Source organism: Nostoc sp., assembly GCF_036918245.1.
Classification (GTDB): Bacteria; Cyanobacteriota; Cyanobacteriia; order Cyanobacteriales; family Nostocaceae; genus Nostoc.
In genome coordinates, this window is record NZ_JBALEF010000056.1 from 1 (window position 1) to 115,343 (window position 115,343).

At 41.9% G+C, this 115,343-nt stretch carries 120 protein-coding genes, 1 tRNA gene and 1 other RNA gene (1 of these 122 running past the window's edge); 60 read left to right on the forward strand and 62 right to left on the reverse strand.

The genetic code is table 11. From position 1 onward, the window contains the following. Window positions 1-357: 357 nt before the first annotated feature. The 3 genes from dhaL to V7L12_RS15090 form a co-directional block, all read right to left on the reverse strand. Window positions 358-993, reverse strand: a complete 636-nt coding sequence (gene dhaL, locus V7L12_RS15080; RefSeq protein WP_335085253.1) for a dihydroxyacetone kinase subunit DhaL — start codon at window positions 991-993, stop codon at window positions 358-360. A gap of 25 nt (window positions 994-1,018) precedes the next feature. After that, window positions 1,019-2,095: a dihydroxyacetone kinase subunit DhaK gene (gene dhaK / locus V7L12_RS15085; protein WP_335085255.1), complete on the reverse strand. Its 1,077-nt coding sequence runs from the start codon at window positions 2,093-2,095 to the stop codon at window positions 1,019-1,021. A 359-nt stretch (window positions 2,096-2,454) separates the two neighbouring features. Next, on the reverse strand, window positions 2,455-3,330 hold the full coding sequence (locus V7L12_RS15090) for an MBL fold metallo-hydrolase (RefSeq protein ID WP_335085257.1): 876 nt from the start codon (window positions 3,328-3,330) through the stop codon (window positions 2,455-2,457). 190 nt (window positions 3,331-3,520) lie between these two features. Here V7L12_RS15090 and V7L12_RS15095 point away from each other — a divergent pair, with 190 nt between their 5' ends. Continuing rightward, window positions 3,521-5,008 (forward strand): protein kinase domain-containing protein, encoded by a 1,488-nt coding sequence (locus V7L12_RS15095; RefSeq protein WP_335085259.1) that lies wholly within the window; start codon window positions 3,521-3,523, stop codon window positions 5,006-5,008. 15 nt (window positions 5,009-5,023) lie between these two features. Here V7L12_RS15095 and V7L12_RS15100 read toward each other — a convergent pair whose 3' ends face one another. Further along, window positions 5,024-5,290, reverse strand: a complete 267-nt coding sequence (locus tag V7L12_RS15100) for a type II toxin-antitoxin system HicB family antitoxin (protein ID WP_335085261.1) — start codon at window positions 5,288-5,290, stop codon at window positions 5,024-5,026. Here V7L12_RS15100 and V7L12_RS15105 point away from each other — a divergent pair. Together V7L12_RS15105 and V7L12_RS15110 are read left to right on the forward strand one after the other, a co-directional pair. After that, entirely contained in the window at window positions 5,258-5,392 is a 135-nt protein-coding gene (locus V7L12_RS15105; protein ID WP_335085263.1) for a GUN4 domain-containing protein, read from the forward strand. The two genes, V7L12_RS15100 and V7L12_RS15105, sit on opposite strands and share 33 nt — an antisense overlap. After that, window positions 5,355-5,528: a GUN4 domain-containing protein gene (locus V7L12_RS15110; protein WP_335085265.1), complete on the forward strand. Its 174-nt coding sequence runs from the start codon at window positions 5,355-5,357 to the stop codon at window positions 5,526-5,528. Before V7L12_RS15105 ends, V7L12_RS15110 begins: the two co-directional genes overlap by 38 nt. Before the next feature lie 68 nt (window positions 5,529-5,596). Here the strand turns inward: V7L12_RS15110 and V7L12_RS15115 are convergent, their stop codons facing one another. Next, window positions 5,597-6,550, reverse strand: a complete 954-nt coding sequence (locus tag V7L12_RS15115) for a heme o synthase (protein WP_335085268.1) — start codon at window positions 6,548-6,550, stop codon at window positions 5,597-5,599. Between the two features lie 385 nt (window positions 6,551-6,935). Beyond that, a complete protein-coding gene (locus V7L12_RS15120; RefSeq protein WP_335085270.1) occupies window positions 6,936-7,856 on the reverse strand; it encodes a COX15/CtaA family protein in 921 nt (306 codons plus the stop codon). 391 nt (window positions 7,857-8,247) lie between these two features. On the opposite strand from V7L12_RS15120, the gene V7L12_RS15125 reads away from it, so the two are divergent. The 5 genes from V7L12_RS15125 (at window position 8,248) to V7L12_RS15145 (ending at window position 15,663) form a co-directional block, all read left to right on the forward strand. Beyond that, on the forward strand, window positions 8,248-9,336 hold the full coding sequence (locus V7L12_RS15125; RefSeq protein ID WP_335085272.1) for a cytochrome c oxidase subunit II: 1,089 nt from the start codon (window positions 8,248-8,250) through the stop codon (window positions 9,334-9,336). Window positions 9,337-9,390: 54 nt separating this feature from the next. Beyond that, window positions 9,391-11,127 (forward strand): cytochrome c oxidase subunit I, encoded by a 1,737-nt coding sequence (gene ctaD / locus V7L12_RS15130; protein WP_335085274.1) that lies wholly within the window; start codon window positions 9,391-9,393, stop codon window positions 11,125-11,127. 155 nt (window positions 11,128-11,282) lie between these two features. After that, entirely contained in the window at window positions 11,283-11,909 is a 627-nt protein-coding gene (locus V7L12_RS15135) for a cytochrome c oxidase subunit 3 (RefSeq protein WP_335085698.1), read from the forward strand. Window positions 11,910-13,158: 1,249 nt separating this feature from the next. Continuing rightward, complete coding sequence (locus V7L12_RS15140) at window positions 13,159-14,367, forward strand: serine/threonine-protein kinase (protein ID WP_335085276.1); 1,209 nt, start codon at window positions 13,159-13,161, stop codon at window positions 14,365-14,367. Window positions 14,368-14,571: 204 nt separating this feature from the next. Next, on the forward strand, window positions 14,572-15,663 hold the full coding sequence (locus V7L12_RS15145) for a PstS family phosphate ABC transporter substrate-binding protein (RefSeq protein ID WP_335085278.1): 1,092 nt from the start codon (window positions 14,572-14,574) through the stop codon (window positions 15,661-15,663). Between the two features lie 134 nt (window positions 15,664-15,797). Here V7L12_RS15145 and V7L12_RS15150 read toward each other — a convergent pair whose 3' ends face one another. The 5 genes from V7L12_RS15150 to V7L12_RS15170 form a co-directional block, all read right to left on the reverse strand. Next, window positions 15,798-16,133 (reverse strand): XisI protein, encoded by a 336-nt coding sequence (locus tag V7L12_RS15150; RefSeq protein WP_335085280.1) that lies wholly within the window; start codon window positions 16,131-16,133, stop codon window positions 15,798-15,800. A 166-nt stretch (window positions 16,134-16,299) separates the two neighbouring features. Then, a complete protein-coding gene (locus tag V7L12_RS15155) occupies window positions 16,300-16,674 on the reverse strand; it encodes a XisH family protein (RefSeq protein ID WP_335085282.1) in 375 nt (124 codons plus the stop codon). Between the two features lie 91 nt (window positions 16,675-16,765). Then, window positions 16,766-18,595 (reverse strand): tetratricopeptide repeat protein, encoded by a 1,830-nt coding sequence (locus V7L12_RS15160; protein ID WP_335085284.1) that lies wholly within the window; start codon window positions 18,593-18,595, stop codon window positions 16,766-16,768. After that, on the reverse strand, window positions 18,585-19,877 hold the full coding sequence (locus V7L12_RS15165; protein ID WP_335085286.1) for an ATP-binding protein: 1,293 nt from the start codon (window positions 19,875-19,877) through the stop codon (window positions 18,585-18,587). Before V7L12_RS15165 ends, V7L12_RS15160 begins: the two co-directional genes overlap by 11 nt. 779 nt (window positions 19,878-20,656) lie before the next feature. Further along, a complete protein-coding gene (locus V7L12_RS15170) occupies window positions 20,657-20,845 on the reverse strand; it encodes a hypothetical protein (RefSeq protein WP_335085288.1) in 189 nt (62 codons plus the stop codon). A gap of 172 nt (window positions 20,846-21,017) precedes the next feature. On the opposite strand from V7L12_RS15170, the gene V7L12_RS15175 reads away from it, so the two are divergent. The 3 genes from V7L12_RS15175 (at window position 21,018) to V7L12_RS15180 (ending at window position 21,878) form a co-directional block, all read left to right on the forward strand. Then, window positions 21,018-21,386, forward strand: a complete 369-nt coding sequence (locus V7L12_RS15175; protein WP_335085290.1) for a hypothetical protein — start codon at window positions 21,018-21,020, stop codon at window positions 21,384-21,386. 109 nt (window positions 21,387-21,495) lie between these two features. After that, window positions 21,496-21,669: a DUF6888 family protein gene (locus V7L12_RS33215; RefSeq protein WP_442947891.1), complete on the forward strand. Its 174-nt coding sequence runs from the start codon at window positions 21,496-21,498 to the stop codon at window positions 21,667-21,669. After that, on the forward strand, window positions 21,666-21,878 hold the full coding sequence (locus V7L12_RS15180) for a DUF6887 family protein (RefSeq protein ID WP_335085292.1): 213 nt from the start codon (window positions 21,666-21,668) through the stop codon (window positions 21,876-21,878). Before V7L12_RS33215 ends, V7L12_RS15180 begins: the two co-directional genes overlap by 4 nt. Before the next feature lie 288 nt (window positions 21,879-22,166). Here V7L12_RS15180 and V7L12_RS15185 read toward each other — a convergent pair whose 3' ends face one another. The 5 genes from V7L12_RS15185 to ndhC all read right to left on the reverse strand — a co-directional run bounded on the left by V7L12_RS15185 (window position 22,167) and on the right by ndhC (window position 26,505). Next, window positions 22,167-24,236 carry an SUMF1/EgtB/PvdO family nonheme iron enzyme gene (locus V7L12_RS15185; protein ID WP_335085294.1) on the reverse strand — a complete coding sequence of 690 codons (2,070 nt, stop codon included), beginning with the start codon at window positions 24,234-24,236 and terminating at the stop codon, window positions 22,167-22,169. Between the two features lies 1 nt (window position 24,237). Continuing rightward, window positions 24,238-24,633 carry a Pepco domain-containing protein gene (locus V7L12_RS15190; protein WP_335085296.1) on the reverse strand — a complete coding sequence of 132 codons (396 nt, stop codon included), beginning with the start codon at window positions 24,631-24,633 and terminating at the stop codon, window positions 24,238-24,240. Window positions 24,634-24,861: 228 nt separating this feature from the next. Then, window positions 24,862-25,422: an NAD(P)H-quinone oxidoreductase subunit J gene (locus V7L12_RS15195; RefSeq protein WP_335085298.1), complete on the reverse strand. Its 561-nt coding sequence runs from the start codon at window positions 25,420-25,422 to the stop codon at window positions 24,862-24,864. Further along, window positions 25,415-26,152, reverse strand: coding sequence for a photosynthetic/respiratory NAD(P)H-quinone oxidoreductase subunit K (gene ndhK, locus V7L12_RS15200; protein WP_334820739.1), 738 nt, complete (start codon window positions 26,150-26,152; stop codon window positions 25,415-25,417). Before ndhK ends, V7L12_RS15195 begins: the two co-directional genes overlap by 8 nt. Next, entirely contained in the window at window positions 26,143-26,505 is a 363-nt protein-coding gene (gene ndhC, locus V7L12_RS15205; protein WP_094333328.1) for a photosynthetic/respiratory NAD(P)H-quinone oxidoreductase subunit C, read from the reverse strand. The genes ndhK and ndhC overlap by 10 nt, the downstream gene beginning before the upstream one ends. A 325-nt stretch (window positions 26,506-26,830) precedes the next feature. On the opposite strand from ndhC, the gene V7L12_RS15210 reads away from it, so the two are divergent. The 6 genes from V7L12_RS15210 (at window position 26,831) to V7L12_RS15235 (ending at window position 29,219) form a co-directional block, all read left to right on the forward strand. After that, complete coding sequence (locus V7L12_RS15210; RefSeq protein ID WP_104908258.1) at window positions 26,831-27,166, forward strand: rubredoxin; 336 nt, start codon at window positions 26,831-26,833, stop codon at window positions 27,164-27,166. Window positions 27,167-27,311: 145 nt separating this feature from the next. Then, window positions 27,312-28,331: a photosynthesis system II assembly factor Ycf48 gene (locus V7L12_RS15215; protein ID WP_335085300.1), complete on the forward strand. Its 1,020-nt coding sequence runs from the start codon at window positions 27,312-27,314 to the stop codon at window positions 28,329-28,331. Window positions 28,332-28,502: 171 nt separating this feature from the next. After that, window positions 28,503-28,751 (forward strand): cytochrome b559 subunit alpha, encoded by a 249-nt coding sequence (psbE, locus tag V7L12_RS15220; protein ID WP_094348030.1) that lies wholly within the window; start codon window positions 28,503-28,505, stop codon window positions 28,749-28,751. Between the two features lie 9 nt (window positions 28,752-28,760). Beyond that, window positions 28,761-28,898 (forward strand): cytochrome b559 subunit beta, encoded by a 138-nt coding sequence (gene psbF / locus V7L12_RS15225; RefSeq protein ID WP_012411801.1) that lies wholly within the window; start codon window positions 28,761-28,763, stop codon window positions 28,896-28,898. A gap of 8 nt (window positions 28,899-28,906) precedes the next feature. Then, the gene (locus tag V7L12_RS15230; protein ID WP_104908255.1) at window positions 28,907-29,029 is read left to right on the forward strand and encodes a photosystem II reaction center protein L; all 123 of its coding nucleotides are present in this window, start codon (window positions 28,907-28,909) and stop codon (window positions 29,027-29,029) included. Window positions 29,030-29,099: 70 nt separating this feature from the next. Continuing rightward, a complete protein-coding gene (locus V7L12_RS15235; protein ID WP_012411803.1) occupies window positions 29,100-29,219 on the forward strand; it encodes a photosystem II reaction center protein J in 120 nt (39 codons plus the stop codon). 184 nt (window positions 29,220-29,403) lie between these two features. Here V7L12_RS15235 and psaI read toward each other — a convergent pair whose 3' ends face one another. Both psaI and V7L12_RS15245 read right to left on the reverse strand, forming a co-directional pair. Then, window positions 29,404-29,553, reverse strand: coding sequence for a photosystem I reaction center subunit VIII (gene psaI / locus V7L12_RS15240; protein WP_335085302.1), 150 nt, complete (start codon window positions 29,551-29,553; stop codon window positions 29,404-29,406). Between the two features lie 249 nt (window positions 29,554-29,802). Further along, window positions 29,803-33,108 (reverse strand): hypothetical protein, encoded by a 3,306-nt coding sequence (locus tag V7L12_RS15245; RefSeq protein WP_442947892.1) that lies wholly within the window; start codon window positions 33,106-33,108, stop codon window positions 29,803-29,805. A 602-nt stretch (window positions 33,109-33,710) separates the two neighbouring features. Between V7L12_RS15245 and V7L12_RS15255 the strand changes: the two genes are divergently transcribed. Together V7L12_RS15255 and V7L12_RS15260 are read left to right on the forward strand one after the other, a co-directional pair. Then, on the forward strand, window positions 33,711-33,908 hold the full coding sequence (locus V7L12_RS15255; protein WP_094348028.1) for a hypothetical protein: 198 nt from the start codon (window positions 33,711-33,713) through the stop codon (window positions 33,906-33,908). Between the two features lie 81 nt (window positions 33,909-33,989). Beyond that, a complete protein-coding gene (locus V7L12_RS15260) occupies window positions 33,990-34,466 on the forward strand; it encodes a Tic20 family protein (protein WP_334820733.1) in 477 nt (158 codons plus the stop codon). A gap of 3 nt (window positions 34,467-34,469) precedes the next feature. Here V7L12_RS15260 and V7L12_RS15265 read toward each other — a convergent pair whose 3' ends face one another. Then, the gene (locus V7L12_RS15265) at window positions 34,470-35,243 is read right to left on the reverse strand and encodes a fumarylacetoacetate hydrolase family protein (protein WP_335085304.1); all 774 of its coding nucleotides are present in this window, start codon (window positions 35,241-35,243) and stop codon (window positions 34,470-34,472) included. 380 nt (window positions 35,244-35,623) lie between these two features. Between V7L12_RS15265 and rpsF the strand changes: the two genes are divergently transcribed. Both rpsF and V7L12_RS15275 read left to right on the forward strand, forming a co-directional pair. Continuing rightward, window positions 35,624-35,992 carry a 30S ribosomal protein S6 gene (gene rpsF / locus V7L12_RS15270; RefSeq protein ID WP_334820729.1) on the forward strand — a complete coding sequence of 123 codons (369 nt, stop codon included), beginning with the start codon at window positions 35,624-35,626 and terminating at the stop codon, window positions 35,990-35,992. A gap of 210 nt (window positions 35,993-36,202) precedes the next feature. Continuing rightward, complete coding sequence (locus tag V7L12_RS15275) at window positions 36,203-36,763, forward strand: Npun_F5560 family protein (protein ID WP_194042165.1); 561 nt, start codon at window positions 36,203-36,205, stop codon at window positions 36,761-36,763. Window positions 36,764-37,251: 488 nt separating this feature from the next. On the opposite strand, the gene V7L12_RS15280 is transcribed toward V7L12_RS15275, so the two are convergent. Continuing rightward, window positions 37,252-37,605 (reverse strand): STAS domain-containing protein, encoded by a 354-nt coding sequence (locus tag V7L12_RS15280; RefSeq protein WP_334820726.1) that lies wholly within the window; start codon window positions 37,603-37,605, stop codon window positions 37,252-37,254. Window positions 37,606-38,079: 474 nt separating this feature from the next. On the opposite strand from V7L12_RS15280, the gene V7L12_RS15285 reads away from it, so the two are divergent. Beyond that, the gene (locus V7L12_RS15285; RefSeq protein WP_335085306.1) at window positions 38,080-38,712 is read left to right on the forward strand and encodes a DedA family protein; all 633 of its coding nucleotides are present in this window, start codon (window positions 38,080-38,082) and stop codon (window positions 38,710-38,712) included. A 118-nt stretch (window positions 38,713-38,830) separates the two neighbouring features. On the opposite strand, the gene V7L12_RS15290 is transcribed toward V7L12_RS15285, so the two are convergent. Together V7L12_RS15290 and V7L12_RS15295 are read right to left on the reverse strand one after the other, a co-directional pair. Next, entirely contained in the window at window positions 38,831-40,033 is a 1,203-nt protein-coding gene (locus V7L12_RS15290; RefSeq protein ID WP_335085308.1) for an argininosuccinate synthase, read from the reverse strand. 377 nt (window positions 40,034-40,410) lie between these two features. Further along, window positions 40,411-41,175, reverse strand: coding sequence for an Npun_F0296 family exosortase-dependent surface protein (locus tag V7L12_RS15295; protein WP_335085310.1), 765 nt, complete (start codon window positions 41,173-41,175; stop codon window positions 40,411-40,413). A 492-nt stretch (window positions 41,176-41,667) separates the two neighbouring features. Between V7L12_RS15295 and V7L12_RS15300 the strand changes: the two genes are divergently transcribed. The 4 genes from V7L12_RS15300 to V7L12_RS15315 all read left to right on the forward strand — a co-directional run bounded on the left by V7L12_RS15300 (window position 41,668) and on the right by V7L12_RS15315 (window position 47,110). Further along, a complete protein-coding gene (locus V7L12_RS15300; RefSeq protein WP_335085312.1) occupies window positions 41,668-42,921 on the forward strand; it encodes an anhydro-N-acetylmuramic acid kinase in 1,254 nt (417 codons plus the stop codon). Window positions 42,922-43,047: 126 nt separating this feature from the next. After that, the gene (locus V7L12_RS15305) at window positions 43,048-43,494 is read left to right on the forward strand and encodes a hypothetical protein (RefSeq protein ID WP_335085314.1); all 447 of its coding nucleotides are present in this window, start codon (window positions 43,048-43,050) and stop codon (window positions 43,492-43,494) included. Window positions 43,495-43,719: 225 nt separating this feature from the next. Beyond that, window positions 43,720-44,733, forward strand: coding sequence for a glycosyltransferase family 2 protein (locus V7L12_RS15310; RefSeq protein ID WP_335085316.1), 1,014 nt, complete (start codon window positions 43,720-43,722; stop codon window positions 44,731-44,733). A gap of 823 nt (window positions 44,734-45,556) precedes the next feature. Next, window positions 45,557-47,110 (forward strand): serine/threonine-protein kinase, encoded by a 1,554-nt coding sequence (locus V7L12_RS15315; RefSeq protein ID WP_335085318.1) that lies wholly within the window; start codon window positions 45,557-45,559, stop codon window positions 47,108-47,110. 469 nt (window positions 47,111-47,579) lie between these two features. Here V7L12_RS15315 and V7L12_RS15320 read toward each other — a convergent pair whose 3' ends face one another. From V7L12_RS15320 to abc-f, 5 genes are all read right to left on the reverse strand, one after another. Then, window positions 47,580-47,777 carry an NblA/ycf18 family protein gene (locus V7L12_RS15320; protein ID WP_334792782.1) on the reverse strand — a complete coding sequence of 66 codons (198 nt, stop codon included), beginning with the start codon at window positions 47,775-47,777 and terminating at the stop codon, window positions 47,580-47,582. Between the two features lie 637 nt (window positions 47,778-48,414). Beyond that, window positions 48,415-49,152: a PP2C family protein-serine/threonine phosphatase gene (locus V7L12_RS15325; RefSeq protein WP_335085320.1), complete on the reverse strand. Its 738-nt coding sequence runs from the start codon at window positions 49,150-49,152 to the stop codon at window positions 48,415-48,417. A 16-nt stretch (window positions 49,153-49,168) separates the two neighbouring features. Then, window positions 49,169-50,854 carry an ABC1 kinase family protein gene (locus V7L12_RS15330; RefSeq protein ID WP_335085322.1) on the reverse strand — a complete coding sequence of 562 codons (1,686 nt, stop codon included), beginning with the start codon at window positions 50,852-50,854 and terminating at the stop codon, window positions 49,169-49,171. A 152-nt stretch (window positions 50,855-51,006) separates the two neighbouring features. Then, window positions 51,007-51,333 carry a DUF6825 family protein gene (locus V7L12_RS15335; RefSeq protein WP_335085324.1) on the reverse strand — a complete coding sequence of 109 codons (327 nt, stop codon included), beginning with the start codon at window positions 51,331-51,333 and terminating at the stop codon, window positions 51,007-51,009. Window positions 51,334-51,429: 96 nt separating this feature from the next. Continuing rightward, window positions 51,430-53,043 carry a ribosomal protection-like ABC-F family protein gene (gene abc-f, locus V7L12_RS15340; RefSeq protein WP_335085326.1) on the reverse strand — a complete coding sequence of 538 codons (1,614 nt, stop codon included), beginning with the start codon at window positions 53,041-53,043 and terminating at the stop codon, window positions 51,430-51,432. 421 nt (window positions 53,044-53,464) lie between these two features. Between abc-f and V7L12_RS15345 the strand changes: the two genes are divergently transcribed. The 6 genes from V7L12_RS15345 to V7L12_RS15370 all read left to right on the forward strand — a co-directional run bounded on the left by V7L12_RS15345 (window position 53,465) and on the right by V7L12_RS15370 (window position 55,974). Further along, window positions 53,465-53,686, forward strand: coding sequence for a hypothetical protein (locus V7L12_RS15345; protein WP_335085329.1), 222 nt, complete (start codon window positions 53,465-53,467; stop codon window positions 53,684-53,686). A 185-nt stretch (window positions 53,687-53,871) separates the two neighbouring features. After that, window positions 53,872-54,096: a type II toxin-antitoxin system HicB family antitoxin gene (locus V7L12_RS15350; RefSeq protein WP_292786002.1), complete on the forward strand. Its 225-nt coding sequence runs from the start codon at window positions 53,872-53,874 to the stop codon at window positions 54,094-54,096. After that, window positions 54,089-54,313 (forward strand): type II toxin-antitoxin system HicA family toxin, encoded by a 225-nt coding sequence (locus V7L12_RS15355; protein WP_335085331.1) that lies wholly within the window; start codon window positions 54,089-54,091, stop codon window positions 54,311-54,313. The genes V7L12_RS15350 and V7L12_RS15355 overlap by 8 nt, the downstream gene beginning before the upstream one ends. 131 nt (window positions 54,314-54,444) lie before the next feature. Then, window positions 54,445-54,783, forward strand: coding sequence for a DUF433 domain-containing protein (locus V7L12_RS15360; RefSeq protein ID WP_335085333.1), 339 nt, complete (start codon window positions 54,445-54,447; stop codon window positions 54,781-54,783). 82 nt (window positions 54,784-54,865) lie between these two features. Further along, window positions 54,866-55,141 (forward strand): hypothetical protein, encoded by a 276-nt coding sequence (locus tag V7L12_RS15365; RefSeq protein WP_335085335.1) that lies wholly within the window; start codon window positions 54,866-54,868, stop codon window positions 55,139-55,141. A gap of 89 nt (window positions 55,142-55,230) precedes the next feature. Continuing rightward, on the forward strand, window positions 55,231-55,974 hold the full coding sequence (locus V7L12_RS15370; protein WP_335085337.1) for a Uma2 family endonuclease: 744 nt from the start codon (window positions 55,231-55,233) through the stop codon (window positions 55,972-55,974). Between the two features lie 12 nt (window positions 55,975-55,986). Here the strand turns inward: V7L12_RS15370 and V7L12_RS15375 are convergent, their stop codons facing one another. Continuing rightward, window positions 55,987-58,728 (reverse strand): CBS domain-containing protein, encoded by a 2,742-nt coding sequence (locus V7L12_RS15375; RefSeq protein WP_335085702.1) that lies wholly within the window; start codon window positions 58,726-58,728, stop codon window positions 55,987-55,989. Window positions 58,729-58,886: 158 nt separating this feature from the next. Here V7L12_RS15375 and psbZ point away from each other — a divergent pair, with 158 nt between their 5' ends. From psbZ to V7L12_RS15405, 6 genes are all read left to right on the forward strand, one after another. Further along, window positions 58,887-59,075: a photosystem II reaction center protein PsbZ gene (gene psbZ / locus V7L12_RS15380; RefSeq protein WP_292863021.1), complete on the forward strand. Its 189-nt coding sequence runs from the start codon at window positions 58,887-58,889 to the stop codon at window positions 59,073-59,075. 191 nt (window positions 59,076-59,266) lie between these two features. Beyond that, window positions 59,267-59,845: a 6,7-dimethyl-8-ribityllumazine synthase gene (gene ribH / locus V7L12_RS15385; RefSeq protein ID WP_292779074.1), complete on the forward strand. Its 579-nt coding sequence runs from the start codon at window positions 59,267-59,269 to the stop codon at window positions 59,843-59,845. A gap of 108 nt (window positions 59,846-59,953) precedes the next feature. Beyond that, window positions 59,954-60,025 (forward strand) — tRNA-Gly (locus V7L12_RS15390). A 686-nt stretch (window positions 60,026-60,711) separates the two neighbouring features. Further along, entirely contained in the window at window positions 60,712-61,119 is a 408-nt protein-coding gene (locus V7L12_RS15395; protein ID WP_094348002.1) for a hypothetical protein, read from the forward strand. A 4-nt stretch (window positions 61,120-61,123) separates the two neighbouring features. Continuing rightward, entirely contained in the window at window positions 61,124-62,389 is a 1,266-nt protein-coding gene (locus V7L12_RS15400) for a glutamate-5-semialdehyde dehydrogenase (protein ID WP_335085339.1), read from the forward strand. A gap of 712 nt (window positions 62,390-63,101) precedes the next feature. Next, complete coding sequence (locus tag V7L12_RS15405; RefSeq protein ID WP_334820685.1) at window positions 63,102-63,953, forward strand: universal stress protein; 852 nt, start codon at window positions 63,102-63,104, stop codon at window positions 63,951-63,953. 176 nt (window positions 63,954-64,129) lie between these two features. On the opposite strand, the gene psbM is transcribed toward V7L12_RS15405, so the two are convergent. From psbM to V7L12_RS15430, 5 genes are all read right to left on the reverse strand, one after another. Beyond that, window positions 64,130-64,246: a photosystem II reaction center protein PsbM gene (gene psbM / locus V7L12_RS15410; RefSeq protein WP_273762658.1), complete on the reverse strand. Its 117-nt coding sequence runs from the start codon at window positions 64,244-64,246 to the stop codon at window positions 64,130-64,132. 170 nt (window positions 64,247-64,416) lie between these two features. Beyond that, window positions 64,417-64,713 carry a 2Fe-2S iron-sulfur cluster-binding protein gene (locus V7L12_RS15415; protein ID WP_335085704.1) on the reverse strand — a complete coding sequence of 99 codons (297 nt, stop codon included), beginning with the start codon at window positions 64,711-64,713 and terminating at the stop codon, window positions 64,417-64,419. Between the two features lie 186 nt (window positions 64,714-64,899). Further along, window positions 64,900-65,037 carry a photosystem II reaction center protein K gene (locus tag V7L12_RS15420; RefSeq protein ID WP_006195022.1) on the reverse strand — a complete coding sequence of 46 codons (138 nt, stop codon included), beginning with the start codon at window positions 65,035-65,037 and terminating at the stop codon, window positions 64,900-64,902. Between the two features lie 78 nt (window positions 65,038-65,115). Continuing rightward, window positions 65,116-66,264, reverse strand: a complete 1,149-nt coding sequence (gene tgt, locus V7L12_RS15425) for a tRNA guanosine(34) transglycosylase Tgt (RefSeq protein ID WP_335085341.1) — start codon at window positions 66,262-66,264, stop codon at window positions 65,116-65,118. Window positions 66,265-66,586: 322 nt separating this feature from the next. Next, window positions 66,587-67,039 (reverse strand): hypothetical protein, encoded by a 453-nt coding sequence (locus V7L12_RS15430; protein ID WP_335085343.1) that lies wholly within the window; start codon window positions 67,037-67,039, stop codon window positions 66,587-66,589. A gap of 376 nt (window positions 67,040-67,415) precedes the next feature. Here V7L12_RS15430 and cobS point away from each other — a divergent pair, with 376 nt between their 5' ends. Beyond that, window positions 67,416-68,189 carry an adenosylcobinamide-GDP ribazoletransferase gene (gene cobS, locus V7L12_RS15435; protein ID WP_335085706.1) on the forward strand — a complete coding sequence of 258 codons (774 nt, stop codon included), beginning with the start codon at window positions 67,416-67,418 and terminating at the stop codon, window positions 68,187-68,189. Between the two features lie 142 nt (window positions 68,190-68,331). On the opposite strand, the gene V7L12_RS15440 is transcribed toward cobS, so the two are convergent. The 3 genes from V7L12_RS15440 to V7L12_RS15450 all read right to left on the reverse strand — a co-directional run bounded on the left by V7L12_RS15440 (window position 68,332) and on the right by V7L12_RS15450 (window position 70,074). Beyond that, complete coding sequence (locus V7L12_RS15440) at window positions 68,332-68,787, reverse strand: PPC domain-containing protein (protein WP_334820676.1); 456 nt, start codon at window positions 68,785-68,787, stop codon at window positions 68,332-68,334. A gap of 86 nt (window positions 68,788-68,873) precedes the next feature. Continuing rightward, on the reverse strand, window positions 68,874-69,551 hold the full coding sequence (locus V7L12_RS15445) for a ComF family protein (RefSeq protein ID WP_335085345.1): 678 nt from the start codon (window positions 69,549-69,551) through the stop codon (window positions 68,874-68,876). Window positions 69,552-69,585: 34 nt separating this feature from the next. After that, window positions 69,586-70,074, reverse strand: a complete 489-nt coding sequence (locus tag V7L12_RS15450; RefSeq protein ID WP_334820672.1) for a GNAT family N-acetyltransferase — start codon at window positions 70,072-70,074, stop codon at window positions 69,586-69,588. Between the two features lie 595 nt (window positions 70,075-70,669). Between V7L12_RS15450 and aroQ the strand changes: the two genes are divergently transcribed. Continuing rightward, window positions 70,670-71,356 (forward strand): gamma subclass chorismate mutase AroQ, encoded by a 687-nt coding sequence (gene aroQ, locus V7L12_RS15455; protein WP_335085346.1) that lies wholly within the window; start codon window positions 70,670-70,672, stop codon window positions 71,354-71,356. Between the two features lie 143 nt (window positions 71,357-71,499). On the opposite strand, the gene V7L12_RS15460 is transcribed toward aroQ, so the two are convergent. Further along, window positions 71,500-71,793: an alpha/beta fold hydrolase gene (locus V7L12_RS15460; RefSeq protein WP_335085708.1), complete on the reverse strand. Its 294-nt coding sequence runs from the start codon at window positions 71,791-71,793 to the stop codon at window positions 71,500-71,502. Here V7L12_RS15460 and V7L12_RS15465 point away from each other — a divergent pair. Beyond that, the gene (locus tag V7L12_RS15465) at window positions 71,689-71,961 is read left to right on the forward strand and encodes a hypothetical protein (protein WP_335085348.1); all 273 of its coding nucleotides are present in this window, start codon (window positions 71,689-71,691) and stop codon (window positions 71,959-71,961) included. The two genes, V7L12_RS15460 and V7L12_RS15465, sit on opposite strands and share 105 nt — an antisense overlap. Before the next feature lie 452 nt (window positions 71,962-72,413). Here V7L12_RS15465 and V7L12_RS15470 read toward each other — a convergent pair whose 3' ends face one another. Further along, window positions 72,414-73,580 carry an AI-2E family transporter gene (locus V7L12_RS15470; RefSeq protein ID WP_335085350.1) on the reverse strand — a complete coding sequence of 389 codons (1,167 nt, stop codon included), beginning with the start codon at window positions 73,578-73,580 and terminating at the stop codon, window positions 72,414-72,416. A 260-nt stretch (window positions 73,581-73,840) separates the two neighbouring features. Here V7L12_RS15470 and V7L12_RS15475 point away from each other — a divergent pair, with 260 nt between their 5' ends. After that, window positions 73,841-74,182 (forward strand): hypothetical protein, encoded by a 342-nt coding sequence (locus tag V7L12_RS15475; RefSeq protein WP_335085710.1) that lies wholly within the window; start codon window positions 73,841-73,843, stop codon window positions 74,180-74,182. Window positions 74,183-74,468: 286 nt separating this feature from the next. Beyond that, window positions 74,469-75,893, forward strand: coding sequence for an LCP family protein (locus tag V7L12_RS15480; RefSeq protein ID WP_335085352.1), 1,425 nt, complete (start codon window positions 74,469-74,471; stop codon window positions 75,891-75,893). Between the two features lie 187 nt (window positions 75,894-76,080). On the opposite strand, the gene V7L12_RS15485 is transcribed toward V7L12_RS15480, so the two are convergent. Further along, window positions 76,081-77,154: an anthranilate phosphoribosyltransferase family protein gene (locus V7L12_RS15485; protein WP_335085354.1), complete on the reverse strand. Its 1,074-nt coding sequence runs from the start codon at window positions 77,152-77,154 to the stop codon at window positions 76,081-76,083. A 718-nt stretch (window positions 77,155-77,872) separates the two neighbouring features. Between V7L12_RS15485 and V7L12_RS15490 the strand changes: the two genes are divergently transcribed. Both V7L12_RS15490 and V7L12_RS15495 read left to right on the forward strand, forming a co-directional pair. Then, on the forward strand, window positions 77,873-78,481 hold the full coding sequence (locus V7L12_RS15490; protein ID WP_335085356.1) for a GNAT family N-acetyltransferase: 609 nt from the start codon (window positions 77,873-77,875) through the stop codon (window positions 78,479-78,481). Window positions 78,482-78,489: 8 nt separating this feature from the next. Then, window positions 78,490-79,617, forward strand: a complete 1,128-nt coding sequence (locus V7L12_RS15495) for a tetratricopeptide repeat protein (protein ID WP_335085357.1) — start codon at window positions 78,490-78,492, stop codon at window positions 79,615-79,617. 449 nt (window positions 79,618-80,066) lie between these two features. Here V7L12_RS15495 and V7L12_RS15500 read toward each other — a convergent pair whose 3' ends face one another. From V7L12_RS15500 to V7L12_RS15515, 4 genes are read right to left on the reverse strand one after another with little or no spacing between them, the layout of a single operon-like run. Next, complete coding sequence (locus V7L12_RS15500; RefSeq protein WP_335085359.1) at window positions 80,067-80,696, reverse strand: FHA domain-containing protein; 630 nt, start codon at window positions 80,694-80,696, stop codon at window positions 80,067-80,069. Next, window positions 80,674-82,812, reverse strand: coding sequence for a substrate-binding domain-containing protein (locus V7L12_RS15505; protein ID WP_335085361.1), 2,139 nt, complete (start codon window positions 82,810-82,812; stop codon window positions 80,674-80,676). Before V7L12_RS15505 ends, V7L12_RS15500 begins: the two co-directional genes overlap by 23 nt. 43 nt (window positions 82,813-82,855) lie before the next feature. Further along, window positions 82,856-83,536 carry a response regulator transcription factor gene (locus tag V7L12_RS15510; protein WP_335085363.1) on the reverse strand — a complete coding sequence of 227 codons (681 nt, stop codon included), beginning with the start codon at window positions 83,534-83,536 and terminating at the stop codon, window positions 82,856-82,858. Window positions 83,537-83,578: 42 nt separating this feature from the next. Beyond that, entirely contained in the window at window positions 83,579-84,739 is a 1,161-nt protein-coding gene (locus V7L12_RS15515; RefSeq protein WP_335085365.1) for a sensor histidine kinase, read from the reverse strand. Window positions 84,740-85,170: 431 nt separating this feature from the next. On the opposite strand from V7L12_RS15515, the gene V7L12_RS15520 reads away from it, so the two are divergent. The 9 genes from V7L12_RS15520 (at window position 85,171) to V7L12_RS15560 (ending at window position 92,201) form a co-directional block, all read left to right on the forward strand. Continuing rightward, window positions 85,171-86,010 carry a Pvc16 family protein gene (locus V7L12_RS15520; RefSeq protein WP_335085367.1) on the forward strand — a complete coding sequence of 280 codons (840 nt, stop codon included), beginning with the start codon at window positions 85,171-85,173 and terminating at the stop codon, window positions 86,008-86,010. Between the two features lie 30 nt (window positions 86,011-86,040). Further along, window positions 86,041-87,702: a phage tail sheath family protein gene (locus V7L12_RS15525; protein ID WP_335085369.1), complete on the forward strand. Its 1,662-nt coding sequence runs from the start codon at window positions 86,041-86,043 to the stop codon at window positions 87,700-87,702. A gap of 233 nt (window positions 87,703-87,935) precedes the next feature. Further along, entirely contained in the window at window positions 87,936-88,391 is a 456-nt protein-coding gene (locus tag V7L12_RS15530) for a phage tail protein (RefSeq protein WP_334820644.1), read from the forward strand. A gap of 22 nt (window positions 88,392-88,413) precedes the next feature. Further along, window positions 88,414-88,908: a phage tail protein gene (locus V7L12_RS15535; protein WP_335085371.1), complete on the forward strand. Its 495-nt coding sequence runs from the start codon at window positions 88,414-88,416 to the stop codon at window positions 88,906-88,908. Between the two features lie 10 nt (window positions 88,909-88,918). After that, window positions 88,919-89,266 (forward strand): hypothetical protein, encoded by a 348-nt coding sequence (locus V7L12_RS15540; RefSeq protein WP_181931614.1) that lies wholly within the window; start codon window positions 88,919-88,921, stop codon window positions 89,264-89,266. 240 nt (window positions 89,267-89,506) lie between these two features. Continuing rightward, window positions 89,507-89,890, forward strand: a complete 384-nt coding sequence (locus tag V7L12_RS15545; RefSeq protein ID WP_335085373.1) for a phage tail assembly protein — start codon at window positions 89,507-89,509, stop codon at window positions 89,888-89,890. Further along, the gene (locus tag V7L12_RS15550) at window positions 89,854-90,036 is read left to right on the forward strand and encodes a DUF6760 family protein (protein ID WP_335085712.1); all 183 of its coding nucleotides are present in this window, start codon (window positions 89,854-89,856) and stop codon (window positions 90,034-90,036) included. Before V7L12_RS15545 ends, V7L12_RS15550 begins: the two co-directional genes overlap by 37 nt. Continuing rightward, window positions 90,033-92,015, forward strand: coding sequence for an FHA domain-containing protein (locus tag V7L12_RS15555; protein WP_335085374.1), 1,983 nt, complete (start codon window positions 90,033-90,035; stop codon window positions 92,013-92,015). Before V7L12_RS15550 ends, V7L12_RS15555 begins: the two co-directional genes overlap by 4 nt. A gap of 54 nt (window positions 92,016-92,069) precedes the next feature. Then, window positions 92,070-92,201 (forward strand): hypothetical protein, encoded by a 132-nt coding sequence (locus V7L12_RS15560; protein ID WP_335085375.1) that lies wholly within the window; start codon window positions 92,070-92,072, stop codon window positions 92,199-92,201. A gap of 214 nt (window positions 92,202-92,415) precedes the next feature. On the opposite strand, the gene V7L12_RS15565 is transcribed toward V7L12_RS15560, so the two are convergent. Beyond that, window positions 92,416-92,868: an Hsp20/alpha crystallin family protein gene (locus V7L12_RS15565; RefSeq protein ID WP_334820755.1), complete on the reverse strand. Its 453-nt coding sequence runs from the start codon at window positions 92,866-92,868 to the stop codon at window positions 92,416-92,418. 859 nt (window positions 92,869-93,727) lie between these two features. Here V7L12_RS15565 and V7L12_RS15570 point away from each other — a divergent pair. Further along, on the forward strand, window positions 93,728-94,123 hold the full coding sequence (locus V7L12_RS15570) for a hypothetical protein (RefSeq protein WP_335085377.1): 396 nt from the start codon (window positions 93,728-93,730) through the stop codon (window positions 94,121-94,123). A 402-nt stretch (window positions 94,124-94,525) separates the two neighbouring features. Then, window positions 94,526-95,254: a hypothetical protein gene (locus V7L12_RS15575; protein ID WP_335085379.1), complete on the forward strand. Its 729-nt coding sequence runs from the start codon at window positions 94,526-94,528 to the stop codon at window positions 95,252-95,254. Window positions 95,255-95,308: 54 nt separating this feature from the next. Here V7L12_RS15575 and V7L12_RS15580 read toward each other — a convergent pair whose 3' ends face one another. The 4 genes from V7L12_RS15580 to surE all read right to left on the reverse strand — a co-directional run bounded on the left by V7L12_RS15580 (window position 95,309) and on the right by surE (window position 98,337). Beyond that, entirely contained in the window at window positions 95,309-96,085 is a 777-nt protein-coding gene (locus tag V7L12_RS15580) for an MGMT family protein (RefSeq protein ID WP_335085381.1), read from the reverse strand. A 30-nt stretch (window positions 96,086-96,115) separates the two neighbouring features. After that, window positions 96,116-96,763: a PAP/fibrillin family protein gene (locus V7L12_RS15585; RefSeq protein ID WP_335085383.1), complete on the reverse strand. Its 648-nt coding sequence runs from the start codon at window positions 96,761-96,763 to the stop codon at window positions 96,116-96,118. Between the two features lie 87 nt (window positions 96,764-96,850). Then, on the reverse strand, window positions 96,851-97,474 hold the full coding sequence (locus V7L12_RS15590; RefSeq protein ID WP_335085385.1) for a hypothetical protein: 624 nt from the start codon (window positions 97,472-97,474) through the stop codon (window positions 96,851-96,853). A 182-nt stretch (window positions 97,475-97,656) separates the two neighbouring features. Beyond that, window positions 97,657-98,337 carry a 5'/3'-nucleotidase SurE gene (gene surE / locus V7L12_RS15595; protein WP_335085387.1) on the reverse strand — a complete coding sequence of 227 codons (681 nt, stop codon included), beginning with the start codon at window positions 98,335-98,337 and terminating at the stop codon, window positions 97,657-97,659. 615 nt (window positions 98,338-98,952) lie between these two features. Between surE and psb32 the strand changes: the two genes are divergently transcribed. Continuing rightward, window positions 98,953-99,690 (forward strand): photosystem II repair protein Psb32, encoded by a 738-nt coding sequence (gene psb32 / locus V7L12_RS15600; RefSeq protein ID WP_335085389.1) that lies wholly within the window; start codon window positions 98,953-98,955, stop codon window positions 99,688-99,690. Window positions 99,691-99,770: 80 nt separating this feature from the next. On the opposite strand, the gene V7L12_RS15605 is transcribed toward psb32, so the two are convergent. The 4 genes from V7L12_RS15605 to V7L12_RS15620 all read right to left on the reverse strand — a co-directional run bounded on the left by V7L12_RS15605 (window position 99,771) and on the right by V7L12_RS15620 (window position 102,863). Further along, window positions 99,771-100,154, reverse strand: a complete 384-nt coding sequence (locus V7L12_RS15605) for a DUF4346 domain-containing protein (protein WP_334820622.1) — start codon at window positions 100,152-100,154, stop codon at window positions 99,771-99,773. A 139-nt stretch (window positions 100,155-100,293) separates the two neighbouring features. Beyond that, window positions 100,294-100,782, reverse strand: coding sequence for a pentapeptide repeat-containing protein (locus V7L12_RS15610; RefSeq protein ID WP_335085391.1), 489 nt, complete (start codon window positions 100,780-100,782; stop codon window positions 100,294-100,296). 61 nt (window positions 100,783-100,843) lie between these two features. Continuing rightward, complete coding sequence (locus V7L12_RS15615; protein ID WP_335085393.1) at window positions 100,844-102,025, reverse strand: GNAT family N-acetyltransferase; 1,182 nt, start codon at window positions 102,023-102,025, stop codon at window positions 100,844-100,846. Between the two features lie 97 nt (window positions 102,026-102,122). After that, the gene (locus V7L12_RS15620; protein WP_335085395.1) at window positions 102,123-102,863 is read right to left on the reverse strand and encodes a RibD family protein; all 741 of its coding nucleotides are present in this window, start codon (window positions 102,861-102,863) and stop codon (window positions 102,123-102,125) included. Between the two features lie 293 nt (window positions 102,864-103,156). On the opposite strand from V7L12_RS15620, the gene V7L12_RS15625 reads away from it, so the two are divergent. Further along, window positions 103,157-105,286 (forward strand): ATP-binding protein, encoded by a 2,130-nt coding sequence (locus V7L12_RS15625; RefSeq protein ID WP_335085397.1) that lies wholly within the window; start codon window positions 103,157-103,159, stop codon window positions 105,284-105,286. 22 nt (window positions 105,287-105,308) lie between these two features. On the opposite strand, the gene V7L12_RS15630 is transcribed toward V7L12_RS15625, so the two are convergent. The 3 genes from V7L12_RS15630 to V7L12_RS15640 all read right to left on the reverse strand — a co-directional run bounded on the left by V7L12_RS15630 (window position 105,309) and on the right by V7L12_RS15640 (window position 107,496). After that, window positions 105,309-106,394: a Gfo/Idh/MocA family protein gene (locus V7L12_RS15630; protein ID WP_335085399.1), complete on the reverse strand. Its 1,086-nt coding sequence runs from the start codon at window positions 106,392-106,394 to the stop codon at window positions 105,309-105,311. 109 nt (window positions 106,395-106,503) lie between these two features. Continuing rightward, window positions 106,504-107,223 carry a ribonuclease III gene (gene rnc / locus V7L12_RS15635; RefSeq protein ID WP_334825892.1) on the reverse strand — a complete coding sequence of 240 codons (720 nt, stop codon included), beginning with the start codon at window positions 107,221-107,223 and terminating at the stop codon, window positions 106,504-106,506. A 99-nt stretch (window positions 107,224-107,322) separates the two neighbouring features. Then, on the reverse strand, window positions 107,323-107,496 hold the full coding sequence (locus tag V7L12_RS15640; protein WP_289798473.1) for a hypothetical protein: 174 nt from the start codon (window positions 107,494-107,496) through the stop codon (window positions 107,323-107,325). A gap of 128 nt (window positions 107,497-107,624) precedes the next feature. On the opposite strand from V7L12_RS15640, the gene V7L12_RS15645 reads away from it, so the two are divergent. Continuing rightward, window positions 107,625-108,008, forward strand: a complete 384-nt coding sequence (locus tag V7L12_RS15645; RefSeq protein WP_292873156.1) for a hypothetical protein — start codon at window positions 107,625-107,627, stop codon at window positions 108,006-108,008. Window positions 108,009-108,088: 80 nt separating this feature from the next. Here the strand turns inward: V7L12_RS15645 and rnpB are convergent. The 5 genes from rnpB to groL form a co-directional block, all read right to left on the reverse strand. Continuing rightward, window positions 108,089-108,512, reverse strand: an RNA gene (rnpB, locus tag V7L12_RS15650) — RNase P RNA component class A. Between the two features lie 51 nt (window positions 108,513-108,563). Continuing rightward, window positions 108,564-109,259 carry a hypothetical protein gene (locus V7L12_RS15655; RefSeq protein ID WP_335085401.1) on the reverse strand — a complete coding sequence of 232 codons (696 nt, stop codon included), beginning with the start codon at window positions 109,257-109,259 and terminating at the stop codon, window positions 108,564-108,566. An 80-nt stretch (window positions 109,260-109,339) separates the two neighbouring features. Continuing rightward, window positions 109,340-110,467: a magnesium/cobalt transporter CorA gene (gene corA / locus V7L12_RS15660; RefSeq protein WP_335085403.1), complete on the reverse strand. Its 1,128-nt coding sequence runs from the start codon at window positions 110,465-110,467 to the stop codon at window positions 109,340-109,342. 204 nt (window positions 110,468-110,671) lie between these two features. Continuing rightward, the gene (locus tag V7L12_RS15665; protein ID WP_335085405.1) at window positions 110,672-110,803 is read right to left on the reverse strand and encodes a hypothetical protein; all 132 of its coding nucleotides are present in this window, start codon (window positions 110,801-110,803) and stop codon (window positions 110,672-110,674) included. Between the two features lie 236 nt (window positions 110,804-111,039). After that, entirely contained in the window at window positions 111,040-112,722 is a 1,683-nt protein-coding gene (gene groL / locus V7L12_RS15670) for a chaperonin GroEL (protein WP_335085407.1), read from the reverse strand. 158 nt (window positions 112,723-112,880) lie between these two features. Between groL and V7L12_RS15675 the strand changes: the two genes are divergently transcribed. Then, the gene (locus tag V7L12_RS15675; protein WP_335085409.1) at window positions 112,881-113,963 is read left to right on the forward strand and encodes an MraY family glycosyltransferase; all 1,083 of its coding nucleotides are present in this window, start codon (window positions 112,881-112,883) and stop codon (window positions 113,961-113,963) included. Between the two features lie 153 nt (window positions 113,964-114,116). Here the strand turns inward: V7L12_RS15675 and V7L12_RS15680 are convergent, their stop codons facing one another. Beyond that, window positions 114,117-114,281, reverse strand: a complete 165-nt coding sequence (locus tag V7L12_RS15680) for a DUF4351 domain-containing protein (RefSeq protein ID WP_335085411.1) — start codon at window positions 114,279-114,281, stop codon at window positions 114,117-114,119. A 555-nt stretch (window positions 114,282-114,836) separates the two neighbouring features. Then, window positions 114,837-115,343: the 3' portion of a 3-oxoacyl-[acyl-carrier-protein] reductase gene (gene fabG, locus V7L12_RS15685; RefSeq protein WP_335085412.1), read on the reverse strand. The gene runs 240 nt beyond the window's last position; the window shows 507 of its 747 coding nt (coding positions 241-747); its start codon lies beyond the right edge, outside the window — the gene reads right to left on this strand; it ends in the stop codon at window positions 114,837-114,839.

Here is a 115,343-nt window from a genome sequence, read left to right on the forward strand (position 1 = left end):
GAATCCGCAAAAAACTCGATCAGTTTGATTGTTTACGAGATGCGATTGAGGATGTCTTGCGTTTGGTGTCCTAACCGCCTTGGCGGTTGCTATAACTATTGAAACTTCAGTAGCTTTGAGTTGGAATAATTTCAAGCTTCAAAATTTGCTTCAACTTTTGAATCTCAAATAGGCGTAAAAATAGAGAAATAGTTTTTATTTTTCTTTTAATAATAGCCACAATGGTGCAATACGCCTGTGCGATCAAAGCTATCAATTTGCGTTAATAGTTAGGCTTACAGTCTTTTCCCACTTTAAGCAATTGGCGTGTGGGGTGCAATGACTGTGGGAATCATAACTAATTAGCCGGACTTGGTATTACTTAGAACTTTCCAACACCGCTAACAAACTCTTCAACATCAAATAAGCAGAAGTCCCTCCTGGATCTGGATGTCCGATACTCCGTTCTCCCAGGTAGCTAGCCCGTCCCTTTTTCGCCTGCATCGGTATAGTTTCTTGCAACCCTTTTTGGGCTGCTGCTACGGCCTGTTGCATAGCTTCCAGCGTTCCCTTACTTTCTCCTACAGCTTGTCCAAAAGCGTTTATAGCTGGAGAAAGCACATCCACCATCGTTTTGTCTCCTAGTTGCGCTTTGCCACGTTGCACCACGCCGTCTAAGCCTGCTTGGAGTAGCCCTAACACATCTTGTTCTGTTAATTCTTGCTTACCAACTACTGCTATAGTGGCTCGTAAAAACCAGGTGCCATAAAGAGGCCCACTAGCACCGCCAATAGAAGAAATTAAGGTCATACTCACAGCTTTAAGAATGCTGCTGATGTCCTTATCTGTAAGAGTTGGTAACTGAGCGCTTACCTTTTTGAAGCCGCGATCCATATTGATCCCGTGGTCAGCATCTCCGATCGCAGCATCTAATTCTGTCAAATATGCTTTATTCTGCTCTATCTCGGTTGCATAAGCCTGCAACCATTGTAATATCTCCGTCTGACTAACCATATCAACATAATTCGTAATTCGTAAATTATGAAATTCCCCAGCGCCAACTCGGCGTTTTTACTGGTGCATCCCATAGCCGGATCATCTCATCATCTAATTTCAGCAAGGTAATAGAGCAACCTTGCATTTCCAGAGATGTGATATAAGGGCCTATCAAGTTTCGCACAATTTGCAATTCTTGCTGTTCGCAGATTTGGGCGAGTTTGCGATAAACAATATACAGCTCAGAAATCGGGGTTCCACCCATACTATTGACGAAAGCTAATAAGCAATCGCCTTTGGCAAATGGTAGACTTGTTAGCTCTACATCTACCCATTCTTCTTTGTCTTCATCCCACTCGCGCAGTGTGCGGCTGTATGTTGCATCCTCAATGAGCGATCGCGTCAAAATTTCGGTGATTTCATCTACTGCTTTGATGGCTGTACGTTCTATTCCTGGCTCACCGTGGATACCGATACCTAATTCGATTTCGCGATCGCTCAATTCAAATGTCGGCGTTCCATTAGCGGGGACTGTACAAGATGTTAGAGCAATTCCCATACTCCGCCCATTCAAATTTACTCGGCGACATAAATTTGCTATTTGTGGCAAATCATACCCTGCCTCAGCCGCCGCGCCACAAATTTTTTCCGCCAGTATTGTTGTTCCCACACCCCGCCGTCCTTGGGTATAGAGACTATCTTTCACTGCTACATCGTCATCAATCAAAATATTTAGCGATCGAATACCCTCACCACGGGCTAACTCGGTTGCCATTTCAAAGTTCATGACATCGCCACTGTAATTTTTGACGATATAAAGGATACCAGAGCCTCCATCTACTTGCTTGGCTGCTTCTAGCATTTGGTCAGGAGTCGGTGAAGTGAAAACCTCACCAGGACAAGCTGCATCAAGCATTCCTTTGCCCACGAAGCCAGCGTGCATTGGTTCATGTCCACTGCCACCACCTGAAATAATTGCTACTTTTCCCGGAATAGGTGCATTGGCTCGATAGACAAAGGCAGGATCGTAGTTCAGTTTAATTAAATCGGAATGAGCCGCCGCCATACCTTCTAGACTTTCCAGCACAAAATCTTCCGGCTTGTTGATCAGCTTTTTCATAATCCGTGTTTGGTTAAAAGGGTGCTAAAACCCAGGTTATAGCGATCGCTGGTTTGTATGCAATACAGTCTGACCTCTCTCCTTAAAGGCTACCGTGTACATACAAGTCTTTTAGAGTGGCTCCACGACTTTTAATCCCCCCAACCCCCTCTTGAAAAGCAAAGCTGTTTCATTCCCTTAAAGGCTCAAAAAAGACTTGTGTTGTGAAGGAAAAGACTTGTGTTATGAACGAAAGTACTTGTGTGTACACCGTAGCCCTAAAGGAGAGAGACTTTGAATTTTTCCCCTTCCCGTGTCGGGAAGGGGGTTAGGTTTTTCGTGGGTTTTGCCATATAACCGAATAATTATGAATTATTTGGTCAATTCAAAGATTCCATCAACTCAATACACTTGTGCATCTGCTGATGCATGGTTTCCCTATCAGCATGAAACCTTCGTCCATGACCTGGTAGTACCCACTCAAAAGAGTAATTAGCCAAGTTCCGCATTGATTTAGTCTGTTCTGACCAAGAATACCAGCAGAAATCGCGGAATGCAGTTAGTTGGTGCAAGCTTTCTGACCAAGCGAGATGGTCGCCAGTGAACAGAAACTTATTTTTGTAGAGTAAAACAGTTTGTCCTTTGGTGTGACCGGGAACTGGGATAATTAATAAATCTGGAGTCAAAGTAAATGGTTCTGAACCAGTTAGCTGTATTTCTACATTGCGAGTATCCGCAGTAATATCATCAGTGTGGAGGATGCGATCGCACTGAAAATGCTCGGCAAACTTTTGATGATCTGCCACATCATCCTTATGAGTTAGGTACATATAACGAATTGGCCCCAGTTCTTCTAAACGCTTGACTAAAGGCGGCGTAAACCGGGGAGAATCCACCAAAATGTTACCTTCTGGAAGTCGAATTAAATAGCTAGCAGCACCGTAAGATTTTTCAGAATGATAGCCGCAGTGGTAAACATTTTCCGCTACTAATATTGGAAACTTTTCTTGAGCAACTTTGATATCTTTTGGTTTCTCAACAGTGCCAATAGAACTAGTAGGACAAGCTAAAAGTGCTTCAAGCGCTGCTAATCTTTCCGCATCATTGCTTGGTTGATGATAAACAGCCGATTGATCATCAACATCATAAAATACTTCAGGAGCCATCCAGCGACAGGTATCACAATCAATACAGGTAGTATCTACATAAAAATCGCCGTTGACATTTTGGGGACGACGCTGATTTAAATGAGCCATATTAATCCTTTTGCTTCCAGGCGCTTGCTGGGGAGCGATAAACCTTATATCACTACGCTAGCAAAACTAACTTGAGACTGTAGCCGCCACTAGAAGTAAATCCGCTCAAAAATATCAAGACTGGTAAAACCCAGTAAGCAGAAATTGGGAAAACTGAACATAGACACTATCTGCTGATATATTCCCAAATATGCTTTACTGTTCTAATTCCAGTTGTTCAAATCCCTTTAACCCTGATGACAATAAGTTTTGCATTAAGTGTGGACAAACACTCACACCATTATTCAGAAACCGTTTCCGGGTAATACGACTTTTGGGTGAGGGTGGATTTAGCAGAACTTATGAAGCTAGGGATGCAGATAAGATAGACGAACCTTGCGTAATTAAGCAATTTGTCCCTCAATTAGAAGGAACGGCTGCACTTGAGAAAGCTACAGAGTTATTTAAGCAAGAGGCGAAGCGTCTGTATGACTTGGGAGAACACCCGCAAATTCCCCACCTGATTGCTTATTTTGAACAGGATAAGCGGCTTTATTTGGTACAAGAGTTGATTCAGGGGCAGAATTTATTACAAGAATTGCAGCAGCAGGGAGCCTTTAGCGAAGAAAAGATAAAACAGCTTTTAACTGATTTATTGCCTATCTTGAGGTTTATCCATGAACGCGGTGTAATTCACCGAGATATCAAGCCAGAAAATATCATGCGTCGTCTGGATGGCAAGTTAATATTAATTGATTTTGGTGTTTCTAAACAAATTACAAAAACTTTTGTAGGTCTTGGCACAACAGTAGGAACGCCTGGATATACACCATTAGAGCAAATGCGTGGTCAAGTTTTCCCTGCAAGTGACCTTTATAGTTTGGGTGTAACTTGTATTCGGCTATTAACCCAAGTTTTACCAAAAGCAGATGGTTCTGATGAACTTTATGATGCGTTCAGGGGTTGCTGGATTTGGAGAAAATATTTATCACAAGGTAGAAGTATTACTCCTGAATTTGGGCAAGTTTTAGATAAGTTAATTCAGGATTATGTGAAGGAACGCTATCAATCTGTTGATAAAGTAATACAAGCTCTTAATGCTGTCAGTTTTCCATTTTCTAAATCAAGATATGGAAAATATATAAAAACTACTACAGCTAGTCAACCAAACTATCAAAGTTCGACCGTTCATAATCTAAATGCGGCGGTAACAGCAAATTTTCCTAGACTTAATGAGCTACTAGCTTCTGGCAGATGGCAAGATGCTAATGAAGAAACTTTTGATATCATGCTTAAAATAGCTGATAGAGAAAAACAAGGTTCTCTTTATTTAGAAGATATAGAAAAATTTTCTTGTGAAGACCTTTTTGGTATTAACTACCTTTGGAATAAATATAGCAACGGACACTTCGGTTTCAATGTACAAAAACAAATCTGGCAAAATATGGGGGGAAGCAAGGAGCCAGATTGGGAAGCTTGGTGTAGTTTTGGCTCGGAAGTAGGATGGTTGCGTTTTAAAATGGGAAGACAGAAATTATTGTTTTTTATAGATTTATTTGAAGAAATGTCTCCTGTATGGTTTGATGACCTGATCTTCTCTATAAAAGCTCCAAAAGGTCATTTACCATGTTTTAGAATTACTGGGATGACATTAGTAGTGAGTTTGATTTTACTACGCTGCAAAGAATGTGGACTTTAAAATATAGTATTTAGACTAAATGTTAAATAAAAATTTTAAGTTTTGTATTTTTTTGGTGAAATTCAGGTCAACACCATCAAGTATCGGTAGAGTATGACCTAAACGCAATCCTAAAATAATCCATCCTTCAAGAGTATCTTGCAAATCTTCCCGGCAAGCTTCTAATGTTGCAGCGTTTGCCCACACTCCTTGACATTCTGGAATTTCGCCATAGAAAGTTCCATCCTCAAGCAACTCGTAGGTTGCTTTGTGCATTGCTGTACGAATGTAATTTGTCAACATTGCCAAGATATCAGCAAGATTAATGAACTTTGGCTAAAGTATAGCAACGGGCGTTTTGGCTTTAGTGTCCAAAGACAATATTTGGTTAAAATTAGGCTGTGATTGGATTAAAGTAGGCGATCGCATCGGTTGGCGTCTAAACAATCGCTGGAAAGAATATTCTGAACTACTATTTAGTATAAATTCCCCTACCTATCGGTACATTACGGAGTATCTTTCAAGGGGCGAAAATTCCTGAATCTGAATGGAAATGTTGATATGCGATCGCGCCCCTTTACCAAACGCGATCGCTAAATTTTCCATCCCCTATCCAATAAAATGCAGATGATTAATCACTGCACTAATTAGATTATGGGTAACGGGAAGACTATCAACCACCATCCCCAGACACAACAGCATCATATAGGAGATGGAAAAGAGAAACAACTCTTTAGCTACAGCGCGATCCTCTGGATTTTGCAACAAACGCCAAGATTTGTGGATAAATAATCCTCCCAGAATTACAGCGATCGCAGCATAAAGAATTCCACTCGCGCCCAAAGGATAAACCAATAACAGGGTTGCAACTACAGTGATCAGCGTATAATACCAAATCTGCTTCACAGTTGCCGTATCACCTTCAATCACAGGTAGCATTGGTATCCCCACCTTTGCGTAATCATCCCGAATCATCAGAGCTAAGGCCCAGAAATGGGGTGGTGTCCACAAAAAGACGATGGCAAAAATTAACCATGCTGACCAGCTTAAAGTGCCTGTGACAGCAGCCCAACCCACTAACGCCGGAATTGCCCCAGCAGCCCCACCAATGACAATATTCTGGGTGGTGTGGCGTTTTAGCCAGTGGGTATAAACCAAAATATAAAAGACGATGCCAGAGGAAGCTAGCAGGGCGGCTAACAGATTGGCAAATACTGCTAGGAGTGTAAAGGAAATCGTCGCCAGTGCGATCGCAAAAATTAGAGCGTCGCGTGGCTGCACCTTACCCGAAGGTATCGGACGATGGCGCGTCCGCTCCATGTCATAATCAATATCCCGGTCATACACACAGTTAATCGTCTGGGCGCTTGCAGCAGCCAAAGTGCCACCAGTGAGAGTTACTAGCAACAGCAATGGATCTACTTCTCCCTTAGCAGCAATCCACATACTCCCAGCCGTGGTAATCAAAAGCAACGGAATAATCCGAGGCTTTGTTAGCTGGTAATAACTTTGAACTACCTGGAAAAATGTTTCGTGGTGGCGAGAGACATTAGTCTCAATCATTTTGGCTCTGGTTCCTTATTTTTCAAAAACTTACAGCAGAATTCAGAATTCAGAATTCAGGAGCGGAGCCGGAGACGCTCCGCCTCCGGTCAGAATGGGCTGCGCCCCGCTGCGCTAATAGAAGTAAAACAGGCTTTATACCTGGCTTTGAGACTTAGCTTGTGTACTTCACTTCCCTTGAAATCCGCTGTATATGCAGCCCCCGCTCAAGCTGGCTCTTTCAGGCAAATAAAAACACAGACGCATCATCAGTGCTGAGTTAAGAGTAGAGACGCGATTAATCGCGTCTGTACAAGAGTTAGGAATTAGGAATACTTCCCCTGCTCCCTCATCTTCTTCATCTCCTCCACTTTCTACTCAGCACTGGCTCAACCCTAGCTATCCGCTAACGTGACTCAGCACTCACTGAGTCACGTAGTGATAAAACTGTGAAAGCCACCAAAGTACCTAGCAAAGTAGCTCCTATAGCTTGATGAGAGACTGTGAGAGGCTCGACTTGGAGATGTAATTTGAAAGTGGCGACTCCCAACAAGATTTGTAAGATTAACAACGCACCAGCCATATTTGCCAGTCGCCGCAAGGCTGGATGTAGTGCTGGTGTCCGCCAACAGATAAATACCATTGCCAAGGTTGCCACTGTTGGCGGCACCAAACCAGCAATATGGCTGTACATTACAGTACAAAGTTGAGAACCGCCGAGGCATTGGTGTAGCGCCCAGCGAGAGCCTACCAAAGCACCTAGCAGACTTTGCAGGTAAACTAGAACAGCAGCAGTTAAACCGACCCAAGGCAACTTACCAACAGTTCCATTCCCCTGATAGGGCATGAGTGCTGTGCCAATAATCAGGAGGGTGCTAAAAAACAACAGCGCCGTTCCTAAATGGGCGGTAACGATATCAAACCGCAACAGTTCGGTAACGGTGAGTCCCCCCAAGATACCTTGGAAGACGATTAGAAATAGGGCGAATGTAGATGCCCAAGGCAGCCAAGAGGGTAAGGAACGACGACGCCACCAGGATAAACCGAAAAGTGCGATCGCGCTTAAACCAATTAAAGCCGCATCCAATCTGTGAAACCACTCCAAAAACACTTGGAGATTCATTTGCTTGGCTGGCACGAGTTCGCCATAGCATAAGGGCCAGTCTGGGCAAGCAAGCCCAGCATTCATGACGCGGGTGGCACTGCCTATGGCCATCAAAATTAAGGTGGCTATGCACATTTTCCACACCAAGCGCCGAATCATTTCCTTGGGCTTTTGCTGCTGAAGCGCCGCTTCATTTTGTTGTTGTAGGACAAATTCGCTCATGAACGATACCTTCTGCCCGCTCTTGGTGGATCTCTTAAAATTTTCAATTTTCTTTTAGTGTCCCATCTCCACCCTAGCGTATAGGCTATGGGTTTATAGATTAGCACTCACTTATACTTTGAATCACTCCAGCAAAGTTTTGCCTGAAGCTTTAGGTATTTTTCAAGATGTGAGAAATTGATTAATCACAATATAAATTTTTCCTTAAATTTTTTCACTGATTTGCATCTATTTTTGGCGTTGTATGGTAGTAAACTCATACTCAAAATTACTAAAATAGCCAAAAAAATTAATAAAAATTTCAGACCTTTGTCCCCGATGTCTGACAGCCTAGACTACCTTAGTAAGTGAGTAGCTTCGAGCTAACATAGTAAATTCAATTAAGTAAGCCGTGAAGATTCCAACTTCCATCTGGACATTACTCATTGGCATCGTGCTAACGCTAGCCAGCTTTTGGTACGGTCAAAATCACGGTCTGTTGCCAGCAGCCGCCACTGATGAAGCCGTCTTGGTGGATGGTCTGTTCAACGCGATGATGATCGTTTCTACAGGCATATTTCTGCTCGTCGAAGGTATTTTAATTTACTCTGCATTTAGATATCGTCAGCGTGCAGGTGACAATAAAGACGGCCTACCAGTTGAGGGCAATGTACCTCTAGAAATTCTCTGGACAGCGATCCCAGCAATTATCGTTATCGGTATTTCTGTTTACAGCTTTGATGTCTACAACGAAATCGGTGGCTTTGATCCCCATGCTATCCATGAAGCACCGATGAATCAGGAGTCGATGAAAATGCCAGGTCATGGGAGTGCGATCGCCGCAACTTTAAGCGATACTCCTCCCAGCACTGAACCCAACCTCAATCAAGAAAAATCTGATCAGGCAATGGAAGATCCAGCTACGGCAGAAGTCCGCAATGCTGACCAAATTCCCCAACTGCGGAATGCCCCAGGTGTAGGTATTGTAGCTCCGACAATTGGGGGCACTCCTGATAAAGCAGGTAAACCAGCTGAATTACAAGTCAACGTCACTGGTCTACAATATGCCTGGATTTTCACCTATCCTGAAACTGGTATAACTACAGGTGAAATGCACGTCCCCATCGGGCGAGAAGTGCAAATCAGTATGACCGCCAACGATGTCATTCATGCCTTCTGGGTGCCAGAGTTCCGCCTGAAACAAGATGCGATTCCTGGTAGGCAAAGCGAGATTCGCTTCACCCCCAAAAAAGCAGGAGATTATACCCTGATCTGTGCTGAACTTTGTGGCCCCTACCACGGTGCAATGAGAGCGCCAGTAGTTGTTGAGCCACAAGAAGCCTTTGACAAATGGGTGCAAGAACAGCTAGTTGCCAGTAAAGAAACACTAAATCAAGCCATTGCTGTTAACCCTGCGGATCTATCCCCAAATGAATTTCTCGCTCCTTACACCAAGGATATGGGAATTAAACCAGAAATCCTCCATCAAGTTCACCATTAATTAATAGTCCATCTTAAAAGTGCAATAACTCAGCACTCAGCACTCAGCACTCTTATGACACAAGCTCAGTTGCAAGAAACTGCCAATATCCCCGCCCTTAGTGAGGAGCCAGGGATCAGAAAATGGCAAGACTACTTTGGCTTCAACACCGACCATAAGGTGATTGGGATTCAATACCTAGTCACTACGTTCATTTTCTACTGCATTGGTGGCGTGATGGCTGACTTGGTTCGTACAGAACTGCGAACACCAGAAGTCGATTTTGTCACCCCTGAAGTCTACAACAGCTTATTTACGCTGCACGCCACGATCATGATTTTCTTGTGGATTGTGCCAGCTGGTGCGGGTTTTGCTAACTTCCTCATTCCCTTGATGATTGGGGCAAAGGATATGGCATTTCCGCGCTTGAATGCTGTTGCCTTTTGGATGATTCCCCCTGCGGGTTTACTGTTGATCACCAGTTTAGTGGTAGGCGATGCACCGGATGCGGGTTGGACTTCCTACCCTCCCCTGAGCTTGGTAACAGGTCAAGTAGGTGAGGGAATTTGGATTATGAGTGTCCTGCTACTGGGTACGTCATCGATTTTAGGGGCAATCAATTTCCTCGTCACATTGCTCAAGATGCGTATCCCTGGTATGGGGGTTCACCAAATGCCCTTGTTTTGCTGGGCGATGTTTGCTACCTCGGCACTGACTTTGGTATCTACACCAGTGTTAGCAGCAGGTCTAATTCTGCTTTCCTTTGACTTAATTGCCGGGACAACATTTTTTAACCCAACTGGCGGTGGCGACCCAGTGGTATACCAGCACATGTTCTGGTTTTACTCCCACCCAGCGGTTTACATCATGATTTTGCCCTTCTTTGGCGCAATTTCAGAAATTATCCCCGTCCATTCCCGCAAGCCGATTTTTGGCTATAAAGCGATCGCTTATTCGTCTCTTGCGATTAGCTTTTTGGGGCTAATTGTTTGGGCACACCACATGTTTACCAGCGGTATCCCCGGTTGGTTGCGGATGTTCTTTATGATCACCACGATGATCATTGCCGTACCCACGGGAATTAAAATTTTCAGTTGGTTAGCAACCATGTGGGGTGGAAAAATCCGGCTTAACAGTGCCATGCTGTTTGCAATGGGCTTTGTCGGTACCTTTGTAATTGGTGGGATCAGTGGCGTGATGTTGGCAGCAGTGCCCTTTGATATTCACGTTCACGACACCTATTTTGTAGTTGCACACTTGCACTATGTCCTATTTGGTGGTAGTGTTCTCGGCATTTATGCGGCGATTTACCACTGGTTCCCGAAAATGACGGGACGGATGCTGAACGAATTTTGGGGTAAGGTTCACTTTGCTTTAACAATAGTGGGTCTAAATATGACCTTCTTACCAATGCACAAGCTGGGATTAATGGGCATGAACCGCCGTATCGCCCAGTATGACCCCAAATTTACCTTTCTCAACGAAATCTGCACCTATGGCGCTTACATACTAGCAGTTTCGACATTCCCCTTCATCATCAATGCGATTTGGAGTTGGTTGTACGGCGAGAAAGCTGCCAATAATCCTTGGAGGGCACTTACCTTAGAGTGGATGACGACCTCACCGCCAGCGATCGAGAATTTTGATCAAACCCCAGTACTGGCTACAGGCCCCTACGACTACGGTTTGGAAAATGCTAATGAAGGTGTACCTTTATCCGATCCCAATCCCATCTTATCTGGTGGGCCAAACTCAGTATTAAGAGCAGAACCCGACCCAGCGGTTGCCGCCAATCCCGAAGACCGGAAATAAATAGGGTACTGGGGAATGGGGACTAGGGATTGGTTAATTAATTCTCTTCCCAATGCCCCATGCCCCATGCCCAATGACGGCAGTTGCTCCACTTGGGGAAACCCCAAGTGGAGCAACTGCCTCCCCCATGCCCCATTCTCCACTTATCAAAATTCATGCAAAGTCAAATTATTGACCCAGCTAAAACCGAACTGAATCATCACCACGCGGCGAAAGCGTCCGTCGGTCATCATGAAGAACATCCAGACCATCGCCTGTTTGGGCTAATTGTCTTCCTGATTGCTGAAGGGATGATTTTTATGGGACTGTTCGGAGCCTACTTGGCTTTCCGTGCTACCTTACCTGTGTGGCCGCCAGCAGGTACCCCAGAATTAGAACTATTGCTACCTGGAGTTAACACCATCAATCTAATTTCTAGTAGTTTTGTCATGCACAATGCCGACACTGCTATTAAAAAGAACGATACACGGGGTGCGCGAATCTGGTTAGCAATTACCGCTGCAATGGGTGCTATTTTCTTGATAGGTCAAGTATATGAATATACCCATTTAGAATTTGGTTTAACTACCAATTTATTTGCCAGTGCATTTTACGTTTTGACTGGTTTCCACGGATTGCACGTTACTATAGGCGTTTTGGCAATTGTTGCTGTGTTGTGGCGATCGCGCGTTCCGGGTCACTACAGTAACGAAAAGCACTTTGGTATTGAAGCCGCCGAAATATACTGGCACTTCGTTGACGTGATTTGGATTATTTTGTTCGGATTACTTTATCTACTGTGAGTATTAATTAACTAGTTGTTCAATCCACGCGGACAACTTAATAAGCCCCCACTAGGGGGCTTTTTTAATTAACAGAATAAAAACTATCAGTGAAAAAAATTGTAGAGACGTAGCAGTGCTACGTCTCTACAAGGGTTATGGATAACGCATATTTATCATTTACCTAAAAAAGTTAAATAAAATGTATATCAAAACAAGCATAGACTATTCCCACTATTACTTTTGCTAGATGCAACTGAGTTATTACACGTGATATATATGCGAGTAAAGTAAAAGGTGGGAAAAGTCGGAAAAGTAGGATATTTTGGAGAAAGCATTGAATAACCAGTTAATATACTGTAAATTGATATTCTAAGGACTGAGTAAACCAATAAATAAAGAAAGTTCGCAAATTTATGCGAATTTAATTTCAGGAAATAGCAGTCCTAATATTTTTTCTAGTCAAGAAAGTGGAAACTTGAAGTTCTTCGAGAGATTGCAAGCATTGTAAGTAATTCGCCATTTTGCTTTCTCATTTAAGTAGCTCATACCAATTCAAAAAATGTTTACGACAGATAACCCAACCCGCGCTGACGCGCACCTTCCCCTTGCTAAGGGTAGGTAGGGATGGATTCTTTTTTAACAATTGGTATCACATATTAATTGTGGTATTTAGTGAAAGTGAATACGCATTACAGATTTGCCAGAATTAGGAGTAGATCGAGATCATAAAATGTGTGAGTGATTGAAAAGTTACACCTAATTTACCTCAAAAACCATCACTCGATATTTACCTCAAAAACTTACGCGATCTTTTTTAGTTTTTTCGTCGAACTCACATTGATCTGACAACGCGATCGCAGTTAGTAATGACTAAAATCTGGTAACAAAATTGTGGCGAACACTGTAAGGGTATTTGTGCCTTTAAATTTCACTGTTCAAGTTGTTGCCAGTAATCAGACTTCACAGTCAAAAGAAATAAACATCCTGACTCATAAATATTATCCTCTGCCCACAGTTTAAATACTGTGGACTAGTGTTAAATTTACTTAAGTGATAAGATTACAGAAGTAGTTCAGAAATTAATTTTGTATTAAGATACTTATAAGGGTATTAAACAAAGCAATCAAGCAATTAAGCACCAAACTCATCCAAAGCACAGGTTGCCCGATCGGCTGACTGACTCAAATACCAGCAAATCTATCAGCAGGGATTCATAACCTCACCCAAGCTCTGAATGGTCAGTAAATTAAGAAGTAGTATACGCCACATGAGCCAGAACCCTCTAGTCAGAAAAACACTCCGGAGTCGCTTTGAGACTGTCAAAGTGATGGGAAGCGGAGAATCTGATAATACTTACTTGTTAGGGGGTGCTATACGTAACAGACATAGATATTCTCTCAACAGAAAAACACTTCGGAATCGCTTTGAGATTATTAAACACTTAGGAAGTGGAGGTTCTGGTGATACCTACTTGGCCATTGATTTGGATTTACCAGGACAACCCCATTGTGTCGTCAAACATTTCCACCCAAAAGATTCCAATCCTGCTGTTCTACCCATTGCTAAAAAGCTATTCGATCGGGAAGCGGAAGTTTTATACCAGCTAGGCAACGACCACGATCAAATTCCAAGACTGTTTGCCCATTTTGATGAAGATGGAGATTTTTATTTAGTCCAGGAATTTATTGACGGTCATGCCTTGACTCAAGAAATTGTACCCGGTCACTGTCTTAACGAGAATACAGTCTTAAATTTATTAAAAGACATCCTCGAAGTGCTAGCTTTCGTCCACGAACACGATATTATTCACCGAGATATTAAGCCTCAAAACTTAATGCGGCGGTACTCCGATCAAAAGATTGTGCTAATTGATTTTGGGAGTATTAAGAAAATTGGTGCTTTGGGAGCAGGCTTAACAATTGCTGTTGGGACTCCTGGCTATATGCCAAGCGAACAGGCTAAGGGAAAGCCAAAACTTTGCAGCGATATCTATGCAGTAGGGATGATTGGCATTCAAGCTTTGACAGGTTTAATACCTGAGCAACTACCAGAAGATCCCAATACTGGAGAAGTTATCTGGCGCGATCGCGCCCAGGTAAGTGATGCTCTGGCAAATATTTTAGATACAATGGTTCGCGATCGCTACAACCAGCGTTATCAATCTGCTACAGAAGCTTTGCAAGCCCTTAATTCCGATGTAACGTCACAGCCCTCACAATCTGCTGGCATCGACCACAAGGCTGATGAGAGCTATTTGCTAACTTATAAAAACTTTATTTTGCTGCTGGGCATAGGTCTTGGTGCTACTACTAGCTTGATAGTAATAGTTTTAATCTATACATTTATTAATACGGGGACATCACTTCCAAACCAACCTACTCCACTAAAGAGTTTTCTAGAAAAATTTGTTGAGTTCCCATTAACTAATATGAATAGTCTAGTAGCTAAATCAGCACCTAACAAAAGAATCAGTTAAAGCAATTGCACCATTGCAAAAACTACCAAATAGCAAATTTAATTTCACTACATTAGAAAAGGTTAATCATTTAGCAGCAATCATAAAACTGCTTATTAACTAGCTATTAGAGATTTAGTTTGAATTTAAATATTTAAAAATTACTGTAGGATAAATACTTAGATATTCCTGTAAGATAAATACAATGAAACAATATTTAAAGATATGGACAATACAAATCAAAGAAAAGCTTTAATTAACAGCGAAATCGCCCTCTTTCTTAGAGGTTTGATTATTGGTAAAGTTCTAACACTTATGGTTATTGGCGGATTACTTTGGTGGTTATTGAAGCCAAATTTATTGTCCCGCAACAGTGTTAACTCTTCCTCGGCTCAAAATATCAACAGCGTCTCTAATAATAATGTATCTAATAATGCATCCAATTTTCAGACAGTTGCTGATGTTCCCACTGCCTCATTCAATTACGGAGGTAGTACAGCTTGGGCATCTATCCGGCAATTAGTAGATTCTCAGATCCAGAGCGATCGCCCGGAACTACAATTACGCTACGTAAACCCTGTTAATGGTAGCCCTGGTTCTAGCTCCGGCATTCGGATGTTGCTTGATGGGAAACTAGACTTTGCTCAGTCCTCCCGTCCCCTCACAGATAAAGAACAAGCTACGGCAAAAGAGCGAGGCTTCACCCTTGAGCAACGTCAGGTGGGTATGGATGGGATAGCAGTGGTAGTCAATCCATTACTCAGTGTATCGGGTTTAACTGTTGACCAATTGCAGCAAATTTATTTGGGGAAAATTACTAATTGGAATCAAGTCGGTGGGCCAAATCTACCCATCACAGCTTTTTCCCAACGACCAGAGGACGCAGATACAGTAATATTCCCTAGTAACAGCGACTTAAAGGGACAAGCATTTGGCTCGAATGTGCAGTATGTCTACTCTACTACAGAGGCGCTGCGCCAACTCAGTAAAACCCCTGGTGGTGTGTATTACGCTTCTGCCCGTTCAGTAGTCTTTCAATGTAGCGTGAAGGCTTTGCGATTGGGTCGGACTTCTAGTCAGCTAATTCCCCCCTATCAGGAGCCGATGGTATCACCTGAACAGTGTCCACGTCGGCGCAACCAGCTAAATACTCAGGCGATCAAAAATGGCAGCTATCCGATGATTGCTAATTTGTTTGTGATTATTAAGCAGAACAAAGGTCCAGAACAGCAGATTGGAAATGCTTATGCCAATCTTTTATTAACTGACCAAGGGCAAAAGGCAATTGAGCAAGCTGGTTTTGTTGGAGTTCACTAGTAGATTTGGAAGACAATTGAGCAAGCTTCCTACCGATCCCCAACTTGTTTAAGAAGTCGGGGATTTGGAGCGATCGCTTTTCTATCCATTTACTACTTGTTCAATATTCATGTATTCATCACTTGAGTTGAAGTTCACTCGACAGCATAACAGGTAAACTGGCGCTTAAAAGGAGAATGGAACCCAATAACAATATGAGAAGGGGGTACACCTAACTCAACTAATCGTTCCGCAACAGACTCTTCCATACCGTTATACTGTATCCATATTTTCCCATCTTGAATATCAAAATGCATAACCGGGCCAAACACCCGCTTATCTCCTTGCCAGCCAACGTAAGCTAGTTGATAATGGTCGTTTTCGTTGTCTAAAATTAATTGTGATTTGACAGTATCGGTATTAGACGTGATTTGTTGATGTTCGCTCAGAATTTGTTTGATAAATTGTCGATAGCGTTCTATTTTATCCATAGCCGAATTTCCTCACGTTTTGGATCGTAAATTATAGCGGTTCTCGCTTGGGTGCAGTACAGTTTTGACCTCTCTCCTAAAAGGAGAGAAGCTTTGAATCTTACTCCCCAACGCTAGAAGGGAAGGGGCTGGGGGTTAGGTCTGTATTCCATGCAATTGGGAACAGCTATATTAACTTAACTTGGTAATGATGAAGGGTGCGTTGGACAAAAGAAAGTTGGAAAAAGTCTTGATATGTTTCGATCGGAACGGCTAAATAAAGCACTCTGTCTGCTTCTTTCTCTTCAATAGCTTGGCAGTAATTCAAATATTGTCCGAGTGCAGTATGAAATTCACTGATATCTGAATCTGCAATAAAACTCTTAATTTCAACAGCTATTTTTTCTGTATTCCGTTCTGCGGCAATGGCATTTTCAGCTGCTAAGTCTATTTGTAGTTTAATCGCTTCACTAACACGAATTGTAAAAGGGTCGTGAGTAATTATCCACCCATCTTTGATTAATGCTTTTTTTACCTGTTGATGGAAAACATCTTTAGCCATTTTGCTATCTCTAGATTAGAGTCTCAAAATGAAAATATTCCATTTTTATGATATTTTAGCGTTTAGCTTAACCCAAAATTAGATTTTTGCTCTATGCATTGCGTTCCCCGAAGGGGTTGTCGTTCGCGCAGCGTGTCGTAGACAAGACATCGCACTCTCCATTATTCTGCATTGCTGCGGCAAGCTTCTCTAGATTTTGACGAATAGTGACACTACGGTGATGATTTACACCCCAGACTCGTTCGCAAATATTTAAAGCTTGCAAATAAAGCGGTTCTGCTTCAGCGTAACGTCCAGTTTCACGATAAATTTCTGCCAGATTATTTAGACTTTCGGCAACATTGGGATGATTTTCTCCCAATAGGTGCTTATCAAGTTCTAAAGCTCTTATACATAAGGGTTCCGCTTCATTGTAACGCCCCTGCTCCCTGTACATATAACCCAAAGCATAGATCGTATCTGCTAAAAGCGGATGCGCTTTTTGTAATACACGCTGCTTAAGTTCCAATGATTCCAAAAACAAAGACTCCGCTTCACTGTAACGTCCTTGAGCGCGGTATATTAAACCTAAATTGTGCAAATCTGTTGCAACATCAGGATTCTCTTCTCCCAAAAATTGCTTATCTAGTTCTATTGCTTGTTGCGATAACGGTTCAGCTTCACTGTAACGTCCTTGATGATAATAAAGTAGCGCTAAATTATTTAGTATGAGAGCCAAAGAAAGATGATTTTCGCCAACCAGACGTTTTTCGAGTTCTAATGATTGCAGATACAGAGGTTCTGCGTCGTCATAACGTCCTTGTTCATCATATAGTAGTGCCAAATTGTTCAGACTGACGGCTACATCAGCATGGTTTTCTCCCCACAGTCCTTTTCTCAGTTCCAAAGCTTGTTGATATAGGAGTTCTGCTTTATTATATTGTCCAGTTGATTTGTAAAGTCCTGCCAAATTATTCAGGCTAGTAGCAAAAGAAGGATGGTTTTCTCCTAGCAGACGTTTCCTCAGTTCTAAAGCTTGTTTATATAAGGGTTCAGCTTCGCTGTAGTGTCCTGTTGCACGATATATTCCTGCTAAATTGTTGAGGCTATTAGCTAAGTCTATCTGCAAACCTAATTCATTTTGTAGCTCACTCGCTTGACGCCAATATTTAATTGCTAATTCCTGTTCTTCTTGATAATTTTGAGATTCACCCCGATCTAATCTGCTGTGGTAAATATCGCCCAATCTTGAGTATAAAGTAGCCAAGGTGGGGTCTTTAGTTCCCCGTTCTTGTTCTACCTTCTCAATTAACCTTTGTAAATCTTGAATGGGTAAGAAAAAGGGGTTGTTTTCATTAGTATCTGTGCTAGCTAATTCTGTATCTCGAAAAACAAAGCGGATATTTTCTAATTCTTTACCAGGAATAGCATTTGTCTTTTGAGATTCAAACCTGAATACACCGTTGCGCCAACTCCAAAAATCAGGAGCTTTTTTAATTAGGTTGACTAAAATTTGGTTAGTTACCCAAAGCACGATCGCAAATGGAAATTCGCGCAATCCTTCCCTTGTCCACTGTAAGTAACCAAAAAATTTCTCCTGTTCCGATTGCTCATTTCCCAATCTGAGAAAATAAAGTTGTTCAGCACCCGTCGCAGTGATTACCGCCTGGTTCTGCTGACGGAGATATTCTTCTTGTTGTACCAGTTGGTTAAGAGCAGCTTTGAGGCTTGGTTCCTGACGTGCTAAAGTTACTCGATATGCACGAAAGGCGGGTTGTAGTTCAGCTTCATATTCAGCAATAATCTGATCACGAAAGCTAGCATCATCACAAACTGCAATCAGTAAATTTAAGCCCCGCTTTTGAGCTTCAATAGAAACAATTAAATCATCATAGGCATCTTGATTTTCTCCTTGATCATCTAAGGATTCTTCATTTAACATTAATGGCTCCCTGTCTTTTTAAGCTTTCGATAATAATTGGATGAACATCATACCAAGTTTCATCAGTGCGATATTCTAGAACATACAGCCCATGTAACAAATCTAAAAACTCTGCTTGTTTAGGGTCATTGGGCATAAATTGTTCATACACACTCTGCAAAATATCGATATCAACCTTTCCTAAACGGATGGAAAAATCATTGCGAATTTTATTGATTGCTTGCAGAAGAATTTTATCATCAATAATAACTTTGGCTGAAGGATTTCGCCGGATCGTTCGCAAACATATACGGCAACATTCCTTAGAAATCCGAATTAACTCTCGCAATACGCCACCACTGTAAATTACGATTTTTTCAGCCGTTTCTGCCGTAATTAATTCACTGGGAATCCGTTTTTGTAAAACTTCTCCGAGAATCTTTGTTGCTTCCGGGCGAGGTTCAGCGTTAGAAAAGCGATTTTTACCTTTATCAAATATTTTTAAGACAGGCATTGCCACAACTTGATCGTTGGTTTCAGTGGCAATTATTGTGCTAATAAATGTTTCTCGAAGGACTGCGATCGGGATAGTGTAAATAATTTGAAAGTTAGGTTGGCAGAGAGCTTTAATGTTATCTCGATAAATTTCGTTAACTCTGCCTAAGTCAAGTTTATCTAAATCATCAATAATTACTAAAACGTTTTGTTTAGTTGCAGCTTGAATTAGAGCAGCAATTTCATTAATTCTGGCAACTAAATCTGATAACTTGCGTTCAAATTCTTGCTTAATTTCATCCCGAACGCTAGCATCAGCCTTTAATTTAGAGCTAATCAATTTTAAAAGGTCAAAACCGATACTAGCTTCTGCTTGTAAATTTAATTCTTCAGTGCGAGTGCGGGTAGCAAACCACTTATAAAGAGCTTCTTTAGTAGATTGCGGAATATCAACTTTGCGTGCTTCTGCCTCTGTCATTAAATTAACTGCGATCGCAAACAGTATATTAATATGATTAACAGCCGACATTTCAATTTTGTCAGCAATAGAAAAGAGAACTACAAAATATTTATCTTGAATTTGTCGGCTAAATTCAGCTAACAAAGTAGACTTACCACATCCTCGATGTCCTGTAAAGACAATTTTGCCATCTCCATTAGGACTATCTTCTACTAATTGGTTCAGGTCTGCAATCAAATCATCACCATATTCGACTCGAAATCTTTCCATTTCGTTCCGTTCCATCAACGGAAACAGTTCGAGATTGCTGTATGCTTCTTGAAAGGAGTTTAATAAGTCTTGAGACATTGGATAGTGCTGTAAACGTGCTAACTATTCATATAATGGCTCATGATTTTTGAAGCACAAGTTTAGGTAATGTCTAGGATAGAGTATACCTACATAACTTCTCAAATTCCGTTAATAAATAACTACTAAGTGAGTGGTATGTTATGTCTTAAAAAGAGATGCCCTAATCCCCAAATTTCAACCTATCAATAAGTAACAGAGGTCAATAATCAATAAGACTGAATGATAGATTATACATTCGATAAGTTAAACTGAATGATAGATTATACAGATAACATCGTGAAAGCTACTTAACACATAAATAAAATAAAATTTTCAGTTATAAAAATAAATTTTTAGTGTGCTTCGTCTCATCCCCCTCTAGCCGATGCGATGGTAGCTGTTGTTACTATTGGTTTACTAGGCGGATATTTCACTTTTGTAAATATATTTAGTACCGCAAGGCGCAAGTCATGCATTCAAAAGTCAAAAGTCAAAAAGCTTAGAAGACAGGCTTTTGAACGATTTGAAATAGTTGCTTTATTTACGCCGTGCTGTTATTACCCCACCCTAACCCTCCCCTTGTCAAGGGGAGGGAACTGGATTTCTTGTTTCCCCCCTTGACAAGGGGGGATTAAGGGGGGTAATTCGACTTGTGTGTACACCGTAGCCCCGAAAGGTCGAGAGGTTTTGATTCTTGCTCCCCTTCCCTTGCAGGGAAGGGGCTGGGGGTTAGGTTTGAAAGTTTGAACAACTTTCATCAAACTAGCTTTTGCGACTTTTAAACTAGCTTTTGCGACTTATAAACCAGCTTTTGTGACTTCAAAACCTGCTTTTGCGACTTCTAAACCAGCTTTTGCAACTTCAAAACCAGCTTTTGTGACTTCTAAACCAACTTTTGTGACTTCTAAACCAGCTTTTGCGACTTGTAAACTAGCTTTTGCGACTTCAAAACCAGCTTTTGCGACTTCAAAACCAGCTTTTCTCAACGAATTTCAGCAAATATACCCGCATCAGTTGCCTAATGCCATCCAATGCTCTTAAAATTCTGTAACTTCACTGTGGCTGATGCATCTGCTTATTGCGTATTTTTATGATATATAAATAACTCAGTGTGCAAAATTAGGGTTATTTATAAATTAATCCAAACAGGAAAACTATATGAAGCAACGCAAACGGAACTCCATGCCACTGAGTAAAGCTGAACGACGGATTGAAGGAATGCAGACAATTAACCCTAAGTTAGACTTTAGTAATGGGTTTTCAATTGCTACTTACAACACTAAAGTTATTGAGTTACGAGAAAAGCTAGCCGCTTATAATCAAGCACAAACAATAGTAGATAAGACACACAATGCATTAATAGAAGCAGAACGTGAGTTGAATACTTATTCTGAGCAGATGCTGCTGAATGTTGCATCTTGCTATGGCAAAAATAGTGATGAGTATGAAATGGCTGGTGGAACACGCAGGTCAGACCGCAAGAAACCACGTCCAGTAGTAAACCAAACAGTGACATCTGTGAATTGATTGTTTGGACTTGCTGCTTTTTTAGATAAGAGTGCGTTGACCTTTGTGACAACGCACCATTTACCTGCTATTCTGATTCCAAGCTATGGAGTTATAAGGTATACAAATCTTGCCAACTGCTGAACAAGGCATCAGGTGTGTCATACTATGTCAATCTTTGACCAATACATTCACTCCTATTTACATTGTCCGCCTCGATGAACAAACAGGTAATGTGTTTATTTTGACAGGAGATAACATAGAGGTAGAAATCTATCGCAATGGTCTTTGGAGGTTCTTGTGATTGAGCCAGACTTTAGCAGCATGAGCAAAACCGAGTTAAGAGCCTTCGTCATTGCTCACTCCGACAACAAAGCAGCGTTTCGTGCTTTTGTTGACCGCTTTACATCTGAAGCGTCTCCAGAGACTTTTGACATCCCAAAATCGAATGCTGAGATTGAAGAAGTTGAAATTTTGATTAAACAAAAATTAGAACAATTAAAAATGAGCTAGTACTGCAAGGCAAAAGTCAAAAGTCAAAAGTCAAAAGAATTGTATTCCAAGCTCTTGCGCCATTTGAAATGGTATGTTTATTTGCGCCATGTTGTACTAGATTTTAGAAGTTTCTTTTAAATGTCGCAGAATTAATTGAGTCGAACAACTGTTCAGTTTTGCAACCTACCAAGCTATGCGACTCGGTTTGATATTCGGAGGTTGTCACCTTCCTCGCTGGTTCAGGTCTGGACTCCCTGATGTCCGCTCGATAAATTCCCATTTATCAACTCTGACTTTGGGGAGTACTCACGCCACAGCCACCGCCACCACGCGAAAACCAACAGTGTAGGAACTACCCGCGCGCACCACCCTATATCTACTGGCACAACGGCAAAACCAGGCATTACTGAACCAACTACCGCCACGCAGCAGTTTTAAGTTATTCTCTTTACCAGTCAGCCACGCACTACCATCTTTTGGCGCACCCTGGTAATTGTCATTATATACATCTTGACACCATTCCCCTACATTACCATGCATATCGTATAAACCGAAAGAGTTAGGCAAAAATTTTCCTACATCTGTTGTTTGTTGACTCATTTCCCCTTTTGGTGCAGAGCCGTAGGGAAAGTTACCGTTGTAGTTAACTAAATCTGTGGTAATCGTTTCACCAAAATAAAATGGGGACTTGGTTCCAGCCTGACAAGCATATTCCCATTCGGCTTCACTAGGTAGTCGATAGGTTTTTCCTGTCTTTTGGGTCAATTTTTTACAAAATTCTACTGCATTATCCCAACTCACCTGTTCTACAGGTCGTTTCTCACCTTTGAAGGTGGAAGGATTATTACTCATAATTGCTTGATACTGTGCCTGGGTGATTTCATATTTACCCATGAAAAACCCAGGTACTTTTACCTGATGCTGTGGACTTTCATCTTTCTCTCTGTCTGCTTCTCCTTCCGGTGAACCCATCATAAAGGTTTCCCCTGGTATCTCCACCATTTCCAGCGTGACATCATTCCCTAAGTTTTCAACAAAGTATTTCGCTTCATTATTGCTACGGTTGGCGATATTTCCCCGTGCATCCACCCTGACAATTTCAAATTGAAAGCTTTTTAGACTAATTGCTTCATTGGTGGGGGGGGTGCTGGTTGTTGCTGAATGAGATGGCCAAAAACGTGGTAGTGCAATTGTCAAACCCAACCCAGCAACTGCAAACCCAGCAGTTTGAATTACACGTCGTCGTGACCAGTTAGGTAATATTAGGTTTGATAGCGAAGAAGGTGTTGAAGGTGTTGAAATAGTAGATGTTGAAAATTGTCCCGCACCAGAAGTCTGAGTATTATTAATTGGGGATAATGAGGTTGGCTTGGAAGATGGAATTTGAGGAGGTTTACTTATAGGTGTATTTGTTACTGACTTAGATGGTTGTGGAACTGTTTGCTGAGGTAAATCAGGAATTGCAGAACTATTTCGCAACCGTTCAATTCTTTGTAAACTTCTCACCGCCTCCATATCTTGCCCTGAAGCCGCAGCTAATACCCGAATCCATAATTGCTCTGCTAAATCTAAATTCCTGTTTACTTCTGCTTGGTAAGCATCATTTTTCAACGTGGCAATATCCGCTAAAGTTGCATATCGTGGCACAAGTATTAGGTGAGATTTATTCACAGGTTCAGCAATTACATAAGGTGTTTGCCTTGTATTCTTATACTGGCGAACCAGTTCAGGCACGCGAAACTTGAGATATTGATCCAAACGTTCAACAGTAGCGCATCGACCTTGAATTCCTAACCCTTCTAGTAACGCAGTGGTAAAAGCACCTTGTTGTAAAGCATTAATTTCATAAGAATACTCCTGGGGAATACAAGAAAAAATGCTGATAACTCCTTGTTGACGTGCTTCTTGTGCAGTTTGTCGCCCAATTCCTTCACCTGTTTTTTTGCCTTCATTGCGACAAGCATCCAAAATCAAGACAACATTATCAGCACCGCAGCGACGCAGACGTTCACTCACAAAATTAATCGCAATTGCCGTGTTTTCAATATCCTCTGGATCGCCATCACAGGGCATGAGATAATCACGGTCAGCGTATCTTATCCCATGACCACTGAAGAAAAACCAGAAATTATCCCCTGCTCCCATAAAGGATTTCTCAAAGCGCTGCCGCAAGAGTCGCAGCAAGTTAGTGCGAGTTGGGCGAGTTGATTTTTCATCAATATCAGGAGAGTCATCAGAAAAGAAATATATCCGCTCAAATCCTGCTTCATTGCCCAGAAACTCTTGCATTAACTGTGCATCCCGCTTCGCATAGTTTAGCGGTTGCAGATAATCATACTGGTTAATTCCGATCGCGATCGCCCAATTTTTTGCCATCTCACTGTGATTCTTGGCGCTTAAACTTCAGCTTAATAGCTCCTTTAGTCCCAGCTTTGGCACCATTGCCAATTAATTTAACTTCTCCTTCCCCACTAATTTCTACCGATAGCTCAATTTCATTTAGCTGCATCCTGGAGTTAACTTTTGCTTGCTGTTCAGCTTGACTAAACAAACTTCCCACTACTTTGAGAAAGTGAGTCATATTTTGCTCTAATGTTTGAGCGCTAACCTTAACGGCATCTCCTACCCCTTTACTACCAATACTTTCCCTGATAGTTTCCTCTCCCCAACTGCGTGTATTAGTACTCCCGCCTTTAGCACCGTCAGGAATCGATATTTGCGGCACTTCATCCGTCACAATCCAAATGCCGTCGTCTTGAGGTGTTTCTGACATATTACTTTAAATATTTACATTAAATTTTCCCATAAATTATAGATACAACCGTAGAGATTGCGATTCCGATTCCGATTACTAGGAAATCTCACCGAGCATCTCTATTGCACCTCTATCTCTCCCTCCTTTGCGAACCTCTGCGCTTCCCTCCGCGCCCCTTTGCGTTAAAAAACATAACCCCTCTCCGCCACCGGAAAGGGGTTAATCACTGCTAAAACTCAGCAATCTCTAATAAGCGTCTTGCAACTCGTAGAAATCAGGCGAGATATAATCCTTCCGCAAAGGCCAACCCACCCAATCTTCCGGCATCAAAATCCGCTTGAGATTTGGGTGTCCTTCGTAGATAATGCCCAACATATCGTAAGATTCGCGCTCTTGCCAATCTGCGGTCTTCCAAATCCAGTACACAGAAGGCACTACAGGATTTTCCCGTGGTAAGAACACCTTCACTCGCACTTCTTCGGGGCGATCGCTATTATCACCCACTTTAATCAAGTGATACATACTCACTAATTCTTGTCCTGGCCCAAGGTCAATACCACCTTGACACTGGAGATAATTAAACCCATAAGCATAAAGGGCTGTAGCGGTGGGAAGCAAAAAATCTGCCGCCACCTTAATTATCTCTACACCATTTTTATCTGGTGCCAAAAACTCATGGTCAAAGCCATTTTCCGTCAACCACTGGGAAACTTTACCCGCTTGTACCAATGACTCTTCTTTGGCTGCTGGTACTGGTTTAGACTCTTCTTCGTCTGCTGGTACTGGTTTAGATTCTTCTTCAGCCACGGGTTTGTTCCTCCTTTTGCGCCTTTTCTGTCAGCAGTGCGGGTGGTATTGGCATACCGATCGCTTCCGCCAATTCCTTCGGTGGCACAGAGCGAGTTTCTGACTGCAAATACTTACCAGTTAAGATTTCCTCTACTGGCTTCAAATTATGAGTTGTGCTGTAGTAGCGGTGAGTTTGCTTAATTTTACCCCGCTCTTGCATCGATTCATTGGCGATTTTCTTCCGCAGCTTAATGATTGCGTCGATAATTGCTTCTGGACGGGGAGGACAACCGGGTAAGTACACATCCACAGGAATCAGTTTATCGACTCCGCGCACTGCCGTAGGGGAATCAACGCTGAACATCCCGCCAGTAATTGTGCAAGCTCCCATCGCAATTACATACTTCGGCTCTGGCATTTGTTCATAAAGACGCACCAGTTGCGGAGCCATCTTCATCGTAATAGTCCCTGCCGTAATAATTAAATCGGCTTGGCGGGGGCTAGAACGGGGAATTAGCCCAAAACGGTCAAAGTCAAATCGGGAACCAATTAAAGCTGCAAACTCAATAAAGCAGCAAGCAGTACCAAATAACAACGGCCACAAACTAGAAAGCCGCGCCCAGTCGTAGAGATCGTCAACCGTCGTCAAAATGACGTTTTCTGAAAGGTCTTGAGTGATTGTAGTCCGTTCAATGGGGTTGATGATTCGTTCTTTGCCCTGGGTTGTTAAGTTAGAATTCAAGACCATTCCAAAGCTCCTTTACGCCATGCGTAAACTAAAGCGACTACAAGAATTGCAATAAAGACTAGCGCTTCAATAAATGCCAATAGCCCCAAACGGTGGAAAGCTACCGCCCAAGGATACAAGAATACAGTCTCCACATCAAAGACAACGAAGACCAAAGCAAACATGTAGTAGCGGATGTTGAACTGAATCCAGGCTCCCCCGATGGGTTCCATGCCAGATTCATAAGTGGTGCGACGTTCTGGGCTGTAACCACTGGGTCGTAGAAGCTTGGAAGCTGAGAGCGCTAAGGCAGGTACTAGGCTACAGATGATGAAGAAACCTAGAAGGTACTCGTAACCGCTGAGGACAAACACAATGAGTATCTACCGCTTATGGAGTATTTTAAGTAGTGACTGGAGATTGGGTACTGACGACTAGAGAATTAGAGATTTAAGAGTGGGAGGACAGAGAAATTTTCTTTCCCATGCCCAATGCCCAATGCCCAATGCCCAATGCCCTATACCCAATCCCTTAACTGCGTAACTTTCTTTTACATTATATCTGTTTGGTTTTTCTGAAATCTGGGAAACAGACGCACTTCACGTATTTGATTCGCTTTTGCTAGTGATAGAAAAGTCTAACAATTATGTCATAATTTTTAACGTATATTTAAGATTTATTCTCTGCGAGGCCTTAGCCATGAGCGAACCAGCTGTTGAGACTACGGTGTTAGACCGCTACGAGTGTCGCGCCTGCGGTTATGTTTACGAACCCGAAAAGGGAGACGACAAGGATGATATTCCTTCAGGGACAACCTTTGCAGAACTGCCCATTAATTGGCGCTGTCCAGTTTGTTCTGCTAAGAAGACCGCTTTTGCCAACATCGGCCCTGCCGGTACTGCATCCGGCTTCAAAGAAAATCTCGGTTATGGTTTGGGTGTCAACAACCTAACGCCAACCCAAAAAAATATCCTAATTTTTGGTGCTTTGGCTCTTGGCTTCTTGTTTTTTATCAGTCTTTACGGCTTACAATGACAGCCCTTAAGCAATTCAAAATGACGCTCGCGGACTCGCTAACGCTGCGCTAACAAAATTCAAAATTCAAAATGAAAAATCCAGGATTTTCCAGCATCCTGGCTGCCAACTCTGACAAAAATTTAGAAATAACTAAGAAATACTGATGCATTCAATTGTGAAAGGTTGGCAACGAATATTTGCCTTGTTAATAGTAGTCGTGATGTGCATAGGTTGTGGCCAAGTCCCCTCTGTTAGCTACAATCCTTGGAAAGTCATTTCTGTGCCAACAGACTCGAATTTATTGGATATTGCTTTTACTAAAAACCTTGAGCATGGCTACTTAGTAGGTAGCAATGCCACCCTATTGGAAACCAATGACGGTGGTAATACCTGGAAACCAATAATACTGCAACTGGATGAGCAGAAGTATCGCTTTGACTCAGTAAGTTTTGCAGGTAAAGAAGGCTGGATTGCCGGAGAGCCTGGACTGTTATTGCATACTACCGATGAAGGTGCTTCTTGGTCGCGTATTCCCCTGAGCGAAAAGCTACCAGGTAGCCCGATCGCAGTTAAGGCGCTAGCAGACAATACAGCTGAAATGGCTACTGATGTGGGAGCCATATATAAGACCACAGACGGCGGCAAAAACTGGAAAGCGCAGGTGGAATCAGCAGTGGGTGTGGTGCGTAACTTAGAGCGTTCTGCTGATGGGAAATATGTTGCTGTTTCGGCTAAGGGTAGTTTCTACTCGACTTGGGAACCAGGGCAAGATACTTGGATACCCCATAACCGCAATAGTTCTCGGCGGGTAGAAAACATGGGCTTTGCTGACAATGGGCAATTGTGGTTGCTAGCTAGAGGAGGTCAAGTTCAGTTTAGTGACCCAACTAAACCTGAAGAATGGCAAAAGGCAAAATATCCAGAGTTATCCACCAGTTGGGGTTTGCTGGATTTGGCATATCGCACACCCGATGAAATTTGGGTAGGTGGCGGTAGCGGTAATTTGCTACGCAGTGGCGACGGTGGCAAAACCTGGGAAAAAGACCGTGACATAGAAGAAGTTGCGGCTAATTTGTACAAGATTGTTTTCTTAGAGCCAGAGCGGGGATTTATAATTGGCGATCGCGGCGTTTTGCTCAAATATCTACCAAACCCTGAAACAACTTCCCCAGAAGCAGCTTAGTGAGTAAGAGGTAGAGGGAGTGGGGAGTGGGGAAGATGAAGAAGATGAATCAATAACCAATGCCCAATGCCCATACCTAATTTCTGAGAAGAACGTTGCAACTTGTAACTCTTTCTTAACTTTGTAGGATAATAAACTCAATAACACTCTATGTATAAGGTAGGGATCTAAATGTCAGGTACCACTGGAGAACGTCCGTTTTCGGACATCATTACTAGCGTTCGTTACTGGGTAATTCACAGCATCACCATCCCAGCATTATTTATTGCTGGTTGGCTATTTGTCAGCACCGGACTGGCTTATGATGCTTTTGGTACACCCCGTCCCAACGAGTATTTCACACCAGCGCGGCAGGAAGTGCCCATTGTGAAGAACCGTTTTGAAGCTAAAAAACAAGTTGAAGAATTTATTGGAAAGTAGTTTGAGATCATGACTAGCGGAAACAACATCAATCAACCAGTTACCTATCCAATTTTTACCGTTAGATGGCTGGCAGTACACACCTTAGGTGTACCAACTGTATTCTTTTTAGGCGCGATCGCCGCAATGCAATTTATTCACCGTTAGGAGCAATTATGGCAGAAAGATCCCCCAATCCCAATAATCAGCCGGTTGAACTAAACCGGACTTCGCTATACCTGGGATTACTAATGATTTTCGTTCTGGGTATTCTGTTTTCTAGTTACTTCTTTAACTAATTAGAAGTACTGTTGTTAATCTTTGTTTATTGAACGTGTGTTGATTTGTTGTTAAGGGAGGAGAGAAGCTGTGTCTGGAAGTGGGAGAATTCCCCTGTGGGTCGTCGCTACGATCGCAGGTTTAGGTATAATTACAGTCTTGGGCATTTTCTTTTATGGTGCCTACGCCGGACTCGGTTCTTCGATTTAACATGAGTTAGTTTGAACCGAACACTATAAGTTAGAATTTTCTAGCATTTGTTGAGAAATCAACGTAAAAAAAACCGCCTGTCTCTATGAGATGGGCGGTATTAATTTTGGTCATTTGTCCTTTGTCATTTGTTTTTTACAAATTACTAATGACCAATGACTAATGACTAATGACTACATCAGTATCAGTTAATATCACTGATATCATCGCTTTCAATGTATAAAAACAGAGACGCGAAGACCACACCTGGCAAAACCCAACCAATTATGGGAATGAAGATAGCAGACAAGTACGAAGTACTAGCCAAGACAGTAGGCAAAAAAGAAGCTGCCATAGTAAAGGTTCCTATTAAATCACACTACAATTCAAAATGAGCTTACTGCAAATTCTGCCAAATTTTTGAAATTCTTTCATATTTTTAACACAGGGGAGATGGGGACAAGGGGACAAGGGGGAATTATTGAACAAGTCTCTTCCTTGTCTACCTTGTCTCTTCTCCATGCCCACTTGCCCTGAGCGTTCGCGTAGCGTCTCGTAGAGAAGCCGAAGGGATGCCCAATGCTTAATGCCCCTCATACCTGAGTTACATACCCAGGAGTTCATCTAGCTGCAAGTTTGGCAAGTCTGGAGGAATGACGGTTCGTACTATTGTGACTTTGTGACTCTCCTGTTGGGTTGTAAGATCGAGTGCGATCGCTTCTAAGCGAATTTCCAAACAGCCAAAGGGAATGTTTAATTGTGTCATCACTTCCAACCCTCCCAACGCATTAGGAAGTAAATTTGTCAATAAATGAGGACCATCTAGTAAGTAGCGAGTTTGATAATCTTCAAGCCATAATTTGACAACAACTTGCAGAGGTACTTCTGGCAGTACTACGCGCACTATGAGAGACTTGCCAGCAATTAATTCGCCTTCTGGCACATACAAATGTGGAGTTGGCAAAAGCTCAGTGGCTGCTGCAATTATAGGTAAGGAAGAAGATGAATATAACAGTGGTTGCTCCTTTTCTTCAAAGGTGTAACTCCCAGTTGTATCGGCTTCTAGTTCGGTATCTGTATCATCTACAACGATTTCTTGCGCCAACCAAGCTGACGCTATATTTATTTTTATCGGAGGAGGAGGGGGCGGTACTTGTGTTAACAGAGCCGATGAGATTGTTGGTTCTTCTAGGACTTTTTCTATTTCCGTATTTTCTCCAATCCCTAGTTCCACTTCCTGCGCTGTGTCTATATCTTCCCCAAAGTTCTCTAGTTCAAGAGCCAATCCTTCGACTTCTTCCCATGTCTCTTGTCCCTTGGGCGTTTCAGTCAGGAGAAGTTGTGAACTGCTCCAACCTTCGCTCAGATTATTCTCCGTGTTGGCATCTAGGTCTAACGGCAAGTTAACATCAATATTCGCATTTTCTGCACTAGGAGAAAGGGGTATCTGCTGTGCTGGAACATAGTTATTGTAATCTTGAGGTTGCAGATCGTTGATAGATTCAGGCAAGGAGTATCCTTGGCTCTGCATCCACTTCCTCAGCAGGGGAGATGAATAAAGGTTTCCTGTTGTAATTAACTGTGCATTTTGCGGGGCTTCGACTTTAGAAACAGATTCTTCCTGGAATTGTGCGTTTTGTAGGGCTTCGACTTCAGCAACAGATTCTTCCTGGAATTGTTCATTTTGCGGGGCTACTACTTCAACAATAGATTCTTCCTGGAATTGTGCATCACCTACTAATTCAGGTATATTTTCATCTTCAGCCACAGTTGCGTCCAACTTTGGAAAATCTTCAGCCGCTTTAACTTCCAACGCATCTGAAAAAACTTTATTTTCTACTTTTTCTTCTGCATCACCTGGCAAAGCTTGTAGCCGTTTCAAGTATGGCAAAGTAGTCTCGATTATTGGCGTTCGACGTTGCTTGATGACCAACTGCTCCAAGTTGATGGTGACTATAGTAGCATCCTTTTCTACAAGCTCCTCCGGTGTCTGTAGTTCTGCAACAATATCTGTGGGAATGTTGGCATCACTTTGAATAGGGGGCAGTTTCGGTAATTGAGGCAACGAAATGCTTGAATTCTTGAGCTTAGATGTCCGCAGGTTAGCTTCTCGCAAAACTTGTAGGTTAATTTGCGGTGGTAGGGGTGTATTTGGGGATGGATTAACTATCTGAGACTGGTCTGTTTTTGGAGTCTTGACCAGATTTAATAATTTCAAATCGAGCCTAACAGGTGTCTCTGTTTCTGTGAAAGCAGCAGATGAGTCTGATGGTGTTATGGGGTTATTTAAAGATGCACTGGATTTGGCTGCGGCTGTGATTGCCAGTAATTCTGTTACATCTGCTGTAATGGTGAAGGACTGGCTGGCTAACAGCATGACTTCACCAGCATCGGCGAATTTACCATACAAACTGATATCTGCCAAAATTAGCTTGGATTCACAATCAGCAGGAATATCAATTGAGGTATTGATGGTAAAGGGCAACTCCTTATCTGATAAGGGTTGCCGTATTTTGGTCAAGATTTTCGAGTTCTTGGGCGATCGCAGTTCAATTTTTAGTTCAAGCGCCCGCAAGCTTTTTGAAGATAATATTTCACCCCAATCTATATTTGTCTTTTCTTGGAATTCTATGTACCCGTTGATTATAAGAGCTTGTCCCCAACGAGCAATGAAATTATCCTGACTTAAAGTTAGCAGTAAGGGTGGCGGTAGTTGTGTTGCCGAAAAATCTGTAACCTTTTCATCTTTGGGCAGCAGTTCAGAGGCGGGTAAAGCTAAATCTATTAAATTTTGTAAAATCTGTTCTGCCGTCTCTCCTTTGAGCCACACAGGACTTACAGGCTGATCGATAACTATATTTTCATCTTCTTCAGTTTTATCTGACATAACAGTGATATCAAGGTTGCTGTTTGTAATTGCCAGTTCTTCGGAAACAGCGATCGCTTGATCTAGCTCAATTACCGTTTCTGCTGGGGCATTAGATTCCAAGTTCTCTTCATCTGGCACAACAGTGGTAGCAAGGTTGCTGTTTGTAATTGCCAGTTCTTCAGAAACAGCGATCGCTTGATCTAGCTCAACTACAGTTTCTGGTGGGGCATTAGATTCCAAGTTCCCTTCATCTAGCAGAACAGTGGTAGTAAGGTTGCTGTTTGCAGTAGTTGCTAGTTTTTCAGAAACTGCGATCGCATGATCTAGCTCAATTACCGTTTCTGGTGGGGCATTAGATTCCAAGTTCCCTTCATCTGACGCAACAGTGGTAGCAAGGTTGCTATCTTTAGCAATTGCCAATTCTTCAGAAACTGCGATCGCATTATCTAGCTCAATTACAGATTCTGTTGGGGCATTAGATTCCAAGTTCCCTTCATCTGACGCAACAGTGGTAACAAGGTTGCTATCTGTAGTAATTGCCAGTTCTTCAGAAACAGCGATCGCTTTCTCAAACGTAAATAACGTAATTGCAGTTTCTGCTGGGGCATTAGATTCCAAGTTTTCAGAAACAGTATCTAGGCGATTGTCGGGTGAACTTGATTCTAAATTTTTCCTCGGCTCTCTGTCTGCTAACAGTGAGAAGACTTGCACTTGCACACTGTATTGCCAAGATTTACCGAGCAGATCCGACATCAAATCGCCAGAACACCGCAACTCCCAAACTCCCGGTTGGAAGTAGGTAAAAGGAATTATCGGCATTAAGCCTTCTGAATTAGTGCGACGCGATCGCTTGAAAATTCGCCGTGTTGGTTGAACTTCCTCGGTTGAAGAGTGAGTTACCCGCACTTCCACGTCTGTATTCAGAAGGTTAGAACGAGCCAAAACTCTATACTGTCCTTCCAAAATTTCCAAATTTGGCGATTCTAGGATATGCCACGAGCGAGCGCCTTGTTTCTGTATCAGAAATTGCCAGTGTTCCATTGTAAGTGATGCCCAGACCGACGAGCCGTTGAGTAATATTGTGGATTAACTTGCTTGCAAGTTTACCTCAGTATTTTAGAAATGCCTCACTTAAATGGCTATCAAGTTAACTCAGTTTTACTGACTTGACTTCTCACACTTTAACTACTCACCTCAAGGGAATTTCAATAAGTCGCCGTGTTGCTTGTGTGTAAAGCTTTTGTTGTTTTCTGAATATTAAGTTTGACACATCCTAGTGCTAAATTAACAGGAATGCAATGAATACCTTTAGTTGTATTTGCTCAACTTAATGCAAAAATTTTTGTATTATTTTTTACTAACCTTCCCACTTTGTAATAGACACAACGTACAATAAATTAAAATTCACTTGAGAATTGTTATTGAATCGTAATTGCCTACATTTTTGCTACAAAGAGGTAGGATGTGGTTCTAAGTGTCCTCTGCGATCGCCCAAGTTAGGCGCAAAGCGAGATCGCAAATCACAACACTTAACCACGCAAAACGCATCCAATCTATCTGAAGTGGCTCTTTGAACCGCTACAAAACACGTCTTCCCTTGAGTGAAATGTGGGTTGACAATGAGGATTTACAGGAGGGATTCGATGCTAGTCATTTTAATGGACGAGCAAATCCTTGCCCCTGAGCAAGTTTGCCAGTCTTGTTTACTCGCTGACGGGAGCGGTCAACCCCGTTGGCGTGGGGGTCAACTGCGCTGTGGTCAAGCCATTCGCAAACTTACTCAACAGCAGCCAGATCAATATGAATGCATGATGGGCTTTCGCATCGCCCATATAGAATAGTTGAATTTCTCAGCAAGACCTAGCAACTGCGTTATCCTAAGCTCAAGTAACTATTAAAATTTAACCACAGGAGAACGCATAATGTCTTGGCGCGGGTCTACAACAGTTTCAGATCGGATTTTTGCTTCCTTGCCTTATTTGTATCCTCTAATTGAAGTTTTTGTATTTGGTAGATATTTGCTCTCAGAGTTTCCACCACTACAACTACTGTTTCTGCCGCTTCTGCCATTGTTGAGAATTTACTTTGGCGTGCGTTATGCAGGAATGATTATTTTCTTTGCTTTATTTTTGCTGGTAGTAAGAAACGAAAAAATTAGTCACTTTATTCGTTTTAACACCATGCAAGCAATCCTTTTGGACATCATTATCTTTTTGTTTAGCATCCTAACTGATGTTGTGGGACTAGTTCCCTCCGGTGGTTTTGCCATCCAAACCCTATCCACAACCATTTTTATCGGCATAGTGGGAGCAGTCGCATATTCAGTCATCCAGTCTGTAAGCGGACGTTATGCAGAAATTCCAGCGATTTCCGATGCAGTGTATATGCAAGTGCGTTAGAAGTTAACGGGTCGCTACGATGTTTTCCAGGCGACCGATACCTTCAATTTCTACGCGGACGCGATCGCCTGGATGCAAAGCACTTACACCCTCCGGCGTACCTGTAAGCACTAAATCACCAGGTAGTAGCGTCATCACCTGACTGATATAGGAAACTAAAACATCGGGAGAAAATACCATCCGATCTATACAGGTAGATTGAACTGGATTAGCGTCGTCATTTACAAAAGTCTGCAATCTCGCTCCTGGATTTAATTCCCGTACAATCCAAGGGCCCAAGGGACAGAAAGTATCAAAACCTTTGGCTCGCGTCCATTGACCATCCTGTTTTTGTAAATCCCGTGCTGTTACATCATTGGCGATGGTGTAGCCCCAAATTTTCGTTTGGGCTACCTCTGGTGTACATTCAAAGGCATAATCGCCAATCACTAGAGCTAACTCTCCTTCGTAGTCAACTCTATGTGACTGGGGAGGATACTTAATTTCCCTCTCAGATGGAATGATCGACGTAGGTGGCTTAAGAAAGATTAGTGGCTCAGAAGGTACTGGAGTTCCCATTTCGGCTGCATGATCTGCATAATTCTTACCGACTGCCACAATTTTTGAGGGAGCGCAGGGAGCCAGAATTTGGTAATTTTCTGGTGTCAAAGTTAAATCAGTGGGTTGTCCTTGTAACCAGGGTGGAGCATCTAACACCTGCACATTCAGGGATAGCTGTAGTAACCCATAGTAAATTTGTCCTTCTGGATTTTGAATTCGCACGTAGCGCTGCGCCATAACCTTGATGAATATCCTTTTTTCTGCGATTAGAAGCTGTGAGCAGGTAGCAATCGTCAGTTAGCTGTTTAGCGAACCGATTGAGCCTTGAACAAAAAAGCGATCGCTATAAGATGCCCTTAAAGAAAGATACCTCTTAGCGAAGCTGATAGCTCGATCAATCTTGTTAAAGAAATATCAGGGTTGCCTCCCAACCTAGTTTTCATTAGGGACATCCAAAAAATCCAAACTTCGGCGATTTGGCTAATGATTCAAATTGAAAACTGGTAAGATTATAGTTCCTTGTTGCTTCAGATATTGATTAATACTGACATTTTAAATAAAGTTAAGGTATAAAATAATATCAGCAGCCACTTTTGTCCATGAGGAAACTGAAAAATATGACTACAAATTACGAAACAATGTACATCCTCCGTCCTGACCTGGGAGAGGAACAGGTAGAGCAAGCAGTTACTAAATATCAGAATTTACTTCGCGATCAAGGCGCCCAGGAAATCCAAATTCAAAATCGTGGTAAGCGCCGTCTGGCTTACGAAATCAAAAAACACCGGGATGGCATCTACATCCAGTTAAACTACAGCGCGCCTGCAACTGCGATCGCCCCCTTTGAACGCGCCATGCGCTTGAGTGAAGAAGTGATTCGCTATTTGACAATTAAGCAGGACATTGAAGAAGAAAAACCCCCTAAAGAGGAAAAGGAAAAGCCCACTAAAGTAGCTGCAACGCCTGCAACAGCTGCAACAGTCTAAGGGACTGAGGACTGGGGACTAGGAACTAGTAACTAGAGACTAGAGAAGAAACTGAATGTTCAATCCCTACTCCCATTCAATAAAATTTTGTCTTTTTCTTTTTTCGTGACTTGTTTGGGAATGCTAAATTAACAAATACTTGCCAAAGGTAGTACTCCCGCAGTTATACCTAAGAGTGGACAAGATTCTGAATGGGAGCTTTAAGCTACTGTGAGCCAATCTGATACACCTAATATTCAAGTTCTCTCGACGGAAGTATCGCAGCTACGCCAGGAGTTGCAACTTCGCGATCAATTAGTGCAACAACTATCTCAAGAACTCTTCCGGCTGGTAAAGGGTAACACTAGTTTTATGCCCCAGCAGCCTGAATTTGAGCGTGATCTGACCCAGTTACACGCTTTACAAGAGCAACTTCAAGCTGTGGAACAACAGGTGGCGTTCTACCAAGAGCAAATTACAACTCGTGACTCCGAAATTTACCAATTGCGACAGTCAGTTCAAGAACTTACCGATCGCACTCGGATGTTGGAGCAAGTAGTACAAGAGTTGCCTCAAATTTACCGTCGGAAGTTTGAGGAGCGGATGACGCCAGTGAGAGAAAAGGTAGCAATGCTACAACGGGAAAACCGCCAACTGCAAGCAGAACTGCAAAGTGTGAGTTACCGTTTAGCACTCAAGACTCGCAATGCTAGTCACAGCGGTATTGATTTACCAAATTTTCCCCGCCCAGCATCCGAACAAACTAATATTTCGACTCCCCAGAATGCCTAAAATTAACATTATGGTGGAATCTAAGAGGTAAGAAATTGGTGCATCAAAGCATCTTGGAGGCATCCAAGTAATAGATCGAGGCAAACAAAACAATAACTATAGAGTTAGAAATAACGTAAAGGCTGATATTCTAACCTTTCTTACCTCCTGCTTCTTTTCACTAGTTACGCCGCATATAAAACAATTAGCTTAGAGTAATTTGAAAAACCCTGTCTTTAAAAGGCTGGGGAGTCTCACAAACAGTTGCATTTGCTTTGACCAATTTTGGTCATTTCTGAACTTTACTGCTTTAGGTAGATGACTTCCAATAAGCAGATTCATCCATTTGTAATTTATACTACCTAGCTTAAAGCCATGAGTTTCCTTCAACATTCTTCTCTAGACAAGAAAGAAAATCAGCCTGCTAGCACCAGACTGTTATCTTAGAGAATGTGAAAAAATGCAAATATTGCTTGACTCCGCCATCCTTCTTTAGGTAGATTTATTAGTTAGTCTGCTAGCACCAGACTGTTATCTTTGACGGTGGTAAAAATATCTTGGTAAGTGTGAAAAATTTCAAACACTGTATCGAGTTGGGTAAGTTCCAAAATCAACCGTACAGGAGCTTGTACGTTGCATAGAACCAAGCGGCAACCACTCTGACGTGCGGCTTTTAACCCTTTCACTAAAGGAACTAACCCAGAACTGTCCATGAAGTTAACTTCTGCTAGGTCGATAACCCAGAGTTGATAAGCTTGAGGGACTACTCCACCCATCTGTTCGCTTAAAGCTTTACCGCCTTCCAAATCTATGCTTCCTTGGGGTTTAAACAAAATTACTTGAAGTTCTTGTGTGAAAGCCATGAATTTAACAGGGTAATTGGAACACTTGACAAAAAATTGAAAAAGACATCAATACTTCTTCTCTTTCAACGGTGAAATGACTCTTTTACCCAGATATTTGGGCAATTGCAGTCCTACAGTTGAGAGAGATTATTTCAGTATTCATGTCGTATAATTTGTGATAACTTACATCAATATAGGCATAAGCGCCTAACAATTTCGGTATCAACCGTATCTTTTACAAAATTTTCACAATTTAAACGGATATTTATAAATTTTCTATAAAATTTTTAATCTTTTTTTAATAAATTATGAACATGTGGTAGAGATTTCAAAAAAATTCAAAAGTTAACAGTTACCATAAAGTAACAGCTATGGATTAGTCAGTATTAAACTAATGACTTAATGACTCTATGTATTAGTTTGATTGACACCCCACCCAAAAACAAGCAAAGATATAGTAAAAGTAAAAATTTGTAAAGACGGCGGTGCGGAATGTCTTTAGAGCTGATTTCACTAGAAAATATCCAGGAAGTTGCTCATAATTACGGGTATTGGGCAATTTTTTTCGGAATTTTGCTAGAAAATTTAGGCATTCCCCTTCCTGGTGAAACCGTGACCTTAGTGGGCGGGTTTTTAGCTGGCAGCGATGAACTAAATTTCTGGCTGGTTCTCGGTGACGCAATCATGGGTGCTGTCATTGGTGGCACTTGTGGCTATTGGATTGGTAGAGTTAGCGGTTGGGCTTTTCTGGTAAAAGTTGGCAGCATATTTCGGATTTCTGAAGTGCGGCTGCTGAGTATTAAAGATCAATTTAGTCAAAATGCTGCTAAAGGGGTCTTTTTTGGGCGTTTTTTGGCATTGTTACGAGTTTTTGCTGCACCACTAGCTGGTATAGCTGAAATGCCCTTTAGAAAATTCTTTTTATACAACTTGTTAGGAGCAGTTGCTTGGGCTAGTTTGATGGTGACATTAGCTTTTTTTGCTGGCAAAATAGTCTCTTTAGAACAATTGGTTGCTTGGGTGGGTCAATTTGCGATCGCAGCCTTACTGATCCTCGCTGCCTTAATTATTGTGCCCCTGTGGTTAGAGTCTCGCCAAGTTAAAGAAGCGAGTAGTGAAAAGTAAAAAGTGAGGAGTTAGGAGTTAGGAGTTAAGTAGAAAGTTATTTTTTAATTTTTACTTTCAAATTTTGCATTTTTAACTCCTAACTCATGTACAGACGCGATTAATCGCGTCTGTACTTCTAACTTTTAATTTGCCGCGACCAAATGCGAGTTGGTAATCCCCAAACGTAGATAAAGCCTTCAGCAGCTTTGTGGTCAAATTGGTCTTCGGCTCCGTAGGTTGCCAAATCAGGAGTATAGAGGGAATTATTGCTCGAACGTCCAACTATGGTGGAGTTGCCCTTGAATAACTTCACTCGCACAGTTCCAGAGACTCGCTCTTGTGTTTTTTGAATAAAGGCATCCAGTGCAACTTTGAGTGGACTGTACCACAGACCGTTGTAAACTATTTGGCTATAAGTTTCTTCAATGCCACGCTTGTAATGGGTGACATCTGCTGTCAAAGTCAAGCTTTCTAAATCTCTATGTGCCTGAATTAGCACTAACATCGCGGGTGATTCGTAGATTTCCCGCGATTTGATCCCCACCAGACGGTTTTCAATCATATCGATCCGTCCGATGCCATGATTTCCTACCGCCTGATTGAGTTCTTCAATTAGCTCAACTGGCTTTTTGGCTATACCATTGAGGGTTGTGGGAATACCACCGTGGAAACCAATTTCGATGTACTCTGGCTCGTTGGGAGTATGAGCGATCGCTTTGGTCATCTCATAAATTTCTTCTGGTGGCTCAAATGACGGATCTTCGAGTAAACCAGCTTCAATACTACGACCAAGCAAATTCTTGTCAATACTATAGGGAGAAGATTTTTTGACTGGTGAGGGAATACCAAACTTTTCACCATAAGCGATCGTTTCCTCACGACTCATTCCCCATTCTCTGGCTGGTGCAAGGATCTTCAAGTTTGGGTTTAAGGCGGTTACAGAGACATCAAAGCGAACCTGATCGTTGCCTTTGCCGGTGCAACCGTGAGCGATCGCATCAGCACCATATTTTTCGGCTGTTTCTACTAATATTTTGGCAATCAGTGGACGAGCCAGGGCGGTTCCTAGAGGATAACGATTTTCATAAAGGGCGTTGGCTTGAATCGCTCCAAAGGCGTAATCTTTAACGAAGCTGTCTTTGACATCCGCCACTAGGGATTCACTTGCACCCGATTTCAGAGCTTTTTCTCTGATTGGCTCTAATTCATCTCCCTGACCTAAATCTGCTGCTAGGGTAATTATCTCTTCCACACCCCACTCCTGTTTGAGGTAGGGGATGCAAACTGAGGTATCCACTCCGCCAGAATATGCCAGGACAACCTTTTTGGCGCGACCCATTAATTTCTCCAGTTAGGACAACAAAGAATGAGTCATTATTATATCTAAACTAATCCATGTATATTTTATTCATGCAACAACCTATAGGAGGATTCAGGAGTTAGGAGTCACAATTATGGTTTACTCTTAATCCAGTTCGGTTAAGCTCTAAGCAGTATTGAGTATAGAAAAATAAAATTTTTCTATAGCTTGCTATGCGTAGCATTGATCGTAGAAGAAGGCCCGATCGGAAATAGCAAAAGGATTAGGGCGAGTTTACCTAAGTAAGCTCACCCTAATTTGTATTTAATGCTAACTTAGTTTTGAAATCCTTATACAGGCTAAGGGTAGAGTGTAGAGAAAATCAGGAAAATCTTACTGAGCTAAGATTGATATATTTAATGAGATTGCCTTACACTTTGCAACTTCTCGTTCTTGCGCTTGCGTAGAAACATACCACCTACAGCCAGCATACCTAATGTAACACTAGGCTCAGGAACAGACTTAGGGTCAAAACCTGTAAATCTGTCAGTTCCTATATGGAAAGAATGGTTGTCGCTTTCAAATCCACCACCACCTGCTTGGGTAATGACAATCTTGTTGAAAATATCGTTGCTACTATCTGAGTAGAAATGAAGGTAGCCATTTCCTTCACCACCATGCTGTGACGCATGAATTGGAGCAACTGGGTTCACATCCTCAGTTGTAAATGATTTAATCAGAGTATCGCCCTTGTAGAAGGAAAAAACGTTACCAGAACTAATAGCTCCCCAGTCAATACCGAAATAATTGAGGGAACTTGCAAGTTTAATTGCGACTTGATCGCCGTTGAAAACTGCCAAATATTTACCATTATTATTGACTTCACCTTTTGCCCCAGCGGGTGCCCATTGATCTAACCTAACACTACTGGTTCCACTGTTGTTCTCAAAAGAGTACTTAGCAAAACCAGTGGTTGGTGCTTGACCATTATTGAAGTCAATAGTTGTTGTACCAGGAAGCTGAGTAAACTCAGAAAAAGCACCTTTGTCAGTTTTTCCATCAGGGGCTGCAATACCAGTGGTTACTTTGAAGGAAATAGCCTGGGCAGAACCTGCACAGATAAATGAGGAGATTGCAGATAAAGATAAAGCCGCGATACAAGCAATTTTTGTAAGAGACATACTTTTGAGATTCTGTATTTTTATTTGTTGAAAAATTCGCTGTGCGATTTGAGTTCATTATGTAATGTCTTCTCTAAGGAAGAATAGGATGAAAATACTGGATTTTTATTTACTGAAAAATTGCTATATTTGGGAAAATAATTGCTTGATTATTGAACATAAATAAGTAGTTTCACTTGCCGAAACAATAGATAGAATATCTGTTCTTCATCTGAAGATAAAAAAGTTGTAAAGCAATCTCGTATATATTAAGAATTTGGATCTTCGGATGTTGTGCTGATTAAGGACTAATAAAGACAACGGACAAGACTGTTTGAGATTCTCTGTTTGCTGATAAATAGAAATACATTCATGTTCATTACTATTCGTTTTGACATTCTTCCCTTGCTCTGTCTACTCGTCTTTCTCCAGTCAACTATGCCACCTAAGTTTTTTTGACATGGGTAGTAACATGAATTAGACTACCTCTTGCAACAAAAGAATCTTGAATCTATGCATCCAACTGAAGAAGCTGCTGTCCCTACTCGCGTTATCGGTTTAATTAGTGGCACATCCGTAGATGGCATAGACGCTGCGTTAGTAGAGATTTCCGGCACAGAATTGGATCTCAAAGTTGAGTTGCTAGCCGGGGCAACATATCCTTATCCAGCCGAACTTAGAGAAAGAATATTAGCAGTTGGTGCAGGCGTTGCTATTTCAATGGCAGAATTAGCAGAAATAGATGATGCGATCGCTCAAGTCTTTGCCCAAGCCGCCCAAAATATTCAAATTGGTCATCAGCCAGCCACTCTCATTGGCTCCCACGGTCAGACAGTTTATCATCGACCACCCAAAGAGGGAGCAGGGGAGCACGGGAGCAGGGGGAGAGAAATGCTCACTACCCACGGGTTAAACCCTAGCTATCCGCTAACAGCACAGGGTACTTCCTTGGGTTACAGTCTTCAACTAGGGCGAGGTGCATTAATTGCCCATTTTACAAGCATTGCGACTGTGAGCAACTTCCGCGTTGCTGATATTGCTATTGGTGGTCATGGTGCGCCTCTCGTGCCCAGAGTAGATGCTTATTTACTTAGTCATCCCCAGGAGGGGCGTTGTATTCAAAATATTGGTGGTATTAGCAATGTTGCTTATATTCCGCCTCGGCATGGAGACTGGCTCTCAAAAATTCGCGCTTGGGATAGTGGCCCAGGAAATAGTCTGTTGGATCTAGCGGTGGAGCATTTAAGCGCTGGTGCTAAAACTTATGATCAAGATGGGAATTGGGCAGCGAGTGGTACTCCTTGCCATCCATTAGTAGAACAATGGCTCAACCAAGACTACTTTCATCTATCGCCACCAAAATCGACTGGACGCGAGTTATTTGGTGTGACTTACCTGCATCAGTGTTTAAAAGATGCTCAAGCATACCAACTCAATCCTGCTGACATTCTGGCAACTCTCACAGAACTTACATCTGCTTCAATTTTTCATAGTTACCGCACTTTTTTGCCAGAAATGCCACAACGAGTACTATTATGTGGTGGTGGTAGTCGCAATCTCTATTTGAAACAAAGATTACAGTTGTTGTTGGGATCAATACCAGTCTTGACGACAGATGAAGTCGGCTTGAGTGCAGATTTTAAAGAAGCGATCGCTTTCGCAGTTTTAGCCTACTGGCGACATTTGGGTATTCCTGGCAACCTACCCACTGCCACAGGTGCACCTCAAGAAGTACTTTTGGGAGAAATTCACCAACGTCAATCCTGAATGCTGAGTCAGGAAAAATAAACAAGATAAAAAATTTCTTCATTCTGACTCGCAACTCAGCACTCGTAACTTAGCACTGCTATAACTATAGTCTTGACGGCACTCAAGCAAGACAGGGAATAAAAGGTGGCTCATACTTTTTTATTGGAACCAGGACGCTGGGCAATGGAAGGAAATTGGCTGGAACGCAATGGTATGCCAATTAGCGTCAAGGGTATGACCTTGGTAGCTTGGAATCGAGATAACTGGTTTACTATGGCCACAAAACTGATTTTCCCAGGTAGCGATCGCTCTGAAATCTCTCTGAAATATAAGGGGCGGTTGCATGATGGAGAGCGTCAGTATACTTTTTTACTACAACATAATATTTTGGGGCAGGTTGAAGGCGAAGGCTGGATTGGTTTGGATACTATCGTACAGCGTTACTGGGTACTAAGCGATCGTCAGCGTCGTAGTGGCTTTGAAACCCTACACCGGATTTCGCAAGATACATATCACCTCAGTAGTGGTATTTTGGCTGGTCATTTTTTGACTAACACAATGGAAGCTAGCCTAGAGCGTCAGTCAGCTTAAAGGCAACGCTGCCTCACCGCTTTGCTGTTCTTCTGGGCCAAAAACCGCTGTTCAAAAAACTCTGGCAACGCACTGGTTTCCCAACGCCTAATATCTCCTGCCCAACTTTAACCACTCATCGTTTATTCTCACTGACCTACTGAGTTGTATAGTAAAAAAGAAATGATCAAATTATGGTCAGGATTTTAGTATTTTACCTAACCGTATAGTCAGGAGTTCAGTTTCGTGAATCCTAAAGTCTCCGTTATTATCCCTGCTTACAATACAGAAAGTTATATTGGGAAGGCAATAGAGTCAGCCTTAGAGCAAACGCTCACTAACATTGAAGTTATTATTGTCGATGATGGCTCAAGTGACAAAACTGTAGAAATCGCTAAAAGTTTTACCGATCAACGTCTCAAAGTGATAGTTAATCAGCAAAATCTTGGAGCGGCGGCGGCACGTAATCGCGCCTTCAGAGCAGCCCAAGGAGAATGGATTGCTGTACTTGATTCAGATGATTGGTATGCTCCCGAAAGATTGTCCAAACTTGTGTCTTTGGCAAATAAAACAAATGCAGACATGATTGCTGATGATGTTTATTTAATCAAAGACGGTGCAACATCTCCTTGGAGTACATTGATTCAAGAAAGTGGAGAACGTATAGATAAAATTCTCCAAATTGATATCGTTTATTTTGTAGAAACTGATGTCTATGGGGAAGCAGGATTGCATCTGGGCTTAAGCAAACCTCTATTCAAACGAGAATTTCTGGTCAAGCACGGCATTGAGTACGATGATGAAATCAGGATGGGTCAAGATTTTTGGCTTGATATGAAATGCTTAATTAAAGGAGCTAGGTTTTTTATTGAACCAAAACCCTATTATTTCTACCGTTCACGCCCTGGTTCTCTTGTATATCAAAGCCAATTACCACGTCTAAATCAATCTTGCAAAGCTGCTAAATATTTCATGCAACAAGACGTTGTGAAAAAAAATCCTGCTCTAATGCGTGCTCTATCTTATAATCTTGCAGGTTATAAGAAAAATCTAGCTTACCTTCAAGTTGTAGAACCTATAAAACAAGGAAAATGGTTAACAGCATTCACAGAAATCAGGAAATATCCGGGCTTCTTTTCTGATTTTATGTCCCGATTTAATAGTATCGTCGAACGTCGGATTCAATACTATGTGATGAATAATAAATCAAGTTTTGATATATATCCTAACCAACAGGGAAAACGAAAAACTACCACTTAGGCTATCACAGTTTTATCAATAAATGATGCATCCTTACATAGTAAGAATGAGCCTGAAGGTTAAAAATCTTGTTAGAGGTTGTTTGAAAAGTTTTTCGCTGTGACTTTAGGCACTTTTAGATCCCCACTAACCCACCTTGAAAAGGGACGAACCGGAATCAAAGTCCCCCTTTTTAAAGGGGATTTAGAGGGAGCTAAAACTTTTGATACCTACAAGAGAACTTTTCAAACATCCTCTTAGATAATCATAAAAATGTTTTAAAAGTATTGGGCGAATAGAATTTGCTATTACACAAACAAAATCTACCTCCGTGGACTAATGCAAATTTAAGGGTTTGTTAACCTGCAAAGGCAGGTAAAGTTTCGTGTAGCCAAACTGTACAGTCTTCTCCCAACACGAAGCAACGTCTCCAAGAGTTGGGAAGACGCCAAGAGTGATAGCGCATTAGTCAAAATTGGGCAAACTAAAACTACACCACAATTAAAGTGCAAAATGGTACAAAGCGTCATTATCAATCTACTCTTTATGCTTGTTTGATTTGGTATGTTGCACCACTTGCAATAAACGTCTCGGTTGCAAACGGTCAGATCGTGGTTTCAATCTTCTGAAAGAGGACTGAAAAAGCTAGTACAGCACGGCGTAAATAGACCAACTATTGGAAATCGCACAAAAGCCTAGCTTATAAGCTTTTTGCCTTTTGACTTCCATTTCTGTCTTGCAGTACGAGCATAAAAAGTCATTTCTAGGCGCAATAATCAGATATCAGTTTGAATGCACTTGTCCTCCTAAACACTTACAACCTGCTTTTGGAGTCGAATTTTCTATGTCAGACCCCAACATTGGTCGCTTACTCAGCAAACGCTACCAACTCCAAGAGTTAATCGGTACTGGAGCAATGGGTCGGGTTTATCGTGCTAAAGATACATTGTTGGGAGGTGTACCTGTTGCAGTTAAGTTTCTGGCTCTATCAATCCAAAATGAAAAGATGCGATTGCAAGACCGCTTTGAGCGAGAAGCAAAAACCTGTGCTTTACTAGGGCAAAAAAGTATCCATATTGTCCGAGTTATGGACTATGGCGTAGATGACAATAACATCCCGTTCTACGTCATGGAATACTTACAAGGACAAAGCCTGAACAATATTATTCGCAAGCAACGATTACCTTTACCAAGATTCCTCAGTATGGCGCGTCAACTCAGCCTGGGGTTACAGTGTGCCCATGATGGCATCCCGGTTGATGGCACTATTTGCCCAATTATCCATCGTGATGTTAAGCCAAGCAATATGCTGGTGATTCAAGATCCCAGTTTTGGAGAATTGGTCAAGGTTCTAGATTTTGGTATTGCTAAGTTATTACAGTCAGATGGCGACCATACAAAATTTTATTTGGGGACATTGGCTTATTCTTCTCCCGAACAGATGGAGGGTAAGGAATTAGACAATCGTGCTGATATTTATAGTTTGGGCGTCATGATGTTTGAGATGCTCACGGGCAAAATGCCACTGGTGGCACCAACTCACTCTTTTGGTGCGTGGTATAAAACACATCACTATCAAAAACCACGTTCTTTTGCTGAGGTTGCGCCGGGATTAGAACTACCAAAAGAAATCGAAAATTTGGTGATGAGTTGTCTAGCTAAAGTAGCACGCGATCGCCCCCAAAGTATTACTGAAATCCTCAGAGTTTTAGCATCTTTAGAAAAGCCTGAGCATACACGCAAAATTCAGCAAGCTGGCCATGCCCTAGTTCCCACTACTACAGCTAGCACTGAGCTTGAACAAAAGACCAAAGCCGATTTGCGGGTATCTTGGTCAAACGATGAAATAGCTCGTGCCATTTCCTGGCCCCAAAATAAACCAATTGCTGATATTGTGTTTCCCCAGTCCATTCATACCAATGGGGAGGTTTTACCAGCTTTGTGGGTGATGCTAACGCAAGAAGAAATTCAAAAACGCTTACTCTGTACCCGCTATAACCAATTTCTGTTCATCTCTATCCCCCATCCCATGCTGCTATGGATTACTGTCATCTACAACCGCAAGCATGGCGCTAAATGGTTGCCTTATTACCTCGATCTCAAAACCAGCCTTGGTCAAGAAATTGCCCGGTTACTACAGCACACAGGTTACTACCGCCTCTTATTCTTTGCACGAGAAGCACCAAATCGCTGTACCCACATCTTACTTTCCAGCGTCGCTTCTGCCCAGCGGCAACGACTGCAAGAGTGGGTCGCAATGAGCAATACGTTGATGTCCTCTGCCGACCCGCAAATCAGTAAAAGTTTACTCAAAAACGAGTACGAAAAGATTAAGCCCCAAATTATAACAAAACTGGAAAGTATTGATACAGATTCTCCATACGATCTTTCCAGCTAGGCATAGTTTCTTAATGTTACGTGTTTTATATGGAACTAAAAGGTGGTCGCTCAAACAATGTAACGTTTTATAAACAAAATATATATAAAGATGTTAGTTCTAGTTATATGTATAAAGAGTGAAATCATTAGCTGCTAAAGCAGTGGTATCAAAATTATCTCTGAATCTTCCTGTGCAAACATTCCAGTGGATTGTAAAGGTATGCAGGGATGATTCTCACACTAGACTAAACAACAAGAAGTTTGGCTAAAGCAAACAACGGATTTAGCCTGCAATGCTAAAGTTAGTCTAGACTCCAGCAGATATGCTGTAGACAATGTTTACTCATTCTTAGTTAATTTCGTGAATTGAACTTTTGCGCTATCTTGTGGAATTGCTTATCGAAGTTGACGCCCCGACATCCCCAGCTCTTTTCCTCCTTGGAACCAAGCAAGAGAAGGAGGTCGCCCACTGCGACATTAGAACGACTCTATGCCATAGTGGAACCGGAATCTAAGCCCCACTGGTGCTTAAGAAGCTCTTGATAAGTTGCCTCGCGCACGACCATTTGCTCATAGAGCTTGACTAAAAAATCTTTAGCTTGATCGTGGCTCATATTCTGCACCTGAGTAGAAAATGAGCAGATGCTGAATTGCTGTTCTAAGGATAGTTTCATTGGTTGACTCATAATTAATTACTCCGAAAAAACAACGCGTAAAGGTGATATCACTCACAGAAGTCCAAATGGGAAAATATTTGGACTCATATCTGTCCAACATTTGTTCCCCCGTATTACGAAAGATAACAATTGTTTGACAGATTGCCCACATCCCAAGTGTGGACTTTTTCTGCTCTGATATCTTGCACCTAATCCTACTGATATACCACCCAAGTTAACTGAACCATATTCCGGAAAATAAGCTCTATTTGGTCTCAGATAGGTATAACTACCTCCCTAATTCCTTCATGCTTTGCACAAATCTTCTTTAAAGAGAATATCTGGTGCTATGCAAAACCCGTCTTAGTCTTTGTGTTTAAAAAGCCTAAGATGCTGTCTCCCCAAGCGTGGAGGAAGCTTCGGAGGGTGGAGATTTTAAGGAGGTTAGGGAATTAATGGTAATAAGCGTGAATAATAGTCGCTTTACCTTATTACGTGCAAGATGTCAATTTACCAATTTATACAAATTTAGCCTCTTTAGGTCATTTTAGAGGCTAAAAATATTTGTATCAAATTGTAAAAAGGAAAAATGCTCACGCTGAACAAATTACTGAGTATATTTACCGGATTAGTTATTTGTCCTTTGTTTTTGGACGAAAAGCAATTACTAATGACTATTTTCTTCAAGGGAAACGATGACAACTGTAATGTTATCGTGTCCTCCATGCTCTTTGGCAGCCTCAACAAGAGAGATGGCGGCTTTATCAAGCCAAGGACTATCTTGGAGGCAGTTAGCAATCTTCTGTTCGACAAGTTCTTCTGTAAGACCATCACTGCATAACAGCAAGCGATCGCCAACTTTTACATCTAGTGGTTGCACATCGATTTGATGCAAGTCTTCGCGCCCCAAACAACGGGATAATACATGGCGAAAAGGATGTAATCGTGCTTCATCTAAGTTAATGTCACCAATTTTGATTGCTCGTGCTACCCAAGTGTGGTCTTCCGTCACCTGTTGTAAGTGCGACTCTCGGAAGCGATATAGTCGCGAATCGCCAACATGAGCGCACCAAGGCGACTCTGGGGAGCGAAAAATCACTGCTACAACTGTTGTCCCCATGTCGGCGCGTTCAGGATGATTTTGCTGATCCTGCAAAATCGCTTCATTGGCACCCCACAAAGCTTGCTCTAGTAATTCTTGAGAAGACTTAGAAGTTTCCCAATTTGCTACCAAATACGCCTGAATTTCTCCAGTGGCAATTCTACTTGCCTCCTCACCTCCAGCATGACCACCCATGCCATCGGCAACAACAAAAAATCGCCCTTCAGGGTCGATATAGTAAGCATCCTGATTATTAGAACGAATAAGTCCCGGATCGCTAAAACCCGTGAAATTGAGTTTCATAAATTTTTTGCAACAATTAATACATACGATCGTAACGGTCGAGGCGTAAAAGTAATCGGATCAGGATCACTGAAAGCCCTGCTGCAATTAAACCAGGCAGCAGTGCCAACCATACATAATCCTTAACCACTAAAATAGTAGCTGAAAGCGTGAAACCGCTGATTAACAGAGCATAGCTTATTGAGAGCTGAATACTGCTCTGTCGCCGCAGCAGGCGTTCAGTTTCTATAGACCGAACGCGCAAGCGCATGTCTCCCTGCTCTAGCTTCTCTAGTGTATCCTCTAACCTACGTGGTAAACCCAACGCAGTACTACTTACCTGAGCTGCTTGGCGACTTAATTCGTTAAGAAAGCTATTCCCTTCAGAACCATTCATATCGGTTATAAGCTGCATTGCATACGGTTGGGCAACTTCCATAAAGTTAAACTCTGGATCTAAACCTTTGCCTACCCCTTCTAGAGTAGAAAAGGCTCGCATCACGAAAGTGAAAGTTGCTGGAAATCTAAATGGCTGATTATAAGCTATTTCGTAAAGGTCGTCACTGATTGCCGCAACTGATTGGTTCTCAAAGGGCTTATCCATGAAATGATCCAGCATATATTGGACGGAACGCCGCACTGGCCCCATATCATCGGTTGGGGCGATCGCGCCTAAATCGATGAGAGACTGCACAACGCGATCGCCATCTTTTTGAGCAATGCCAAACAGTGTTTGCATCAGTCCTTCGCGGACGTTGGACTTAATCCGCCCCATCATGCCGAAATCATAGAATATTAAAGCACCATTTGCACTAACGGCAATATTGCCTGGGTGAGGATCGGCGTGGAAAAAGCCACTATTGAGTAATTGTAGTAGGTAGGCTTGAGCGCCTTGACGAGCGATCGCCTTTCGATCTAAACCTGCTGCTTCTAAAGCTTCATATTGGCTAATTTTAATTCCAGGGAGATATTCTAAAGTCAGCACTCTGGAAGTAGCGTAACGCCAGTATATTCTAGGGACGTTCACCCAATCGTAGCCGCGAAAGTTCCGGCGAAAAGTATCGGCGTTACGACCTTCGTTAAGATAATCAATTTCTTCCCAAAGAATGCGACAACATTCTTCATAAATACCCAACCAATCTCGTCCACGTCCCCATTTGGGATGGCTTTGAAAGTAGCGGGTAATTCCTTTGAGAATCTGTAAATCTATTTCAAATAATTTCTTTAGTCCAGGACGTTGCACCTTGACAACAACCGATTCCCCAGTATGTAGCACAGCTTTGTGTACTTGCCCCAAGCTAGCAGCAGCTAAGGGAATCGGTTCAAAATTATGAAAGAGTTCAGGAATTTTTTTGCCTAGTTCTTTCTCAACGATCGCTTCTACTTGCTCATAACTAAATGCGGGTACTTTGTCTTGTAACTTGGCTAGTTCTTCTACATATTCACCAGGAAATATATCAGCACGGGTAGAAAACAGTTGCCCAACTTTGATGAAGGTTGGCCCTAAATCCAGTAGAGTATTACGAATCCAAACCGCTTGGGTTTTGCGTCTTGTAGCTTGCTTTACATCAGTCACACCTCCCGGATAACTCCAAGATTTGTTGTATAGCCAAAGTTTGAACAGTAAGGTCAAGACAAAAGACCAAATGTCCACAAAACGCCGTTTGCTAGAGTATTTTTCCCGATTCCAACGGTATGCCTTATCTGAATAACCTTGTTCCATATACTTTGTTTACCGTTGGTTTGCGACCGAATCACTTGGAAGAAAAGACACTCTGATTCCTAAACTGTTTTTTTCTTAAATGTCTTTTGTCACTTGTCTTTTGTCATTTGTACATAATTTTTGACCAATGACCAATGACTAATGACTAAAATTTATGCAGAAGTTCGGCGATAATGTTGCAATTCTGTTCGTAACAGGGCAATTTCGGCTCGTAATTCGTCAATATCTGCTTGCAAGTCACCTGAATCGGAACTGGCTTGCCCAGTACCTGCGGTAGCTTGACCTGCATTAGCTGCTTCTGCTGCCCGATTTGCCCGCTCTAGGACTTCTTCTGTAAACTGGCGCAACTGCTCTCTAGCTTCTGCATCAAATTTGCCCAGATCGCTCAAAGCATCGGTCAAGGCGACCTCTAAACGCTCATTAACTACTTCAGCTACTGCTCTGCCTACGAAAAAGGCTTGCACAAGGGGGTTACTCATAAATTTTTGTTACGTTGATCCGCAAGAAAATTATAACTTGCCTGTATGCTTTGCGGCTTCTGTTGTTGAGCTAGAAATTTACATAAGGCGATCGCTTTATTTATGATATTCCAGCAACTCTTGATAATATTGCTCTGGTGTACTCGGTAAATAAGTTGTCATTTGCAAAGTTTGTTCTCTCAACTTGAAACCTTGGGTAATGTTAATCTGGCTCAGGAAATCGATATCGTGGGAAATTACCCAAAGCGCTACTTGGTAATCATTGATACCTACTACCATTTGTTCAACAGTTTCAATATCCAGGTTATTAGTTGGCTCATCGAGAATCAGTAGATCGATTTCTGAGATACTGATCATAGCGATCGCTAATCTTGCCAACTCACCCCCACTCAGTATGGAAGCGCTTTTGTGAACGTCATCATATTTAAAGAGAAAGTGTCCCAACTGTTGACGCAAAAGCTGATAGCTGAGATGAGGATTGGTAGCTTGCATATTTTCCAGAATTGTGTATTGGCGATTTACCAATTCGTAGGTTTGATCGAGATATACAGCTTTCATTGCTGGTGTGAGCAAAATCTCACCTGATTCTAAAACTGCTGTTTGGTTTTCCACCCCCAAAATTGCTTTGACCAGACTCGATTTACCAGAACCGTTTGCGCCGATAATGGCTATGCGATCGCCAGATGATACATACAGTTGAATATTTTGAATCAATAGACGCTCTGATATCCTAAGATTCGCACCCTGGATATTAATTAGATTTCGGCGCTTTAGATTTTTTTCTTCTAGCTGAATACTCGTTACTTTGGTAGTTTTGACTTTCGTCTCTGCAACTTTTTGATTAGCCTTTGCTACTGCTGCTTCATGTTTCTTCTTCGCAGTTCCGGTAGACACCTCAGCTTTGGTTTTAATCAGTCCTGCTGCCATTCTATCAATACTACCATTCAGAAACTTGGCGCGACCGTTGCGACTAGATTGGGCTGCGCGTTGCTGTTCTTGCATCGCTGTGGCTTGGGTACGTTTGAGTTCCTTTCTGGCGGCTTCGTGCGAGCGCAATGCTACCTCTAACTCTATTTTTTTCTGTTCTCGATAGTGCGAGAAATTACCACCATATATTTTCACGCCAACAGGTGTAAGTTCCCAGGTAACTTCTGTCACTTGATCTAAGAAAAAAGGCTTATGCGAGACAATTACATACGCACCTGTGAAATTCAAAAGAAACTGTCTTAGGCTTTCTAATGCTTGCAAATCCATGTGATTAGTTGGTTCATCGAGCAATAACAAGTTTGGCTCTTGAGCTAAACCAATCGCCAAAAACAATTTAGTAAGTTCTCCGCCACTCAAGTTAGCGATTGGTAAAGAGAAGTCAACTTTGGTGTGGAATTGTGTTTGTAAAATATCCTCAATCTTCCACCATTCATCAGAGATGGAAATCAAAAAATTAAGTACTGTATCTGCTGTAATTTCTGGCTTGATAGTGCTGATTTGTGGTAAATAGTACACAATACCATTACACCACACTGAACCTGTATATCGGTTAATTTGATCTGCAAGTATCTTGAAAAGGGTTGATTTTCCTACTCCGTTGCAACCTACTAAAGCGATGCGATTGCCCGCGTCGATATTCACATGAACTTCTTGAAACAAAGTTCTATCTACGCTGAGGTCATAAGCTAAATTCTCTGCTAACAATATTGATTTTTTCGGCATTATTCTCAAACCTCAATTCGTAAACTTCCACCCGCATGTTTTCCAGAATTACGGGTAGATTAGACACAAAAAAACTCAGCCGCAGACACTTGTCAAGCGATTTTATGTAGATAGGAGTGATGACAATATTTTTAGTGCATGACTATGTGAAGTAACCCTGTCAAACTAGTTGCGTTTATTCTTTGTTGACATTTGTTGCTTCGGCGCAACAGGTGTTTGGTACTACTTCATTTGTGCTATTTCGTTGGAGTTGTAATGAGGTTTGATATTAACTAGAGTGTAGCATGAAGGTATTTCGGAAAGCGAGGATGCGATCGCTTTTTCTATTTCCACACTCCCCAGCCCTACTAGAAAAACTTACAGCAGTTTTATTCTGTCTTAAATACATCTTGTGGGATGGGCTAGGGATTGGGTTATAAATTTGGCTGAAGACTCATTTACAACTGTACTAATACTACTAACATTAGGATTTGGAGCTAGCGCAGGAACTGGGATAATAATGGGCTTTCTAAATCAATTTATTTTGTTAGCACTAACCGGAACCAGTTTACCCGCACTTTCCATGCTGCTTTATTCACCCTTAAAAAGACGTAGATTAATTACTAAATATCGCCAGTCTGAAGAATCTTTAATCAAACCGTAATGAAACAGATATCTAACTTCTTTGAGTCGGATATCTTGTCTTGTTTGTAAGGAAGACAAGATTACACTATCTTTTTTTTGCCTAATCTAAGAATGCGATCGCCTTTTCTTGAAAGCATTAATTTACGGCGATCGCTATAATATTATTGCTAAAATTTATATTAAACCAAACAATAAACAATTTCTATGTCTTACAAAATTAACATTATTATCGAAAAAGATGAAAATGGCTATTATGCTTATTCTCCAGAACTTCCAGGTTGTCAAAGTCAAGGGGATTCATTGGCAGAGGTAAAAGAAAATATCGAAGAAGCGGTTGGACTGTACCTAGAAACTTTATCAGAATCAGAGAAACAGGTACTTTTAAACAAAGAAATTTTCACAATGTTTTTAGAGGTACAACTTGCCTAAACTACCGCGTCTAACAGCCAAGGAAGCCGAAAATCTACTATTAGATGCGGGCTTTACTTTAATACGAAGTAAAGGTAGTCACAGAGTATATCGTCTAAATGACATTAGGGTAGTACTTCCTTTTCATGCAGGAAAAGTGTTACATCCAAAGATAGTACAACAGGTGATAAAAGCTATCAAATCAGATGAAAATGATATCTCTAATGATGAAACTTAATCTAGCTAAGAGTCCGTAGATGCAAAGCAGCTTGTCGCTAGACATCGCATTTTTTTGCCACCTCTTCATGTAGTGCGATCGCTTTTACAAAAAGATTATGACATATCTAACTAACGAATATAGGTTAATCTATGCCTACAAAACAAATCACAGAGTATTTCAACTTCCTGTCTTATGAAGATATTAGACTTAAAGATTCAAGGATTGGGATTGAAACAATTCTTTATGAATACATTGATTGTGGACGTTCTCCAGAAGAAATTGCCCAAATTTATCAAACAATCTCTTTAGAGCAAGTATATGCAACAATTCTTTATTATCTGCAAAACAAAGAAACTGTCAGTGCTTACATGAAAAACTGGATAGAACACGGTCATAGAATGCGAGAACAACAGCGGCTTAATCCCCCGCCAGTGTCAGAAAAACTGCGCCAACTCCGAATTGAAAGACAAGCTAAACAGCAAGCATGACACTGCAATATCTGATTGATGAAAATGCAATCCTGTATATCCAAATCAAATTAGGCTAAGAGAACCTGATATTGCGATTAAAGTGGTAGGAGAATCAGGAACTCCACCAAAAAGTACACTCGATCCAGAAATTCTGTGTTGGTGTGAGGATAATAATTTTATATTAGTGACAAATAACCGAACTTCTATGCCAGTACATTTAGCTGACCATATCGCTGTTAATCGTCACGTACCAGGAATTTTCATCCTCAATCCAAATTTAAGTATTGGTGAAAATATAGAAGAACTTATAATAATTGCTTTGGCATCAGAAGACGATGAATATCAAGACAGCATAGTTTATTTACCATTACCCTAATAATAGGCGATTACCTACAGTACGTTAGGCCTCGCCAACCATAACACTGCTAAAATCAATCCATAACTACTTGATGCTGTATCCATTCTATGACTATTGCTCAAGAATTAGATTCTCAAGAAGGCATCTGTCAAGATGTTATATTCCCCCCTGGCGATTTATATAGCGATGAGCCTCCTTTGGAAAGCGAACTTCATCTAGAGCAAATCATGCTCTTACTCAAATGCCTAAAATGGCTGTGGCGAGATAGAAATGATTTCTATGCGGCGGGAAATCTGACTATCTACTACAGTCCACGCCAACGCAAATCAGAACACTTCCGGGGGCCAGACTTTTTTGTAGTACTGGGATGTGAACGTAAAACCCGTAAAAGCTGGGTAGTATGGGAAGAAGATGGCAAATATCCGAATGTAATTCTAGAAATTTTGTCTGACTCAACAGCTAATACTGACAAAGATTTAAAGAAAACAATTTATCAAGATACCTTCCGCACACCCGATTATTTTTGGTTTGACCCTTACACACAAGAATTTGCAGGATTTCATTTAGTAGATGGAGAATATCAACCTCTGCAAGCAAGTGAACAAGGATATTTGTGGAGTCATCAGCTAGGGTTATACTTGGGAGTTTATGAAGGTTTATTGCGGTTTTTTACACGAGATGGGCAACTAATACCAACACCGGAAGAAACGGCAGAACAGGTACAGCAAAAAGCTGAACAAGCTGAACAAAAGGCAGAACAAGCTGAACAAAAAGCAGAACAAGCCGAACAAAAAGCTGAACGTTTAGCAGCAAAACTGCGGAAGTTAAATATCAATCCAGATACAATTTAGACCAAAGCTATTTCATTTAGGATAGTGTTGCGCTAAAAACTCCTCCGCTTCAGTCTTATCTTTAATTACTCCATCCAAGGTAGCAGCAAGTATATCATCTAATATTTGCCGATATTGAGGCCCTGGTTTGTAACCAAGTTTCTTTAAATCATTGCCATTCAGTAGTGGTTGCACATTAGCCCAAACAGTTAAATATTCCCAAATCTGATGTCTAAGCGATCGCGGACTTTGTACAGCAATTAAAATCAGTATTGGTAAATCATACTGTCGCAACAACTGCATTACTTGACTAGGACTTTGACACTTAGGTAAAGATTCCATTACTTCAGTTTGAGCAGAAGCCAAGTTTTGCAACCGTTTAACGCCATCTTCTTGCAGTTGTAAGTTCTTTGCTACTTTTGCCCGATATTGTGGTGCTAGATGGGCGATTAACGCTTCTAAACGCATTTCCCAATGAATGAGGGTTGGTTGCGGGTCAAATCGCCGCAAACAGCTTTCTAGCAAACGTAATTGTCGCAAGAGTTCTGCGTCTAGCTTCAGGGTAGGATGGATGCATTGCAATGCTTCTAAGTTATCGAGTAACTGTAAAGCTGATTTCCAGTAGGAGGCTTCTAGGATGTGTTTTAATTCTGTTTTCAGTCGAGTTTGCAGGGCTGGAGTTCTGCTATTCTCTTGAGCAGTGCGATCGTAAACACCACTGTTGATTGCATAACGGATAAACTCTTCAGTTTGCGGTTCTATCTGAAATCCGAAGCGCACGGCAAAGCGCACGCCACGAAAAATGCGGGTGGGGTCTTCGATAAAACTATTGGCGTGTAAAACCCGAATTTGTTTAGCTTGTAAATCTAGTAATCCACCAAAAAAATCGAGTAATTCACCAGTACGAGGGGAAGTCAGGCGCAAGGCGAGGGCGTTGATGGTAAAATCTCGGCGATACAAATCTTGACGAATGGAACTCGCCTCAACTTCTGGATTTGCGGCTGGATAAGGATAGAATTCTGTTCTAGCAGTGGCAATATCTACCCATAGAGAATCTAATTCTGGGTCTTTGTGCCACAACAAAGCCGCAGTTTGAAAAGCCCCGTGGATTTCTGAGCGAGCCATAGGGTAAAGTTGTTGGAGTGCCTTTGCTAATTCCACACCAGCACCGACATCTGCTGATTTATGAAAGCCATCAACCACAAGATCGATATCTTTAATCATCAAAGTGCCCGCTACTGCTTCTGTTAATAGCAAATCCCGCACCGCACCGCCCACTAAATAAAGATGCCAACCGCGTTTTTCTGCCTCTTGCGATGCTGTAGTGAGTAATTGCCACAGTTGGGGAGCAAGGCGATTTTGCAATTCAGTGCTGAGAGGAATTTTAGATTTTGTTAGCGCAGCGTTAGCGAGTCTGTGAGCGTCATTTTGAATTTTGAATTTTTGCTCTCCCTCTTGGTCTTCATCCCTTTCTTGATGCAATTCCCGCAAGACATCAGTACGGGTGACAATGCCCATTAACTGCTCATTTTCCAATACTGGTAAGCGTCCAATATCATAAGTCACCATCAGCGACTCAATTTGTGGCAATGTCGTATCTGGTGTAATCGTTTTGAGATTCTTAGTCATGTAGCCCTTGACTGGTGCATGACTAAATCCGTGGTGTAAGGCAATATCAATATCCCGCCGCGAAATAATACCTACTAGTTGCCCTTGAGTATCGACTACGAATAAACCAGAGTGTCCATAGCGTAATAAAATGCGCTGGGCTTCGGCAATTGTCGTTTCAGGCAGAATCGTGCGGACAGGAGAAGACATCAAATCTCTAGCAGTGAGGGGATGGGGAATTTGTACTTTTATCCCGTCAAGGAGTTGTTTTAATATTGCCTGCGAATCAACTCCCCTTAGATTTAGCGATGCGGCTTGCGAATGACCGCCGCCACCCAAGAGTTGGAATAATAGGTTAAGATTCGTTTTGGGAATTTGCGATCGCCCAATTACAATTAAGCGTGAATCCTCTTCACCTAAAGGATACTCATTAGCCAATAGTAGGGCATCAATTTCGGTTAATTCCACAAGTTCCGAAGCTAGGCTCGATAGCTCTGGCACAAAAGCCTCTGTTTTCAGAGTTACCCAAGCAACCGTATATCCGCGTAGACAAATATATTCTAAATTTTCCAGCGCCTCAGTTAATAACTGCTGCAATTGCAAAGACAAGCCAGGGTCACGGTAAGTAGAAATTACTGATAAACTTGCACCTTGTTGCATCAACCAAGCCAAAGCTAAAGCATCCCGTGGTGTGGACTGGTCATATGTCAAGGAGCCAGTGTCAACGTGGATACCCAAAGCCATTACAGTTGCTTCGGCAGGAGTCAAGGAAATTTCCTGTTGTTGTAACTGCTCAACGATTAAAGTTGTGGTGGCTCCTACTGAGTCAATATGCGATCGCGTCGCGGGAATATCTGATTCTTGTCCTAAGTGATGGTCATAAACTATAATCTCTTTTAGACTAAGTAAATCTAACCACTCAGCAGCTTTACCCAAGCGATCGCGCTGTTGTGTATCCACCACAGTCAGAGAGCGAATTTTTTCTGGATTCACCGAACGGCGTTCAATCAGAGGATATTCATCCCGATGCAATGCTAAAAAATCCCGTACTGTAGGATGAGAGCCGCCAGTTAGCACAATCTTGCTTCCCGATAGTAGGCGTGTTAACCCTACTGCTGCTCCTAATGCGTCAAAATCTGCTGTTGTGTGGCAAAGAATTAAATCCATAGTTTTACAGTCATTAGTCATTAGTCATTGATACTTAGACAAAGGACAAATGACAAAAATGTTGCAATTTCTGCTAGCTTAAAAATAATAAGAAAGTGTCAGTGTCGCCCTTTAGGATATTCTATCCTTAGTATTTCGCTGTATTGGGAGAAGCAAAAATGACCATAATATTCCAATTTGCCTTGATAGGTTTAGTGGTGTTATCTTTTGTCCTCGTTGTTGGAGTTCCGGTTGCTTACGCCACTCCCCAAAATTGGGGTGAATCTAAAAAACTGCTCTGGCTTGGTTCTGGTGTCTGGATTGGTTTGGTATTTTTAGTTGGTTTGTTAAACTTTTTTGTTGTGTAGGCGACGGCTTCGCTCTGGCGCAGGCACATAATATAAGAACTAGAGGGGCAGAAAAGCCAAAGTCAAAGGTTAAGGGAAACAAGGGATTTTTCTTTTTCCTGATAACTTCATCCTGACCGCGCTTTCCTGCTCCTCTAGATTTAAATAAGAAATGTATATTGGCCAGAAGTATAGTTGATAAAGAGGCAGTCATGGCAGTTTTCGAGGGAACTTTTACCCAAACGGAGCCTTTGCGGTTTGCAGTGGTGATTGGTCGATTCAATGACCTCGTTACCGGAAAGCTGCTAGAGGGATGTCAAGATTGTTTAAAACGCCACGGTGTAGACCCTAATCCCCAAGGTAATCAGGTGGACTATGTTTGGGTTCCGGGAAGTTTTGAGGTACCTTTAGTAGCTCGCCAATTAGCACTTTCCCATCGTTATGATGCTGTAATTTGTCTTGGCGCAGTCATTCGAGGACAAACACCCCATTTTGATTACGTATCCTCAGAGGTTTCTAAAGGCATTGCCGCCGCTAGCTTTCAAACTGGGGTGCCAGTAATTTTTGGCATTTTGACAGTAGATACTATGCAGCAAGCCCTAGAACGGGCAGGCATAAAAGGTAATCATGGCTGGGATTACGCCCTGAATGCCTTAGAAATGGCTAGCCTGATGCGGCAACTGCGTTCTAACCTGGCAGAGCCATATTCTCGTAATAGTCAGTCTTTGCCAGCCTCTTTTCCAAGTGCCAGCGTTGGTAATTTAACTGTGGAGTCAGAAGAAGTGGGCTAAATTCAGTTATGAGTGCTGAGTTATGAGTTAAAAAACTCAGCACTTTAACTAAATTAAGGGGTTGACAATTACAGATAAATCTGAGATATTAGTATTTGGGTGATGATCGCGGGTATAGCTCAGTGGTAGAGCGTCACCTTGCCAAGGTGAATGTCGCGCGTTCGAATCGCGTTACCCGCTTCCAACTGAAACCTCTTGAATTTAACAATTCCAAGAGGTTTAGTGTTTTTAGGGTGCGTTGAAGTTTTCGTAGATTAGCTCTGCACTCTTGTAAACCCATCCAAATGTGGACAAGTAAGTTAACATTAGCCACAATCCTTATATATTTGGACAAAGAGTTACACACTACAATAGATATTTTAGCAATTCCCGCTCTGTAAACGCTTGTGAACTCCAAGGAGTAGATATTGGACATAATGCCGATCTAACCTTGAGAACTGATAATAATATATAGTTACAGTAGCCTAAAGGTAAATTAGCGGGTTTGTTGATGTGTGTTGTTTACGAGCGTAGCCTTCTCAAAGGATTTGCTTTCGGAGTGGTTGCTACCTATGCTTAAAATTGTACCAGGTGTGTCAGCATAATAAATCCCCAAAAACGCAACCACATTACCTTGAAAGCGACAGATGAAGAGAAGGAAATTTTTAAACAAGATCGCTAGCTACGGGGAAAAATTACAAATAGATAACTCCGTACTGATTTGGGAATTAGTATACTTGAAGTTAGCTGCATCTACTGTTTGTAATCAGGGCAATGTTTGCATCACCTTTTTTTTATGTATATAAAGATAGAAGCCTCTAAGGTGCTTACCAAGGCATTATATTCCCCTAGTTCGTGTAAAACACGCTCAAGTTATTAGAACGCTTGTGCAATCTCAAAAACCCGAAAAAATCGATTTCAATACCGAATACCCCTGTCCCTGTCGTCGCCGGGGTCAGTTAATTCCGATTACGCTGACAGAAGCATTTGGTTGCGATCGCTGTCAGCAAATCTTTGTGGTAGAAGATAATGGTCATGTCCTAGAACAGCTTTCTACCACCTATCCCTACAAACGGGCTTGGCGTTGGATGGGAAATAGTTGGCATGTTGTCCATCCCCGCTTGGGAGAAAGCTATCTGCCTATAGCGCTGGGCATTATTTTCGTGCTAGTGATTATATGGCTGCCATTAGCACTGCGATTAGCAAATGGTTCCAGCATTATTGCTTGGGCAATGGTGGCGGTGCTATTAGCTATCTTACCAGCACTAATGGTCTGGCTGACCTACAGACGTTAACTCAATGACTGTTGAAGTTTTGGATGACCACCCCGAACCGATTACTAGTGCCCAACGAGCCTATCAAGCTTCCCTAAAGTTGGGACTCACAAAGGGAGCAGACCGAAGTCGTGCAGTATTGGCGATGGCACAGGCGATTGAGCGCTCATTTGACGACATTCTAGAAGCCAATACCTTGGATTTAGAAGCCAGTCGGGAAATGGCAGTACCTGAGTTGATATTGGACTGGCTGAAGCTGACTCCCACAAGGCTAGAGATGACAGTAGACATTTTACAACGGTTGGGGGAATTATCAGATCCGTTGCGACGTGTCAGAACCGCTGATTATCAACTGGAAGATTCCCAGAGTTATACCCAGTTAATGCCCTTGGGAGTAATTGGATTTATTTATGAGGCGTTTCCCGATTTAGGGGCGATCGCAGCGGCTTTTTGTATCAAAACTGGCAATTGTATAATTCTCAAAGGCAGCACCGAAGCTAGCCATTCCAACGCCGCTATCGCTGAGGCACTGCAAAATGCGATCGCAGAAGTTGGTCTAGCTCCGGGCTGTCTAGAACTGATCACAGCAGAACATGGTGCTTCGATTCGGGATTTAGTCACCCAAGACCAGTACGTGAATTTAGTTATTCCCTACGGACGTTCTAGCTTAGTGCAGCAGGTAGTCCGACAGTCAACTTGCCCAGTTTTAAAGTCAGCGATGGGTAACTGTTACCTGTACTGGTCGCCCAATAGTAGCTTAGAAATGGTGCGCTGGATGATTCTTAATAGTCATCAAAGTGAACCCGATCAAGTCAACGCTATTGAAAAAGTACTAATTCATCGTCAGGCCTTGCCATCATCTCTAGCAGTTTTGTGGAACAGCTTGATGGAAAAAGGCTTTGAAATTAAAGGAGATGCAGAACTAGTACAAGCCTTTCCTCAGTTGCAGCTAGTGAAGGAAGGCGAATGGGGAAACCCTTATTTAACCAGGACAGTAGCTTTTAAACTGGTGGATAGCTTAGAGGCTGCGATCGCCTGGATTAATGAATACAGTAGTGGTCATGCTGACTCCATCGTTACTGAATCCTATCAGGAAAGTCGGCAGTTTGCCTTGGGAGTTACCAGTGCCTCTACCTACATCAACACTTCCCCGCGTTTTTCCCGCAACCCCTCACGGGGAGATTCAGTGTTTCTCGGTATGTCTAACCAAAAAGGTCATCGTCGGGGATTTATCAGCCTGGAAACCTTGACCACCGTTAAGCACATTGTTCAGGGGAATGGCAGATTTTAAATAATTCGTAATTTATACACTAGAATTCTGAAGTAAGACGATCTCAAATCACCGTGAATAATTAAATTCCCCCGACCTCAACGGTGCAGTTAAGCAAATCTCACAAGTCATCAAACAAACCCTCCAAATATAATCTGGAGGGTTTCAATATAGTCTTAAATATGATTTCGACTATTAGAATATCCGAATTCGGATGTTGTTATCTTGCATTTTGCGGGTATTCGGATATAGCAATCCTATCTGAGTTACCAAAATTGCAAAACACTTAAAAAAGTAGAGAATATGGGAAATTCAGGAAAAATGCAGACTATTCAAGTCGGAAGCGATCGCCTGTTAAAGATTACACTAAATCAAATTTGCTGAAGAGTTGTTTTAGCATTTATTTGCAATACTTAACTAACTGTTAATTAAAAAAACTTAAGATAGATTAAAAATAATAACTAACATTATAATTTATTAAGTTCATCGGGCTACATTGAGAGTATACTTAATAGTTGAAGTCTCGTTAAAAGTTTAAGTAACTAAGTGCAAATAAACTTAAATATTTGTTTAGTTTTTTATCCTTTGCTATTTGTTTGAGTGTTAAATACTAAAAAACAAAGTTTATTTGTGCCAACTTACTAACTAGGCTGTCAAACAAGGTGGTGAAAATCCGACCAGAGCCAAGTACCAACAGCGAAAACAAAAGTAAACTTCACAAAAATTACGTAAAATGATCAGAAGAATTTTGCTGGCTGTATCGGGATTGGGACACGCAGAGGAAATGCTCAAAACCCTGAAAGAAATCCCTTCAATTCAATCTGCAAAAGTTACAATTTTGCATGTTGTTCCTGCACAAAGAACTGCTACTACCATGACAGCTAAATGGGAAAATGGTGGTAAAATTCTGGCGAATGCCATTCAAACCTTGAACTTAGATCCTAGCCAAGTTTCTTCAATTTTGCGTGAAGGCGACCCCAAAGATGTAGTTTGCCAAGTCGCCGATGAAATCGACGCTGACTTGATTATTATGGGTTCACGCGGACTGAAGCGGCTGCAATCGATTTTATCGAACTCAGTTAGTCAGTATGTTTTCCAACTATCTTCTCGCCCCATGTTGCTGGTAAAAGATGACATTTATGTTAAAAGAATTAAGCGCATTATGGTGGCAATAGATAACTCTGACTCAGCAAAAAATTGCTTGAAATTGGCACTGTTTTTACTCCGGGATATTCCGGGTGGCGAGTTAATTTTGGCAAATATTAGTACAGATTTAGGCGGTAAAAAATCGGAAATAACCAAGGTTAACTCAGACAAAAATCCAGTTTTAGCAGCCGCTGTTGCAGAAGCTGAAAAACAAGGCATCCAATCTCGTTCTTATATCAGCAGTGGAAAACCTGGTGAAGAAATTTGTCGACTGGCAGAAGAGTTGAATATAGACTTATTATTGCTCGGTTCTCCAGATCGTCGTCCATCGATCGCTAAGAGTTTTGTTGATATAGATCGACTCATCGGATCTTCCTTGTCTGACTATGTTCGAGTCAATGCCACTTGTCCAGTATTATTGGCGCGGACAATCGCTTAAAGTAAAGAGCGCTGAATATAATAATTGTTGTAATAAAATAGTAAAGAAACAAGATTTGTCTTGTTTTTACTATTCAGCACCCAGCACAGGCTACGCTAACAGCACTAAATTGATAGTTGATAAATAAAAACCCCTACACTATTGGTGCAGGGGTTATTTATTTTATACACAAACTCTTAACTATCTTTTCCACCTTGGCGGCTAGCAGTTTGGATGTACAGAATTAGTAAAAACACAGCGGGGACTAGTACGAACAAAATGCTCGCTATGAACCCCAGGTCATTAACTTGCATGGCAAGAAAGCCTCTCTTAAATTTCCAGTCAACAACATTAGGATAGCATCATTGATGACAGAGTTATACCAATTCAAAATTCAAAATGTCCGCATAGCGTTTCGTAGAGAATAAACTTAATTTTGGTAAGTATTTTGACTACTGACTGGATACATGACAGATTTGAGAACTTAAGGCTTTGTGACTACGCTGACTGAGCCATTTACTAAAGTTTGACAGGCAAGACGGTAATTTTCCGGCTTTTTCTTGAATTTTCGGTTTTCTACGTCTGTGCGGGAGGAAAGATTTTCTAGTCCTTCGACTATTTCCACAACACAAGTACTACACTGACCATTACCACCACAATTGGTCATCTTACCAATCAATTTATATATGTCAATGCCATTTTGTATCGCCTTGAGGCGGAGATTAGCACCATCTGCCGCCACTACTTCTTTATTTTCTTTGATGAATTTGATATTACCCACAACTAATTCCTCCTTGACTATAAGCTTGGCTTTCAAGGCTTCATATTGACATAGCTTGATTAACATCTTATTTATTATAATAATTTGTTGCAAAATATTAATAAATATTAACTTTATCAAACACAGCGCTGTAAAAAAAATAGGACAGGTACTCTACCTGTCCTATAAATTGAACAATAGATTAACTTATCTAAATCCCACAGCTGCTTGCCAAACGAAAGCAAGCAACAAGAAGAATACGGGGATAACTGGGAGAACGTCTACCAAAGGATCGAAGATTTGGTAAGCTTCTGGCAGTTTTGCTAATAAAAGTGCTGCTTCCATGTTTGTTTAAATCCACCTATCCAACACAGCTTTCATAATTGAGAAGTATCTTAACATGGTTTGAGTCTCGATCATTGGTCAATAGTCATTTATAATTTCACCCTTATCTGGTGCTGATTCAGATGAGTTGAGCCAGTGACCAAATTCTGCAACAAAGCGATCGCTCAATATTGCTTCTCTAATTTTTTGCGTAAAGCGAATTAGTTCGGTAATGTTGTGAATGCTCAACAAGGTATAAGCTAAAATTTCCTGCGATCGCACTAAATGAGATATGTAAGCACGGCTAAAATTTTGACAAGTGTAGCACGGGCAAGTTTCATCTAATCGCGTAAAATCTTCACGAAACTTAGCATTTTTTAAATTCCAGCGTCCGCCTTGGACTATCGCTGTACCATGTCTTGCCCAGCGGGTGGGAATGACGCAATCAAATAAGTCTATACCAGATGCGATCGCGATCGCCATTTCCCGATAAGTACCCACACCCATCAAGTAACGCGGCTTTTCGGGGGGTAGAAGCGGTGCTGTCACTTTGACAATCTCAGCCATTAATTCTGGCGGTTCTCCCACACTCACGCCACCAATGGCATATCCGGGCAAATCCAACTTAGCCAAAGCTTCCGCCGCACGGCAACGCAAATCCAAATACACGCCCCCTTGCACAATCCCAAACAACGCCTGATCGCTGCGTTGATGAGCCGTTATACAGCGTTCTAACCAGCGGTAAGTGCGTTCAGTTGCAGTTTCTACCTCTTGGCGAGTTGCTGGGTAGGGCGGACACTCATCAAAGGCCATAATCACATCGGCCCCCAAAGTATTTTGAATCTCAATGGAGCGCTCTGGTGTTAAGTTAATAATTTGTCCATCATGGGGCGAGCGAAAAGTTACGCCTTCTTCAGTAATTTTTCGCATCTCGCTTAAGCTGAAGACCTGAAACCCACCTGAATCTGTGAGCATTGGGCCGTTCCAACTCATAAATTTGTGCAACCCACCACCCCCAGCCACGATCGCTTCCCCTGGTTGTAGGTGAAGATGATAAGTATTGGATAATATCATTTGCGCCCCAGTATCTCGTAGCTGAGATGGAGTAATAGTTTTGACATTTGCCAGCGTTCCCACTGGCATAAATCTGGGGGTTTCTACAAGACCGTGAGGGGTGAAAAACACTCCTGCTCTAGCTTTTGTCTGACTACAGCAAGCAAGACATTGAAAAGAAAAATTCGCACTCATGCCATTTGGAATTTTAGATTTTAGATTTTGGATTGTGAAACACTAATCGGTAAAGAGTTTCAGAAATCCATAACTAGTACAACGCGGCAGAAATAAACCTACCATTTCATTACAGCCAGAAAGCTTTTTGACTTTTGATTTTTGACTTTTGCCTTGCGGTACTAGCAGCCATAAAACCAAATGGTATTAGGGCAAAATTAATATTATTTGGCTAAATTATGGACAAACATCAAAATTGGTAATTGAGTTTTAGCGAACACTTAAGCATTCATTACTAACCTAGTTACCAACTTTACGAGTATATACTCTAAATAATTGTTATTTAGAAAGAATCAGAACAGTCATCGTCAATTTCTGCATCCCACCTGGCTGAGAGTACTTGTTCCATCATCGCTTCTATGGCGCTGACATTGAAGCTTCGCTCTCGTCGCTCTTGTAAAGGGGTTGATCGGGGAATTAACCGCAGACACACTCCTTCTTGCATCAAATCGAAGTAGGTTTCTTGTTGCGACGACTGTTTTAGTTCCAAGTAATCAAAACTACAAACATTCAGATATAGGGCGCGGTTAGCCACTAAGGTAGACCTTTGCGGATTGGCAAAAACTTCCATCACATCTCCTTCACCCTCGCTCAGTACCTTATCTTCTTGGGTGTAGATGTAGTGGACTCGACCTAAATCTGCCAGCAATCGCCGGATGTCGAGCTTATTCACAATGATGCCCGTGTTAATAATGCACGGAGATGGTATCCTGGTGTCGGGTAGATGGTGACTCATAGAAAAATTGCGATTGAGCTAAGGAGAGCAACAACATGGCTAAACTCTCATAATTGAATAGCTTGTTTACTCCCTACATTTAAAAAAATATCAATTTTATGGGGCAATCGTCTAATAATTTGGAGTAAGTTTTTAGTTAACGAATACAAAACACAAATTTTGCTCCGTGATGGAATTTTAACTTCCTAAACAACTTATTTTTGTATAAGACATTACTCAAAAATACTTAATTGCCACTTAGACCAGCATAACAAAATTTTCAACGAGAATGTTTAATAGAAGTAAATCTTATTTAAAGTTTTAAAGTCTGCTCATGTCGGTTGTACCGAAATCAAGACTATTATCCAGCAATTTACCAAAAATTAATGTAATTCAGATGACGAAACAGCAACAGTGGTGGAAAAAGCTGCTGTTAAAGCTGGCAGCTAGTATTATATTTTACACAAGTATTCCACTACCGTATTTAAACGGATTGGACTTTCAGGGAGTGGCACGTCTTGCTTCGCTTGTTGGGTTGATAATTGGGGGAATTTTAGGGTTACTGGATACGGGGATGGATTATCTGGGGATGCCCGTGCTAACTCGTAGTGCTTTGGTAGTAAGTGTTTGGATTGCCATAACTGGAGGATTGCACTTAGATGGGGCAATGGATACTGCCGATGGTTTGGCAGTGGGCGACCCAGATCGGCGACTGGAGGTGATGGCGGATAGTGCTACAGGAGCCTTTGGGGCAATGGCTGCGATCGCCTTGGTAATACTGAAAATAACAGCTTTAGCGGATATGCCAGAAAACCGTTGGTTATTGCTGATGGCTGCTTGTGGCTGGGGACGTTGGGGACAGCAACTAGCGATCGCGCGATATCCTTATCTAAAAGCAACTGGTAAAGGCGCATTTCACAAACAAGCGATTCGTTCTTACAAAGATTTGTTACCGGGATTAGTGTTGTTGTTTAGTTTGAGTGGTTTACTTTGGCTAATAGATAAACAACAGCTATTTCTCGCACTGACAATGATAGTTGTTGGAAGTGCGATCGCCACTTTAACTGGTGCATGGTTCAACCATAAACTAGGCGGACACACCGGAGATACCTACGGCGCAGTCGTTGAGTGGACTGAAGCCCTATTTCTTTGTGTCTTGACCGTTTTTTAAGATCAGGAGAGTGGGGAAGGGGGAAGGGGGAAGCAGAGGGAGCAGCGGAGGCAGGGGGAGAAAAGAATTAATAACCAATGCCCCATGCGCCATGCCCAATGCCCAATGCCCAATGACTAATGACCAATGACTAATGACTACTTCATTTAATCGGTTGCAACTTTGTCACCTTGAGTTTAAAAGCCCCAACCCCAGTTTCCCCAAAAGACCGGACACGAATCACATAACTCCCTGTCTCCACGATGCGAGTAAAGAGTAAGGAATTGCTACTACCATCAGGGCCATCATCATTTTCTGCTAAAGTCGAACCATCAGGTGCCAGCAGTGTGATGATACTGTCAAAGTTTTCCGATGACAGGTCAACTGCTAAATTATCACCCTTCTGCAACTTTACTGTGTAATCACGGGCAAACCCACCTTGACCTGTGGGAATGTCTTTGTCGGACAGGCTATCGGAAAGTTCAGTGCTGTTAGATAAAGGAATTGGACTATATAATTTATTTTGAGCAAAAGCTGCACTTGTACTAATGCCTATTGCCAGCAATGTGGCAGGAATGATAATGAGTTGTTTTAAACCTGCCGCAAAAACTTTATTCATACATTTCAAGCAATTTTTCTACAAAAATAGGGTAATTCGGTCAATTTATGTACTTATCTGTCAAAGCTTGCCCATTACTTCTTAATTTATCCGTCTTTGACGGCAGTAGCTACAGCAACTAATCCTAAGACCACAATTCCATACTGACGAAGTGTTTGCACAGCAGACCTGGCAGTAGCACCAGTAGTATAAATGTCGTCCACTAACAGCACTGGGACATTTGGAGGATGATGGCGAAATTCTTGCCCAATAGCAAAAGCTTTATCCAAGTTTTTTTCTCGTTTAGACACCGACAAACCAAACTGCGCTTCAGTTTCTCGCACTCTTGCTAAACCGTTTAGTTTCAATTTTAATCCGGTTATTTCGCAGAAACTTTGTGCTATTAGTGCGGCTTGATTGTATTTACGTTGCTTTTGTTTGCTAGCGTGGAGTGGGATGGGAACTACTACAGGCTGGCTATCTCGCCTCGGTGAATTTAACAACCATGCTTCTCCTAACCATTGACCCAAAGGACGAGCTATTTGGGGTTGATTTTCGTATTTCATCGCTGCAATTGCTCGTTTCACCGGGCCACCATATTCCCCCCAGCCAAACACAGGTATAGGTTCTTGCCATAGAGAAATCGGGTCTTTACGTTGACATTTTTGCAGTTGTCTGGTGCAGTTCTGACAGAATTCTTGGGAAGTTGCGCGTTGACATAGAGGGCAATGGGATTGGAGAAAAAGATTGAGTAAGCCTGTGAGATTTTTAATCCAAGCGTGCATTTAGAATTGTCCTTTGTCATTGAGTCATTAGTCATTAGTCTTTGACCAATGACTTAACATACACGCGATCGCACCTTGTTGTTTCTACTCCTGTTGCTGGAGTGTAGCCATTGCTTTCATACAGCTTGACTGCTTCCACCAAAACGCTGGCGGTTTCAATCCAAATTTGTTGAAAACCACGCTTTGCGATCGCTGCTTCTAGCTGTTGTAACAAATATTTCCCTAATCCCAAACCCCTGATGCTGGGTAAAAGATACATTTTGCGGATTTCTACAGCTTTTTCGCCTCGGTGTATGGGGTAGTATGCTCCAGTACCTACTAACTGACTTTGGTGTTCAATTACCCAAAACTCTCCCCCAGTAGCTAAATAACATTCCTCTACGCGCAGCACATCTCGGTCAGCACCCTTTGGTTCCCAACCCAGACCGTATTCTGATAACACATAACTGATCACTTCAGCGGCTCTTGTGCGATCGCTTTTCACCCAATCACGAATTAAAAAATCTTGATAATAGTTTTTCATACCATTTGCTGGTCAAGTTTACACAGAAAAATTTTCCGCATCTATATCCCAATTTACTCAGCAAATAGCAATTCTTGCAGAGTTCATTTCAGGCTGTACTCTTAAAGCGTGAATTATGTCAGTGCTGAGAAAAATCATCTTTAACAAAGAAATCGGCTCTACATCTACCTACATTATCAATGCACAACAAGGTGTATTCTTGCCAACTATTACTGATTGACAAATTGTTTATGACCTTAATCTGTCAAGAATAATATACAACAGTAAGTATATTGTGCGATTTATCACATTCTATTTTCAGAACATAGTGAGGTAACTTGATGATGCATTTCCTCAATTCGGTATCTTGCTACTCTCATGACAATCTCTCTGATACTCCCAAATCCACTGAATTTCCGCTTGGAACAATTTACGACCGCGTTTAGCATCTCTTTGAGCAGCACGTAATTCCTGCTGACGGAGACAATACCCCTAGAAGCCTGAATTTGCTTTTTGTCAGTAACTATGAGATATTTTGTTTGAGATTGAAAATACTGTATTTTTATAGATTTACTGATAATTCGTGCTAAGTAGCAGGGTGTATAAGCTTTTTTCTATGAATTTAAGTTTTTTTAGAAAGCATCCACTGTTGTTTGTCATCATAGTTTTCTTTGGGCTTTTTTTCAGTAGTACAGTAGTTGCTGCAAAGTTAAAATTATATTTCGTTGCTCAAAACTCTAGGTCAGTAAAATTAGTAAATCTCCAAGCTATTAGGGTAGCAGAACAACAACTGCCTGTAGATAAATTACTAAAATTGATCCAGCAGCGATTGTTAATTGCACATGATGTAGCCCGCTGGAAATGGAATCAAAAAAGTCCTATAGAGGATCTAAAGCGCGAACAAGAGTTACTATTAAAGGTTAAACAGCAAGCAACAACCCATAGTTTAGAACCCGATACAGTTGCAGCATTTTTTCAAGCACAAATAGAAGCAGGAAAACTGATCCAAACCGCTGATTTTCAAAACTGGCAAAAGCAAGGCATTAAATATTTTCCTAACGTGCCAGACTTAAACCAGACATTGCGACCATCGTTAGATAAATTAAACATAGAATTTCTCTTTACTTTAACAGAACTGAATTCTGTTCTAGGTTGTCCACAGATACGGGAATTAATTCAGTCACGTTCCCAGGTGATTATTCAGGGAGATGGTATTGATCGGCAAGTGCAGAACCTAGCAATTTCACCCCTGCTGCAATTTAAAAGCACTTCTTGCAAAGTAGTTTTCTTCCCGAAATTATAAATTCGATAATTATTCTGAAAATTAGATTAATGTAAAAAATAGTTCAAAATGAATTAAGACATCTCCGAAAATGAATGTAGAGACGTTATATGTAATGTCTCTACAAGGGTTTCAGGTAAAACATCATTAATTTCTGGAGATGTCTAATTGACGACAACTGCTGCACGTTCGGCTGCAAGATGTTTGGTAATAGAGGCATCGATTCTTTTGGATGCACCCGTGGAGAAGCCGATTAGAGTAATACCATTCAAGTCGAGGGTTTCGATCAGCGTAGCGAGGTCGTCGGCATAGGTGTCCATCTCGTTACCATTCCAGGGCTGGCTCGATCTGCCATGCCCACGGCGATCGTGGGTGATGACGCGATCGCCCTGCGATGCCAGGAACAGCGCTTGGATTTCCCAGCTATCAGCATTAAGCGGCCAGCCGTGCGAGAGAATAACTGTGGACCCTGTTCCCTAGTCCTTGTAGTATATCTGCGTACCGTCTTTGGTAGTGATTGTACTCATGTGAATCCTTTGTATATTGAGAGCAAAGACAACTGCTTGAAAGCGATCGCCCATGTTGAGTTTGTTGAAAATTATAATAGGCAGTTATTGCTTCCATGATTAAAAGCTTCTGTGATTGGGTTAGTGATGATGTTTATGTTTCATTCATCAGCTTGCACTCAATTCAGAACACTCAAGTTATTGGAGTTAATTCAAGAGTCAGAAACCCGAAGGGCAAATTTTCAACAGGATTGGGACAATGCTATGGATGCGTTAATGTTTTATGGTCGCAAGACAGAACTGACAAAGCTTGAAAGCTATCTAGAACATTGAAGCAAAACACCAATTGGTATTCATGTCTTGTGGTAAGGACTGACTTTTCAAGGTATTTGGAAAATTTTTATATTAAACAATTGCTCGCAACAGAATTTAATAAATAAATAAGAGGGGTAAAGGGTAAAAGGTTGATAATAGTACCCCACATAGGAGCGATAGCTTTTTACCCTTTCCCTTGCCCCTTACCGTTCCTTATAAATAACTGATGATACACTGACTGTTCCTGCCTTCTTGTATTAGGGCAATGTCGCTTCCGAAATGCTCAAAGTGTTGTTGGCATCAGCTTTCGAGGACTCATTTGCTGGAACGGATGCAGTTATCTCCCCAATGGTGCTGTCGTTTGTCCCGCTACCAGGACGCAAGGCACTTAAAGCAGTCTTAATCACAACAGCTGTAGGTACTGCCACAATTACACCCAACAGTCCGCCAACTCTTGCCCCTGTTAAGACCGAAATTAAAATCCAAACTGGATTTAAACCAGTAAAACTGCCTAAAATTCGGGGAGCAATTAAATTTTCGAGAATTTGCTGTACAATTACCGCTGCGATCAACACTCTCACACCCATTGAAAAATCTTGCAACGCTACCAATAGTGTAGTCAGGGCGATGCCTACAGAACCGCCAAAGGGGACGAGAGCCATCAGACCAATAGTTAGTCCGAATAGCAATCCAAATGGCACTTTCAGCCACAAAAAGGTAGGAATCAGGGCTGAAGCCATACAGGTAGATAAAATCAACTGGGTGATGAAGAAATTTTGGAAGCTTAAGCGGACTGTTTTAGAGAAAGGTTCGCGAAATTTATTAGGTAGCCATTCGACTAAACTTTCCCAGAGTTCACCTCCATGCTGTAAAAGATAAAAAGTCAAAACCATCGTCAAGAGAATATCTAGCAGACTAGTAACTGTGAGTACAGCCAGATTTAAAACTTGTCCGGCGATCGCTTGTAATTGTCCTTTGACGCGATCGTTGATTTGCACCACCAGAGCATCGAGGTTAATCGGTAAGCCAAAAGTCTCAGCTTTCCCGTTTAATATCATTAACTGAGAGCGTCCAGAGTCGATTAACTCTGGCAAACGAGCCACCAGTTGTTCAGCTTGGGTAAGAGCCAGGGGAAAAAGTGTCACACCCAACGCCAATAAAATCGATAAAGCCAAGAGAAATACTAAAATAGCAACTTGCTCTCGCTTCGCACCATGATGCTCCATCCAGCTCACGGGGTAGTTGAGCAGAAATGCTAGCACTGAGGCTCCAACTAAAATGACTATGAGAGAATGGAAATAATTAAAGAATACCGAAAGTGCCCAACCATTGAGAACTAGCAGCGGAAGGAATAACGCGATCGCCCCGATTCGCGCTATTGGTGTGAATCTTTGCCACCAGTCGAGTAGCTTGCGTGTCTGCATTTTGAGCTGATTGGAATAGAACTAAATGAAATTTTTCTTTACAGCTTATTATCTCTAACTATATGAGTCTTATTCATCCTTCTAGTTTAGGAGTTAGACTAACCCCAATGGAGAATTTTGAACCAAAAGAGAATGGGGAGTGGGGAATGGGGAAGGTGGGGCCCCCTCTGGGGATAAGGGGTAATGGGGAGTGGGGAGCAGGGGAGCAGGGGAGCAGGGGAGCAGGGGAGCAGGGGGAGAATAATAATGCTCCATCCCCAATGTCCAAAACACAGTTGCTTTTACATTTAGTTCCCATCGTCGGCTTTTTTCCATCCTTGTGGACGCTCTATCGGGGCCAGGGTAGTCGGGAACAACTTGCTATTAGTCGTCTGTCTATTACTTTGGCACTTACTTGGTTGTTGAGTTATCTATTATTAGCTACCGGAGCAGCAACTTCAGATTTTTTTCCGCTACGTCTATTTATCCTCAATAGCTTTCTCACATCAGGTTACTTTTTAGTAAGTGTTTGGTTGATTTTGCGCCTAATGCAGGGCAAATCTGGTCGTTTACCAGGGTTTAGTAGTTTAGCTGAACGAGTGCTTGGCAAGTATTTATCTTAATTTTTCCTGGTGATAATTTGTCGGTGTTTTTACTGATTTTTGGAAAACTTCTGGCTGATTTATCTATATATCTAGTCAAATCCAGTTTATTATTGCCATACTTCAGTAAAACATCTCCAGGTTGTCCCAAAAAAAGAATAAATGCTGCTATAAGTGTTGTGGTTGACACTACATTAAAAAAGTTAGCACCGATAATTAAGAGTTAGCTATTATGGGTTGATTTGTTTGGGTGTTTTTAGTCTGCAAAATTACTGAATTTGATTAGTGAGTAAGTGTGAGGAAGTCTGTGACGATTCAAAGAAGTTCGGCGGAAGAAAACCAGTCAGGAAAAGCTTCAAAGTCCAATAAAAAAATTTCCCAAAACTCGACATCAGGACGTTGGCTGTGGTTTTGGGTAGGTATGAGTGGTATTGCGATGGTATCAGCAACTGCGGGGGCGCTTTTGGCGGTGTCTTTGACCAGTACGCCTTTGCAACAAGCGCAGCTAACTCCAAAGGATGAGGCGGCTTTTGATAGCGATCGCATTTCTGGAGGTGTGCTGCGATTTTCAGAATTAACTCGTCCGGTAAATCTTTTGGTGATGGGAATGAGCGTACTTCCCCCAGATATCCAAAACCCTCCTGAAGATACCAAAAATCTCAAATACCTGCCCCAAGTAAACTCTTTTGATGGTCTTTCTGATGTGATGCTCTTGGTCAAATTTGATCCAGAGACAAAAAAAATAAATATGCTCTCCATTCCCAGAGATACCCGCACAGAAATAGAGGGTTATGGAGTAAAAAAAATTAATTCCGCCAACGTTGAAGGTGGGCCAGCTTTGACTGCCAGAACTGTCAGTAATCTCTTAGGAGGGGCGGGAATTGATCGCTATGTGCGAATTAATGTTTTGGGAGTTGCCAAGCTGATTGATGCTTTGGGTGGCGTGACTGTCTACGTCCCTAAAGATATGAAATACCAAGATGATTCTCAGCATTTGTACATCAATTTGAAGGCTGGTAAGCAGCATCTAAACGGCGATCAGGTACTACAATTGCTGCGTTTTCGCCATGACGAACTCGGTGATATTGGTCGGATTCAGCGCCAGCAAATGGTCATGCGTGCTTTGATGGATCAAACACTCAACCCAGCTACTGTTGCTCAATTACCTAAAGTTCTTGATGTCGTGAAAGAACACATTGATACCAACTTGACAGTTGAAGAGTTAGTGGCGCTAATGGGTTTTGGGGTGCGGACAAATCGCTCTAATATGCAAATGTTAATGCTGCCAGGTCGCTTTAGCGAGAAAGGCGAGTTTGATGCTAGCTATTGGTTGCCCAACAAAGATGGTATTGCCAAACTCATGGCTCAACACTTTGGTTTGGACTCAGAACAGGAACAGCTGGCGACTGCGACCGATCCACGCTCTTTGCGTGTAGCAATTCAAGATAGTACAGGTGGCGATCGCTCTAACCTCCAACCGTTAATTAGAGCCTTGGAAAAATCTGGATATCGCAACATCTATGTCGCCAAAGCATGGGGTGAACCTCTAGATGTAACTCACATTGTCGCCCAACAAGGAGATAGTGACAGTGCTGAATCAATTCGCAGCACTTTGGGATTTGGAGAAGTGCGGGTGGAAAGTACTGGCAACCTTGGCTCGGATATCAGTATCCAAGTGGGTCAGGATTGGTTGCAACAAAAGTCTATTTTGGAGGAGTCGCTGAGTAAATAATTCGTAATTCGTAATTCGTAATGACGCTCGTTCGCTCTTAGCGTCTCCCCTTGGGAGAAGACTGGCTAACGCTACGCTATCGCCCTTGACGTCTCCCCTTGGGAAAAGACTCGCTAACGCTACGCTAACGTAATTCGTAATTAATTACGAATTGTGTTGACACTTGGAAGTGATGAAATCCATGTGTTTACACTGCCACAAATGCTGCTGATACTGAATTTACTACCTGGCTCAGTTCTTGGAGTTTAGCTGCTACTACACCATTGGTTAATAATTCTTCTGCTTTAGCTAAACCCTCTGCCATATCTGAACAAATACCACTCCGCCATAGATAAAATCCGCCATTCCACAAGGCTGTTTGCATCAATTCACCTGGTTTACCTGCCAAAACCGCTTGAATATCCGCCAGCAGTTCTTCAGTAGTTCCAAGGGGTACGTTCTTGGTAGTAAAGCCGTAATCACGCGGTACGAGGTGCAATCGTTCTACCTCTTGGGGTGCTACGGATGAGGATAAGCTGATGATTGCAGTGCGATCGCGCGGTAAGTCGCAACTACCTTCCAATCCTTTGACTAGTGTAAATTTTGTTACTCCCCGCAGTCCGAAAGCTATCTGAAACATCCCTTCTGTCGGCGGATGGACAAATCCAGCAATTACGTGAGCATCCCCAGCATAGGGACACCAAATTAACTCCATTGTCGCCAACGGCGGACGTTTGCCAAGTTGGTCGCGGTACTCCCAAAGACTTGTAGTTAAGGGAAAATGCTGAGGTAAATAAATAAAGCCAATTCCTGTTTGCTCAAATACTTGTTGAGTTTGTGCTAGGGGTAGGGTAGTCCAATCGACTCCTAAACCATGCCAAATATCTATCAGGGGTAAGCCGTACTTAGTTGGTAGGCGATCGCCACCGTGCATTACCACTGGTTGTCCCACTGCGGCGAGTAGTAAAGCTGTTACGGGACTAATTGGTGCTGTGCGTGTCCTACCATCATAGGGGATGCCAAGAGCGATCGCTGGTCGCCCAGAGGCTATGGGTTGCAGTTTTGGCCCCAGTTCTTCATAAGCATCCAACATTCCAGCTAACTCTTCTCCCGTTGGACGCTTGATTCGATGAGCAATCAAAAACGCTCCAATTTGGGCTGGTGTCGCTTCACCCAGCAGCATCATTTTAGTAGCAGTGGCTGCTTGGGCGCGAGTTAAATTCTCAGCTGTGTGGTTTCCGCTGCCTACTTTTTGCAGAAATTCCCGAAATACATTGCTCATTTTTCCTTTGTCCTCTGTCCACCGTCATTTGTCTATTGTCCTTTGTCCTTTGTGATAAGCGAAAATGACTAATGACCGAATATTGGATTTTGGATTTAATAAATGTGAGTTCGATGAACTAAAAATAGCAGGATGTAGAGCAGGTAACTATTTGGGGTAGATGTCAATAAATGGTTTTTAAGGCAAATAAGTATAAGCAGTCAAACCCGCAATTAAGTTGACAAGGAAATTGAAAACATTACGATGTCTAAAGTCAGTAAAATGCCTTGAAAATCAGGACTTGCAAGCAGTTTTAGCATCAATTTCAGAAATCTTGCCTAAAACGCTAAGAATAACGACTTTTATTATTGCCCAGCAAATGTTTCAAGCGATTTACAGACGTATTTTGCATACTATCTACTGAAAAACCAAAATTTTTATACTTCTTTAGATAGATTGTATTATATGCTTAATTACTGGTAGTTGTTAGAAAATAGGCGCCTGAGGGCAAGAAATCTGAGCACGTCATTCGTGTATCCGAGGTCGCCGCAGCAATCCAGGTTTTTTCTACACTTTAAGAAAAGAAATTTCCACTTTAGCTTTTGATAGTTCACAAATCTCCTGGCTCTTGAAAGCGATACTTGGCCGCTTTCAGCCAGGAGATTTTTTGCAACTGCGTCACCTTCTATTTGCCAGAGAGTCAGTATGAAAGACATCGAAATTGAGATCATTGATAATTTTGAAACGTTTCAAAGGATCAGACACCATTGGGACTCCGTATACAAAACCGATCCTGAAGTTCAATTTAGGATTTTGGCAAACCAATTGGGAAGGCAGAAAAGGCGCAGACTACTGCCAAAAAATCGTAGAGAAAATTGGGTTACTTTTGCGTCATAGCTTTGCACACCAAAGCTTATACTTACCAGTGCTCTGGCAAGGGAACCAACCGCTGGGCGCGATCGCAAACCTAATGGATTTTGATCGCAAAACGGCTCTCTTCTTCATCGCAGGTCGCGACGACACCGCCAGAGAGCTTTCTTCTGGTCTGGTTCTTCATGCCTATGGGATTCAACATGCGATCGACAATAAATTTAAAGTCTATGATTTCCTGATGGGCAACGAGGCATACAAGTTTTCGTTTGGAGCCAAAGCCCGTCAGATCAAAACCATGCTGATCCAGTTCAAGCGATCGCACCAAAATCAAGCGCTAAATTTAAGAACAATTCCGGAAGCGCTCCACCGTTTTACCCATTACCAACAAACCAACCGACTCGATCAAGCAGAGCAAGGCTATCGTCAAATTCTGAACGTGCAACCTCAACACCCAGGCGCGCACTCTATCGGTTAGGAGTCTTGATGCATCACAAAGGAAAGTACTCAATCGCTGAAGAGTTGTTTAGATATCTCCTTCAGGTGCAACCTCAAGACGTGAAAGCTTGGTTTAGTTTAAGCAATTTGCATCAAGCTCAAAATCAATTACCAGAAGCGGAAGCAGCCTATGAGCAAGCTTTAGCACTCCCCTCTGAATCCTCAATGCTTTCATCAGCAATCCATCATAATCTTGGCTATACGTTGCAACAACAGAATCAATGGGAAGCCGCGATCGCACATTACCAAAAATCCCAAGAACTCCAGCCCAACTCCATCGAAGCAGAAGTAATTTTGGCAAATGCCCGCTACGCCCAAGGAACATTACCCCCAGAAAAGCAGCTGCATTACGCCACCCTCAACTATGAATTGGGTACTAAACGAAAACAGGTAGGTGATTTAAAGGTTGCGATCGAATACTATCGCCAATCCATCACAATGCAGCCCACTCTAGCAGAAGCTCACTATCACCTCGGCATCGCATTCCAAAAACTAGGAAACTTGGACGAGGCGATCGCACATTACCAAAGCGCCCAAGCCGTGCAACCCAACTATCTTGAAGCCGAAGCAAGTTTAGCGAATGCTCTTTATGTCCAGGGAAAGCTGCCCTCAGAAAAACAAGCGCATTATGCTGCCCTCAATTATGAATTAGGCAACCACTGCAAACAGGCAGATGATTTAGAAACTGCAACGGAATACTATCGGCAATCTCTCGTCCTAAATCCAAACCAACCAGAAGTTCATTATCATCTAGGATTTGCTCTCCAAGAACAAGAAAACTTGGAGGAGGCGATCGCACATTACCAAAGCGCCCAAGCCCTGCGACCGAACTACCTTGAAGCCGAGGTAGGAATCGCAACCGTCCTCTATGCACAAGACAAACTATCCGCAACGGATCAAGATCACTATGCTGCACTCAATTACGATTTGGGCAAGGTTCACCACCAATCAGGAGATATCAAGGCTGCAATCAAATATTATCAGCACGCGATCAGACTAAAACCAGACTTGACAGAGGTTCGCGATCATCTACGCCAAGCACTGCAAGAAGAGGACGGTATTAAAATTAAGGTCAGTCTTGCGAAACAATACACAAGTCCTAAAAACCTAGCTTAATATTTTTCTCGTTCCCAGTCTCCCAATATGGTTCGGTTAAGGTTTTTTGATGAAAATTTTAGATTACAAAGACGCGATAAATCGCCGTCAAGACGAAAGACTGATTATTGTAGAGACGGCGATTCATCACGTCTGTTGCCTTAACCGAACAGTATTGCCCAGTTTCCGACTCTCCATGCATTCAATGCCTGATTGGAGGCAGCAGCTCCTAATAAGCCATTCCCATACAGAGCATGGGAACCAGATAAACGAGAGAACAATGGAAAATCAAGCTTTTTCAACTTGTGTGTAAACCATAGCCCTTTAGGATCACTGCGTTGGGCGGGGCAATGCCCTACTTGTTCGCTTTTAGCGTTCCCCCTATGAAAGCAAGTAGCGTGAGGATTGGAGAGGGGTATACTTAATGTAGTTGCAAAACAGAGAATGCTGATTACCAAATCAACTTTTTACTACACAATATATACAGTGAAATTAACTAGGTTATCCTGACCAAATCGCAGTAAATCAGCGTTAAGCAGGCGATACTGCATACCGGGAGTCAGAGGATTGTTGTTTAAATAAATACCATTTGTACTCATATCAACAATCATGTAGGAATTTTGCGACCAGTCCCAATCGACTCGCGCATGACGACGAGAGACTATTCCCTCACTGGGAATACCAGTCAAGTCAATTTCTGGCGGTGCTATTCCTGGACTCTGACTGCGGCGACCAATATAACCTCCTTCCCCAACGAGGTGAAATTCTCTGCCGGTGCTATGAATCAGCTTTAAGGCTGGCGCTCTTTGAGTGGGAGGGGTATAAACAGGCGGTGTTGGTTGATAGGAAACTCTTGGCTGATAGACTGTTGAATAATCAACAGGAGCTTGTTGGGGAGGTTGGTAGTTAGGTTGGTCTGTGGCTGGGCGCTGATACTGAACAGGCGGTTGTTGATTGGGCGGTGGTTGACTAGGCGGTTGTGTTGTAGGGGCAACTACATTACCCACAGGAGTGGAACACCAGGGACAAACCTTAGCGTTGTTAGGCAGGGCGCGGTTAAAATATTCGCAACTGGGATTAGGGCACCGATTTGCAGGCATAAGATTTTATATCATCAGGCATAGGTTGTAAAGCTACAAGACCTACTTTACTAAGTAAACACTGACCCTGACGAGTAGTTAGCATCTGGGCAAATGTAGAACCACCAGGCAGGCGGTTGCTGTCTTTAGGGTACACTACAAAAATAGGGTATCCCAGAGGGTAGCTTTGGAAAGTTGTGACATCAACATAATAATCATCATGCTGACACAAGTCATCTGAGGGATTAATTGAGCGCCGATCGCGCTTTTGAAACAGAGGTTGAATAGCGGACTTTTTAGCATCTGCGATCGCTAGAGGATAGCCAGTACACTGACTCGAAGTTTTACTGATAATCCCAAAACTGATAATACCAGTGGTTCGCCCCTCTAAAGTCTCACGGCGTATTAGGTTTTGGGTTTTTGTCGTATCAAGTTTAGTAACTTTCGCTGCAAATAAAGCTTCGTCTTGAGGGGCATTTTTCAGGACTATTTCTTGAAATTTACTGATTGCTTCTGGTTCAGTTGGGGCAAAAGGTTTCACAGGCAGATTTGGAAGTTTGGGACTAATCTGCTGCCAATTAGTAATTTTGCCTGTGTAAATTTGACGCAATTGCTCAAGATTGATTTGCCCCCCAAGAGCATTGGCAAGATTTGAGTCTCTTTTATTAAATGCTACAAAAACAAGTAACCCATCATAAGCAACTGCTTTTTTAGCAAGTTTATCTGTGATCTTGTCTACCAAACTAGTAATTGCAAAATCTTTTTTGTTTGTTTGGACTTCTTCGAGACTTTTAATCGGATTATTTACATTTGATGACAAAACAGATTTATAGTCAAATGTTGCTGTTGCATCTGGCTTTGGTCTGGTCAATAAATCTCTTAAACGACTGTTGTCTACTAATTGCGTTAAAACAAAACTCCATGTACTATCTTTTTCTCCTGTGTAGGTAAATTGTCCAGAAGGAACGTTGGGGACTTCTGAAAAATTCCGCACAAGTCTAGACCATTGTATATATTGATTAGGATTATCTGTTTTCCTGCCCCAAAGCCAATACCAAATTCCCCCACCAAGTAGTAATAAAAACAGGATTACTAGCAAAAGTAAAGGCATTGGCAAAGGCTTTTTTATTTCTTGAGAACCTGGCGATCGCACTGAACTTGAACTTTTAGCACGATCTTCTTGAGGAAGTTCTAGCAGTGCTTGACGAGCCGCTTCTGCACTCTCAAAAGGAGTTTCCAGCCCAATTAAACGATAAATAAATTGCTTTAAATGGCTATCGGTATCCGGCCATTGTTGATAATCTCTAGGATCGAGAGGCTGGTTAGATGAAAAATTAGTTGTCCGCCCTGCCCATAAAGAAAAGGCTAACAATCCTAATGATTCTAAATCTTGACCAGTCCTGGCGGGAGCAGGTTGAGGAATAATCGGTGGAATAAATAAGTTTTCCCAGATAGCTAAATCACAAAAGTATATAGAAAACTTTTGATTATTTTCTACTTTAATTAAAGTACTATCTAAATTGATATTGCCGTGAGTGATACCCAGTTGTGTTTGATTGGAGGGAAAACGCAGCTTTTGGGTGTGGAGAAACTGGAGAGTTTGTAAACCTTGATTTAGTACTTCACGCACATCAAGAGAAGTCATTGCTCCCTTTTCTATGAGATACTTACCTAAAGTTTGGGATGAATCTATGCCTTGAGTAATTAAATAGCAGCGTTCTCCTTTTGCATCTGCGATCGCTTCTTTAGTTTCCACAAGACGGAAGTTTTGAATTCGACTATCGGCTAAACTTATCCCACCCACCCGTTTAAAAGTCTCTTTCCGCTTTTGAGTCTCACTTTCATTAAAAGAACGATTGGGGAGCAGGTATTCTTTGATGATTACAGGTTGTTTGTCTTTAAGTTGAACACCTGAGTATAAGCGGCCTAAACCCCGCACACCGACAAAACGAGCTATTTGATAAGTTCCCTGACTTCCTTTAATCTCAGCCTCCTGTGGTAAAGTTGCTGGAAAACCACATTCCAAGCAAAACTTAGCACCCTTAAGTTGCTGCGCCGTTTGGAAGGGGCGATCGCAACTTAAGGGAGAATTATACGAGCAGGGGTATTCTTGATAAAAAGATTCAAATGAAGCCATATACAAAGAGTTTCGTGAATTGCACCAATTACTTCTGTCGTGCTCAAGCGTGAACTAATCCTAACTTGAGGGCAGTCACAATCGCTTGAGTCCGGCTAGTAACCTTTAATTTTTCAAAAATACTGGTGAGATGCGCCTTAACAGTAGCAACTGTTACATATAAATGTTTAGCGATTTGTTCATTAGAAGCACCTTGAGTTAACCAGTATAAAACCTCTTGCTCTCTTTCAGTTAAATGCACCTCCTGACATGCTTTTACACAAGAATCTGAATAAGCCTGAAAAAACCGGAAAAATCGACTAGCAACTTCTGAAGGTAGATAAATTTCTGACCTAGTTACAGTGTCAATAGCTTCACACAATTGGGTTGCCACACGGTTTTTAAACACATAACCTGCGGCTCCCCCCTGCATCGCTCTAAAAATCCAGTCGTCTTCTTGATGAGCCGACAATACTAAAACTTTGCCAGTGTAAGCAGCTTCTTTAAGACGTGCCAGAACTGTAATTCCATCACATCCTTTCAATTGCATATCCAGCAAAATTAAATCTGGACACTTCTGGGTTGTAAACTTTAAAGCCTGCTCAACAGAATCTGCATCACCAATAACTTCTACAGGTAACGCCGAATTTATACTATAAAAATTTAGTAGAGTACGTAACCCTTGACGGAAGCGTTCTTCGTCATCTACGAGTAAAACTGAAAGTTTATTACTATCATTAGCCATCTTTTTAATTACGAGTTACGGATTACAGATTACGGATTTGAATTAATTCACGCTCCTTGGTCGAGGTAAAATCATCGAAAATTGTGCCCCACTTTCTGATAAAATTTGTGCCCAGATACTTCCTTGATGATCCAAAATGATTTTTTTAGCAATAGTTAAACCTAGTCCCGTGCCTCCTTTCCGTTGGGAATAAAATGGGGTAAATATTTTTTGTAAATCCTCTTGAGACAATCCTGGCCCTTGATCGGAGATTTTAATTAAAACTTCATCTTGAAAAATTTGCCAGCTACAGGTAATAGTTCCTGAATTAGGACTGAAATGAGCGGCATTACTGAGGATATTATCAAAAACTTGTTTCATTTGCAATCTATCTATCTTCAGTATTGTCGATGTATCAGGAATCAATATTTTAAGTTTTTTCTGCTTAATTAGAGGTTGCAAAGTTGTGATACTTTCAACCACTAAACTTCTTAAATCTTGAAGTGTTACTCTTAATTTTGCACTTTGACCGCAATCAATGAGTTCATTTAAATTAGTATCTAAATCTTGTATACTTTCGCCAATGATTGTTGCTTGCTCTTGCCAAGGGCTATCCTTTAAACCTAAGCAGAGATTATGTGCATACAATCCTATGAGTCCTAGAGAGTTACGTAATTGATGACCTACTCGATGCAAGATATCTTCCAGGAGTTTAATTTCAGTTTTTTGTCTTCCATAGTCCAAGGAAATATCTACATACTTACTCAGGAGGGTAGCAGAGCGTTTTACATATAGTTGTAAACTCGACGAGAGAGGTTCATGAGTAATGATTTGAATGTATTCAGGTTTTTGATTTCTATAGGATATGGGGCAAATGTAAGAAATCGATGAAAAGTCCTTAAGCTTAAATTCCTGTAAAGTCAAAGCAGGCGGAAAATCTGTGAGCCATACTTCCGAGCGCAAATAAGCTAAAGTTTTTGGGGAAAAAGGAACTTGGTCTTGACCATAATTTATAACCTCTTGATTAGCTCTCAATAATGAATCATGATAGACAATACGAGCGAAAAAAATTGGATGCTGACTAGTTAACTGCTCAGACTCAAGCTGACAAAAGCCTTGGATGTCTGAGGAACTCAAATAATTAGAGCCATTGTCTAGTTTTTGTACAGAAAAGCCTAGTGTCATCGCTTCACTCGCTTTTTGCAACCAAATGTTTTTACTCATCTGCTGGTCAGTATAAAATTATGCAGTCTTAGGAATGTTTATTTTTTTGTTAAGTTATCTTTTTAGATAATTCATCCAAATAATTATTAAGGTTTGTATTCACACGTATATTAAGCTAATTTTGCTGTATAAACAAGTTTGTAGTAAGGACTTTAGTCCTAATGTTAAGCATTGAAATACTTACTACGTACCCTGGCTTTCGTTAGCTTAATGGACAACTTAGGCAGGCTTTTCAGCCCACCCCACAAGAAAAAAATGTAGTGCGTCCAATTAAGAACTGCTCCAGATTAATCTACAACCTGAAGTTGCAGCTTTTCGGATTTTTGACCCAATACCCCATTTAAAAAATATCGACAAAAGTCTAATTAACTTTAGAAGACTGATACATATACTCTAGATGCATCTGGATTAGCTACCAGCACAACACTTTCATGCTTATCTTCGTTCTTCAAACTTTAGCCGAAATTCTAGCTGGAGGAACCTCACTTACCAGTACCGAGCAAATTGACTTTAGCCATCCTGGTAATCGGAGGGAAGAAGGAGCAGGGCCGACTCTCAATTTATATATTTTTGATATACGTGAGAGTAAGCAGGTACAACATTCTGGCAGGCAAGTTGAACGCAAGCTAACACGCGCTCTACAACCTGCTATTGTAAATTGGGCACCCGCTTGGTTTGATGTTGCGCTGCTATTAACAGCCTGGGATAGGACAGCTTTAGGTGAGCATCACTTTCTCAGTGAGGCTTTGACTGTGCTGTTGCGCCATCGCACCTTGGAAGAAGAGTTTTTGGTTCCTGAATTGCGGGGCTATGGGAATTTGAACCTGACAGTTGCCTTAGAGCCGCCAATTGAGATTGGCTCTTTATGGAGCGCTCTCAATGTGCCATTGCGTTCAGCCTTATATTTGACAGTTACAATACCCTTCGAGCCACAACCGACTCCAGTACCTTTGGTTTGGGAGCGAATTTTCAATTTGCGAAATCAATCGTCTCCCGATAGTGACAGTCTAGTATTAACCAGGCGAGTTGCGATCGCGGGTATTGTCAAAAGTGCGGTGACAAATCTGCCGTTGGTAGCGACAGAAGTGGCTGTAAGGGGAACTGAAAAGTCCATATTAACCACTAAAGAAGGGCTGTTCTTCTTTGAAGACCTTCATTTAGGTAATTATGTTTTGACTCTGAATCATCCTGGCTATTTACCCCAAAACGTCAATGCACTGGTAGATAACCAAAGTAATACTTTCAAAGAAATATTTCTAACTCCTGAATAATTAGATTTTTACTGACTTGGAGGGACTTTCATGGCTAGACTTGATTACTTTGCTCCTGGTGTCTATATTGAAGAAATTGATCGGGGTAGCCGACCAATTGAAGGTGTTAGCACAGCAGTTGCCGGATTTGTAGGTTTTACTGAAGACGTTCGCGGTGGGGCTGAGTTATACAAACCCCTGTTGGTGACCAATTGGACGCAATATCTCAACTACTTTGCCCGTCCCAACTCTGATGGATTCACCGACTTCAACGCCTATTTACCCTTTTCTGTCTACGGCTACTTTATGAATGGTGGCGGTCGCTGCTGGGTGACAAGCATCGGTACTCAGTTACCAGGCGCACCCAAACCCACGACTGCAGAACCGGCTATTCTAAGAATCAACGCTCGAGGTAATCGTCCAGCCCTGCGCTTTACTTTGCGCCCTGAGCAAGCAGCAGGTGGATTAGTAAATATTGTCATTATTGAAGGTTCGCCACGTGCCCTACCTGAAGGCACTGAAGGAGAAGCTCCTCCAAATACAGGGGAATACTTCACAATTGAGATTCGTCGGGGAGATGAAGTTTTAGAGGAATATGAGAATTTGACAATGAACCGCGAGCCTGCTAATCAGGTAGCCACTTATGCGCTGGCGGCATTGAGAAATTCGATGTATGTCACTTTAGAAGATATTACTCAAAGCGGACAGCCTTTAGCTCGTCGTCCGGTTAATGGTCAATATGAACTAGCGCCGCCGATTGTAGCTACCCCGCCTGATAGATTTTCACAAAATTTAGAAGGGGTTCGAGACGATCGCACCGGGGTACGCGGTATCTTTGAAGTTGATGAAATCACGATGCTAGCCTGTCCTGATGTGATGCGGGCTTATCAAGAGCAAGTGCTTAATTTAGATCAAGTCCACGGCATCATCGAACTGATGATTAGTATGTGCGAGGGTTCTGCCAGTGGCGATATTCCCAATCCGCCTAACCGCATGGTTGTACTTGATGCGCCACCGGAAGCCGTTAAACCCCAGCAAGTAGTGGAATGGTTGAATAGATTTAACCGTCGTTCGATGTTTGCGGCCCTTTATTATCCTTGGATTAAAGTACCTAATCCACGCGATCGCGGTAATCCAATTTTAGTACCTCCTTGTGGTCATGTGATGGGTGTTTGGGCCCGCACCGACGAAACTAGAGGAGTTTACAAAGCCCCTGCAAATGAAGTTCCCAGAGGCGTAATTGGTTTGGGCTATGACACTAACTTCCGCGAACAAGAACTATTAAACCCCTTGGGGATAAATTGTATTCGCAGCTTCCCCAATCGAGGTATCCGCATTTGGGGCGCACGCACTCTAGTTGAGCCAGATAAAACAGAGTGGCGTTACATCAGTGTGCGTAGGCTAATTAGCTATATCGAAAAATCCCTAGAATTGGGGACTCAGTGGGTAGTTTTTGAACCGAACGACCAAGATTTGTGGGCGCGTGTGACACGTACCGTCAGTAACTTTTTAGAGCGCATTTGGCGTGAAGGTGCTTTGTTTGGGGCGTCTCCAGAACAGGCATTTTATGTTAAATGCGACGAAGAATTGAACCCACCAGAAACCAGGATTTTAGGTCGTTTGTACATTGAAGTCGGTGTTTGTCCGGTCAGACCAGCGGAGTTTGTTGTTTTCCGCATCAGCCAATGGAATGGTATTCAAGATAGCGAATAGGGCATTGGGCATTGGGAAGAGACTTGGGGACAAGAAAAATTGGGGACAAGAGGAAAGGAAAGACTTGTTGCAAGTTCTAACTTTAGTCACCTTGTCTACCTTGTGCCCTTGCCTCCCCTGCTCCCCAGTCCCCATTACCCCTTATCCGCAGAGGGGGCCCCACCTTCCCCATTCCCCACTCCCCATTCCCAAATTAACTACACACATAACTACACGCAAAGGAGTCTAAAAGTATGGCAGGCGAATTTTTAACCTCTTGTAAATTTTACTTCGAGGCTGATGGAATTACTGATAAATTCATTAAAGAGATTAGTGGACTCGGTGTTGAAAATACCCCAGCGCAAGATGTCCACGGATCATCTAAGGGCGGTAAACTAATGCGCCAAGCTACACCAACTGTTGTTAAATTTACCAACATCACAATACAAGTCATCGCCACTGATGATATAGACCTTTATAAATGGTATCAAGACTGTAACGAGGACATGGGTGACCCTCGTAAGTGGAAGGAAAAGCGTAAGACTGGTTCGGTGGTTGCTTACGACCAACAAGGCTCTGAAAAGGCACGCTGGAACATTGTCAATTGTTATCCCTGTAAATACACTGGGCCTACCTTAAGTGCCTCTGGTGGTGATATGGCGAATGAAACCATTGAATTGGTTCACGAAGGAATTAAACGGATCAAATAATTAGCATTTGCAGTAATCAACAGTGGTACAATCCGCAAGTCGAATTCCAGAAGTTCTTACGGCCCATCGGTTCTATTTAGAACTGACACTAGAAGGTCAAAACGATGCCAATTGTTTCTTTTTGGAGTGTCAAGGCTTCAAAAGAACACAAGAGGTTATTGAAATTACTGAAGTCACTTCTCAAAGCTGGGGTACAAAAGGGCAGTCAAAAGGTCAGGTGGTAAGAACTAAGCTTCCTAGCAATCCTAAGAGTGGTAATCTCATTCTGCGTAGAGGTACTACCAACTCTATGGATTTTTGGAAGTGGTTTGAAAAAGTCCAACAGGGTAATTGGTCTGAGCAACGTAGACTTCTTGCTTTGTCTATTTATAATCAGGCAAATCAAGAAGTAGCTAGATTTGAATTAGCCGGTGCTTGGCCCGCAAGTTACAAAATTGCCGATGTCAACGCCCGTAGCCATGACATCGAAATTGAAGAAGTAGAGGTTGCTTTTGAGGAATTTAAACGCGTGAAATAATAGGAGGATTATGTTTCCCACAGAGTTTGAATTTACACTGCCAAAGGGGTATCTAGACTCTGAAGGCAACCTCCATCGCAAAGGTGTAATGCGGTTATCAACGGCGATAGATGAGATTGCACCCTTGCGTGACCCACGTGTTAAAGCTAATCCCGTTTATGCCACAATTATTATCTTGGCGCGAGTGATTACCCACTTGGGTGCTTTATCAGAAGTGACCCCTGCAATAGTGGAAAACTTTTTTTCGCAAGATTTAAATTACCTCCAAGATTTTTACCGTCGAATCAATGGATTGGAAGGCGAAACTTCCATACCAGAAGATACAGTAAATTCTCCCGAAGCACTTCTTCATAATTGAGTCGGGCATTGGGCATTGGGGAATGGGGAGCAGGGAGCAAGAGAGCAAAAAGCAAAGACTCATTAATGGAGTTCAGAGGCTCATTAATGGAGTTAAAAGACTCATTCACGAGTTATTAAAGACTCATCCCCTATTCTCAATGCCCAATACAACTCTTGGAGAGGCTGCGCCAACGACTTCTCTACGAGACGCACTCGCGTTCGCTCAGTACAAGTGCCCAATGCCAAAATTAAATAACCTATGCGCCGTAAAAAGGATACTCTCTGCACAGAATTTGCTTTCACTCTTCCTAAAGGGTTGAGTGATGGTGAACAACGAGTACATCGTCATGGGGTGATGCGTTTAGCCACCGCTAAAGATGAAATTTTAGTGCAACAAGAGCGCAAAGTTCAGGAAAATCAGGCTTACGATGTCTTGGTAATGCTTGCACGAGTCATCACTCGTTTGGGCAGTTTCAACTCTGTTAGTCCTGATTTACTCGAAGGACTGCTCTTACATGACATTGCCTATCTCCGAGAATTTTACAATCGAATCAATCAACAAGGCAATGTACACATTCCGACACAATGTCCCCACTGTAATACTCAATTTTCAATGGAGCTAGAACTAGCGGGGGAGTCGTAAGCTACCCCTCTGATACTTTATATGAGGAGGTAGCTTTTATTGCTTATCATTTCCACTGGTCACAAGATGATATTTTAAATTTAGAACATACTACCCGTCAGCGCTGGGTGGTAGAAATCAATAAAATTAACCAAAAATTAATATGAAAGTAAAAGTTAGCTACTCACCAAATCTAAGTGAAGTCAATGAAGTTGACCTTACCACAGAAACTCCAACGAGAGGAGAATGGCTAATAGGTCGTTCTCCTGATTCTGATTTAGTGCTAGACAGCCCTGATATCAGTCGGGTACATGCTAAGTTCTTTGTTAAAAGTGGAAATTACTACTTCTCTGACCTTGGCAGTAGAAATGGCTCAATATTTAACGGGAAACAAGCTGAAAAAGATCGACCATATTCTTTGAGCGATGGAGATATTATTCGGATTGCAGATTATGTTTTGATTTTGGAAGCAGTTGCTCCCGCTTATGAGCAACCAGAGACGGTCTTTAGAATTATAGATCCTTCACTGTTTTCTCGGCCGCGATCGCCTGAAAATGTCAGCGCTGCCAATGTTGTTAATCCAGCCCCAGAGGTAGTTAACGAAGTTCCAGCGCCAATTAGTCCCGAAGTAGAAACACCCCCTTCCTCAGAAATCAACGAAATCTCAGAAGTTGTTTCGACTCAATCTGATGATGTCCCCCCAGTTATTGAGATAATCGCCCCTGAAAACATCATTCAGCCACCAGAAGCAGTTAGCGATGTTCCACACGATGTTAGTGATGAAATTGTGGATTTGCAGACATTAGCTGCACCAGAAGTCAGCGAAGCCTCAGAAGTTTCTTTGACTGAACCTGATGACGCCATAGCTGCACCTGAAAACATCATTGAAACTCCTGAAGAGGAAAGTATAGTTCCAGAAGCTACCCATGATGAGGTTACAGACTTTGAAGCAGCACTGGCGGCAGAATCTACTTTCGTACAACAGCGTGAGACAAGTGCTATTCCAGAAACTACCTACGGCGAGGATGCAGAGTTAGAGGCAGCACTAGAAGCAGAAGTTACCTTCGTACAGCCACGTGATATTTTCAACGAAGTTCCTGCACAGAATCCTATTCCAGAAGCTACTTACGATGAAAATACAGAGTTGGAGGCAGCACTAGCAGCAGAAGTTACCTCCGTACAGCCGCGCGATATTTTCCACCATGTATCTGAGGAGGAGAGTGACATTTCCGAAGCTACTCATGATGAAGTAGTGAATTTGGATACGCCAGTCACAGAAGAAGTCAGTGAAGTTGTTGAAAACGAAGAGATTCAGCCACAAGAAGCATTGAGCCAAGTAGCAGAGGAGGAGAGCCAAGTTACACAGGATATCGATATCATTGATGAAGCAATAGATTGGGATACGTCAGTTACAGCAGCAGACAGCGCAGATGTTGACGAAGTAGAACCTACTTCTGCGGTCGATGAAACAATAAGCAAAGTTTCTGAAGCATCAACTGCACCTGATGATGTCGTTGCGGAAGTTTTAGGCAATCAATACATTGATTTGAGAAATGCAACTACTGAAGAAGTTAGTGTATATGTTGATGATGTTGCTGCACAAATAAGTGAAATTTCTGACTCAAATGATATTCCATCTTTGGAAACAACAGAAAGTGGAGCTACTGAGAGTATCAGTCAAACTATTGAAGAATTTCCGCAAGTAGAAGAAGATCGTTTTGATGAAACTCCAGAAGAAACAAATGTCAGTGAGTCTCCTCAAGCAATCATTGAAAGAAATATAGTACTCATCGCTCATGAAAGCAAGAAATCAGAACTTGCTGAATTGGTTTCTGAACATCAGGAATTTTTCTCGCAGAGTTTTACAATTACCTGGCCATCTGTTAGTGAAGTTTTACATCAACAGGCAGGGATAATTATTAGTCAACAAACCCCCGCACCAACTTCTGGAGGATATCAAACAATTGCTTCATTGGTTGGAGCCGGAGAAATTGTAGCAGTTATTTTCCTGCGGGATTTGCTGCAATCTCAGCCTGGTCAAGCAAATGAAGAAGCACTGTTAAGATTATGCACTATTAATCAAGTTTTATTGGCTACTAATTTGTCAACAGCTAAGGCGATTGTGCATTATCTGAAACACATATAGCAATTCTAAATTAGTCACGAATGTGAAAGCCAGCCTAGAAGAAGCTTTTAGATATTGTCTCGTTCCCAGTCGGAGACTGGGAATGCCGTCCTAGAGGCTCCGCCTCCCTTGCTGGCGGCTCTGCCGCCAGGAGCAGCATTTCCAGCTAGAGGCTGGAAACGAGGTCTTAAAGGAGTTTCAGCTTAAGTTGACACGCATGGGCACTGCCGTGCCCTTACACTCCGCGATATAATGTTGTACCGGATCTGAATGGGAACCGCTATAGTACTTTTTCTAAACACTAAAGTGCTAAGAAAAAAGCTCGGTCACTCGCATGACCATGCTCTTAACTATTTCAATCAATTATTGCAGGTAAAGTAGTGCGATGGCGTAACCGCCCAGCGTAGCTGATCGCAAACCCTTAGTTAGCAGACTGTTCCAAATTTACCTTGACAACTTTGTTCTTTTCTTGCTCAGTTTTAGGCAGTGTCAGATTCAAGATGCCATCTTTATAATCTGCCGTAACGTTGGTGTTTTGAATCCGAGCAGATAGAGGAATTACGCGTTGAAATTTACCGTAATGAAACTCACTTCTGGTAACACCTTTTTCCTCTGTTTTCGTTTCAGACTTCCGCTCACCGCTAATGTAAACAGCATTTTCTGTGACTTGCACATCCAGGTCTTTAGCTTCTATTCCTGGCAGTTCTATCTTCAGATGAATCGCATCTTCAGTTTCTTGGATTTCAGCAGCAGGAACTTTGCTTAAGCCTTTGTCAAACAATGCAGATGGTAGTCTGGTATCTTCAAAGAAACTATTGATTTGGTGTTGTAGAGTGTCAATTTCTCTCCAAGGATTCCAACGAACTAGTGTTATAACTCTTCCTCGCATCACTTAGCTTTGTTTAATAATTTTTGCACTTAATTTTGTGCTTACATATTCATATTATGTAGAGTTGATCCTGCTGTAAATTCGCTTTTTAACACCAATCAATTGATGATTACCGTACTAAATTAGATAGAAAAAATTTTACGGGTTACTATAATTTGTATGTTCGGTAAACCCGAATAGACAAATTAGATTTAATTTATACTAAACCAATAAATTTGCTGTTGAAGGGATAGCGCAGAAATACGATGCCTCAGTTGGGCTATGTTTACAACTGAGTAACAGCTTTGCATAAATTTTTAGATAACCTCAGTTAAATACATATCTGTTCAATTTTGTCCTGCACTTACAGCAGTTTTCATGTATTTGAACCACACGGTAGGGGCGCAAGGCCTTGCGCCCCTACCGTGTGGTCTATTTACCTGAAAATAGCTGTAACTCCCGATTGATTAACCAACACAGTATCAATAATGAAACTCTTTTCCCTGCTCAATTTTGCACACATTTTTGATTATAGTGTCCTACCTAGAATCGCTAGGAATCAAATAGCTACTCATAGCAAGAGTGGCACATCAATCAACACAGCTATCAAATCTAATACTTTACACAACCATTCCACAGATATCAATTGCCTCAAAACCTTTGATACTGCTGTTCTTGCTTATCACATGATGGGTCTTAACAACTTTTAACGATTCGTAGGATGCGCTCAATTAAATCACCCGAATGGGTGAAGAGCAAATCAACCGTTCAGGTGAACTGGGTGCAGGAAGTTAAGACAGATAAAAAATAAGACCCTATTACTCAAGAACACTAATTGCACTTTACTATAACTAAGGATAATCCTATGAAACTCTCTATCTTGATCGATTCTGTACTCATTGTTACTTCTATTACTTTATTGCCTGGAATCGGTGGCGTTCAAATAGCTACTAACAATAGTGGCGAACCTATAGCTATCAACTCTAACGATTTATCTACTCATTCCAATAAGGTCAGCTACCTCAAACCCTTTGATGCTGCATTTCTAGCTTATCAAGGTAATCTAAAAGCACAGGGTATTCCTAGCGGTAGCGCTTCGGTATTTCAATACCAAACAGGAAACCTGACTGCACTAAATGTGGTTAAGGCTGCTGTCAACGCTAAAAAGTTACCAGCACAAGCTTTGAATGATAAAGATTATCTAAACACTGTCGAGTCACAGCTGACATTATCCGACAGCACCAATAATTTATCTTACTAAGTACAGATTTGCAGAGGTTCGTAATGGATTTATAAAATGCTGTACTATCATCTGGTTGCTTTTTTGACAACAAAATGCGTAACCGAGCAGGAAAAGCTGCTGTCTCCGCCTAATCACCATCTGATTCGCAAAAATTACTTTGACCCCTCCAATACAAAACTTTGGAGGGGTTTTTATTTGGTGCTACGGTTGCTACTTGCTCTAGCATCATCCCCTGCACAGTCGCACTGGAATGCTTTCTGCTCGCGCAAGGGCGTGACTTATCACACTTTTAGAAAAAAGGGACGGGTCATAAATTATTTACTGTTCTATCAAATTAACGTTGTTAAGTTACTCAGCAGGTGTAGTTTTCACCTCCAGGCTGTGTTAGATATTGTGACGCGAAACAGGAGTATAGATACTTTGCTAAAGCTTTCTCCAGAATCTCCTCTATTTATTGTATTAATCATTATTAGTTTTCTAGTAGTAACTTTGTCAACTTGGTTATCATCTAAACCATTTGTTTTAAAACCATTTGGGGTTAATGATATTGTCCAACTGCTCACATTACAATTATTCATTTCTTTGCTGTTAGAGCGTTCTTTAGAAGTTTTTATAACTACTTGGCGTGGCCCGTTCGTCGAACAATTAGATATTAGTATCCAGCAAAAAAAGGCTCTATTGTCTGAGAAGATAAGACTTATGGAAGTACAACAGAACCAATTCTCTTCTTTAGAATCTAATCAAACCAGTGGACTCCCACCTGAAGGAATGAGTTTAGAACAGCAAATCATCCAAAACTTTACACAAAACCAACAAGAACCATTAAAAATATTCAAGCCACAAATGGATGATATAAATGAAAAAGAGCGCCAAAGAGCAGCCTATAAATCTGATACACGAACAATTGCTCTATGGACATCTCTTTTATTCGGTCTTTTAATGAGCGCAATAGGTATTCGCTCAATTGAGCCGCTTGTAGTAATTGATTTAGATAATCCCATACAAGTAATTATTTTTCGTTGTTTAGATGCATTGCTGACAGGAGGTTTAATTGCAGGAGGTAGCGAGGGAATTCATAAGCTCATAAAAGTTTTTATCGACTTTATGGAAGCTACATCTAAACAAATAAAAAATCAGGGATCGTCTTGATAAAACTCTGAATGTAGGATAATATTACCAAGATTTTGGTAATTACATTAATATCTATTCTAAATATATAGTACCATCTTGCCATAAATAATCTTTAATTTCTACAAAATTTTTGTTTAAATTATTTAATAAATCTGCTTTAGATAAAACCTGAACTTTTTCCATTTCCAACTTATTTTTTTGTTGGCTCACATAAGTTATCAAATAACCTTTAGAGTCTAATATTCTATGTACTGGATAATCAACAGGTGAAGTTTTTTTCAGGTATATAGGAATAGCTCTTAGATAGCTATTATCTACTCCTATAGCTTTGATTATCTGTTTATATGTAACTACTTTTCCACTTGGAATTTTGATAATAAAATTTAGAAATCGTTTATATGGAATTTCAGATAATGCTGGAAATTTATTAGCTTGAACCTGAAAATTACTCCCAACCTTGATTTGACCTGATTTAATAACTACACCTAAAATTCCTCTTTTACGTTGGATGCTTTTTAATGATTTTACCAAGTGAGCTATTCGCTTACATGGTTCACAGTGAAAAGTTAGCCGAATTGCTGCACCACTTTCAAAGGTTAGCAGAGAGCCAGGGATAAATTTATCAATTTCTATACCTTGAACTACAATATTTTCTCGCAATTCTCCTGGTTTAATTGATAAGTCGAAAATATCTTCGTATCTAACAATTAAAACTTGCCTGGGACTTATAGGATCGGCATTAATATCTCCTTCTATACCATGATTTACCTTTAAATTTAATGTTTTAAGCTCTACCATCGCAGAACCTGGTTTTACTTTCCTAAAAAGATGCATGATTGAGAGAGCCATATTCATTCAGCAGCGTGATTAATCTCAAATTTAGGAGGTGAAGTCAGGTAAATTATCGGATTTACTAAGAATGAATAAACTTCCATCTCCTCCACGTCCAATTCTTAAGGTTTCATCTAAGTAAGTAATATCCAATGTGGCAGTTCTGCTAGTAGGATTATTAGCTGGGACAACCTTAAATGGGTTAAGTTGGGGAGTATTAATGCCAACAATCTTCTCAATCGATAGATAGCGTTTATCAAAATAGACGTTGATACGTTTATTCGCTATAGGCTCTAAATCTTCTTTAGCTGGCTCAAAGCTAGCTGTCACTTTGACATATCCCGATACTAGCCCCAGAGGATGTTGAACTTTAGCTAGATTGAAAAACAATTTATTTGCAACATCAATCACTTGATAAACTTTACCCAGCTTTAATCCCAATGGAAGAGAAGCTAAAGAACGGATTTCTCTGGCTGTGGAGTATTGCAGTTGCCAAGCTCCCTCTAGCAAAGAAGTAGCGTAGAGAAGAGGATTGAGATTGGGATTGACGCTCTCCAATTCCGTCGTCAATTGTTCAAATTCTGCGGCTAAGGTTTTGTCTAGCTGCAAATCGGTAACGGGAGAGCCGTTGCTCTTGGTTTGAATATTCTCAAGCTTTGCTTGTAATTTTTTCTTAATTAAAATTTGGTTATTCAAGGGTTAAAGATTTTCCTTTATATATCCTGTTTCTTTAGTTCAACTTTTATGCGGGAAGTGCATAAAAGTTGGATTATTTAGATGAGATTAGTCAATGAGTTGTGGGGTGGGAATTTGTGTATCGATATCCGCTTGGGAAAAAGTAGGGAGCAACCAGCTACTCTCACCCGCCTTGAATACTTTCGCAGGTTCAACATTCAATTCGATTGCACCAGTGGCTGGATTGGTTCTAGCAAGAGACTGTGTGCCATCAACAAACTTGACGGCGATTGCTTGGGTCAGTTCTTCTGGTTGAGCATTTGGGCCTAGAATCACTTGAGAACCTGCGGGTAAGTAAATGCCATCGCAATCCCAATCATCATCGGTGATTGTTCCTGCGCCCAGAAAGTAAAGTTGGGTTGGAGATTTTTTTGGTTTATTGGCATAGACAGCCAAAGTCTTTCCAGTTTCATTACGGCACTGTGCCCGCTTTCTAGCTGTTTCTATGACATATTTCTGAAACTGCAATTGTGCCAGTCGCTGCTGGAATTGCTCAGGTGTATAGCCAGCTTGCTCAGGTGTATCCTTTACAGTTAGAAGTTGATTGAGCGCCTGAGTTACCTCAGCATAGTCAGCCCCCTTAGTGAAATCTTTGCCTGCCCAAGAGGGTTGAGCAATTAGCAGGTTCACCATCAATACGAGAGCGACAAGAATAATTTTGAGAAAGTGCATATATTTCTCCTTTTTTTGAAATTAGTATTCAGTACCACTGAAACTTTACCAGATTTCAAATCCTTGAAAATTTTGATCGCGATCGCACCAACAATAGCCATAAGATTAATTAATAGCCCTACAAGCTCTCCTCAATATCCACTAAACGGTGCTAGCAGTTAACTAGTAACTGATGGCTGATATCAAACCCTTAATTGAGTTACCGCGATATTGCCGGAAAAACATACATCCACATCGCTGCCAGGAGTGCGATCGCGTTTGCCATATTCCCCTACATAATAAAAATCATCGCCTTCAATTCGATAGTTCACGGGCAAAGGTTTGGTACAGGCTTGGCAAAATACCACTTCAGGATCTGGTTCTCCTGGTTGCAGATGCGGCAGATTCACATTCCAGAAGCTTCCTGGTTCTAGGGGACGCTTGAGTAAATCCGCTAAAACTTCAGCAGTGAATTTGGCAGCCAGATTCCAATCAAAATTCTGTTTGGCTTTGCGATACTGAGAAATGGCAACTCCGGGAATACCGTGCATCGCGGCTTCCCGCACGGCGGCAACTGTGCCAGAAATATAGGCATCGACTCCCAAATTGCCCCCAGCGTTGATACCTGAAAGTACAAATTTGACATCCGCGGGAATTTGTGTTAAGGCAATTCTCACACAATCAGCGGGAGTACCTGCGATCGCATACTCAGTCTCAGAACGTCGCTGGAGGTTGATAGCACGAGTAGTAGTAACTTGATGTCCACAGCCAGACTGATGATCGGCAGGAGCAGCGATAATAGAATTTCTGCCATTTACAGCTTTAAGCAGCGCTTGGATACCGGGGGCATCAATGCCATCGTCGTTAGTTAAAAGTATAGTCATGTATATATGATATTGATTTAGCTAAAATATCAGAAAAATGCAGATATCAACCATCACATAGACATCTACAGCAGAATTCAGAATTCAGAATGGGCTGCGCCCCGTTGCGCTAACAGGAGTAAAATAAACACGCTTTATACCTGGGTAACAGACGAATCGTTGTGTACCTCACCTACTTGAAATCTGCTGTATGTAAATTAAATATGCATTGTCCAAAACCCTTGTAGAGACTTAGCAATATAACGTCTTTACATTCTTTTTCACTTAGATATCTAATGAGTACGGCAGGAAAAGCTACTTGCAGATATAAAAATATATACTTGATTTTGCAAAAAATATTGATGTGCGATATGATTTCTAGATGGTTTGCAAATTCCGCCCTAAGCATTTGGGTTAATTCCCAAAATGGGCGGTATTTCTTGTGACTAGCAAGACAGTTAATGTCAGGTTAATGCTTGCACCCGCCTCAGAACAAGTTTGTGTAATCAAAAATCCCGTACAATACATATTTGCTGGGAATATCAGAAATTTTACACTGAAGAAAATCGGGAACGAGGTGATTTTTGCAGTGGTTCTGTAGTATTTTTGGTGCAAGTCTGTCTTAGGGATCACACGATGAAACAGCTCCTCAAACAAGTTTTTAGCAGTCAAAAACACCTCATCCGGCTAATTCTACCTTTGGTGACGGTTATTTTCGCAGCCTCGCTGTTTGCTACACCTGCTTTAGCCACAGGTGTGTATCAAATACCCAGCCTGACAGCAGGGAATGACACCTGGGTTTTGGATCAAGGTGAAGTCATCAGCCGTCTGAATGAAGGCAAGATTAGCAGCGCTTTTAAGGATTTGGCAAAGCAAACAGATAAGGAAGTCAGAATTGTTACTGTTCGCCGACTCGACTACGGCGAAACACCAGAAAGCTTTACAAAAGAACTGTTTAAAAAATGGTTTCCGACAAAAGCAGCCCAAGCTAATCAAACTTTATTGGTTCTTGATACAGTTACCAATGGTACCGCCATTATTACTGGGGATCAAGTCAAGCCAATGCTTACTGACTCTATTGCCGAGAGTGTAGCTACTGAAACAGTAAGTGTGCCGTTACGCAATGGTGACAAATACAATCAGGCATTTCTCGATGCAAGCGATCGCCTTATCGCCGTTCTCTCTGGCAAAACCGATCCAGGCCCACCCCAAATAACTGACACTGTGCAGGTTGGAGGCACTTTCAAGAAAGCAGAAGAAACCAACCAAGGTAACGCTACTGCTTGGGTAGTAGGATTGTTAATTGCCGCCACCGTTATCCCAATGGCAACTTACTATATCTATCAGATAAATCAGCCCTCATCTAATGGGTAATGGTGGAGTTAGGAGTTAGGAGTTAGGAATTTCTAACTCTTAACTTTTAATTCTTAACTTTTAACTTCTCACTCCTAATTTTAATCTTGAACATACTCTTGCCCTGTAACTAAAGCTACCTCAGCCCGGACAAATTCTCGACCTAAATAAGCTGCATGATCTAATTGAGTTACCAAAGTGGGCTGAGTTTCTTCAAAAATTTTCACGCAAAGTTCTTTCGCCGTTCTCGCGCTAAAAACTGTTGTATGAGTTCGTTCTACCTTTTCTCGCGCCGGAATAACCTTTCCCGTTTCAGGATCGACAGCTAAACCGCGATCGTCAATCACATTTGTAAAATGCTTGGCATAAATTAACCCTGCGTCTCGATCTAAGTAAATAATGAAATATCCACCTGGATCGAGGTCAATATGACGCTGGGAAAGTTTATCATCAATTGCGGCTAAATCTTCAACTATTAAATCCATAAGCATTATAAAAAGAAATTTTCTTTCTTGAGGGTTTTTACACTCTATATCAAGTGTAATTCCTATCTTCCTTAGTATTATTGATATCTTTCAGATATTTTTGATTCCTTTTACTTAAAAGAAAATTAGAGAATTAGACTCAACTATTCCGAATAGTGCCATCTGGCATGATAGTGTTACGAAAAGCTGTGCGACGCAGACTAGATCCTTCCAAATTGGCTCCAGTCAAGTTAGCTTCCCACAGAATACATCCCCCCAAATCAGTTCCACTCAAATTAGCCCCGGTAAGATTAGCTCTATCGAAGCTATTTTCGTAAAATCTCGCTCCTCTAAGGTCAGCGTTGGTCAAGTTAGTAACTCTGAGGTTCGCGTAAGACAATCTAGCACCTCTGAGATCAGCTTCGGTCAAATCGGCAACGTCTAAACAGGATTGAGCCAATCGGGCATTGATGAAACTGGTAGGCTTCAAGATGGCACGCTCAAAATAAAACTCGTCCATCTTATTTCCACTAAAGTCAGCACCACTCAGGTCAATCCCTGACAAATCTATGTCCAACTTGACTCCAGCAAAGTTTCTTTCCCCAGCAGGATATCTTCTAATCAACTCATCACGATTCACACGATCCATAAATATTTTCCTGAACTTATTAGGACTTACGCAGTGATGTTACGAAAGTAGTTCCTTTTCCTTAAGCATTTTTCTCACTAAACGGCAACTCTGCATTAATTGCCTCAATCTGCTGCTGTTCGAGTTGATTCACTTCCTTAATATAGGGAAGTAAAATTTGTCCTAAACGATTATTGTAAAAGCGGTGCAGACTGTGATTGGGCATAGCGGGGAAACCTCGCCGTTTTTTGTGACGCCCACCCGCGCCAGGGTCAAAATTTTGGATGCCGTTAGCGATCGCCCACTCAATTGGTGCATAATAACAAGCATCAAAATGTAAGCAATCTATTTCTTGAAAACTTCCCCAATAGCGTCCATAGAGTTTGTCACCTTTAAACAAACAAAAAGACATTCCTAAAGGATGAGAATTATCTTCCTCGCTATATGCGGCAATAAACAAGACTCGGTGGCGATAATTGGAGTGTAGCTGCTCAAAAAATCTCCGTGTGAGATACTTGCTACCCCACCAGCCAAACTTATCACAGGTGTCAGCATAGAATTGGTGCATCAACGGAAACAAAGACTGAGGAATTTGATCGCCAGCCAGTGGTTGCAATCGTAAACCTGCTTTCTCCACAGCTTTGCGTTCCCGCTTGATATTGCGGCGCTGATTGGCGTTAAACACCTTCAAGTAATCATCAAAAGTTTTAAAGCCAGCATTTTCCCAGATGTAGCTATGGTGCAGCCAAGTTGTAAAACCATGCCGTTCTAGCATCGGACGCCATTGGGGATCGACGTAGAGAAAATGACACCCAGAAATCCGATTTTTGGAGCAAAAAGTGTCAATTTCATGCACCATCAGCGCTGTGATTTCATCCTCATCTTCTCCTGGGGCAATTAAGAACCGATAGCCTTCAGCTGGGGTGAATGGTGTCATTCCCAGCAATTTTGGGTAATATTGGACTCCGATGCGATCGGCTAACTCTGCCCATTGGTGATCGAAAACAAATTCACCAGAACTATGTCCTTTAAGATAAAGTGGCGCAGCAGCAATCAGCGTTTTATCTCGCCACAATGTCAAGTGATTTGGCAACCAACCAGTTTTAGCCGTAACACTCTGGGAAGTTTCGAGATTATTCAGCCACTCCCATTCTAAAAATGGCGTTTTGAGTGGCATTGCCAAAGCATTCCAGGCATTTTGAGGTACTTCAGCGATTTTGTTTGTCCAAACGACAGAATAGCGAGGCTTAAGTTGTTCCACCATTTTAGGGGAGTAGGGAGTAGAGAGTAGGGAGTGGGGGAGCAGAGGAGCAGAGGAAAATAATCAATGCCCAATGCCCAATAACTTAACTTAGCGTAATCTAATCTGTTGGTCGTTGCAGGCGATAGTGCAAAAACACTTCTTGCTCAACTGTATGAACTTCTATGAGTTGTAACTTGGGAGCCAAAGCAGGTAAAAATCCTTTCCCTTCGACAGGTGTGGGTGCAGTATTACCACCTAAAATCAGCGGACAGACAGTTAGCCATAATTCATCAATTAAATCTAATTCCAGTAAGGAAGCTACTAATTCACCTCCACCTAAGACCGCCAAGCGTGTTATATGTAGAGTGGCTAGTTGCTTCAAGGCTGCGAGAATGTCAATTTCTCGCGTTGGTGTTTCAAAAACCAGAATCTTCTCAAATTCTGAAGGGTACTCCTGTACTCCAATTCCCAGAGTTGAGTGAAGCGTCTGTAAGCGTTCTTTCCACGAAAATTCTCCTGCTCTTGTGGTGAGTAGCCAGCGTCTAACTGGTTGCTTAAAAAAGTGAATTTCCGGATTAAGGTTTGCAGAGTTTGTAATCACTATATGAACTGGTTGCCGAGGCTTCCCTCCTTGCGCCCGGAGTTCCACTAGAGTTGGATCGGTTACAGTAAGTGTTGTTCCATAAGCGTCCAGAGTCCCAGCACCGAACAAAACGGCATCAGAGGCAGCAATTTGTTTTTCTAAGTGTGCTTTATCAACCCTTGAGCCAAACCGAGCAGGCGATCGCTTAAAATCTGCTATCTTGCCATCTGCACTCATTGCTAAAACAACTGTAGTATGAGGACGATGTTGCAACATTAAATTGATTTGATAGTTTTAATATTTACTTTAGTCGTGTGTAGATTCTTAAAAAAACCATACCGACAAGCTACTATTTTATAATTTCACCACTGTATTGATATGCAACACAAATCGCTTTTACATCTAGCATATACGAGTTTTGGTATACCACGTTTCTTTTTGAATTATAGCAATTTGTTATTTTTAAACATTGAAAATAAAATTCTGATAATTTAATAAAATGTCTCATCTAGCTGGTTTAATTGCATATCTTTGGTGTTGTAGATTGCAGGTGCAAAGTGAGACACTTGATGACTAATTCCCGCCAATCTTCCTTTCGTCGAATTTTAGTAACGAGAATATTGCTGCTGTTTGTTCCAGTTTTACTTGTAGGCGAAATTGTTGCCTTGAATAAGGCACGTTCTAGTATATTGAGAACTGCACGGCAAAATTTAACAGAAAGCGCCATCAGTAAAGGGGAGAGAATTGGTGATGCGATCGCAATCTTAAAAGCTAATTTGCAGACTGTAAGTAAAACAACCGTAATTCCGTCAGATTCGCCTATACAAGAGCAAGAAATTCTCACGCAGTTAAGACAACAACTTCCAGCCAGTATTGAGTGTATCCAATTAACGAATCTCTTAAACCAAAAGATAATTGCTAGTAGCTGTGGGGATCGAGAAATTGGAGAATTGAGATTACCTTTACCTAGTGACGGAATTGATGTCAAAGCAATCTTCCCGCCAAAGGCAGGAATAACTGGAAAAAGAAACACACAAAATCAACTGCAAGTAGTTTTATCTGCACCAGTTTCCGATAGCCGAAGAAATTCAGTTTACAGCTTAAGTATTCAGTCTGCATTGTACCAACAAACCAGAAATCCGCCGGGATCGCTCACGGGCGCTATGGTAGTGATTGCTGAAGATGGCACAATTTTGGCACACCCATTCACAGATTGGGTGGGAACTAATATCAATCAGCACCCTCATGCTTCCCAAATCAAGAGCATAATTAAAAATGCAATTATGGGAAAAAACGATTCGATAAATTTGTCTTTTACACAGGGCAAAGAATTAGTCGCTGGCTATACAGCTATTGCAAATCCACTCACCCAAGAGCAGCAGCAAAAATGGATAATTTTAGCTGTTACTAGTGTCGATAATGCGCTTTTTGGTTTAGAAGAAATCAAATTAATTCTTATCGTTTTGACAGTTGGTTTGATTGGCGCAAGTTTGTTAGCATCCTTATATTTAGCTCCTTACTTGGCCCGTCCTGTAGAAGAATTGCGAGACTATGCTCTCAATATTCACTCTCACCATGCTGCACAACCAGTTCCGCACAATTTTCAAATTCGGGAATTCAATCAACTGGCCCAAGCATTAGACCAAATGGTAGAACGGCTTAAAGCTGGATCGGAAGAACTAGAAATAGCTTGGAAAGAAGCAAAAAGCGCTAACCAAATTAAAAGCCAGTTTTTAGCTACGACTTCCCATGAATTGAGAAACCCATTAAATATTATTATTAACTGTATTCGCCTGGTTGAAGAAGGCTTATGTGATGACCGAGAAGAAGAAATGGAGTTTCTCAAACGTGCCGATGAAACAACGATTCACTTGCTAGGTATTATTAATGATTTACTCGACATTTCTAAAATCGAAGCAGGTAAGCTTTCGGTCGTCTCTACACCTATTGACCTCCGACAAATATTGTTAGAGGTGATTAATTTACAATCAGTTAATGTTCAACAAAAGGGCTTGCAATTGAAATGTGAGTTAGCTCCCAAAGTGATACCAATTAAGGCAGACGCGGGAAAACTCAAGCAGGTGCTGATTAATGTTATCGGCAATGCCACCAAGTTCACCGATACCGGAAGCATCACCATTGCTACAGAAATTCAATCTAGTAATGGTAAATCTCAGGTGGTAGTAGCTGTCAAAGATACAGGTATAGGCATTGATCCAACTCAACAGCACAAACTATTTCGCCCCTTTGTAATGGTGAATGGCACTACGACACGTCAGTTTGAAGGTACTGGACTGGGACTAGCGATTTCACGAAACTTAATCGAACTCATGGGAGGTAGCATTACTCTTGAGAGTACGGGACTTCATCAAGGTACGACACTGAAAATTACCTTACCTTTGATTGATATCTCATTGTTAGGTGTTCCAAATAAAGAAGCAAATGTTGGGGAGCTAGGATTCTCCTCTGGGAATGAAGCGGTAAAAGCAAGCCGCTACCCCAGCCTACAGGAGTTTGGGGGAAGTTCCTCTTTGGGGATCAATAAGTCTGTGAAAATAGAGATAGATAAAAAAAAGTTCCCGAAGTCCCAGTTGCTAGTTGGAAATGAGACTTGCGAGATTCGTCTTTCGCCCCTGCAAACTATTTTGGTAAGTCTTCCAAAAGGAGGAGTTTGTGCAAATGGGACTTTCAAGAGGTAATTGAGTCAAAAGTCCACATTCATCAGTACTCCTGAAACTTTTGATCCTTGACGATGCGATCACTCAAAAAAACAGGTTTACCGCCTTGGCTAAGAGATAATGTTAGAGCAGCAAGAATTTCTACTAACTCAGTGCCTACCCAGCCAGACGAAACCTCTGAGGGAGTATTTTTGCGAATAGAGACAACAAAGGAGGAGCAAACTCGCCCCAATGGTTCTCCTGGCTCTAATTCCAGCGCTATCTGTCTTTGATTCACAGGAATAAATTGATTGCCTTGCTGTTCAAACTCACCATATAGCAGGGTTAGGGGTGATGATATTGACATTTCATCAAAAATCAAGCTGCCAAGGCTCCCCACAATTCCCAGGCGTCGCTGCTTATCAGGATTCAGCCAACACAAGTGAATATAAGCTTGAAAGCCATCTGGATATGTGAGTGTCAGCCATACTAGGTCAGCTAAACTTTGAGGCAAATGAGAATCTGTGCATGGACTCACCTCTGCTCCTTGTAGCCACACAGTACCCGTTGCTTGTACTTGTACAGGAATTTGACCCAGCCAAGCGTTAAAGATTGCAATATCGTGAATGGCTAAGTCCCACAGCGCATCAACATCTTGCCGGACAGGCCCTAAATGGGTGCGGGTGGCGTAACCATAGCGTAAATCACCTAATTTCCCTGCTTGTACTACACTTTTTCCTCGCTCAACTGCTGGATGAAATAAATAAGTATGGTCAACTATTAGTATCAAATGATGCTGCTCTGCTAAATGGCAGAGTTCCCGACATTCTGCTGGATTGAGAGTTAGGGGTTTTTCTGCCAAAACATGGTATCCCTGTTGGAGAGCGTTTTTAATTAAAGCATAGTGGGTGGTAGCTGGAGTTGCGATCGCCACTCCTGTCAACCCTGGCACTGTCTTTAAATTCTGCCACTGGGTTGTTAATAGTACATTTTCATCTAAATTAAACTGCTGCTTGACCGCCGCTAATCGTTCTGGATGGGGGTCTACTACAGCAACTACATTTACTTGGGGATGTACTAAAAAATTCCGCAGCAGATGCACTCCCCAACGCCCAACTCCGATGACAGCAATTTTAATTTGATTTGTCATTAGTTATTTGTCATTACTTATTTGTCATTTGTCATTTGTATACAAGGGACTAGGGACAAATGACCACTGACAATCCACTGATTATCAGTTTATCAGCCGTCTTTTGGGTTCAGGGTTTTTGCTGATTAGAAATTGCTAAAAAAGCTACCTTAGCTGCGGCTTGTTCTGCAGTTTTGATTGAGCGTCCCTTACCAACTCCTAGCATATTTCCGTGCAGCCACACTTCAGCCATGAAACGTTCTTGATTGCGATGCGGTTGAGTGACTTCCACAACCCGATACTCTGGTAAAACTTTAAATTGCGCCTGAGTCCATTCTTGGAGAGCAGCTTTGTAATTAAGTCTGGCAGGATCGAGGCGAATTTCTGTTGTTAGTTGGTGGAAGTGGGGATCTAGCCAAGAGCGAATCAATTCCAGATTTTGAGTACTTAAGTAAAGCGCACCCAGAACTGCTTCAAAAGCATCAGCCAGTCGTGACTCTAGACCAACTTTATCGGCGGTAGCACTGCCAGCGACTAGTAAGTATAACTCCAAACCATAAACTCTGGCCAATTGGGCGAGGATGCGATCGCTCACCAACACCGAACGAATTGCCGCAAAATCCCCGACTGGACAATCGGGATAATTTTCCCATAACACAACAGCCGACACCAGCCGCACCACTGCATCGCCAACAAACTCTAGTTGTTCATAATTTGCCGAATCAGAGACAGTGGGATGAGTTAGCGCTAAATCCAGCAGTTCCCACTTTATAGGTGCTTCTAGCGACAAACCAAATTTTTGGACTAAACTTTCGAGTTGCCGTTGACGGCGTGGATAGGCAAGGGGCATTACATGATAAGGGGAAGGGGGCAGGGGGGCAGGGGAAGGCAACTAATTATCTATCTTATATCCCTAAAGTTCTTGGACTATTAATCTAGCAACTTTTCGCTACTTCTCTCTATCTAGCTTCTCTTGGATAGCTTGACGACAAAATTCAGGAGGATCGTCTTTAGCTTTTACTTCTTGCTTCATTTCCTTGGTGACACGAAAATTCAATTGTTCTGTTAATTCCTTGCTTGGTTGGTTTCCAAAATTTTCAGGTTTACCCTTAGCTTTAGCCATTTATATAGAAACGTAAATATAGCTTAAAGTCGATGTTAACAACGGAATAGAGTTTAATTCGGTGGTGTTCGTGTCTTGCAAACTAGTTCACCACCGATTCCCACTTTTACAAGAGGTAACTCTATTTTATGTTTACACGCACAGAATTAGAAGTTAAAAGCTTGAGAGCGTTACGCGATTTATGTCTGATACAGTACGGCATCCAAGCAATAGGAAACCCTGCTGATAAAGCTTCCTACATTAACGCACTCCTGACTTTTCCTGTTGTAGCTTGCAAGCAAGTATCAGAAAATAAAGGATTAAAGTCTCCCATATTCTCTCAAGTAGAAGCGCTAGAAGCGACACTAGAAGCTATGGGAACACCGACACCAGAGCAGTCGGCATTACTCAAGGTGACGATGGAGGGAAGGAAACTAGAGTACCCAGCACGCTACAGTCAAGAGAAACTGTTTGGACTCTATCGGGTTAAATGGCATCTGGATACAGCATTAGAGATCCTGGGAATGCTCTAAATGATCAATTAGCGATCGCACAAAACCCGTACAAAAAATAATAGAGTACAAACCATGAAAGGTTCATACTCCATTAAAGGGGAGAGAGCAGGACATAAGCCGGGTTCTGTTCTCTTGCGAGGGCAGTTATCTATCTGGGACGCTTGTTACCAAACGCCTCAAGCGGCTCTCCTTGAGCGGAACTGGTAAAACACCAACCGTAGTTCCTATCGCCTTGCTCCCAACCGGGGTTTACCGAGCCAGCACCTCTCGATACTGCTGGTGCGCTCTTACCGCACCTTTGCACCCTTACCAGATCAATTAAAAATGTAAAATTAAAAATTAAAAATTACTCATTTTACATTTTTAATTTTTAATTTTTAATTGTCCTGGCGGTATCTTTCTGTGGCACTATCCTCACGATCGCTCGCACTGGACGTTATCCAGCAAGTTTGGTCTTTCGGGAGTCCGGACTTTCCTCAAACCAGTGACTATGACTGATCTGCAACCGCCTGCGCCTACTCTCTCCCTAGATCCAGTGTAATCTCTTGGTTAACATAGTATATTGACATAGCATTACTTTTTTTTATTCCAGGGTAGAGCGTAAGTCCAAGGTAGTTTCCTGACTGTGAAAGGACAATTGATAATACTAATGGGAGGAAAATCGCCACCTGGGGCTAGACCTAAACGCACTTCAGATATCCTAAGCACTAATTGCAGAGAAAAATCCAACTCTTTTTTTCTGTTAAAAAAGTCGTTGTACAACTTTTTTTGCCCTTTTTGTAGCCCATTGATATCAATTAGTGGTTTTTTTGCTAAATAGGTTCCAGCTACTTGATCGCGCTGGAAAACATCTTCTGCTGTCACTGTTTCAGAAAGTGTTTTCTTGGGAGCAATCAGGCTAGGACTTTGGGGTACTGCTAAGTCGCGGGTTAAGTCTGGTGATTTCCGAATTACGCGGCGCGATTGCTTACTATGTTCAACAACTAAAGAACTGTTATCCCAGTCAACGTATAGGGCAACATTATCCGATTTATTTTCGATACTAATTCCTAAATCTTTCAAATCGTCAATTGGGTATGAGGATTTGAGTTTAAAGGAAATTCCAATTTTATCGTCGAGATTTTGTTCTTTGAGTTGCTCGTCAACGATTCCTTTTTTAAACTCAAATTTAACTTGGTCATCGATGGATTCAATCATGCGGTTGAAAACATAAGAAACACCGATAATATAAATCGTCAAAACTACTAAATTCTGGTCGCTACTCCTCATAACTCAAAAATCTTAACTCCCGGTGCTAATGAATATATATTTGACTCATCGCTAATCTACAATTTTTAATTGCGCTTAATTTATACAGAATTTTGCAGCCAGCCTCTTCGCCAAAAAAAGAATAGCAAACTAAATGCGATCGCTAACATCACTGCCCAGCAAAGTGGATAGCCCCAATACCAATTCAACTCAGGCATATTATATGGCGATTTTTCAGTATTGAAATTCATACCATATATTCCGGCAACAAAAGTCAGTGGGATAAAGATTGTTGAAACTATCGTTAGCACTTTCATGATTTCATTCATTTTATTACTCACTGCCGAAAGGTACACATCCATTAATCCAGATGCTAATTCTCGGTAAGTTTCTACCATATCCATCACTTGCACTGTATGGTCATAACAATCTCGTAGGTAGATTCGCACTTCTTCACAAATTAAATCGGGAGCATCTCGAATTAAGGAATTAATTGCATCCCTCTGTGGCCAGATAGCACGACGTAGTTGCAGTAATTCTCGCCTAATTTGATAAATATTTTGTAGTGTTTGGGGAGTAGGTTTAACTATTACTTCTTCCTCTAACTCTTCGATTCGCTCACCATAAAGCTCCAGTACTGGAAAAAAGCCATCAATAATTGCATCTAACAGAGCATAAGCTAAATAATCCGCTCCCTGTTTCCGGATCATACCTTTATTTTTTTCAATTCGCGATCGCACCGCTTCAAAGCAATCATGTTCTGGTTCCTCTTGTACTGTCAGCAGATAATTTTTTCCTAATATCAAACTCACTTGCTCACTATAAAAACCACATGTTCTTTCCTTTGGTACTACCATTCGGGCAATGAAAAGTAATTGATCTTCATAATCCTCTGTTTTGGGACGCTCCGGTACATTGACTACATCTTCTAAAACTAGAGGATGTAACTTAAAAACATTACCCAATCGTTGTAATATATCTTGACTACCTAAGCCTTGTACGTCTACCCAAGAAATCGATTCCGCTTCCAGATAGGGAACACACTCCTCTGGAGTTTCTATTTGTTCGCGGATGAAATTGGTTTGGTTATAGTCAATCAAAAAAATTACTGGTGGTGGAGCATCTGCATCAATAAAAATGGTTCCAGGTATAGTCCCTGGTTGGTGATAAAACTCATCTTCATGTGGCTTATTTACTATTTTGGGAAGGCGACGCAGTTTTCGTACCATGCAATATTACCTAATAGTTATTAGTCATTTGTCATTAGTAAAAATAATTGACTTGTGGCAACTGACAACTTACATTTCATATTACAAAAGTTAATACAAAGACGGCAATTTTTAGATTAAGCAATTATTTAGGTTGCTAATTTGGTCATCAACATTTTGTTGGTAGTCAGTTGTAAGGGCACAGCAATGCTTACGGGTGTCAACTTAAGCTGAAACTCCTTTAAAACCTCGTTTCCAACCTCTGGCTGGAAATGCTGCTCCTGGCGGCTCTGCCGCCAGCAAGGGAGGCGGAGCCTCTAGGACGGCATTCCCAGTCGGAGACTGGGAACGAGACAATATCTAAAAGCTTCTTCTAGGCTGGCTTTCACGTTAAGTTGACACCAATGAGCAATGCTGTGCCCCTACGATACGTGTGGTTTAAATAGATGAAAACTACTGTAAGTTTATTTACGTTCAGTGAGTTACCAGCAATACAGATAACATATTGCTTCTGAATCAGCAATGCTATAAAAAAAACAGTTTGCCTTGGTAAGACAAACTGCTGAAAAAATATTTATCTGGGTGAGCAGAAGTTAGAACATGCCCATGCCGCCCATGCCACCCATGCCACCCATGCCACCCATGCCGCCCATGCCACCCATACCGCCCATATCAGGGGCAGGAGCAGCAGATTTCTTCTCTGGCTTTTCAACAACGATCGCTTCGGTGGTTAAGACCAAACCAGCAATGGAACCAGCGTTTTGCAAAGCTGAACGCACGACTTTGGCAGGGTCGATAATACCAGCAGCAATCAAGTCTTCAAATTCGCCAGTAGCGGCGTTGTAGCCAATGTTGAAGTCGCTCTCGCGGACTTTCGAGACGATCACAGAACCTTCAGCACCAGCGTTGTCTGCTATTTGGCGCAAGGGGGCTTCTAGCGCTCGTTCGACAATATCAGCCCCAATTCTTTCTTCGTCATTTTGTAAGGTCTTTTTAATCGCTTCTACCACCTTAGCTAAATGAATTAAGGTTGTCCCACCACCAGGAACAATACCTTCTTCCACAGCAGCTTTAGTGGCGTTGAGCGCGTCTTCAATCCGCAGTTTACGGTCTTTGAGTTCGGTTTCGGTTGCCGCACCCACTTTAATCACTGCCACACCGCCAGCGAGCTTGGCGATGCGTTCTTGCAGTTTTTCTTTATCGTAGTCAGAATCGGTTTCTTCCAACTGCCTGCGAATTTGACCGATCCGCTTTTGTACTTCTGGCTTGGTGACACTGCCAGCGACAATTGTGGTGCTTTCTTTGTCAATGGTGATTTTGCGAGCAGTTCCCAGCGCTTCTAGAGAAGCGGTATCCAAGCTTAAGCCGATTTCTTCTGAAATCAACTGTCCATCGGTGAGAATAGCAATATCTTCTAACAAAGCTTTGCGGCGATCGCCAAACCCAGGCGCTTTAATCCCAGCCACGGCCAGTACACCCCGCGCTTTGTTCACCACCAAAGTTGCCAAAGCATCACCTTCGACATCTTCAGCAATAATTAGCAAAGGCTGACCAGAACGAGCAACTTTTTCCAAAATCGGCACTAAATCTTGGATGCTGCTGATTTTTTTATCTGTCACTAAAATCCGGGCGTTTTCAAATTCGACGATTTGCCGTTCGTTGTTGGTGACGAAGTAGGGAGAAATATAACCCCTGTCAATCTGCATCCCCTCAACTACTTCTAGTTCAGTCGTCAGGGATTTAGATTCTTCAACGGTAATTACACCATCTTTGGTGACTTTTTCCATTGCTTGAGCTAACATTTGACCAACTTCTTCATCGTTACCAGCAGAGACAGTGGCAACTTGAGCGATCGCACTTCCTTCTATTGGCTTGGCTATTTTGGCAATTTCCAGTACCAATGCCTCAATAGTTTTGTCGATTCCGCGTCTCAAGCTAACAGGGTTACTACCTGCCGCAACGTTCTTCAAACCTTCTCGAATTAAGGCTTGTGCTAAAACTGTGGCGGTGGTTGTACCATCTCCAGCGACATCTTTAGTTTTTGAGGCCACTTCCTGGATGAGTCTTGCACCAGTATTTTCCAAAGGATCTTCTAATTCAATTTCCTTGGCAACAGTGATACCATCGTTGACAATTTGAGGTGCGCCAAATTTTTTCTCTAAAAGGACATTGCGACCTTTAGGCCCCAAGGTGATTTTTACAGCATCGGCAAGGGCGTTAACACCCCTTTCTAGAGCTCTCCGAGATTCCTCGTCAAATGCAATAATTTTCGCCATGTTTCATTTCTCCAGCGCTTCCATTAGACAATTTAGCACTCACAGCGCCAGAGTGCTAATCTCTCAAGCTGCTCAAGTTACAAATGGAAATAAAAAAAATTGATTAATATACAGGTGATGCTCATATTAGATACTGGCAGTAATGCTTGAATTGGGAGATGAATCTAGACAACTCCCTTAAGTCCCTTGGTATTGCCGACCCTAGCGGCACCGGCTGGTTGGCAGTAGTATTTACGTTCCTCTTGGCTTGCCTTGTAACTTGGCGTTTAATTCCGACAGTACGCAAATTCGCCTTGCGGGTAGGTTGGGCTGACCAACCCAACGCACGGCGACTCAACCGAGAACCTTTACCTAATGCAGGGGGGCTGGCTATCTACGCGGGCGTGATTGCCGCGCTGGTATTAGCTAGCCTTTTACGACCGATCGAACTCCAAAACGTATTGGCTCAGGTGCTCACTATTCTGTTGGGGGGTTCGATATTAGTCCTTGTGGGCTTTATTGACGATCAGTTTGGCTTACCCCCCTCTGTTCGATTGTGGGCGCAAATTGTCACGGCACTGTTGCTCGTAGCAAATGGCATCAGCGTCAAAGTCCTGTTTGGCACTCCCATCGACTCGCTTCTGTCCATGTTGCTAACAGTACTATGGGTAGTAGGGATTACCAACGCCATCAACTTGATGGATGGTATGGATGGCCTGGCAGGAGGAATTAGCTTTATTACCGCCATGAGTTTGTTGGGCGTTGCAGCTCAATTTAACAATCGTGCCGCGGCAATCTTGGTACTCGCAGCCTTGGGAGGTGCTGCACTAGGATTTTTGCGCCATAATTTCCATCCATCACGAATTATTATGGGTGATGCCGGAGCATACTTTTTCGGTTATGTGTTGGCAGCAACTAGTATTTTAGGCAAACTGCAACAAAACACAATTTATGCGCTAATTCCTACGGTTTTATTTCTGTTGTTACCGGTGCTAGACACCACTCAAGTATTTGTGCGGCGGTTACTAGCAGGAAATAACCCTCTCAGTACTCCTGGCAAAGACCACCTGCACCACCGCTTACTTGCTTGGGGACTCTCCCAGCGCCATGCTGCGTTTACGCTTTGGTCAATTACCTTAGTTTTCAACTTGCTGGCGATGAGAATACAAGGTATGAATTTGGCTGTGATGCTGACAACCGCCAGTAGTATTATCCTGCTTTTGGGTTTTACTGTCTGGCAAAGGATACGCCAACAGCCCTAGTACCACATGGCAAAAGTCAAAAGTCAAAAAGTTTATAGAGCATACTTTTTGGCGATTTGGAATGGGTGGTTTATTTACGCCGTAGTACTAGTTGCTTGTAGGGTGAGCATTCCAATGCTAGCCCTACTATGGTTTATTCAATCCACAAAAAATTCAAGCTGGAGTTAAATTGTCTTGCAACCAAGCGACTAAATCTCCTTCTGTGGAAAAATTTAACAGTGCCTCGGCTAGATTTTCAAGCTGTTCGATAGATAACTGAGTAATGCGCTCTGACAATTGCTGACTCAAATTACCAATGCGTCGTTGCAGCTGACGCATGACTACTTATAGAGTTATTTCCTGCTTGAGTTCCTCATAAAGTCTAGTAGTTTTGATATCAAAATCACCGAGTCCAAACATTTTTATCAACTCCTGACAACTGATCCGCGGTAGTTTGTAAACTACAATTGTTTAGAGTTAATCAAAATACAACAAGACAAGCTACGTTTCTCAACCCAACCTACGCCTACTGGGTTGGATAGCTTGGTAGGCATTTAGCCGAACAGTTGCCCAATTCTATTAGCTTTAGAGCATTAAGATTAGCCTAAAGGATAAATGCGGGTATATTTGCCAAAATTCGTTGAGAATAAGAGGTTTACAAGCCGTGAAGTTAGTTTAGCAGTTGAAAACTCGATTTAGAAGTTGAAAACTCGATTTAGAAGTTGAAAACTTAATTTAGAAGTTGAAAACTCGATTTAGAAGTTGAAAACTTGATTTAGAAGTTGAAAACTCGATTTACGAGAGTAAACTACCTGAAATAAAATCGGTGTGTTACGTCGAAAGCGTAACACACTCTACGAAAATTACTGTAGACGCGATGAATCGCGTCTCTACTTATGCCATGACCATGCCGCCATCGACGTTAAAGACTTGTCCAGTGACGTAGGCGGCGGCGGGGTCGGCGGCGAGGAAGCGCACCATCCCAGCGACTTCTTCGGGCTGACCGAAGCGACCGAGTGGAATGTATTTGAGAATATCTTCGGGGTTGTTGAGATCGCTAGTCATGTCGGTGGTGATGAATCCAGGGGCGACAGCATTAACGGTAATCCCACGAGTCGCTAGTTCTTTGGCAACGCTTTTGGTGAAGCCGATGACACCTGCTTTGGCGGCACTGTAGTTTGATTGACCTGGGTTGCCCATTTGCCCAGCAACGGAGGTAATGTTGATAATCCGCCCCGATCGCTGCTTCAGCATAATTTTACTGGCGGCCCGTGTACATAAGAAAACACCAGTTAGATTTAGGTCTATCACTGCTTGCCAATCTTCTGGCTTCAAACGTAAAAGTAGTGTGTCGCGCGTAATACCTGCGTTGTTGACCAAAATATCCACACGGCGGAACTT

Coding starts and splice junctions, on each gene's coding strand:
- dhaL (WP_335085253.1), bottom strand. CDS start 993: ATGGTTAGTCAGACGGAGATATTACAATGGTTGCAGGCTTATGCAACC.
- dhaK (WP_335085255.1), bottom strand. CDS start 2,095: ATGAAAAAGCTGATCAACAAGCCGGAAGATTTTGTGCTGGAAAGTCTA.
- V7L12_RS15090 (WP_335085257.1), bottom strand. CDS start 3,330: ATGGCTCATTTAAATCAGCGTCGTCCCCAAAATGTCAACGGCGATTTT.
- V7L12_RS15095 (WP_335085259.1), top strand. CDS start 3,521: ATGCTTTACTGTTCTAATTCCAGTTGTTCAAATCCCTTTAACCCTGAT.
- V7L12_RS15100 (WP_335085261.1), bottom strand. CDS start 5,290: ATGTTGACAAATTACATTCGTACAGCAATGCACAAAGCAACCTACGAG.
- V7L12_RS15115 (WP_335085268.1), bottom strand. CDS start 6,550: ATGATTGAGACTAATGTCTCTCGCCACCACGAAACATTTTTCCAGGTA.
- V7L12_RS15120 (WP_335085270.1), bottom strand. CDS start 7,856: ATGAGCGAATTTGTCCTACAACAACAAAATGAAGCGGCGCTTCAGCAG.
- ctaD (WP_335085274.1), top strand. CDS start 9,391: ATGACACAAGCTCAGTTGCAAGAAACTGCCAATATCCCCGCCCTTAGT.
- V7L12_RS15135 (WP_335085698.1), top strand. CDS start 11,283: ATGCAAAGTCAAATTATTGACCCAGCTAAAACCGAACTGAATCATCAC.
- V7L12_RS15140 (WP_335085276.1), top strand. CDS start 13,159: ATGAGCCAGAACCCTCTAGTCAGAAAAACACTCCGGAGTCGCTTTGAG.
- V7L12_RS15145 (WP_335085278.1), top strand. CDS start 14,572: ATGGACAATACAAATCAAAGAAAAGCTTTAATTAACAGCGAAATCGCC.
- V7L12_RS15150 (WP_335085280.1), bottom strand. CDS start 16,133: ATGGATAAAATAGAACGCTATCGACAATTTATCAAACAAATTCTGAGC.
- V7L12_RS15155 (WP_335085282.1), bottom strand. CDS start 16,674: ATGGCTAAAGATGTTTTCCATCAACAGGTAAAAAAAGCATTAATCAAA.
- V7L12_RS15160 (WP_335085284.1), bottom strand. CDS start 18,595: ATGTTAAATGAAGAATCCTTAGATGATCAAGGAGAAAATCAAGATGCC.
- V7L12_RS15165 (WP_335085286.1), bottom strand. CDS start 19,877: ATGTCTCAAGACTTATTAAACTCCTTTCAAGAAGCATACAGCAATCTC.
- V7L12_RS15175 (WP_335085290.1), top strand. CDS start 21,018: ATGAAGCAACGCAAACGGAACTCCATGCCACTGAGTAAAGCTGAACGA.
- V7L12_RS15185 (WP_335085294.1), bottom strand. CDS start 24,236: ATGGCAAAAAATTGGGCGATCGCGATCGGAATTAACCAGTATGATTAT.
- V7L12_RS15190 (WP_335085296.1), bottom strand. CDS start 24,633: ATGTCAGAAACACCTCAAGACGACGGCATTTGGATTGTGACGGATGAA.
- ndhK (WP_334820739.1), bottom strand. CDS start 26,152: ATGGTCTTGAATTCTAACTTAACAACCCAGGGCAAAGAACGAATCATC.
- V7L12_RS15210 (WP_104908258.1), top strand. CDS start 26,831: ATGAGCGAACCAGCTGTTGAGACTACGGTGTTAGACCGCTACGAGTGT.
- V7L12_RS15215 (WP_335085300.1), top strand. CDS start 27,312: ATGCATTCAATTGTGAAAGGTTGGCAACGAATATTTGCCTTGTTAATA.
- psbE (WP_094348030.1), top strand. CDS start 28,503: ATGTCAGGTACCACTGGAGAACGTCCGTTTTCGGACATCATTACTAGC.
- psbF (WP_012411801.1), top strand. CDS start 28,761: ATGACTAGCGGAAACAACATCAATCAACCAGTTACCTATCCAATTTTT.
- V7L12_RS15230 (WP_104908255.1), top strand. CDS start 28,907: ATGGCAGAAAGATCCCCCAATCCCAATAATCAGCCGGTTGAACTAAAC.
- psaI (WP_335085302.1), bottom strand. CDS start 29,553: ATGGCAGCTTCTTTTTTGCCTACTGTCTTGGCTAGTACTTCGTACTTG.
- V7L12_RS15245 (WP_442947892.1), bottom strand. CDS start 33,108: ATGGAACACTGGCAATTTCTGATACAGAAACAAGGCGCTCGCTCGTGG.
- V7L12_RS15255 (WP_094348028.1), top strand. CDS start 33,711: ATGCTAGTCATTTTAATGGACGAGCAAATCCTTGCCCCTGAGCAAGTT.
- V7L12_RS15260 (WP_334820733.1), top strand. CDS start 33,990: ATGTCTTGGCGCGGGTCTACAACAGTTTCAGATCGGATTTTTGCTTCC.
- V7L12_RS15265 (WP_335085304.1), bottom strand. CDS start 35,243: ATGGCGCAGCGCTACGTGCGAATTCAAAATCCAGAAGGACAAATTTAC.
- rpsF (WP_334820729.1), top strand. CDS start 35,624: ATGACTACAAATTACGAAACAATGTACATCCTCCGTCCTGACCTGGGA.
- V7L12_RS15280 (WP_334820726.1), bottom strand. CDS start 37,605: ATGGCTTTCACACAAGAACTTCAAGTAATTTTGTTTAAACCCCAAGGA.
- V7L12_RS15285 (WP_335085306.1), top strand. CDS start 38,080: ATGTCTTTAGAGCTGATTTCACTAGAAAATATCCAGGAAGTTGCTCAT.
- V7L12_RS15290 (WP_335085308.1), bottom strand. CDS start 40,033: ATGGGTCGCGCCAAAAAGGTTGTCCTGGCATATTCTGGCGGAGTGGAT.
- V7L12_RS15295 (WP_335085310.1), bottom strand. CDS start 41,175: ATGTCTCTTACAAAAATTGCTTGTATCGCGGCTTTATCTTTATCTGCA.
- V7L12_RS15300 (WP_335085312.1), top strand. CDS start 41,668: ATGCATCCAACTGAAGAAGCTGCTGTCCCTACTCGCGTTATCGGTTTA.
- V7L12_RS15315 (WP_335085318.1), top strand. CDS start 45,557: ATGTCAGACCCCAACATTGGTCGCTTACTCAGCAAACGCTACCAACTC.
- V7L12_RS15320 (WP_334792782.1), bottom strand. CDS start 47,777: ATGAGTCAACCAATGAAACTATCCTTAGAACAGCAATTCAGCATCTGC.
- V7L12_RS15325 (WP_335085320.1), bottom strand. CDS start 49,152: ATGAAACTCAATTTCACGGGTTTTAGCGATCCGGGACTTATTCGTTCT.
- V7L12_RS15330 (WP_335085322.1), bottom strand. CDS start 50,854: ATGGAACAAGGTTATTCAGATAAGGCATACCGTTGGAATCGGGAAAAA.
- V7L12_RS15335 (WP_335085324.1), bottom strand. CDS start 51,333: ATGAGTAACCCCCTTGTGCAAGCCTTTTTCGTAGGCAGAGCAGTAGCT.
- abc-f (WP_335085326.1), bottom strand. CDS start 53,043: ATGCCGAAAAAATCAATATTGTTAGCAGAGAATTTAGCTTATGACCTC.
- V7L12_RS15350 (WP_292786002.1), top strand. CDS start 53,872: ATGTCTTACAAAATTAACATTATTATCGAAAAAGATGAAAATGGCTAT.
- V7L12_RS15360 (WP_335085333.1), top strand. CDS start 54,445: ATGCCTACAAAACAAATCACAGAGTATTTCAACTTCCTGTCTTATGAA.
- V7L12_RS15370 (WP_335085337.1), top strand. CDS start 55,231: ATGACTATTGCTCAAGAATTAGATTCTCAAGAAGGCATCTGTCAAGAT.
- V7L12_RS15375 (WP_335085702.1), bottom strand. CDS start 58,728: ATGGATTTAATTCTTTGCCACACAACAGCAGATTTTGACGCATTAGGA.
- psbZ (WP_292863021.1), top strand. CDS start 58,887: ATGACCATAATATTCCAATTTGCCTTGATAGGTTTAGTGGTGTTATCT.
- ribH (WP_292779074.1), top strand. CDS start 59,267: ATGGCAGTTTTCGAGGGAACTTTTACCCAAACGGAGCCTTTGCGGTTT.
- V7L12_RS15400 (WP_335085339.1), top strand. CDS start 61,124: ATGACTGTTGAAGTTTTGGATGACCACCCCGAACCGATTACTAGTGCC.
- V7L12_RS15405 (WP_334820685.1), top strand. CDS start 63,102: ATGATCAGAAGAATTTTGCTGGCTGTATCGGGATTGGGACACGCAGAG.
- psbM (WP_273762658.1), bottom strand. CDS start 64,246: ATGCAAGTTAATGACCTGGGGTTCATAGCGAGCATTTTGTTCGTACTA.
- V7L12_RS15420 (WP_006195022.1), bottom strand. CDS start 65,037: ATGGAAGCAGCACTTTTATTAGCAAAACTGCCAGAAGCTTACCAAATC.
- tgt (WP_335085341.1), bottom strand. CDS start 66,264: ATGAGTGCGAATTTTTCTTTTCAATGTCTTGCTTGCTGTAGTCAGACA.
- V7L12_RS15430 (WP_335085343.1), bottom strand. CDS start 67,039: ATGAGTCACCATCTACCCGACACCAGGATACCATCTCCGTGCATTATT.
- cobS (WP_335085706.1), top strand. CDS start 67,416: ATGACGAAACAGCAACAGTGGTGGAAAAAGCTGCTGTTAAAGCTGGCA.
- V7L12_RS15440 (WP_334820676.1), bottom strand. CDS start 68,787: ATGAATAAAGTTTTTGCGGCAGGTTTAAAACAACTCATTATCATTCCT.
- V7L12_RS15445 (WP_335085345.1), bottom strand. CDS start 69,551: ATGCACGCTTGGATTAAAAATCTCACAGGCTTACTCAATCTTTTTCTC.
- V7L12_RS15450 (WP_334820672.1), bottom strand. CDS start 70,074: ATGAAAAACTATTATCAAGATTTTTTAATTCGTGATTGGGTGAAAAGC.
- aroQ (WP_335085346.1), top strand. CDS start 70,670: ATGAATTTAAGTTTTTTTAGAAAGCATCCACTGTTGTTTGTCATCATA.
- V7L12_RS15465 (WP_335085348.1), top strand. CDS start 71,689: ATGCCCACGGCGATCGTGGGTGATGACGCGATCGCCCTGCGATGCCAG.
- V7L12_RS15470 (WP_335085350.1), bottom strand. CDS start 73,580: ATGCAGACACGCAAGCTACTCGACTGGTGGCAAAGATTCACACCAATA.
- V7L12_RS15475 (WP_335085710.1), top strand. CDS start 73,841: ATGTCCAAAACACAGTTGCTTTTACATTTAGTTCCCATCGTCGGCTTT.
- V7L12_RS15485 (WP_335085354.1), bottom strand. CDS start 77,154: ATGAGCAATGTATTTCGGGAATTTCTGCAAAAAGTAGGCAGCGGAAAC.
- V7L12_RS15495 (WP_335085357.1), top strand. CDS start 78,490: ATGCATCACAAAGGAAAGTACTCAATCGCTGAAGAGTTGTTTAGATAT.
- V7L12_RS15500 (WP_335085359.1), bottom strand. CDS start 80,696: ATGCCTGCAAATCGGTGCCCTAATCCCAGTTGCGAATATTTTAACCGC.
- V7L12_RS15505 (WP_335085361.1), bottom strand. CDS start 82,812: ATGGCTTCATTTGAATCTTTTTATCAAGAATACCCCTGCTCGTATAAT.
- V7L12_RS15510 (WP_335085363.1), bottom strand. CDS start 83,536: ATGGCTAATGATAGTAATAAACTTTCAGTTTTACTCGTAGATGACGAA.
- V7L12_RS15515 (WP_335085365.1), bottom strand. CDS start 84,739: ATGAGTAAAAACATTTGGTTGCAAAAAGCGAGTGAAGCGATGACACTA.
- V7L12_RS15520 (WP_335085367.1), top strand. CDS start 85,171: ATGCTTATCTTCGTTCTTCAAACTTTAGCCGAAATTCTAGCTGGAGGA.
- V7L12_RS15525 (WP_335085369.1), top strand. CDS start 86,041: ATGGCTAGACTTGATTACTTTGCTCCTGGTGTCTATATTGAAGAAATT.
- V7L12_RS15530 (WP_334820644.1), top strand. CDS start 87,936: ATGGCAGGCGAATTTTTAACCTCTTGTAAATTTTACTTCGAGGCTGAT.
- V7L12_RS15540 (WP_181931614.1), top strand. CDS start 88,919: ATGTTTCCCACAGAGTTTGAATTTACACTGCCAAAGGGGTATCTAGAC.
- V7L12_RS15545 (WP_335085373.1), top strand. CDS start 89,507: ATGCGCCGTAAAAAGGATACTCTCTGCACAGAATTTGCTTTCACTCTT.
- V7L12_RS15555 (WP_335085374.1), top strand. CDS start 90,033: ATGAAAGTAAAAGTTAGCTACTCACCAAATCTAAGTGAAGTCAATGAA.
- V7L12_RS15570 (WP_335085377.1), top strand. CDS start 93,728: ATGAAACTCTCTATCTTGATCGATTCTGTACTCATTGTTACTTCTATT.
- V7L12_RS15580 (WP_335085381.1), bottom strand. CDS start 96,085: ATGGCTCTCTCAATCATGCATCTTTTTAGGAAAGTAAAACCAGGTTCT.
- V7L12_RS15590 (WP_335085385.1), bottom strand. CDS start 97,474: ATGCACTTTCTCAAAATTATTCTTGTCGCTCTCGTATTGATGGTGAAC.
- surE (WP_335085387.1), bottom strand. CDS start 98,337: ATGACTATACTTTTAACTAACGACGATGGCATTGATGCCCCCGGTATC.
- psb32 (WP_335085389.1), top strand. CDS start 98,953: ATGAAACAGCTCCTCAAACAAGTTTTTAGCAGTCAAAAACACCTCATC.
- V7L12_RS15605 (WP_334820622.1), bottom strand. CDS start 100,154: ATGGATTTAATAGTTGAAGATTTAGCCGCAATTGATGATAAACTTTCC.
- V7L12_RS15610 (WP_335085391.1), bottom strand. CDS start 100,782: ATGGATCGTGTGAATCGTGATGAGTTGATTAGAAGATATCCTGCTGGG.
- V7L12_RS15615 (WP_335085393.1), bottom strand. CDS start 102,025: ATGGTGGAACAACTTAAGCCTCGCTATTCTGTCGTTTGGACAAACAAA.
- V7L12_RS15620 (WP_335085395.1), bottom strand. CDS start 102,863: ATGTTGCAACATCGTCCTCATACTACAGTTGTTTTAGCAATGAGTGCA.
- V7L12_RS15625 (WP_335085397.1), top strand. CDS start 103,157: ATGACTAATTCCCGCCAATCTTCCTTTCGTCGAATTTTAGTAACGAGA.
- V7L12_RS15630 (WP_335085399.1), bottom strand. CDS start 106,394: ATGACAAATCAAATTAAAATTGCTGTCATCGGAGTTGGGCGTTGGGGA.
- rnc (WP_334825892.1), bottom strand. CDS start 107,223: ATGCCCCTTGCCTATCCACGCCGTCAACGGCAACTCGAAAGTTTAGTC.
- V7L12_RS15640 (WP_289798473.1), bottom strand. CDS start 107,496: ATGGCTAAAGCTAAGGGTAAACCTGAAAATTTTGGAAACCAACCAAGC.
- V7L12_RS15645 (WP_292873156.1), top strand. CDS start 107,625: ATGTTTACACGCACAGAATTAGAAGTTAAAAGCTTGAGAGCGTTACGC.
- V7L12_RS15655 (WP_335085401.1), bottom strand. CDS start 109,259: ATGAGGAGTAGCGACCAGAATTTAGTAGTTTTGACGATTTATATTATC.
- corA (WP_335085403.1), bottom strand. CDS start 110,467: ATGGTACGAAAACTGCGTCGCCTTCCCAAAATAGTAAATAAGCCACAT.
- groL (WP_335085407.1), bottom strand. CDS start 112,722: ATGGCGAAAATTATTGCATTTGACGAGGAATCTCGGAGAGCTCTAGAA.
- V7L12_RS15675 (WP_335085409.1), top strand. CDS start 112,881: ATGAATCTAGACAACTCCCTTAAGTCCCTTGGTATTGCCGACCCTAGC.
- V7L12_RS15680 (WP_335085411.1), bottom strand. CDS start 114,281: ATGCGTCAGCTGCAACGACGCATTGGTAATTTGAGTCAGCAATTGTCA.